At 52.1% G+C, this 115,343-nt stretch carries 101 protein-coding genes, 2 tRNA genes, 1 pseudogene and 1 other annotated feature (2 of these 105 cut by a window edge); of the genes and pseudogenes, 33 read left to right on the top strand and 71 right to left on the bottom strand.

Features of this window, described 5'->3' with window-relative positions:
* Window positions 1-1,681, top strand: partial view of an ATP-binding protein gene (locus MUG06_RS02760; protein WP_243077660.1) — the 3' portion only. The gene continues 917 nt to the left of window position 1, outside the view; only the last 1,681 of its 2,598 coding nucleotides appear in the window; its start codon lies off the left edge, out of view; it ends in the stop codon at window positions 1,679-1,681.
* On the opposite strand, the gene phnE (MUG06_RS02755) is transcribed toward MUG06_RS02760, so the two are convergent.
* From phnE (MUG06_RS02755) to phnF, 14 genes are all read right to left on the bottom strand, one after another.
* Window positions 1,635-2,519 carry a phosphonate ABC transporter, permease protein PhnE gene (phnE, locus tag MUG06_RS02755; protein ID WP_243077659.1) on the bottom strand — a complete coding sequence of 295 codons (885 nt, stop codon included), beginning with the start codon at window positions 2,517-2,519 and terminating at the stop codon, window positions 1,635-1,637. The two genes, MUG06_RS02760 and phnE (MUG06_RS02755), sit on opposite strands and share 47 nt — an antisense overlap.
* On the bottom strand, window positions 2,516-3,376 hold the full coding sequence (phnE, locus tag MUG06_RS02750) for a phosphonate ABC transporter, permease protein PhnE (RefSeq protein ID WP_243077658.1): 861 nt from the start codon (window positions 3,374-3,376) through the stop codon (window positions 2,516-2,518). Before phnE (MUG06_RS02750) ends, phnE (MUG06_RS02755) begins: the two co-directional genes overlap by 4 nt.
* A 577-nt stretch (window positions 3,377-3,953) precedes the next feature.
* Window positions 3,954-4,883: a phosphonate ABC transporter substrate-binding protein gene (gene phnD, locus MUG06_RS02745; protein WP_215846483.1), complete on the bottom strand. Its 930-nt coding sequence runs from the start codon at window positions 4,881-4,883 to the stop codon at window positions 3,954-3,956.
* Window positions 4,884-4,909: 26 nt separating this feature from the next.
* On the bottom strand, window positions 4,910-5,740 hold the full coding sequence (gene phnC / locus MUG06_RS02740; RefSeq protein ID WP_243077657.1) for a phosphonate ABC transporter ATP-binding protein: 831 nt from the start codon (window positions 5,738-5,740) through the stop codon (window positions 4,910-4,912).
* A gap of 80 nt (window positions 5,741-5,820) precedes the next feature.
* Window positions 5,821-6,591, bottom strand: a complete 771-nt coding sequence (gene phnP / locus MUG06_RS02735) for a phosphonate metabolism protein PhnP (protein ID WP_243077656.1) — start codon at window positions 6,589-6,591, stop codon at window positions 5,821-5,823.
* Window positions 6,588-7,139 (bottom strand): ribose 1,5-bisphosphokinase, encoded by a 552-nt coding sequence (gene phnN, locus MUG06_RS02730; protein ID WP_243077655.1) that lies wholly within the window; start codon window positions 7,137-7,139, stop codon window positions 6,588-6,590. Before phnN ends, phnP begins: the two co-directional genes overlap by 4 nt.
* Before the next feature lie 11 nt (window positions 7,140-7,150).
* Complete coding sequence (phnM, locus tag MUG06_RS02725) at window positions 7,151-8,287, bottom strand: alpha-D-ribose 1-methylphosphonate 5-triphosphate diphosphatase (RefSeq protein ID WP_243077654.1); 1,137 nt, start codon at window positions 8,285-8,287, stop codon at window positions 7,151-7,153.
* On the bottom strand, window positions 8,284-8,988 hold the full coding sequence (gene phnL / locus MUG06_RS02720; RefSeq protein WP_243077653.1) for a phosphonate C-P lyase system protein PhnL: 705 nt from the start codon (window positions 8,986-8,988) through the stop codon (window positions 8,284-8,286). The genes phnM and phnL overlap by 4 nt, the downstream gene beginning before the upstream one ends.
* Before the next feature lie 10 nt (window positions 8,989-8,998).
* Window positions 8,999-9,760, bottom strand: coding sequence for a phosphonate C-P lyase system protein PhnK (phnK, locus tag MUG06_RS02715; RefSeq protein WP_243077652.1), 762 nt, complete (start codon window positions 9,758-9,760; stop codon window positions 8,999-9,001).
* A complete protein-coding gene (locus MUG06_RS02710; protein WP_243077651.1) occupies window positions 9,750-10,598 on the bottom strand; it encodes an alpha-D-ribose 1-methylphosphonate 5-phosphate C-P-lyase PhnJ in 849 nt (282 codons plus the stop codon). The genes phnK and MUG06_RS02710 overlap by 11 nt, the downstream gene beginning before the upstream one ends.
* Window positions 10,591-11,667 carry a carbon-phosphorus lyase complex subunit PhnI gene (locus tag MUG06_RS02705; RefSeq protein ID WP_243077650.1) on the bottom strand — a complete coding sequence of 359 codons (1,077 nt, stop codon included), beginning with the start codon at window positions 11,665-11,667 and terminating at the stop codon, window positions 10,591-10,593. Before MUG06_RS02705 ends, MUG06_RS02710 begins: the two co-directional genes overlap by 8 nt.
* Complete coding sequence (gene phnH / locus MUG06_RS02700; RefSeq protein ID WP_243077649.1) at window positions 11,667-12,242, bottom strand: phosphonate C-P lyase system protein PhnH; 576 nt, start codon at window positions 12,240-12,242, stop codon at window positions 11,667-11,669. Before phnH ends, MUG06_RS02705 begins: the two co-directional genes overlap by 1 nt.
* The gene (gene phnG / locus MUG06_RS02695; RefSeq protein ID WP_243077648.1) at window positions 12,239-12,688 is read right to left on the bottom strand and encodes a phosphonate C-P lyase system protein PhnG; all 450 of its coding nucleotides are present in this window, start codon (window positions 12,686-12,688) and stop codon (window positions 12,239-12,241) included. The genes phnH and phnG overlap by 4 nt, the downstream gene beginning before the upstream one ends.
* Window positions 12,688-13,401 carry a phosphonate metabolism transcriptional regulator PhnF gene (phnF, locus tag MUG06_RS02690; RefSeq protein WP_243078484.1) on the bottom strand — a complete coding sequence of 238 codons (714 nt, stop codon included), beginning with the start codon at window positions 13,399-13,401 and terminating at the stop codon, window positions 12,688-12,690. Before phnF ends, phnG begins: the two co-directional genes overlap by 1 nt.
* A gap of 314 nt (window positions 13,402-13,715) precedes the next feature.
* Here phnF and MUG06_RS02685 point away from each other — a divergent pair, with 314 nt between their 5' ends.
* Entirely contained in the window at window positions 13,716-15,881 is a 2,166-nt protein-coding gene (locus MUG06_RS02685) for an EAL domain-containing protein (protein ID WP_243078483.1), read from the top strand.
* A gap of 353 nt (window positions 15,882-16,234) precedes the next feature.
* Here MUG06_RS02685 and MUG06_RS02680 read toward each other — a convergent pair whose 3' ends face one another.
* The 27 genes from MUG06_RS02680 to MUG06_RS02550 all read right to left on the bottom strand — a co-directional run bounded on the left by MUG06_RS02680 (window position 16,235) and on the right by MUG06_RS02550 (window position 52,722).
* Window positions 16,235-16,924, bottom strand: coding sequence for an isochorismatase family cysteine hydrolase (locus MUG06_RS02680; RefSeq protein ID WP_243077647.1), 690 nt, complete (start codon window positions 16,922-16,924; stop codon window positions 16,235-16,237).
* Entirely contained in the window at window positions 16,917-18,227 is a 1,311-nt protein-coding gene (locus MUG06_RS02675; RefSeq protein WP_243077646.1) for a cytosine permease, read from the bottom strand. The genes MUG06_RS02680 and MUG06_RS02675 overlap by 8 nt, the downstream gene beginning before the upstream one ends.
* Window positions 18,227-19,669, bottom strand: coding sequence for an amidase (locus MUG06_RS02670; protein WP_243077645.1), 1,443 nt, complete (start codon window positions 19,667-19,669; stop codon window positions 18,227-18,229). Before MUG06_RS02670 ends, MUG06_RS02675 begins: the two co-directional genes overlap by 1 nt.
* A 345-nt stretch (window positions 19,670-20,014) precedes the next feature.
* Window positions 20,015-20,857 (bottom strand): oxidoreductase, encoded by an 843-nt coding sequence (locus MUG06_RS02665; RefSeq protein ID WP_215846469.1) that lies wholly within the window; start codon window positions 20,855-20,857, stop codon window positions 20,015-20,017.
* Window positions 20,858-20,976: 119 nt separating this feature from the next.
* Window positions 20,977-22,758, bottom strand: a complete 1,782-nt coding sequence (locus MUG06_RS02660; protein WP_243077644.1) for a thiamine pyrophosphate-requiring protein — start codon at window positions 22,756-22,758, stop codon at window positions 20,977-20,979.
* 64 nt (window positions 22,759-22,822) lie between these two features.
* A complete protein-coding gene (locus tag MUG06_RS02655; RefSeq protein ID WP_243077643.1) occupies window positions 22,823-24,784 on the bottom strand; it encodes a hydantoinase B/oxoprolinase family protein in 1,962 nt (653 codons plus the stop codon).
* A gap of 1 nt (window position 24,785) precedes the next feature.
* Window positions 24,786-26,831 carry a hydantoinase/oxoprolinase family protein gene (locus MUG06_RS02650; RefSeq protein ID WP_215846465.1) on the bottom strand — a complete coding sequence of 682 codons (2,046 nt, stop codon included), beginning with the start codon at window positions 26,829-26,831 and terminating at the stop codon, window positions 24,786-24,788.
* A gap of 18 nt (window positions 26,832-26,849) precedes the next feature.
* Entirely contained in the window at window positions 26,850-27,308 is a 459-nt protein-coding gene (locus tag MUG06_RS02645) for a GNAT family N-acetyltransferase (RefSeq protein WP_215846463.1), read from the bottom strand.
* 203 nt (window positions 27,309-27,511) lie between these two features.
* Window positions 27,512-28,024 carry an Lrp/AsnC family transcriptional regulator gene (locus tag MUG06_RS02640; RefSeq protein WP_243077642.1) on the bottom strand — a complete coding sequence of 171 codons (513 nt, stop codon included), beginning with the start codon at window positions 28,022-28,024 and terminating at the stop codon, window positions 27,512-27,514.
* Window positions 28,025-28,163: 139 nt separating this feature from the next.
* The gene (gene gabT / locus MUG06_RS02635; protein ID WP_215846462.1) at window positions 28,164-29,477 is read right to left on the bottom strand and encodes a 4-aminobutyrate--2-oxoglutarate transaminase; all 1,314 of its coding nucleotides are present in this window, start codon (window positions 29,475-29,477) and stop codon (window positions 28,164-28,166) included.
* Window positions 29,478-29,590: 113 nt separating this feature from the next.
* The gene (locus MUG06_RS02630) at window positions 29,591-30,724 is read right to left on the bottom strand and encodes a M20 aminoacylase family protein (RefSeq protein WP_243078482.1); all 1,134 of its coding nucleotides are present in this window, start codon (window positions 30,722-30,724) and stop codon (window positions 29,591-29,593) included.
* Between the two features lie 19 nt (window positions 30,725-30,743).
* The gene (locus MUG06_RS02625) at window positions 30,744-31,670 is read right to left on the bottom strand and encodes a glyoxylate/hydroxypyruvate reductase A (RefSeq protein WP_243077641.1); all 927 of its coding nucleotides are present in this window, start codon (window positions 31,668-31,670) and stop codon (window positions 30,744-30,746) included.
* A complete protein-coding gene (locus MUG06_RS02620; RefSeq protein ID WP_243077640.1) occupies window positions 31,670-32,512 on the bottom strand; it encodes a GNAT family N-acetyltransferase in 843 nt (280 codons plus the stop codon). The genes MUG06_RS02625 and MUG06_RS02620 overlap by 1 nt, the downstream gene beginning before the upstream one ends.
* Before the next feature lie 10 nt (window positions 32,513-32,522).
* The gene (locus tag MUG06_RS02615) at window positions 32,523-33,854 is read right to left on the bottom strand and encodes an FAD-binding oxidoreductase (protein ID WP_243077639.1); all 1,332 of its coding nucleotides are present in this window, start codon (window positions 33,852-33,854) and stop codon (window positions 32,523-32,525) included.
* A gap of 256 nt (window positions 33,855-34,110) precedes the next feature.
* On the bottom strand, window positions 34,111-35,775 hold the full coding sequence (locus tag MUG06_RS02610; protein WP_215846456.1) for an ABC transporter ATP-binding protein: 1,665 nt from the start codon (window positions 35,773-35,775) through the stop codon (window positions 34,111-34,113).
* The gene (locus MUG06_RS02605) at window positions 35,772-36,623 is read right to left on the bottom strand and encodes an ABC transporter permease (protein WP_243077638.1); all 852 of its coding nucleotides are present in this window, start codon (window positions 36,621-36,623) and stop codon (window positions 35,772-35,774) included. The genes MUG06_RS02610 and MUG06_RS02605 overlap by 4 nt, the downstream gene beginning before the upstream one ends.
* Window positions 36,623-37,576 carry an ABC transporter permease gene (locus MUG06_RS02600; RefSeq protein ID WP_243077637.1) on the bottom strand — a complete coding sequence of 318 codons (954 nt, stop codon included), beginning with the start codon at window positions 37,574-37,576 and terminating at the stop codon, window positions 36,623-36,625. Before MUG06_RS02600 ends, MUG06_RS02605 begins: the two co-directional genes overlap by 1 nt.
* Window positions 37,577-37,610: 34 nt before the next feature.
* A complete protein-coding gene (locus MUG06_RS02595; protein ID WP_243077636.1) occupies window positions 37,611-39,215 on the bottom strand; it encodes an ABC transporter substrate-binding protein in 1,605 nt (534 codons plus the stop codon).
* Window positions 39,216-39,382: 167 nt separating this feature from the next.
* The gene (locus tag MUG06_RS02590; RefSeq protein ID WP_243077635.1) at window positions 39,383-40,660 is read right to left on the bottom strand and encodes an FAD-binding oxidoreductase; all 1,278 of its coding nucleotides are present in this window, start codon (window positions 40,658-40,660) and stop codon (window positions 39,383-39,385) included.
* 10 nt (window positions 40,661-40,670) lie between these two features.
* Window positions 40,671-41,339 (bottom strand): haloacid dehalogenase type II, encoded by a 669-nt coding sequence (locus MUG06_RS02585; RefSeq protein ID WP_243077634.1) that lies wholly within the window; start codon window positions 41,337-41,339, stop codon window positions 40,671-40,673.
* A 31-nt stretch (window positions 41,340-41,370) separates the two neighbouring features.
* Window positions 41,371-42,840: an aldehyde dehydrogenase family protein gene (locus MUG06_RS02580; RefSeq protein ID WP_243077633.1), complete on the bottom strand. Its 1,470-nt coding sequence runs from the start codon at window positions 42,838-42,840 to the stop codon at window positions 41,371-41,373.
* 942 nt (window positions 42,841-43,782) lie between these two features.
* Entirely contained in the window at window positions 43,783-45,240 is a 1,458-nt protein-coding gene (locus MUG06_RS02575) for an NAD-dependent succinate-semialdehyde dehydrogenase (RefSeq protein ID WP_243077632.1), read from the bottom strand.
* A 153-nt stretch (window positions 45,241-45,393) separates the two neighbouring features.
* Entirely contained in the window at window positions 45,394-46,353 is a 960-nt protein-coding gene (gene cbl, locus MUG06_RS02570) for an HTH-type transcriptional regulator Cbl (protein ID WP_243077631.1), read from the bottom strand.
* Window positions 46,354-47,374: 1,021 nt separating this feature from the next.
* Window positions 47,375-48,292: a nitrogen assimilation transcriptional regulator NAC gene (nac, locus tag MUG06_RS02565; protein ID WP_243078481.1), complete on the bottom strand. Its 918-nt coding sequence runs from the start codon at window positions 48,290-48,292 to the stop codon at window positions 47,375-47,377.
* Between the two features lie 940 nt (window positions 48,293-49,232).
* Window positions 49,233-50,258: an ABC transporter permease gene (locus tag MUG06_RS02560; RefSeq protein WP_243078480.1), complete on the bottom strand. Its 1,026-nt coding sequence runs from the start codon at window positions 50,256-50,258 to the stop codon at window positions 49,233-49,235.
* Window positions 50,259-50,281: 23 nt separating this feature from the next.
* Window positions 50,282-51,766, bottom strand: coding sequence for a sugar ABC transporter ATP-binding protein (locus MUG06_RS02555; protein ID WP_243077630.1), 1,485 nt, complete (start codon window positions 51,764-51,766; stop codon window positions 50,282-50,284).
* Between the two features lie 32 nt (window positions 51,767-51,798).
* Entirely contained in the window at window positions 51,799-52,722 is a 924-nt protein-coding gene (locus MUG06_RS02550) for a sugar ABC transporter substrate-binding protein (RefSeq protein ID WP_215846445.1), read from the bottom strand.
* 506 nt (window positions 52,723-53,228) lie between these two features.
* Between MUG06_RS02550 and MUG06_RS02545 the strand changes: the two genes are divergently transcribed.
* The 4 genes from MUG06_RS02545 to MUG06_RS02530 all read left to right on the top strand — a co-directional run bounded on the left by MUG06_RS02545 (window position 53,229) and on the right by MUG06_RS02530 (window position 56,440).
* Window positions 53,229-53,304: transfer RNA gene (locus MUG06_RS02545), tRNA-Asn, on the top strand.
* A 191-nt stretch (window positions 53,305-53,495) separates the two neighbouring features.
* Window positions 53,496-54,134: a TetR family transcriptional regulator gene (locus MUG06_RS02540; RefSeq protein WP_243077629.1), complete on the top strand. Its 639-nt coding sequence runs from the start codon at window positions 53,496-53,498 to the stop codon at window positions 54,132-54,134.
* 75 nt (window positions 54,135-54,209) lie between these two features.
* Window positions 54,210-55,592, top strand: a complete 1,383-nt coding sequence (locus MUG06_RS02535) for a D-arabinono-1,4-lactone oxidase (protein WP_243077628.1) — start codon at window positions 54,210-54,212, stop codon at window positions 55,590-55,592.
* Between the two features lie 17 nt (window positions 55,593-55,609).
* On the top strand, window positions 55,610-56,440 hold the full coding sequence (locus tag MUG06_RS02530) for a glycosyltransferase family 8 protein (RefSeq protein WP_215846441.1): 831 nt from the start codon (window positions 55,610-55,612) through the stop codon (window positions 56,438-56,440).
* Between the two features lie 53 nt (window positions 56,441-56,493).
* Here MUG06_RS02530 and MUG06_RS02525 read toward each other — a convergent pair whose 3' ends face one another.
* A complete protein-coding gene (locus MUG06_RS02525) occupies window positions 56,494-57,615 on the bottom strand; it encodes a Gfo/Idh/MocA family oxidoreductase (RefSeq protein WP_215846440.1) in 1,122 nt (373 codons plus the stop codon).
* Window positions 57,616-57,981: 366 nt separating this feature from the next.
* Between MUG06_RS02525 and MUG06_RS02520 the strand changes: the two genes are divergently transcribed.
* Window positions 57,982-58,057: transfer RNA gene (locus MUG06_RS02520), tRNA-Asn, on the top strand.
* Window positions 58,058-58,170: 113 nt separating this feature from the next.
* Here the strand turns inward: MUG06_RS02520 and MUG06_RS02515 are convergent.
* On the bottom strand, window positions 58,171-59,193 hold the full coding sequence (locus MUG06_RS02515; RefSeq protein ID WP_243077627.1) for an LLM class flavin-dependent oxidoreductase: 1,023 nt from the start codon (window positions 59,191-59,193) through the stop codon (window positions 58,171-58,173).
* Window positions 59,194-59,407: 214 nt separating this feature from the next.
* On the opposite strand from MUG06_RS02515, the gene MUG06_RS02510 reads away from it, so the two are divergent.
* Together MUG06_RS02510 and MUG06_RS02505 are read left to right on the top strand one after the other, a co-directional pair.
* On the top strand, window positions 59,408-60,376 hold the full coding sequence (locus MUG06_RS02510) for a fatty acid desaturase (protein ID WP_243077626.1): 969 nt from the start codon (window positions 59,408-59,410) through the stop codon (window positions 60,374-60,376).
* Window positions 60,369-61,148 (top strand): PhnD/SsuA/transferrin family substrate-binding protein, encoded by a 780-nt coding sequence (locus tag MUG06_RS02505; protein WP_243077625.1) that lies wholly within the window; start codon window positions 60,369-60,371, stop codon window positions 61,146-61,148. Before MUG06_RS02510 ends, MUG06_RS02505 begins: the two co-directional genes overlap by 8 nt.
* A 24-nt stretch (window positions 61,149-61,172) precedes the next feature.
* Here the strand turns inward: MUG06_RS02505 and fusA are convergent, their stop codons facing one another.
* Window positions 61,173-63,269, bottom strand: coding sequence for an elongation factor G (gene fusA, locus MUG06_RS02500; protein ID WP_243077624.1), 2,097 nt, complete (start codon window positions 63,267-63,269; stop codon window positions 61,173-61,175).
* Window positions 63,270-63,410: 141 nt separating this feature from the next.
* On the opposite strand from fusA, the gene MUG06_RS02495 reads away from it, so the two are divergent.
* Complete coding sequence (locus MUG06_RS02495; RefSeq protein ID WP_215846435.1) at window positions 63,411-63,716, top strand: helix-turn-helix domain-containing protein; 306 nt, start codon at window positions 63,411-63,413, stop codon at window positions 63,714-63,716.
* Window positions 63,717-63,784: 68 nt separating this feature from the next.
* Complete coding sequence (locus MUG06_RS02490; protein ID WP_243077623.1) at window positions 63,785-64,711, top strand: ketopantoate reductase family protein; 927 nt, start codon at window positions 63,785-63,787, stop codon at window positions 64,709-64,711.
* Between the two features lie 18 nt (window positions 64,712-64,729).
* Here MUG06_RS02490 and MUG06_RS02485 read toward each other — a convergent pair whose 3' ends face one another.
* Window positions 64,730-65,503 (bottom strand): YdcF family protein, encoded by a 774-nt coding sequence (locus MUG06_RS02485; RefSeq protein WP_243077622.1) that lies wholly within the window; start codon window positions 65,501-65,503, stop codon window positions 64,730-64,732.
* Between the two features lie 94 nt (window positions 65,504-65,597).
* Between MUG06_RS02485 and MUG06_RS02480 the strand changes: the two genes are divergently transcribed.
* On the top strand, window positions 65,598-66,665 hold the full coding sequence (locus MUG06_RS02480) for a LacI family DNA-binding transcriptional regulator (RefSeq protein WP_243077621.1): 1,068 nt from the start codon (window positions 65,598-65,600) through the stop codon (window positions 66,663-66,665).
* A gap of 54 nt (window positions 66,666-66,719) precedes the next feature.
* Here the strand turns inward: MUG06_RS02480 and tmaR are convergent, their stop codons facing one another.
* Together tmaR and MUG06_RS02470 are read right to left on the bottom strand one after the other, a co-directional pair.
* Window positions 66,720-67,040 (bottom strand): PTS system regulator TmaR, encoded by a 321-nt coding sequence (tmaR, locus tag MUG06_RS02475; RefSeq protein ID WP_215846430.1) that lies wholly within the window; start codon window positions 67,038-67,040, stop codon window positions 66,720-66,722.
* Between the two features lie 160 nt (window positions 67,041-67,200).
* On the bottom strand, window positions 67,201-68,259 hold the full coding sequence (locus MUG06_RS02470) for an FUSC family protein (protein WP_243077620.1): 1,059 nt from the start codon (window positions 68,257-68,259) through the stop codon (window positions 67,201-67,203).
* A gap of 208 nt (window positions 68,260-68,467) precedes the next feature.
* Here MUG06_RS02470 and MUG06_RS02465 point away from each other — a divergent pair, with 208 nt between their 5' ends.
* The 3 genes from MUG06_RS02465 to MUG06_RS02455 are packed head-to-tail and all read left to right on the top strand — an operon-like array spanning window position 68,468 to window position 72,192.
* The gene (locus MUG06_RS02465) at window positions 68,468-69,214 is read left to right on the top strand and encodes a gluconate 2-dehydrogenase subunit 3 family protein (protein WP_243077619.1); all 747 of its coding nucleotides are present in this window, start codon (window positions 68,468-68,470) and stop codon (window positions 69,212-69,214) included.
* Window positions 69,215-70,981: a GMC family oxidoreductase gene (locus MUG06_RS02460; protein ID WP_243078479.1), complete on the top strand. Its 1,767-nt coding sequence runs from the start codon at window positions 69,215-69,217 to the stop codon at window positions 70,979-70,981. It abuts the gene before it with no gap.
* Window positions 70,978-72,192, top strand: coding sequence for a cytochrome c (locus MUG06_RS02455; RefSeq protein ID WP_243077618.1), 1,215 nt, complete (start codon window positions 70,978-70,980; stop codon window positions 72,190-72,192). The genes MUG06_RS02460 and MUG06_RS02455 overlap by 4 nt, the downstream gene beginning before the upstream one ends.
* A 75-nt stretch (window positions 72,193-72,267) precedes the next feature.
* Here MUG06_RS02455 and MUG06_RS02450 read toward each other — a convergent pair whose 3' ends face one another.
* Window positions 72,268-72,729, bottom strand: coding sequence for a GyrI-like domain-containing protein (locus MUG06_RS02450; protein ID WP_243077617.1), 462 nt, complete (start codon window positions 72,727-72,729; stop codon window positions 72,268-72,270).
* Between the two features lie 85 nt (window positions 72,730-72,814).
* Window positions 72,815-73,978 (bottom strand): serine-type D-Ala-D-Ala carboxypeptidase DacD, encoded by a 1,164-nt coding sequence (dacD, locus tag MUG06_RS02445; RefSeq protein ID WP_215846425.1) that lies wholly within the window; start codon window positions 73,976-73,978, stop codon window positions 72,815-72,817.
* A gap of 200 nt (window positions 73,979-74,178) precedes the next feature.
* Between dacD and sbcB the strand changes: the two genes are divergently transcribed.
* Window positions 74,179-75,597 (top strand): exodeoxyribonuclease I, encoded by a 1,419-nt coding sequence (gene sbcB / locus MUG06_RS02440; RefSeq protein ID WP_243077616.1) that lies wholly within the window; start codon window positions 74,179-74,181, stop codon window positions 75,595-75,597.
* 114 nt (window positions 75,598-75,711) lie between these two features.
* Here the strand turns inward: sbcB and MUG06_RS02435 are convergent, their stop codons facing one another.
* The 5 genes from MUG06_RS02435 to ltnD form a co-directional block, all read right to left on the bottom strand.
* The gene (locus MUG06_RS02435) at window positions 75,712-77,070 is read right to left on the bottom strand and encodes a GntP family transporter (RefSeq protein ID WP_215846340.1); all 1,359 of its coding nucleotides are present in this window, start codon (window positions 77,068-77,070) and stop codon (window positions 75,712-75,714) included.
* A 128-nt stretch (window positions 77,071-77,198) separates the two neighbouring features.
* Complete coding sequence (locus tag MUG06_RS02430) at window positions 77,199-77,984, bottom strand: HPr family phosphocarrier protein (RefSeq protein ID WP_215846338.1); 786 nt, start codon at window positions 77,982-77,984, stop codon at window positions 77,199-77,201.
* A complete protein-coding gene (locus MUG06_RS02425; protein ID WP_243077615.1) occupies window positions 77,984-78,628 on the bottom strand; it encodes an aldolase in 645 nt (214 codons plus the stop codon). The genes MUG06_RS02430 and MUG06_RS02425 overlap by 1 nt, the downstream gene beginning before the upstream one ends.
* Window positions 78,621-79,886 (bottom strand): 3-oxo-tetronate kinase, encoded by a 1,266-nt coding sequence (otnK, locus tag MUG06_RS02420; protein WP_279233947.1) that lies wholly within the window; start codon window positions 79,884-79,886, stop codon window positions 78,621-78,623. The genes MUG06_RS02425 and otnK overlap by 8 nt, the downstream gene beginning before the upstream one ends.
* Complete coding sequence (gene ltnD, locus MUG06_RS02415) at window positions 79,886-80,791, bottom strand: L-threonate dehydrogenase (protein ID WP_215846335.1); 906 nt, start codon at window positions 80,789-80,791, stop codon at window positions 79,886-79,888. Before ltnD ends, otnK begins: the two co-directional genes overlap by 1 nt.
* Before the next feature lie 269 nt (window positions 80,792-81,060).
* Between ltnD and ygbI the strand changes: the two genes are divergently transcribed.
* Complete coding sequence (gene ygbI / locus MUG06_RS02410; protein ID WP_243077613.1) at window positions 81,061-81,822, top strand: DNA-binding transcriptional repressor YgbI; 762 nt, start codon at window positions 81,061-81,063, stop codon at window positions 81,820-81,822.
* A 264-nt stretch (window positions 81,823-82,086) separates the two neighbouring features.
* Here the strand turns inward: ygbI and MUG06_RS02405 are convergent, their stop codons facing one another.
* Both MUG06_RS02405 and MUG06_RS02400 read right to left on the bottom strand, forming a co-directional pair.
* The gene (locus MUG06_RS02405; RefSeq protein WP_215846332.1) at window positions 82,087-83,445 is read right to left on the bottom strand and encodes an APC family permease; all 1,359 of its coding nucleotides are present in this window, start codon (window positions 83,443-83,445) and stop codon (window positions 82,087-82,089) included.
* 378 nt (window positions 83,446-83,823) lie between these two features.
* Window positions 83,824-85,239 carry a glutamine synthetase family protein gene (locus MUG06_RS02400; RefSeq protein ID WP_252515248.1) on the bottom strand — a complete coding sequence of 472 codons (1,416 nt, stop codon included), beginning with the start codon at window positions 85,237-85,239 and terminating at the stop codon, window positions 83,824-83,826.
* Between the two features lie 203 nt (window positions 85,240-85,442).
* On the opposite strand from MUG06_RS02400, the gene puuD reads away from it, so the two are divergent.
* The 3 genes from puuD to MUG06_RS02385 are packed head-to-tail and all read left to right on the top strand — an operon-like array spanning window position 85,443 to window position 88,063.
* Window positions 85,443-86,204: a gamma-glutamyl-gamma-aminobutyrate hydrolase gene (puuD, locus tag MUG06_RS02395; RefSeq protein WP_243077612.1), complete on the top strand. Its 762-nt coding sequence runs from the start codon at window positions 85,443-85,445 to the stop codon at window positions 86,202-86,204.
* Entirely contained in the window at window positions 86,201-86,758 is a 558-nt protein-coding gene (gene puuR, locus MUG06_RS02390; protein WP_243077611.1) for an HTH-type transcriptional regulator PuuR, read from the top strand. The genes puuD and puuR overlap by 4 nt, the downstream gene beginning before the upstream one ends.
* Before the next feature lie 27 nt (window positions 86,759-86,785).
* A complete protein-coding gene (locus tag MUG06_RS02385; RefSeq protein WP_243077610.1) occupies window positions 86,786-88,063 on the top strand; it encodes an FAD-binding oxidoreductase in 1,278 nt (425 codons plus the stop codon).
* A gap of 163 nt (window positions 88,064-88,226) precedes the next feature.
* On the opposite strand, the gene MUG06_RS02380 is transcribed toward MUG06_RS02385, so the two are convergent.
* Window positions 88,227-89,054, bottom strand: a complete 828-nt coding sequence (locus tag MUG06_RS02380) for an SDR family oxidoreductase (RefSeq protein ID WP_243077609.1) — start codon at window positions 89,052-89,054, stop codon at window positions 88,227-88,229.
* 193 nt (window positions 89,055-89,247) lie between these two features.
* Between MUG06_RS02380 and hisL the strand changes: the two genes are divergently transcribed.
* From hisL to MUG06_RS02315, 13 genes are all read left to right on the top strand, one after another.
* On the top strand, window positions 89,248-89,295 hold the full coding sequence (hisL, locus tag MUG06_RS02375; RefSeq protein WP_100396937.1) for a his operon leader peptide: 48 nt from the start codon (window positions 89,248-89,250) through the stop codon (window positions 89,293-89,295).
* Window positions 89,271-89,391: a sequence feature (His leader region), on the top strand. (Overlaps the previous gene by 25 nt.)
* A gap of 49 nt (window positions 89,392-89,440) precedes the next feature.
* Window positions 89,441-90,340, top strand: a complete 900-nt coding sequence (gene hisG / locus MUG06_RS02370) for an ATP phosphoribosyltransferase (RefSeq protein WP_215846300.1) — start codon at window positions 89,441-89,443, stop codon at window positions 90,338-90,340.
* 3 nt (window positions 90,341-90,343) lie between these two features.
* Window positions 90,344-91,648 carry a histidinol dehydrogenase gene (gene hisD / locus MUG06_RS02365; protein WP_243077608.1) on the top strand — a complete coding sequence of 435 codons (1,305 nt, stop codon included), beginning with the start codon at window positions 90,344-90,346 and terminating at the stop codon, window positions 91,646-91,648.
* Window positions 91,645-92,721, top strand: coding sequence for a histidinol-phosphate transaminase (gene hisC / locus MUG06_RS02360; RefSeq protein WP_243077607.1), 1,077 nt, complete (start codon window positions 91,645-91,647; stop codon window positions 92,719-92,721). The genes hisD and hisC overlap by 4 nt, the downstream gene beginning before the upstream one ends.
* Window positions 92,718-93,785, top strand: coding sequence for a bifunctional histidinol-phosphatase/imidazoleglycerol-phosphate dehydratase HisB (gene hisB / locus MUG06_RS02355; RefSeq protein ID WP_215846295.1), 1,068 nt, complete (start codon window positions 92,718-92,720; stop codon window positions 93,783-93,785). Before hisC ends, hisB begins: the two co-directional genes overlap by 4 nt.
* Window positions 93,785-94,375 carry an imidazole glycerol phosphate synthase subunit HisH gene (gene hisH, locus MUG06_RS02350; RefSeq protein ID WP_215846293.1) on the top strand — a complete coding sequence of 197 codons (591 nt, stop codon included), beginning with the start codon at window positions 93,785-93,787 and terminating at the stop codon, window positions 94,373-94,375. Before hisB ends, hisH begins: the two co-directional genes overlap by 1 nt.
* Window positions 94,375-95,112 carry a 1-(5-phosphoribosyl)-5-[(5-phosphoribosylamino)methylideneamino]imidazole-4-carboxamide isomerase gene (hisA, locus tag MUG06_RS02345; RefSeq protein ID WP_243077606.1) on the top strand — a complete coding sequence of 246 codons (738 nt, stop codon included), beginning with the start codon at window positions 94,375-94,377 and terminating at the stop codon, window positions 95,110-95,112. The genes hisH and hisA overlap by 1 nt, the downstream gene beginning before the upstream one ends.
* The gene (hisF, locus tag MUG06_RS02340) at window positions 95,094-95,870 is read left to right on the top strand and encodes an imidazole glycerol phosphate synthase subunit HisF (protein ID WP_215846291.1); all 777 of its coding nucleotides are present in this window, start codon (window positions 95,094-95,096) and stop codon (window positions 95,868-95,870) included. Before hisA ends, hisF begins: the two co-directional genes overlap by 19 nt.
* Window positions 95,864-96,475 (top strand): bifunctional phosphoribosyl-AMP cyclohydrolase/phosphoribosyl-ATP diphosphatase HisIE, encoded by a 612-nt coding sequence (gene hisIE / locus MUG06_RS02335; RefSeq protein ID WP_243077605.1) that lies wholly within the window; start codon window positions 95,864-95,866, stop codon window positions 96,473-96,475. The genes hisF and hisIE overlap by 7 nt, the downstream gene beginning before the upstream one ends.
* A 366-nt stretch (window positions 96,476-96,841) precedes the next feature.
* Window positions 96,842-97,138, top strand: a complete 297-nt coding sequence (locus tag MUG06_RS02330) for a helix-turn-helix domain-containing protein (protein ID WP_243077604.1) — start codon at window positions 96,842-96,844, stop codon at window positions 97,136-97,138.
* Window positions 97,139-97,152: 14 nt separating this feature from the next.
* A complete protein-coding gene (locus MUG06_RS02325; protein WP_243077603.1) occupies window positions 97,153-97,629 on the top strand; it encodes a YbaK/prolyl-tRNA synthetase associated domain-containing protein in 477 nt (158 codons plus the stop codon).
* A 65-nt stretch (window positions 97,630-97,694) separates the two neighbouring features.
* Complete coding sequence (locus MUG06_RS02320) at window positions 97,695-98,492, top strand: ABC transporter substrate-binding protein (RefSeq protein ID WP_243077602.1); 798 nt, start codon at window positions 97,695-97,697, stop codon at window positions 98,490-98,492.
* Between the two features lie 110 nt (window positions 98,493-98,602).
* On the top strand, window positions 98,603-99,901 hold the full coding sequence (locus MUG06_RS02315; RefSeq protein ID WP_243077601.1) for a succinylglutamate desuccinylase/aspartoacylase family protein: 1,299 nt from the start codon (window positions 98,603-98,605) through the stop codon (window positions 99,899-99,901).
* A 31-nt stretch (window positions 99,902-99,932) separates the two neighbouring features.
* On the opposite strand, the pseudogene MUG06_RS02310 reads toward MUG06_RS02315, so the two are convergent.
* The 14 genes and pseudogenes from MUG06_RS02310 to MUG06_RS02245 all read right to left on the bottom strand — a co-directional run.
* Window positions 99,933-100,043: pseudogene (locus MUG06_RS02310) on the bottom strand (hypothetical protein); the annotation flags it as partial.
* A gap of 119 nt (window positions 100,044-100,162) precedes the next feature.
* Window positions 100,163-102,457: a hypothetical protein gene (locus tag MUG06_RS02305; RefSeq protein WP_243077600.1), complete on the bottom strand. Its 2,295-nt coding sequence runs from the start codon at window positions 102,455-102,457 to the stop codon at window positions 100,163-100,165.
* Window positions 102,454-103,344, bottom strand: a complete 891-nt coding sequence (locus tag MUG06_RS02300; RefSeq protein ID WP_243077599.1) for a hypothetical protein — start codon at window positions 103,342-103,344, stop codon at window positions 102,454-102,456. The genes MUG06_RS02305 and MUG06_RS02300 overlap by 4 nt, the downstream gene beginning before the upstream one ends.
* Before the next feature lie 103 nt (window positions 103,345-103,447).
* On the bottom strand, window positions 103,448-104,395 hold the full coding sequence (locus tag MUG06_RS02295) for a glycosyltransferase family 2 protein (RefSeq protein WP_243077598.1): 948 nt from the start codon (window positions 104,393-104,395) through the stop codon (window positions 103,448-103,450).
* A 108-nt stretch (window positions 104,396-104,503) separates the two neighbouring features.
* Complete coding sequence (gene gndA / locus MUG06_RS02290) at window positions 104,504-105,910, bottom strand: NADP-dependent phosphogluconate dehydrogenase (protein WP_243077597.1); 1,407 nt, start codon at window positions 105,908-105,910, stop codon at window positions 104,504-104,506.
* Between the two features lie 136 nt (window positions 105,911-106,046).
* The gene (locus MUG06_RS02285; protein WP_279233905.1) at window positions 106,047-107,159 is read right to left on the bottom strand and encodes a glycosyltransferase family 4 protein; all 1,113 of its coding nucleotides are present in this window, start codon (window positions 107,157-107,159) and stop codon (window positions 106,047-106,049) included.
* On the bottom strand, window positions 107,156-108,322 hold the full coding sequence (locus MUG06_RS02280) for a glycosyltransferase family 1 protein (RefSeq protein ID WP_243077596.1): 1,167 nt from the start codon (window positions 108,320-108,322) through the stop codon (window positions 107,156-107,158). Before MUG06_RS02280 ends, MUG06_RS02285 begins: the two co-directional genes overlap by 4 nt.
* Window positions 108,298-109,200 (bottom strand): NAD-dependent epimerase/dehydratase family protein, encoded by a 903-nt coding sequence (locus MUG06_RS02275; RefSeq protein ID WP_243077595.1) that lies wholly within the window; start codon window positions 109,198-109,200, stop codon window positions 108,298-108,300. Before MUG06_RS02275 ends, MUG06_RS02280 begins: the two co-directional genes overlap by 25 nt.
* 1 nt (window position 109,201) lies before the next feature.
* Window positions 109,202-110,242 carry a GDP-mannose 4,6-dehydratase gene (gene gmd / locus MUG06_RS02270; protein ID WP_243077594.1) on the bottom strand — a complete coding sequence of 347 codons (1,041 nt, stop codon included), beginning with the start codon at window positions 110,240-110,242 and terminating at the stop codon, window positions 109,202-109,204.
* A 47-nt stretch (window positions 110,243-110,289) separates the two neighbouring features.
* Entirely contained in the window at window positions 110,290-111,672 is a 1,383-nt protein-coding gene (locus MUG06_RS02265) for a glycosyltransferase family 1 protein (protein WP_243077593.1), read from the bottom strand.
* Window positions 111,673-112,890, bottom strand: a complete 1,218-nt coding sequence (locus MUG06_RS02260; RefSeq protein ID WP_243077592.1) for a hypothetical protein — start codon at window positions 112,888-112,890, stop codon at window positions 111,673-111,675.
* A gap of 3 nt (window positions 112,891-112,893) precedes the next feature.
* Entirely contained in the window at window positions 112,894-113,814 is a 921-nt protein-coding gene (locus MUG06_RS02255) for an FkbM family methyltransferase (RefSeq protein ID WP_243077591.1), read from the bottom strand.
* A complete protein-coding gene (locus MUG06_RS02250) occupies window positions 113,811-115,034 on the bottom strand; it encodes an ABC transporter ATP-binding protein (protein ID WP_243077590.1) in 1,224 nt (407 codons plus the stop codon). The genes MUG06_RS02255 and MUG06_RS02250 overlap by 4 nt, the downstream gene beginning before the upstream one ends.
* Window positions 115,034-115,343 carry the end of an ABC transporter permease gene (locus MUG06_RS02245; RefSeq protein ID WP_279233904.1) on the bottom strand. Its footprint extends 488 nt past the window's final position, so only the last 310 of its 798 coding nucleotides appear in the window; the start codon falls outside the window, past its right edge; its stop codon occupies window positions 115,034-115,036. Before MUG06_RS02245 ends, MUG06_RS02250 begins: the two co-directional genes overlap by 1 nt.

Genomic DNA, 115,343 nt, shown 5'->3' with positions numbered 1-115,343 from the left:
CTACGCCGGTTATTACATTTATCGCAATTTAGGTTCCAGCCTGACGGCGATTGCCGGGGCGATGACGCGATTAGCGCAAGGCGAACAGAATGTCAGCGTGCCCGGGCTGCAACGTCGCGATGAGCTGGGCGATTTGGCCCGCGCCTTTAACGTATTTGCGCGTAACACCGCGTCGCTGGCCCACACTTCACGCCTGTTAAAAGAGAAAAGTAATCAGCTTGAGTCGACCTTTTTGGCGATGCGCGATGGCTTTGCGCTGTTTGATAACAGTGGGCGATTAGTGGTGTGGAATGCGCAATACGCCGAGCTGTTGGGCATTGCGCCGCGTGATCTGCATCGCGGGCTGCATTACCAACTGCTGTTACAGCGGCTGGATATTCATCTGCACGGATTGGGTGAGCCGCAGGAGATCCGGCTGGCTGACGGCCGCACGCTGGAGTTGCGTTTCAGCCCGGTACCACGGCGCGGCATGGTGAATACGGTGCTGGAGCGCAGCGCGCGTAAAGCGTTGGAAGAAGCGCTGGTGCACAGTCAAAAAATGAAAGCGGTCGGTCAGCTGACCGGTGGCATTGCCCATGATTTTAATAATCTGCTGGCGGTGATCATCGGCAGCCTGGCGTTAACCCAAGGCCAACTGCCGCCGGGGCCCCTTGCCAGCCGCATTGATCGTGCACGTCAGGCCGCCGATCGGGCTGCGCTGCTGACCCAGCGCCTGTTGGCTTTTTCTCGCAAACAGGCGCTGCATCCCAATGCGGTGTCGGTGGTAACGCTGGTGGATAACCTGCAAGGCCTGTTGCAGCATTCGCTGTTGCCCGGACAACAGCTGGTGATTGATGCCCAGCGTCCTGGCTGGCCCGCGTGGATCGACGCCAGTCAGTTAGAGAATGCGTTGATGAATTTGGTGGTCAACGCGCGCGATGCTATGGCGCAGCAAAGCGGTGAGATTCGCCTGCGTATCTGGAATCAGCGGCGTCTGGAACAGGGTGAGAAGCGCGACAGGGTGACAATTGAGGTGATTGATCACGGCAGCGGTATGTCATCGGAGGTGCGCGAACAGGTGTTTGAGCCGTTCTTCACCACCAAAGCCACCGGCAGTGGCAGCGGATTGGGTTTGTCGATGGTGTACGGTTTTGTTCGTCAATCGGGCGGGCAAATTGAACTGGAAACTGCGCCGGGGCAAGGCACGACTGTTCGCCTGCTGTTGCCACGCGCACCTGAAACCGCCGCCACCGCCGCCGTTGTCGCGCCACCGCAACCCGACGCGGCGGGCGATCGGCTGGTGTTAGTCGTAGATGATGAACCGGCGGTGAGGCAAACCTTATGCGAACATCTGCATCAGCTGGGCTATTTGACGCTGGAGTGCGGCGATGGCGAAAGCGCGTTGAATCTGCTGCGCCAGACGCCGGATATCGATCTGCTGATCAGTGATTTGATGCTACCGGGTGAAATCAACGGGGCGGAGGTGATTCGCCAGGCGCAGCAGAACTGGCCGCAGTTGGCGACGCTGTTAATCAGCGGTCAGGATCTGCGCCACCAGCCCGTGACGCTACCGCTGTGCGAACGTTTGGCGAAACCCTGGCAGGAGGCGCAATTAGTGCAGGCGTTACAGCGCGCATGGCAGCGCAGCGAGCGGCTTAGTCGCGCGCAGCAGGCTGCCACAGCGGCACCGTTTTCCCAATGATGTAGCGTTTGCGCAGGCGGCTGGAGATCGCATCCATCACCATCACAATCACCACCAAAACCAGGGTAATAAACATCACTACGTCCCAATTCCACAAGCGCATGTTTTCAGCGTAAACCAGCCCCACGCCGCCCGCGCCAACAAAACCCAACACCGCCGCCGATCGGGTATTGGATTCTATCTGATAGAGGCTCAGCGCCAGGAAACTGGGAAAGGATTGGGTAAAGATGCCGAAGCGATGTTTTTGCAAACTGTTTGCGCCCAATGCGCCCAAGCCACGACTTGGCGAGCGCTCTACCGCTTCATGCCCTTCGGAGTAAAGTTTGCCGAGCAGCCCCACATCTTGCATCACAATCGCCAACACGCCCGCCAGCGGCCCCATGCCTACCGCTCGCACAAATATCAGCCCCCATATCGCCATATCTACGCCGCGCAGCAGGTCAAACATGCGACGAACCAGCAGCGCAATCGGCCAGCTGATGCGCGTGTGCATCACGTTGCGTGCCGCCAGAAACGACAGCGGCAAGGCGATGATCGAGGCGGTAATCGTGCCAGCAAACACAATCGCCAGCGTGATCCCTATCTGGGACAGATAATAACCAAACGGCCAGTTGGCGAAATCCTGCCAGACAAACATGCGCAAAAAATAGCGGCCTAACTGTTGAACGCCGTTTTCCAACCGGCTCCACTCAATGCCGAAGACAGAAAAAAAGAACAGGTAATAAAGCAGCACCGCGAGGGCAATCAGGCCAATGCGGCGCAGATAACGGTTTTGCAGGGCAAACAACGCGCTGTGTTGCTGCTTGAGTTTCGCGACATCGGGTGCAAGCGCAATCATGATTTACCCTCTACTACGCGGCGACGCAGGCGACCAGAAACGGTATCCAGCAGCGAAACCACGGCGATAATCAGCAGTAATGTGATGCTGACCTGATCGAAACGGTCAAGTTTGATATTGGTCATCAGCTCTTGTCCGATGCCGCCTGCGCCAACTAAACCGAGAATGGTTGAGGAGCGGAAGTTGACCTCTAAACGCATAAAGCTGTAGGAGAGGAATACCGGTTTAACCTGCGGCCAGAAGGCGAAGCGTATGCGTTGCAACTTGCTGGCACCACAGGCTGCGAGGCCGCGCACCGGTTTATCGGAAGCGGATTCTATCGCTTCGTAAAACAGCTTGGTCAGGCTGCCGATGGCGTGCAGCGCCAGCGCCATAAAGCCCGGAATAGCGCCGATGCCAAAGGCCATGACAAACATCACCGCCCACGCCAGTTCTGGCATGGTGCGCAAAAAGGCTACCCCAGAACGGATAGCAAACCGTACGCTTACGGGCATTTGCGTGTTGTCGGCGGCAAAAAAGGCCAGCACCGTGGCAACGCAGACGGCAATTATTGTGGAAGCCAGCGCCAGTTGCAGCGTTTCCCAAATCAGCGGCAGCTGGATATGCAGGCGATAACCCCAATACGCCAGCGAGCCTTCCGTTTTTCCATCGGCGAACAGCAGCGGCAGATGTAGCACCGGAACGATTTCGCGGATGTAATCAAAAAAGTTAGGCAGCGATTGCCAGACGTTAATCAGATTAAATTCCGCCACGTTGCCCGCAGCCAGATAGAGCGCCACCAGCAACAAAGACCAGAGCAGCGAGTCGCGTTTCTGTTGGCTGCGGATGCGTTGGTAATAACGTTCGAAGTCAGTCAAAAGCTTTTCTCGCATAAGTTGAAGTCTGTGCGCGCGGTCCCCCATAAGTGCGGGGTCGTTTGTCCCCCACCTCGGTCCTCCCCCATACATGGGGGAGGAAGATGCTGCTACATGCGAGTATTGAAGCTGCATGTGGCAGCGTCTCCTTCCTCCGCTTCGCGGGGGAAGGTCGGGATGGGGGACAGCGCGCAGATAACATCGTTTGTCCCCCACCTCGCTCCCTATAAGTGCGGGGTCGTTTGTCCCCCACCTCAGTCCTCCCCCATGCATGGGGGAGGAAGATGCTGCCACATGCGAGTATTGAAGCTACATGGGGCAGCGTCTCCTTCCTCCGCTTCGCGGGGGAAGGTCGGGATGGGGGACAGCGCGCAGATAACATCGTTTGTCCCCCACCTCGCTCCCTAAAAGTGCGGGGTCGTTTGTCCCCCACCTCAGTCCTCCCCCATGCATGGGGGAGGAAGATGCTGCCACATGCGAGTATTGAAGCTGCATGTGGCAGCGTCTCCTTCCCCCGCTTCGCGGGGGAAGGTCGGGATGGGGGACAGCGCGCACCGATTCAGCGCGCTAAGGCGCTAAATTACCCGCGGCTGCCCTTCATCAGGTCACGCTTCATATCAATCACATTCTGATAATCCGCTAGCGTTGCTTCACCAATATGCTGCTCTCCGCCCACCGCTTTCACGAAACAGGCGTGATCTTCTTTATCCAGCTTTTTGATCGCCGCCACTACTTTGGCTTTGAACTCTGCCGGCAGCTTATTGCTGACCAGCACCGGGCCGTTAGGAATCAGCGGCGACTGCCAGATAATGCGGATTTTGTTCATTAAATCGGGCTGATCCATACGCATCATTCGGGTAAAGGCACCCGAGGTATAACCGGTGCTGCGATCGCCCACCAGCGACGTCCAGGTCACTGCACCGGCAAACTGATCGTTTAACACGCCGAGAATGTCCTGCTCGTGGCCACCAGAAAAGGTGACGCTGGAGAAGAAATTGTTGTATTTGTCATCGACGCTGCCGCCAAACTCTTTCTTAAATGCCTGGTTCGGCATCAGGAAGCCCGACGTCGAATCGGGATCCGCCATCCCAAAAGCTTTGCCTTTCAAATCTTCCAACTTTTTGTACGGGCTGTCGGCTTTCACCACCACCACCGAGTGATAACCGCGGGACTGATCTTTGTCATCCACCACAATGCCCACGACATCTACCGCTTTTGGATCTTGCAGATAAACTGAGGCAAACGACGCGGGCGACATGCTCAGTACCATATCAATCTTGCCGCCCAGCAGCCCCTGAATCACGCCCGAATAGTCTGACGCGTTACGCATCTGCGTATCCACGTTCAGCTCTTTATCAAAAAAGCTTTTTACACACTGATTATCGCCAATCTGCTGGGTGGCGTTTTGACCGCCTAAAATGCCCAGATTCAGCTGTTTCGGTGCATCCGCTGCGTTAACGCCAAAGGTCATCAAAGCGCCAGTCACTAAAGCTAATGAAGTCAGTTTCATTCGAAGTTTTTCTCTTGCCGTGGAAGTTAGTGGAGCTGATTAATTTCATCACCGTACAGCTGGTGCAGCAGGCCGTCGGTGAGTTGGGAAGGATGTCCGTCGAACAGCACCACGCCGCGCTGAATGCCAATCACACGGGTGCAATAACTTTTCACCAGTTCGATGGAGTGCAGGTTGACCATCACGCTGATGCCCTGCTCGCTGACCTGACGCAACACATCCATGATGCGCTTGGTGTTTTTCGGATCCAGAGAAGCCACCGGCTCATCGGCCAGCAGGATTTTTGGGTTCTGCATCAACGCTCGACAAATCGCCACACGCTGCATCTGACCGCCCGACAAATTCTCGGCACGTTGCAGCGCCTGCGGCAGCATGTTCATCCACTGTAAAAGTTCGATGGCGTGTGCGCGGTCAGCGTCAGAAAAGACTTTAAAGAACGATTTCAGGGTGGCGGTCTGGCTCAGGCGGCCCAGCAGCACGTTGGTCAGCACGTCGAGACGTGGCACCAGACAGAAATCTTGAAAAATCATGCCGCATTCGCTGCGCCATTCGCGCATCTGGCGGCTGTTTAGCGTCACTACATCGCGATCGGCCTGGCCGTGGCGCAGGCTGACAATCGCGCCGTCAGTGGCCTCAATGGTGCCGTTCAACATGTGCAGCAGCGTCGATTTTCCTGCGCCTGAACGCCCCACCACGGCGACCAGTTCGCCCGCATGTAGATCGAAACTGACGTTATCCAGCACCCGGTTTTCACCGTAGGCTTTGCATAACCCCTGCACCGATAACACTTTTTGCCCGGTCTGGCTGGCCAGTGGCAGATCGTTGTCCACCACCGTTTTCAGAAGCGCCTGTGCCATGATCTTCTCCGTAATTGCGGTCTGTAAGGTCTGCGCTTATTAAGGCGATACGGGATGAATGCTGAATGACAGTTAAGTGATCAAACTGTGACAGGCTGATCGGCACCCAAACAGAGTGTCAAACCGTCGCGTGCCGGTTGAACATGTTCAGGTAACGAATGGTTGGCTAACCAGTTATCCATTTCATGACTGAGGTGCGTGAGCCATGCTTGACGTGGCTGAAGCTCATCAATAATCGCCAGCGCAAGTTGGACATCGTTGTGATTGCGCGCGTCACTGCGCGGCGGATCGTTGCAGTCCAGCACCAGCTGGTCCAGCGGTTGCCCAATGAGGTAATCACGCGTTTCCGGCGGCAGGCCGCAGGTATCGCACAGCCACGCCAGCCGCATGCCGTGCCAGTCAAACAGATAGCCGTGTGTGAGCCGTGAATGCTGCAACGGCAGTGGCGTGACGAATAGATTGCCAAACTGATGCGGCACGAACGGCGTAAGTGAGGGGCGGAAATCCAGCAGACCGGGGTGTTTAAACAGGTCATCGCTGCCCTTCTCATCGGGCGGGCCCCACACCGGAATCGGCGTGCCGACACCCCAGCGCAGCGCAAATAAACCCTGCACATGATCCATGTGATAGTGCGTCAGCAGAATGCGCGTCAGTTCTCCGGGCTGGAAACGTTCATGCAACAGCGGTAAACCGCCATCCAGCAAAATACGTTCGCTGCCCGCTTCAATCAGCGCACTGCAGGGTGCGCGTTTGCGTTTTTCATCGCGCCTGGCGCGGTGACAGGCCTGGCAGTCGCAGCCAAACAGCGGTGCGGCAGTCACACCGCCAGTGCCGAGAAAGGTCAGTTTCATCGGTATGCCTCGAGTAATTGACGCAGCTGCTGCACCGTCTGGCTCAGCGCGCCATCGTTATTGAGCAGTAAGCATCCATCCGGTTGCGGCTGTGTGGCGCGCTCCAGTCGCCGCACAATTTCCGCTTCACTCTCCCGGCCGCGCTGGCGTAAGCGTGCTGCCAGCACGGGCGGCGAGACTTCAAGACAGAGCGGCATCAGTTGTTCACCGTAACGTTGCATGACCTGCGCCAAATGCAGCCGCGAGCCGTTCACCAGCACGTTTTGACCGCGCGCCAGCCAAAGATCAATCTCGCTGCCGATGCCGTAATGAAAGCCATGCGCCTGCCAGCGAATCGCGAAAAAGCCCAGCGCGGCGCGGCGGGTAAACTCCTGTTCGGTGAGGGCAACGTGGTTTTCACCGCCAGCATCGGCGGCGCGAGTGATGTAGCGATGGGCAATCATCAACCCTGCTGGCGGCGCTTCTCGCAAAGCATTCAGCAGGCTATCCTTGCCCGATCCCGACGGCCCAATTAGCCAAATCAGCCTTGCCTTCTGCGGATATGACATTGGCGCGGCCATCAATAAACCTGCCGCCCTTTGGCCCAGACGTGGCGGATATGCGGATGACCATGTTCGGTGTGCGCCAGCACTAAATCGGCGCGGCGGCCTTCAGCAATCACGCCACGATCATCCAGTCCGATCGCCCGGGCGGGATTACACGTCACCAGCGCAATCGCCTGCGGCAAGTTCAGGCCATTGCGATCGTCAGCCGCCAGAAGAAACGCGGCGTCCAGCAGGCTGGCGGGATAGTAATCTGACGAGAGAATATCCAGCATACCCTGTGAAGCCAGCTCCCAGGCGGCGACGTTGCCGGAGTGCGAGCCGCCGCGCACAATGTTCGGCGCACCCATCAGCACCTGCATGCCGCGATGGCGTGAAGCGCGCGCCGCTTCCAGTTGAGTCGGAAATTCAGCGATGGCGCTGCCAACGGCAAACGACTCTTCAACATGCGCCACGGTGGCATCATCATGGCTGGCGAGCGTAATCTGTTGCTCACGGCACCGTGCAGCAATCGCCAGACGGTTGGACTGTGACCAGGCTTCCGCCAGCGTTAACTGCTCGCGCTCAAATTCATCCATCTGCTGATCGTTGAGATGATATTTCCCTTGGAAATATTGCCGATACTTTTCCAGCGAAACGTATTGCCGCTGGCCGGGCGAATGATCCATCAGCGATACCAGCGCCAGCTCCGGCGTGCTCATCAAGGCTTCAAACAGCGGCAGCGTGCTGGCATGCGGTAATTCACAGCGCAGATGCAGCAAGTGATCCGCACGATTCACCCCTTTACGGTTGCTGTCGCGGATGGCATCAATCATTTTGCTGAGATTATCCAGCCGATGGCCGCCATCACGGACGTCGCCGACGCCAATCGCGTCCAGCACGGTGGTGATGCCGCTGGCGATCATCAGCGCGTCGTGGCTGCTCATCGCGGAATGCGCTGGCCAGTCAACTTTGGGGCGCGGGGTAAAAAATTTATCGAGGTTGTCAGTATGCAGCTCAACTAAACCGGGCAGCAGAAACGCGCCTTCGCCATCCAGCGCGCCCGGCTGTTGGCTGCGGGTTTCGCTAAAGCTGGCGATAAAGCCATCACGCATCTCCAGCGATCCGGCGATCACCTCTTTTTCCAGTACCAGTTTGACGTTATTGATGATCATGCTTCCGCCCCCGAGCTAACCGGCTGCATAACGTGCAGGCGATCCGCCACCCGCTCGCGCACCGCCTGATCGTGAAAGATACCGACAATCGCCGCACCGCGTGTGCGTGCCTGTTCAATCAAACTCACCACCGCCGCGCTGTTGGCGCTGTCGAGTGACGCGGTGGGTTCATCCAGCAGCAGCACCGGATAATCAGCAATAAAGCCGCGGGCAATATTGACGCGCTGCTGTTCGCCGCCAGAAAAGGTTGACGGTGCCAGCGCCCATAGACGTTCTGGCACGTTGAGGCGCGTCAGCAGTTCTTTGGCGCGCTGCTCGCAAAAGGCGCGCTCAACGCCCCGTTCTAGCAGTGGCTGCATGACAATTTCCAGCGTTGGCACACGCGGGATCACCCGCAAAAACTGGCTTACCCAGCCGATCGTATCGCGGCGAATCGCAATAATCTGGCGCGCCGGGGCCTGCGCCATATCCATCCATTCGCCCCTGTGTTGCAGCCAGATATGACCGCTGTTGGCCTGATAATTGCCATATAGCGCGCGCAACAGCGTGGATTTTCCGCTGCCCGAATGGCCATGCAGCACCACGCATTCCCCCTGATTCACTTCAAGGCTGGCGTCCTGTAACACCGGCAGCGCCACGCTGTTTTGGTTATGCAGCACAAACGTTTTGCACAGCTGCTCGACGCGAAGTTGTGTGGTCATGTTCATCACCTTAATTAAGCACCGAGGAGACCAGCAGTTGGGTATAAGGATGATGTGGATCGTCCAACACCCGATCGGTCAAGCCGCTTTCTACCACCCGGCCTTGTTTCATCACCAGCAGGCGATGCGCCAGCAACCGCGCCACGCCGAGATCGTGGGTGACAATGATCACCGCCAGATTGAGTTCACGCACCAGCGTGCGCAGCATATCCAGCAAGCGCGCCTGCACCGACACATCCAGCCCACCGGTAGGCTCATCCATAAACACCAGTTTCGGCTGCGTCACCAGGTTGCGGGCAATCTGCAAACGCTGCTGCATACCGCCGGAGAAGGTAGTGGGTAAATCATCAATGCGGTTCGCTGCAATCTCGACTTCCTGCAACCAGTGGCTGGCTTCAGCGCGGATCTCACCATAATGACGATGCCCCACCGCCATTAATCGTTCACCGATATTGCCGCCTGCGGTGACTTGCGCACGTAACCCGTCCAGCGGATGCTGATGCACCACGCCCCATTCGGTACGCAGCAAGCGGCGGCGGTCGCTTTCGCTCATTTGATACAGGTCATGTTCACCGTATAAAATCGTGCCCTGCTGCGGCGTTAAGCGTGCTGATAGGCTGCGCAACAACGTGGTTTTGCCCGAACCCGATTCCCCGACAATGCCCAGCACTTCGCCGGGATAGAGATCAAAACTCACCGCTTCAAAACCTTTGCCCGGCGCGTAAAGGTGGGTGAGATTATTCACCGCAAGCAGCGGCTGTTCACTGTGCATGATGTTGTTCCTGCTGCTGATGGCAAAAATCGGTGTCCGAGCACACAAACATGCGTGTGCCCTGATCATCCATGACCACTTCATCAAGGTAGCTGTGACGCGAGCCGCACAGCGCGCAAGGCGCTTCCCACTGCTGCACGCTAAAGGGATGATCGTCAAAATCCAGGCTTTCTACTTTAGTGTAGGGCGGCAACGCATAGATGCGTTTTTCGCGTCCGGCACCAAACAGTTGCAGCGCGGGCATCATGTTCATTTTCGGGTTGTCGAATTTCGGAATGGGCGAAGGATCCATAACGTAGCGATTATTCACTTTCACCGGATAGGCATACGTGGTGGCGATATGGCCGTAACGCGCGATATCTTCATAGAGTTTCACCTGCATAATGCCGTACTCTTCCAAAGCGTGCAGGGTGCGGGTTTCAGTCTCACGCGGTTCGATAAAGCGCAGCGGCTCCGGGATCGGCACCTGAAAGATCAGGATCTGATCCTCCTCCAGCGGCGTTTCCGGGATGCGGTGGCGCGTCTGGATCAACGTTGCATCCACCGTGCGCTCTGTCACTGCCGCACCGCTGACGCGTTGGAAAAAGCGGCGTATCGACACCGCATTAGTGGTGTCATCTGCGCCTTGGTCAATCACCTTCAACACATCCTGATCGCCAATGATGCTGGCGGTGACCTGAATACCCCCCGTACCCCAGCCATAAGGCATTGGCATTTCACGTCCGGCAAACGGCACCTGATAACCGGGGATCGCCACCGCTTTTAGAATGGCGCGGCGAAGGGTGCGCTTGGTTTGCTCATCCAGATAGCCGTTGTTGTAGCCGCTTAACTCAGCCATGGTTACGCTCCTGATGATCCTGACGCAGCTGCTTCAACAGTTCCAGCTCCGCCTGGAAATCGACGTAGTGCGGCAGTTTTAAGTGGGAAACGAAGCCCGCCGCTTCAACGTTGTCGGCGTGCGACAGCACGAACTCTTCGTCTTGCGCCGGGCTGGTGATACGCTCGCCGTGTTCACGGGTTTGCAACGCGCGATCCACCAACGCCATCGCCATCGCTTTGCGTTCGGCGCGACCAAATACCAGACCGTACCCTCGGGTAAACTGCGGTGCCTGTTCGCCGTTATGGGTGAATCCGTTGACCATTTCGCATTCGGTCAACAGCAGTTCGCCGATCTCCAGCTCAAAACCGAGCTCTTCCGGGCAGATGCTGACGCTGAGATAGCCGGTGCGAATTTCTCCGGCGAAGGGATGGGTGCGGCCGTAACCGCGCTGCGTGGAGTAGCCCAACGCCAGCAGAAAACCTTCGTCACCGCGCACCAGTTGTTGCAAACGGGCGGCACGCGAAGCGGGAAAACCGATCGGCTCGCGAGTAATATCGGTAGGTTCGCTGCCATCATCCTTTTCACTGGCCGCTAACCCTTCTTCACTCATCATGCTGAACATGTGCGGACAACGCTGCGGCAGCGCCTGATCGTCTCGCGGTGCGGCGGGTGTTTCACCGTTTGCCAACAATGTGAAGTCGAGCAGTCGATGGCTGTAATCGTAGGTGGGGCCTAATACCTGGCCGCCTGGCAAATATTTGTAGACCGCCGAAATCCGCCGCTCGATACGCATTTGCCAGGTTGCCAGCGGCGTGCTTTCCGCCAGACGTGGCAAGGTGGTGCGATAAGCGCGCAGCAGGAAAATCGCCTCGACTAAGTCGCCGCTGGCTTGTTTGATCGCCAGCGCTGCCAGCTCAGGATCGTAAACACCGCCTTCGGTCATCACCCGATCCACCGCTAACCCCAACTGTTGGGCGACCTGATCACAGCCTAGCTCGGCGACATCTCGGCTACCGCGACGCAAAGCAGCCTGTAACTGATGGGCATTGGCAATCGCCTTTTCGCCCCCTTTCACCGCAACATACATCAGCAGACCTCCACGTCGGTAGAGCGCGGCAGCGCCATCATCGCTTCGCCACAGGTGAAGATCAGATCAACACCCTGTGGAAACGGATGCGGTCGGGTACGCAGATATTCCAACACGCTCTCCGGCAACTGTGGCGCAATGGCGCGTGTTTCACGCAGGCCCGGCCCCGACAAGCGCAGCGTCAGTCCGCCATTCAGTGAAGGCACTTCAATGATCAGCGTGGTGCTTTTCTCCGGCGACAGGTTATCGCCTGCTGCAAAATCAGCGGGATTGGGTTGCGAAGTGGCGTGGCTTAGGGCAAACGACGCACCACAGCTGTCGCTAATCGGCACGCCGGTATGAAAACGCAGGTTGCTGCGTAGCTGTTCATTATCCATTTTCGCATCGATCCACAGCGGACTTTCCTGATCCACCAATGTCAGTAACACCGCAGTGGCAGCGGGCGATAACGCACCCCAACCCTGTTGCAGCGGCAGCGACACCATCACGCCTGGCTCGCTCATCGCTTTGAGGATGCGGCGAAAGGCGCGCTGCGCATCAGCCACCGGATGGTTAAAACTTGCCAGTAAAGTCATTCATTATCTCCGCGTACCAGCGTAAAGAAGTCCACTTTGCTACTGGCTATTTCGCGTGCGCGCAGCTGTCGCTGCTCATCACGTAAGGCCGCCAGCGGCGTAATCACTTTTTCCTGTATCAGCGCGCGAAATTCCGGCTGCTGCATCAACGCATCGATCAGCGCGCAGCGCTCAGCCTGGGCTTTATCTCGTCCCAACAGATAGCTGTAACCCAAGGTGCCATCTTCCAACTGCACCACGGCGCGCGTGACGGTAGCATCGCCCATCACGAAGCGTTTGCCGCTGGCACCCATTCGCGCTTGCAGGCGCGTCAGGCCAATTTCTGCCGGACGGATCAGGGTAAAAGCAGGATGAAGATTGAGTGCCTGCCAGTGCGCCTTGAGGTTGGCTGCGCTGCTGTGTGCCAGCACCGAAAGCCAGTGCTGGCGGGCGGTTTGCTGTTCCATTAATGCTCCAGAGTGAGTTCAATCATGTCGCCGCGCGTTACGCTGACGGAGTATTCCGCCATGGCGCCGTCGGTGGTTTTATTCAGGGTGCGCACGCACAGCAGAGGCGACTGCAGTGCAATCTCCAGCTGTTTGCACTCTTTGGCCTGCGCGCGGCGGGTGCTGATTCGCGTCTGCGTGCGGACCAGATGTTTACCGGTGTGTTGAGAGAGATAATCGTGCAGCGATCCGCTGTTGAAACGTTGAAGTAGCGTCCACCAACTGAGATCGGGCAGGAAATGATTGATCACGCAGACCGGCACGCCATTAACCCGGCGCAGCGTCCGCAAATGGATGACGTTATCGCCTTCGGCAACAGCCAATGCGCTGGCGACCTCGTTGCTGGCGGGACGCAATACCGCTAACAGCCGCTCGCTGGTGGGATGGCTACCCTGCTCCAACAGGTTTTGACTGAAGCGCGCCTGGGCATGCAGCGGATAGTTATAGGGTCGCATTAGCACTAAAATGCCCACGCCGTGACGACGCTGCAGCAACCCTTTGTGCACGAGTTCATCCACCGCACGGCGCAGCGTATGGCGATTCACTGCGTAGTGATCGGCCAGTTGCTGCTCAGAAGGCAGATAATCACCACAGCGGTAACGTTGCTGCAGCGCCTGTTCCAGTTGGGCGGCAACAGCCTGATACACAGTGGTCGGATGTCTGGATAACTCCATCACGATCAAATCCTCACGCGTTAATGAGAAATAAAGGCAGCTGAAAAAGGTGCTGCGTGATGGCATTACCATGAAGTTTTTAGATGACAGAACGGTGACTGATGAATGACGCCACGATGAATTTGCTTTAAGACAGCATGATCACAGGTCAACGGCCCCGCTTCTGATAAAAATCACTTAACTGTTAAGTTTGCGAGGCATTACGCAAATTTCGGTGGCAATTCAACAACAAGCTGCTGAGTGCGTTAACGTGCAGGTTAGCGGGATTCTGCTAGCTTTTAACCTGAACCCTCTCTGTTATGCGAACTCTTAAAATGATTAACAGCATCAAACTTTCTGGTGATTTTCGCCGCACTTTCGTTCGACAGGTGTTACTGCCGCTGATTGCCATTCTGCTTCTCACCTTCATTGGCGCAGGCATGGCGCTGTTTCTTGGCACTTCCTTAACTAATAGTGAAGCGAAACAGCAGCAACAGCGCATGATAGAAGCCTCTTTTTCGCAGAGCCTGAATGAGCATTTGCGGCAGTTGCGCAGCCTGTCGCGCTGGTCGCCGTTTGAACAACACCTGGCGCAGGCGCAGACCGACCCGCGCTGGCTGGATGAAAACGTCGGCAGCTGGCTCTATGAAATGTTTGATCATCAGGTGGTGATGGTGCTGGATGCGCAAAACCGTGTTTCTCGCATCTGGCGTGACGGACAGGCAGTGACGACCGAGAGCGAAGATCGTTTAGTGCAAGATGTGTTGCAAAGCCCACTGATCCACAATTCTCAGCATCAGGATGGGGTTGATTATGCACAGATTGGCGGGCGGGCCGCCGCTTTAGCCGTCGGAGATATCAAGCGTGATAATCAGCCTGGCGCGAACTTTCGCCTGATCAGCCTGAAATTTTTAGATGATGGTTACCTGGCAGGACTGGCGGAACGTAATCAGTTAGCGGGCCTGCATTTCTCTGACGGTACGCCGAAACCCGGCACACTGGCGCGCTATTTGATCGTTTCACAAGCTGGTGAAGCGGTCGGTTATATCAATTGGATCCCTGCCCGTCCCGGCGCGCAAATGCTGCGGACGGTTGGCCCCACCACCGGCATTGCAGTGTTGGTTATTACCCTGCTCTGTATTTACATGGTGCGCAGATTGTGGACCTCATCGCTTAACCTGTCGCAGTCGATGCTGAAGTTGGGAGCCAGCGAGGCGCAGGCACAGCATTTGGCGTTTCATGACGTATTAACTGGCCTGCCGAATCGTGCACTGGTGGAAGACCGTCTGACCCAGGCGTTGGCGCTTGCAGCGCGGCAGGAGCAGCGCGTTGCGCTGCTGTTGATTGATCTTGATCGCTTTAAAACCATCAACGATACCCATGGTCATCACGCCGGAGATGAACTGATCATCGCGGTGGCGCATCGTCTGAATGCCTTAGTCCGCGCCAGCGATACCGTGGGGCGCATCGGCGGCGACGAGTTCATTGTGGTGATGCCGGATGTCGATAACATCGGGCAAGTTCAGGCGCTGGCGCAGCGCATCGTTGATGAATTAAGCCAACCGTTTACCCTGTTTGGCAGCGAAGTCTGGAGCGGTGCCAGTATTGGACTGACGCTGGCACCCAAAGATGGTTTAGATCGGCTAGAGCTCATGCGCAAAGCCGATATCGCGTTGTATGAAGCCAAAAGCAGCGGACGCGGCAAGTATCGTCAGTTTGAGCGTGCCATGGATGAGTCGGTGCAAACCCGGCAAACCATCGCGGCAGATTTACGTGCCGCCCTGCAAAGCTACCAAGGGCTGGAAGTATGGTATCAACCGCTAATGGACATTAGCGGTCAGCAGGTAGTGACCATCGAAGCATTACTTCGCTGGAAACATGCTGAACGGGGCGAGATCTCGCCCGGCGAATTTATTGCGATTGCTGAAGAGACGGGATTGATTATTCCGCTCGGCGAATGGGTATTACGCGAGGCGTGTAAAACCCAGCAGCAGTTTAACGGTTTAATTGTGGCGGTAAACGTGTCACCGGTTCAGTTCCGTACCACCGGTTTTGTGCAGCGGGTCATGGATGTTGTGCAGCAAGCGGGTGGCGATCCTCATTTTATTGAGCTGGAAATCACTGAGGGTGTGTTGATTGAGGATGAGCACGAGGCGCGGGCGATTATCGTGGCTTTGCGTGAAGCCGGTTTCCGTATTGCCCTGGACGATTTTGGCACCGGCTACTCCAGCCTGAATTACCTCAGCACGTTTCCGGTCGATAAAATCAAAATTGACCGCTCGTTTACGCAATCGCTGGGCGTGGCGGAGAATTCTGTGGCGATTATCGAGTCGGTGGTGAAACTGGGGCATGCCATGGGATTAACAGTGACGGCTGAAGGCGTTGAGACGCAGGGGCAAATGTCTGCACTGGCCGATGCCGGATGTAATCAACTTCAGGGCTACCTGTTCAGTAAGGCGGTGCCGGTAGAGGAAATTGTGAGCATGATACGTCCGGGTTGATGTTTATGCTTTTATTTCAGCGAGCTGATGGCTGGCTACGGTTGTCTGCGCTGCCTTTATCCTCTGCGCGCTGCCTTTATCCTCTGCGCGCTGTCTTTATCCTCTGCGCGCTGTCCCCCATCCCAACCTTCCCCCGCACGCGGAGGAAGGGGCAGGTAAGCAGACGCTGGTGAGATAGGAGCGCATTACGCTGAATGCAACTCATCCCAACCTTCCCCCGCACGCGGAGGAAGGGGCAGATAAGCAGACGCTGGTGGGATGGCAGCGCATTATGCGGAATGCAATCCATCCCAACCTTTCCCCGTATGCGGAGGAAGGGGCAGATAAGCAGACGCTGGTGGGATGGCAGCGCATTATGCGGAATGCAACCCATCCAGCAACGCGGCTGAACTGGCCACCGCACCAAAAATCCCGCCTTGCATATGAATCATGCTTAATGCCGCTTCGTGGTGCTTCACTTCAGTCGCTGCACAACAATCGGCTAACACCAGACACTCAAAACCGCGATCGTTGGCTTCACGCAGCGTGGTGTGGACGCAGACATCGGTTGTGATGCCAGTAAGAATCAAATTACGGATTCCACGACTGCGCAGCACCAGTTCCAGATCGGTGGCGTAAAACGATCCTTTGCCGGGCTTATCAATAATCACCTCGCCCGGTAGCGGCGCCAGTTCAGGAATGATCTCCCAACCCGGTTCACCGCGCGTTAATATCCGCCCGCACGGCCCTGTACCACCAATCTCGGCATTCATGCGCTTTGAACGCCAGTGCTTATTCGCTGGCAAATCGCTGAGATCGGGTCGATGCCCTTCTCGCGTATGAATGATAGGAAAGTTAAGCGCACGCATCCGCGCCAGCACCGCTTTAATCGGTTCGATTGGCGCGCGCGTTAACGCAATGTCATAACCCATGCTATCGACATAACCGCCTACTCCACAGAAATCGGTCTGCATATCAATAATCACCAGCGCGGTATTGGCTGGGCTAAAGCTGCCATCAAACGGCCAGGCGTAAGGCGTGGAATTAACACTGAACTCAGGCATTCTCTTTCTCCATCATCGGTTGCGGCGCTTTGCCCCGCAGCTTAATAATCAGGCTGTAACTCAGCGCGGCCGTTACAAGGCCAATCACCGCTTCGCCAAACTGAGGAAACTCAACGTGTGCAATCACCGCACACAAGCTGCCGATTGCCCAAGCGGCGAAGGCGCTTCCTCTGAAACGCTGCGCTTTACGCTGTTCGCTGAATTTGGCCATAAAAATCAAATCAACAATCATTACCGCACCAAACGGCGGCACCACAATGCCCAGCAAGCTCAGCCATTCAAGGAAGTAAGACCAGACACCCGCCAGCGCCAACATGCCGCCGATTGCGCCCAGAATCAGCGTCCATAAGCGCATTTTGCTGCTGAACAGATGGCTAAAACCCACCGCACCGTTATAAAGACAATGGGTGCAGACCGAACCAAGATTGATAAACACGAACAAGCAGGCGATGGTGGAAAGGATTGCGCTGTGGCCCATTAACATCGGCAGAAAGTTGCCACCGTTGTTCAGCGGATCGACCGCTGCGCCTACCGCGACAATCACCACGCCAAACAGGTAAGAGATGACATTTGCCACCGGAAACGCTGAAAATGCTGCAACTACCGCCGAGCGTCCATTTTTGGACCAGCGAGTAAAATCGGCGGTCATGGTGCCGGAATCAGCAAATCCCGCCACCACCATGGTGACTGCGGTGCCCATGCTCATTGCGCCCGCCACGCTGGCGCTGCCCTGAAAAGCGGTGATGGTGCTAAAGTCGTGATCTTCTCCAATAAAATAGAGCGCCACTACGCCTAGCACCACAAACAGCGGCGCGGCAATCATGCCTAATACCGAGAGCGCCCGCACACCAAGGAAGGTGACGCCGGTATAAAGCACCATTGCGAATGCCGTAACCGCCAGCGCGTTCCAGCCAAAGGTTTGATTAATTACCGTGCCAGTCAGGCCAGTCTGGAAGGCGTACCAGCCGATCACCACCGTGGAGAGAAAGCCAGATACCAAAATGTAGCCTTTGCTGCCAAAGGTGCGTTTAGCCTGCAACGCGAAGTTCATTCCGGTATTGCCCGCCAGCCAACTCAGCGCGCCGACATAGGCAAACAGCACCAAATTCCCCAGCAGAATGGCAATCAGCGCCGGCCAAAAACCGAGATGCCAGGTGATCATGCCACCAAACAATGCGTTGGTGAGGATCATCGGGAAGCCAAACCACACCGCAGAGACGGAACCCGTAGAATGACGGTGCGTCACGGGCACCGGCTCATGTTCAAATTCCTGCTCTAACGCAGGGGATGATTGATTTTTCATTAGGCGATTCCTGTGAAAGCGGGTTGATGATGATTCCACGGTTGGATACGTTCAAACGCGGCGCTGGCCGCCAGCACTAAGGCGTCATCAAGATGGCGTCCCACAATTTGCAGGCCGATCGGCAGGCCGCTGGCAGTCAATCCGGCGGGCACTGATGCAGCTGGCTGGCCGGTAAAATTGAACGGGAAGCAGAAAGACAACCAGTGATCGCTGCGCACCATGCGGCCATCAATGATTTCCGGGCCTTGCATGTTGAGCGGGAACGGTGGCGTGGCTAAGGTTGGGGTAATCAGCAGATCGTAGCGCTGCATAAAACGCCATAAGCTGTTGCTTACCGCTTTACGGGTAGCGATGGCATCGGTAAAGGTTTCAGCGCGCCATTCGCGTTGCAGCATCGCGACCAGATGCGGCGACATGTTTTCACCCTGTTCACTCATCATCTTGCGCATGCCGGTTAAGTCACTCTCCAGCGCCACCAGCGCCCCAAACGCGGCACCTGGATCGCTGAAGCCGGGATCGGCGAGTTCCAACTCACAGCCCAGCTCGCGGGCAAAGCGCTCTGCGGCGGCGCTGACGACTTTCCGCACCTCAGGATCGACCGCGACATAGCCAAAGTCAGCGCTAAAGGCGATACGCAATTTCCTCAGCGGCATTTCCGGTGCCGCTAACCAGTCAACATCGCTACAGGGAATGGAGTGGCGATCGCGCATGTCTGGCCCGGCCATTAGCGACATCATTAAAGCCGCATCGCGCACCGTGCGTGTCATCGGGCCAATATGCTCCAGCGACTCCCAACTAGAGACGCCGGGATAGCGTTCATCACGGCAGCCCGGCCACAGCGGGACGCGGCCCATTGAGGCTTTAAATCCATAGACACCACAATGCGCAGCAGGGATGCGTACCGAACCGCCGCCGTCGCTGCCCAATGCCAGCGGGCACAAGCGCGCAGCCAGTGCTGCACCGGAACCGGCGCTGGAACCGCCGGGCGTCATGTTGAGATCCCACGGATTACGCGGTGACGGAAACAGCGGATTATGACCCACCCCGCTGTAACCAAATTCAGGGGCTGTGGTTTTGCCCAGCATCACGGCATCGGCAGCCAGCAAACGCTCAACGGTAATGTCGTCATCTTCAGGAATAAAATCTTTATAAGCCACCGATCCTGACGTGGTTTTAACGCCTGCGGTGCAGATCAGATCTTTGACGGCAAAAGGCACGCCTGCCAAGGCGCCCAACGTGTCGCCACGGGCGCGTTTAGCATCCACAGATTTCGCCTGCGCCAGCGCAATATCGGGTGTCGGCGTGCAAAACGCGTGAATGTGCGGCTCACGCTGATCCATGCGTTCCAGCGTCGCCTGAGTGATTTCTCGTGCAGAGACTTCGCCATCGCGGATCAGCTTCGCCAGCGTGGTCGCATCTTCATCTAATAAAGGGTCGAACATGGTTCACCTCGCCAAAATGATTACGCAAGGTGAGTTGCATTAAGCGTGCCATAAAGCGAGCAGGGCTGGGTAGCACGCGTGGATCTCAGGCGGGATACGCTCTTGGATACAAGATCGAATTCTTATAATAACTTTCGGTTGCGCGATTCGAGGTTGGATTGACTGATGGGCACGCTAATGGCGCAGCGATGCGCTATTTGGGGGAGCGTTGATGGCAATAAAAAAACCCCGCTGAATTAGCGAGGTTTATTCACAGGTGCGCATTTTGATGAGCAGCCAGAGTCACATTCTGTTTAGCCAGGGATTTTAGCAAAGCGTCTGGATAGCCCTGTCATTCTTTGAAAACTACTCAGGAAAATCTGTCTCCACCGAAGTCTGTTTCCAGGCCTCGATCTGAGCCAGCCGCTCTTTCAGTTTTTCCGTTACCGCTTCATATCCCCACGCGCCCAATACCAAGTGGCGCGGCGGATTATCGTGTTCGGTAATTGCGATCATCGCTTTCGCCGCGCGGGCCGGGTCGCCTTTTTGGGTGCCGCTGTATTCTGACGTGGACTTCATGCGCGCCGCCGCCGTTTCAGCATAGTCGGGCAATTTACTCGGCGTTTGATGCAGCGAGCGTCCCGCCCAATCGGTACGGAATGGGCCAGGCTCAATGCAGGTGACGTTGATACCCAACGGGCCCGCTTCCTGAGCCAGTGAATCGGACCAGCCTTCCACCGCGTGTTTGCTGGCTGAGTAATAGCCTGAGCTGGCAAAACCGATGAATCCAGCCACCGAAGTGATGTTGATTACATGGCCGCTGCGCGCTTTACGCATAGCGGGTAATACCGCACGCGTCAGGGCAAACAGGCCAAACACGTTGGCATCGAACTGGTCGCGAATCGCTTGCTCTTCGCCCTCTTCAACCGAACTTTGATAACCATAACCGGCGTTGTTGACCAGCACATCTACGGTGCCAAATTTTTCCAGCGCCGCGCTGACGGCTTTGTCGATGCTGGCTTGTTGCGTGACGTCCAGCGCCAGCGCTAATGCATTGTCGTGCCCCTCGACCAGATCCGCAACTTTAGCGGGATCGCGAGCCGTCACCACCACGTTGAATCCACGCGCAATGGTTTGTTGTGCCAGCTCGCGACCAAAACCGGTCGAGCATCCTGAAATAAACCATACCGGGCTTTTGTTTGCAGCCATGATGGGAACTCCCCTGTTTTTTCTAACGATTTATTTTGAACCCGGATGCGGACGCATCCGGGGGAAGAGACAATTAAAAGTAGCGGCACGCTTTAGCGCCTATTTAACCTTCCATGCTGTTATGACTTTTTATGAAACAGTTGGCTGGCCGTATCGCTGATGATCTGTGCGGCACCGCGATCGCCCTTCGCCATTGACGCCATAAAGGCTTTGGCCTGTTTGAAGGTAATATGCGGCGGCAGCGGCGCGACTTCAGGGTCGGTTTTCACTTCTAAAACCACCGGACGATCTGAACTCAGCGCTTGCTGCCAGGCGCTGGCCAACGCATCGGGATTATCGACAAAGATCCCACGCAGGCCGAGTGTTTCCGCGAACTCAGCATATTTCACATCCGGTAACTGCTGCGTAGCGTCAAAGCGCGGATTGCCTTCCATCACGCGTTGCTCCCAAGTCACCTGATTCAGATCCTGGTTGTTGAATACGCAAACAATCAAACGGGGATCGGCCCATTGTTGCCAGTATTTCTGGATGGTGATCAGCTCAGCCATGTTGTTCATCTGCATGGCGCCATCACCCACCAGCGCCACCACCGGTTTTTCCGGGTGAGCAAACTTAGCGGCAATCGCATACGGCACCGCAGCACCCATGCAGGCGAGGCCACCCGACAAGCTGGCGCGCTGACCTTGTTTGACACGATAGTCACGAGCAAACCAGTTAGCGCAGGAACCGGAATCGGAGGTTACAATGGCATTTTCCGGCAGCTGCGGCGACATCTCCCATACCACGCGCTGCGGATTAACCGGATTCGCCGGGGCATGCGCTCGATCTTCCATCTGCTTCCACCAGGTTTGCACCTGCACCGCAATCTCTTCCTGCCAGCTGCGATCGTCTTTATGTTCCAGCAGCGGCAACAGCGCACGCAGCGTTTCGGCGGCATCACCGTGAAGGTTAACTTCATTCGGATAACGCAGACCTAACATAGCGGGATCGATATCGATTTGTACCGAACGCGCCTGGCCCTCTTTGGGCAAAAATTCCGTCCACGGGAAGCCGCTGCCTATCATCAGCAGCGTGTCGCAATCCTGCATTAGCTTCCATGAAGGCTCCGTTCCCAACAGGCCAATCGAGCCGGTGACAAACGGCGCGTCATCCGGCAGCACATCTTTGCCGAGCAGCGCCTTCGCAACACCTGCACCCAGCACATTCGCCGCCTGCACCACTTCCACCGCCGCGTTTCTTGCACCCGCGCCGATTAAAATCGCCACTTTTTTTCCCGCGTTTAATACCTCAGCGGCGCGCTGTAAATCGGCTTCATAAGGCACGACTTTAGGCCGCTGATAACCGGGCCCGGAATGGGTGAAGCCGTGCAGATGCTGCGGTGCTTGCCACTCTTCATCCTGAATATCTTTGGGAATGATCAGCACCGCAACGCCGTTTTGCGCAATAGCGATGCGCACGCCGCGATCAATCAAATGGCGCACCTGTGCGGGCGACGCCGCTTCTTGCACGAAATTAGCGACGTCAGAGAAAACGCGATCGAGGTTCATTTCTTGCTGATAACTGGCCCCACGAGCAGTCACTTCCGCTTGCCCGGCAATGGCTAACACCGGCGCGTGGTCCATTTTGGCATCGTACAGGCCGGTGAGAAGATGGGTTGCGCCTGGGCCACCAGTGGACAAACAGACGCCCAATTCTCCGGTAAATTTCGCGTGTCCGGCGGCCATAAATGCGGCCATCTCCTCATGACGCACCTGAATAAATTCGATGCCATCGCCGTTTTTATTGGCACGTTGGATCGCGCCCAGTACACCATTAATGCCGTCGCCCGGATAACCGTAAATACGCGTCACGCCCCACTCTTTCAGGCGCTTGACAAAAAAATCACTGGTTTTGCTGCTCATCGTCGCGTTCTCCCTTTAGTGTCTGTTGCAGACTTAAAGCGTAGACGACAATGCGCAGCCTCAGTTATTTACTCGACATGGCCGGATAGCGTTGGCGTAACGCGCTGAATATTTGCGTCATATCCGCCGTTTCGCCTACTTCCTCCACCGCCTGGAATACCTGCGTTTTCAGGAAGTGACGCCAGCTGATGGGCGCATCCGCCAAAAAAGCGGTCAGCAATTGATAACGCGCAGGCGTCCAGAGCGTTTCAAAGGCGCTGCGGGCCGCACCGTGATCGAAATGCTGCGTAACGCTTTGCGGCAGGTTCGCCCGTAAATCTGCCGTCGCGGCCACATCGATTTCATCATTCCTTATCACCACACCATATTGGCTGCGTGCCGCGTCCAGGCTGAGAAACCCGCAGCGTACATCCGTTAACACCGCCTGCGGATCGCGCTGTGCAGCCAAGCCGTAACCGCCCGCGCCGGGACCACGCACCTCAACCACATCGCCTGGCTGGCATTTGATCACATCGGTGTTGCCATGCTCAATCACCTTGCCGTCACGCAGCGTGCGAAAATGGGATAGTGCACCCGCCTGGCCGCCCACCGCACCTGCTGACGCAAATACTGAGCGATTGCGATTACGGGCGGTGATGGTTGTGTCTGGCGAGAAGAGTTCAAACGCCATTTCGGTTGCCAGCCCGCCACGGTATTTTCCCGCGCCCGCGCTGTTCTGCGCCAATCCATAACGGATAAAACGGATGGGTACTTCGGCTTCGTTGATTTCGATCGGCGTATTTTTCAGGAAGGCGGATAAGCCGCCGGAACCTTCTGGACCATCGTGGCGCGGCGTGCCGCCAGCACCGCCGCCAACGGGTCCCAACGAGGCCACCACGCTGCGGTTTTGCGCATCACTGGTGCGAATGTTCATAATAGAGTTACCGCCGGGCGAATTGGCGGGTAAGCGATCCGGCATTGCCAGAGAAAATACGCCGACAGTGGCGATTTGCGAGAGCGCACAGGTTAGTGAGCGCATACCAACTGCCGCTGGCGCTTCGCAATTCATTATCGTGCCAGGCGGTAAAATTGCGCGTGTTGGACGCAGCGTTCCGGCGTTCAATAGCAGGTTGCGATCCAGCGTTGAAAGCACATACGTCACGCCGACCAGCGCCAGCGGATGACGCTCGCGCCCGCCGGTGGGCATATTCAGCGACGAAGTGAGTTGCGGATCGCTGCCGGTGTAATCCAGCTCCAGCGTCTCGCCGTGCACGCGCAAGGTGATCGCCACGCGACAAGGATAACCGCCCTCGCCATCTTCATCGGCGTAATCAGCATAGAAATATTCACCATCCGGGATGGTGGCGATAACGCTTCGCGCCTGGCGTTCGGCGTAATCGAGAATGCCTTCAATGCCCTGTAAAAAATCATCGATACCAAAACGGGCAATAATGTCGTGGATTTTGCGCTCGCCGACGTTCACCGAGGCGAGTTGCGCTTTAAAATCACCCCAGTTTTGATCGGGTACCCGCACGTTAAGGCGCATGATGCGCGCCACGTCTTCGTTTAAAACGCCGTTGCGCATGATTTTCAGCGGCGGAATACGAATGCCTTCCTGCACGATGTCGGTCAACGAGCGCGACAGTGAAGCAGGCACCGCACCGCCCACGTCGGTGTTATGAATGTGACCGACCACAAAGCAGACGATTTCACCGTGGTGAAACACTGGCTTCCAGATGTGTATATCGGGCGAATGCGTCGCCACATTGCCTGCGTAGGAATCATTGGTGATGCAGATGTCCCCTTCGGCATAATCGTCAATCAGCGCCAGTACCGGCGCGTAATCAATACCGCTGTACCAGGGCGCGCCAAAGCTGCGCGGTGAAGCGAAAGCTAATCCCTCGCGGCTAACAATTTGGCAGGAGAAATCTTCGGTCTCTTTCACGAAGGTGGAGTGCGCGGTGCGCATCAGAGTAAATGCCATCGCATCGGCGGCGGCAGCGCAGTAGTTCGCGAGAATCTGTAAGTTACGTCCATCAATAGCCATGTTATGCCTCCAGCGCCGTGATCAGCAGGTTGCCAAATTCATCCACCTTCACCGTCATCCCCGGCGGCACGCAGGTGGTGCAATCATCCTGAGCGACAATCACCGGGCCGTTAAATTGATGACCCGCGAGCAGCGTATTGCGTAACACCACATCAACCTGATGAAACGCACCATCAATCCACGCCTGAACCTGCTTCACCGCGTTGACCGGTTCACTGGCGAGAGGTAAACGATTTAACGCCGGTTTAGGCGTTGGCGAGCTGATCACCAAACGCAGGTTGATCAGTTGAACCGGCGCATCGGCATCACAATGACCAAACATCTGCTGATGCTGCCGATCAAAAGCCGCATGAAGCGCGTTGACGTCTGCCTGTGCCAGCCATGCCTGCTCAAGCGGCACGTCGATTTCAAACGACTGACCGCGATAACGCATGTCGGCGCTGAACTGCAGGCTATAAGGCATTTCAGCGCCGTGCTCCTGCGTTAGCCAATGGCGTGCACGTTGGCTGAGCGTCTCCGCTTCGGTCGCCAGTTTGTCGGCCAGTTGACGATTGAGATCGCTGTAGAGCGTGCGAATAAAATCGTTGCGAATATCCGCCACTAAACCGCCGAGCGCGGAAAGCACGCCAGGCGTCGGCGGCACGATCACCCCTTTCATGTTGAGTTCTCGCGCCAGGAAACAGCCCATCATTGGGCCTGCACCACCGAACGCCAGGAACCAGAACTCACGCGGATCGAGGCCAAAGCGCGACAGCAAGCCGCTGGTGTCGCTGTACATGCTGGAAACGGCAAGCTGAATGCCCGTTTCGGCGGTCTCTTCAATGGAGATATTCAGCGCTTCGGCCAGCGGTTGCCACGCGGTGCGAGCCGCAGCAATATCGACTTTTACTGCGTTATAGCCAAGATCGCCATGGCCGATCATGCCGCAGGCGGCAAAGGCATCGGTGGCGGTGGGCTGTGTGCCGCCGCGCTGAAAACAGACCGGTCCCGGCAGCGAACCGGCGCTGTCCGGTCCCATTTGCAGCACGCCTTGCCCGTCAATCCACGCCAGCGAGCCGCCGCCTTGCCCTACCGAGGTTACTGCTACAGAAGGAATGTAGATCGGGAAATCACCAATGATTTCGCCGTTGCCCTGCGCGACTTCACCCTTAATGATCACCGCCACATCTGCGCTGGTGCCCCCGATATCCAGGCTGAGAATATTATCGAACCCGCAGGCGCTGGCGAGATAGCTGGCCCCAATCACGCCCGACGCGGTGCCAGATAACACCATTTGCACGCATTCACGTTTCGCCTGCTCCACACCCATGACGCCACCGTTAGATTTGGTGATGCGCGGCGGTGGCGTCACGCCCATGGTGCGCAACGCGTTTTCAAACGATTCGAGATAATTGATCACCATCGGCTGTACGTAGGCGTTGATGGTTGCAGTAATAGTGCGTTCGTACTCGCGAATAATCGGCCAGATATCAGCGGAACAGGACGTGAGTAACTCGGGTGCGACCTCAGTAATGATCGCCTTTACCGCAGCTTCATTATGGCGATTGCGGTAGCTGTGAAGCAGCGAGACCACAATGCCCTGACAACTTGCGGCGCGCGCTTCTTCAATCGCGTCGAGCACGCTTTGACGATCAACCTGCTGAAGCACATTGCCGTCACGATCGGTGCGTTCGCGGATGGCGAAAACCCGATCGCGGGAAATCAGCGGCGCCGGACGGCGTGAAAACAGATCGTGAATATGGGGGATTTTCAGGCGCGCCAGCTCCAGCACATCGCAAAATCCATCAGTAGCGAACAGCGCAAGCCGCACACCTTTACGCTGAATAACAGCGTTAATGCCGACGGTGGTGCCATGGGTAAAGTAGCTGATTTCGCTGGGTTGAATGTTGTCGCGCTGCTGAAACTGCGCCAGACCGGTGAGAATTTCACTGCCCGGCTGATCCGGGCGCGACAGCACTTTCAGGGTATGAATCTGGTTAGTGTGCTGATCCAACACGGCAAAATCGGTAAACGATCCGCCAATATCCACGCCAACGCGGTAACGCATGTTGAGTTAACTCCAGAGTCAGGAGAGAGGAAATTCCATTAGCTTGTGTGGCTCTTGCACCACTCGCCAACCGAGTCGCTGATAAACCTGATGGGCATCGTTGGTTGAAAGCATCCAGCGATGCACCGTTTGCAATTCTTTGTGCTCACGCACGCAGGTCGCGAGCCAGCTTCCCAGCCCGTGTCCGCGCCAGTTCTCATCAATCATCACATCGCACAGCCAGCCGAAACGGGTGTAATCGGTGATTAACCGACCAAAGCCGATTTGCGTAGTCTGGTGTGAAGCGTGGTGATAAAGGCCAAACGGCAGCGAGCCCGCAATGGCCCGCATGGTTTTCTCGCGCGGCTGACCTTTCGCCCAGTACGAGCGTTCGGATAACTGCATGTGAATCCAGTCGAGATCGAGCCGCTGCCGTTCGGTAGAAAGGGTGAAGTCATCGCGCTGCCACTGTTGATCAGCAATGTGTAAGAGGGTCATGACAACTCCTTGTATCGGTTGGGATCAGTTTAAAAGTGTTGGTCTGCACAGCCAGGCTGAAGCGGCCGCGTTAACCATTAAGATAAAGGGAATTTTGGGCAGGAAAGAAATTTTATGCTGCGTGAAGTTTTATCGGGAAACGGTGCAATTTTCTCCTTACCCAGCCTTTCGCTCAGAGGGAAAGGGCTGGGCAAGAGAAAAGCTTATGCACCAAACTCTATTGGATTGTGTTTGGCGATCAGCGACCGCAACGGCACGCTGCTTTTCATGATCGGAGATTTAATCACGATATAGCTGAAGTACTTATCGATGCCGATTTGCGCATCCAGCATCTTTTCAATCACTTCCTGGTAATGTTCAATGCTGCGGGTAATAAAGCGCAGCAAATAGTCGTAGCCGCCGGTAATTAAATGGCACTCCATCAGCTCATCCACATCACGCATCGCGCTTTCAAATTTCATGAAATCTTCGCGGCGATGGCCCGACAGCGTAACTTCGGTAAAAACCGTCACGGAATCGGTGATTTTGGTCAGATTGATGTGGGCTTCGTAGCCCGTGATGAATCCCGCCTGTTCCAGCCGTTTAACCCGTTGCAGGCAAGGGCTGGGCGAGAGGCCTACGGCATCGGCGAGATTAACATTGCTGATACGGCCATCTTTTTGCAGTTGCACCAGGATGTTGATGTCGATGCGGTCTAATTTCATTAAGCCGTTCATAGCACCTCATTGTTAACCATTTAGGTTTAACCTCCCGAAGATATACCACGCTTTAAGGTCAATGCGCCAGCCTCACGCAGTGGTCTTACCATCGGGAAGTTTTCAAATTATTTCAATAATATCAATGAGGAAGCAAATGTTAGCCCAAGCGTCCAGTCGCACGTGCCAAGGCGATATCGAAAATATGTAACGCCTCTTCCAACTGTGAATCAGTTGTGACCAGCGGAGCAAGGAAACGCACCACGTTGCGATGCAGGCCGCATTTAATCAGCAGCAATCCTTCCTGGCAGGCGCAATCCAGAATCTTCTGCGTCAATGCCGCGTCAGGACGACCGGTTTCATAATCCAGAATTTCCACCGCCTGCATAAAGCCAACCCCACGCGCATCCGCGATACAGGCATACTTCTCTGCCAGCTGGCGCAGGCGCGCATTCAGCTGTACGCCAAGCTGATTTGAACGCTCAAGCAGGTTGTCATTTTCCAGCAGATCCAGCACCGCCAGCGCCGCTGCACAAGCGAGCGCGTTACCGCCGTAAGTACCGCCTAAACCACCCGGCGTTGGTGCATCCATGATCGCTGCTTTACCCACGACGCCAGAGATGGGTAAGCCGCCGCCGAGGCTTTTTGCCACGGTGACCAGATCCGGTTTGATACCCAAATGCTCGAAGGCAAACATCTTGCCGGTACGACCAAAGCCGGTTTGCACTTCATCGCAAATCAACAGAATGCCGTGTTGCTCAGTAATACGACGCAGTGCCTGCATGAAAGCGGGGCCGGCTGGCAGGAAACCGCCGTCGCCCTGCACCGGCTCAATGATGATCGCCGCTACGCGTTCGGGCAGAATCTGCGCCGCAAACAGCTGATCCAGCGCTTTCAGGCAATCGACTTCCGACACGCCATGCAGCGGGTTTGGGAAGGGTAAGCGATAGATTTCGCCAGGGAATGGGCCGAAATTTTGTTTATAGGGCGCGCTCATGCCGGTGAGTGTGACACCGAGCAGCGTACGACCGTGAAACGCGCCGTCAAAGGCGATAATGCCTGGACGTTGGGTGTGAGCGCGGGCAATTTTTACCGCATTTTCTACCGCTTCTGCGCCGCTGGTGAAGAACACGCTTTTATAGGCTTCATCGCCGCCTACCAGTTTATTCAGGCGCTGCGCCAGTTCGATGTAACCCGGATACGCTACCACCTGAAAACAGGCGTGCGACACCAAACCAAGCTGACGCGTCACCGCATTCACTACCGCCGGATGATTATGACCGACGTTAAGCACACCAATGCCACCGACGAAATCCAGATAGCGATTGCCTTCAACGTCCCAGACTTCACTGCCTTTGGCGCGTTCAATGACCAGCGGATGCGCGGTGACGACGCCACGCGGCACATTCTGCTCACGCGCATCCAGTAACACAGCGTTATCCGAATATGTTTGCTGTTCCATAACATTCTGCATTTTCAACCCCTATCCACGTAACGTTCGATTGGCTCAAGTATCGCAAGCGGTTGGATTCGCACGCTGCTGTAATAACCTGAGCAGCGGCATTTCCTGTCAAAATCCTGCGTCAATCAGCAGGGAAATTTCTCACTCAGCGCCTGACGAACCAGCGCGACAAACGCATTGATGCCGTAAGGGATCAATGCGTCATTAAAGTCGTAAGCAGAATGGTGCAGCGGCTTGCTCGGCGCGCTGCCCAGCCAGAGATAAGCGCCGGGTTTGGCCTGCAACATAAACGCGAAATCTTCTGAGGTCAGCGCGGGTTGTCGAGCGGTTTCGGCAGTAAATCCCGCCTGTTTAACCGCGTTCAAGGCAAAATTCGCTTCAGTTTCGCTGTTGACCGTGGCCGGGTAATAACGCAGATAGTTGACCTCGACATTGAGCCCATGCGCTGCCGTGACGTGTTCTGCCATCTGGCGCAGCCGCGTTTCGATAACATCCTGCGCCGCCGGGCTAAAGGTGCGAACGGTGCCCGTGATGCTGGCTTCCGCCGGGATCATGTTGTGTGAGAATCCGCCCTGCATCCGCGTCACCGTCAACAGTGCCGGTTCGCAAGGATCCAGCGCACGCGCCACCAGGGTATTCAATTGCACCACCAGTTCGCTGGTCGCCAGCAAGGTGTCGCGGGTGAGATGCGGCTGCGCAGCATGACCGCCGCCCCCTTTTACCGTGATGTCGAAACGATCTGCCGCCGCCATGATGGCGCCGGGCCGGGTGTGGATTTCACCCAGCGGCAGTTCCGGCCAGTTGTGAATCGCATACACCGCTTCGCACGGAAAGCGCGTGAACAGGCCATCGTCAATCATCGCTTTGGCTCCCGCCTGCCCTTCTTCGGCAGGCTGGAAGATAAAGCAGACGCTGCCGTCAAAATCAGTGTGCCGCGCCAGCTGCTCGGCGGCCCCTAATAACATCACCGTATGACCATCGTGACCGCAGGCGTGACAAACACCAGCATGGGTGCTTTTCCACGGCGCATCGCCGTTGTCCTGCATCGGCAAAGCGTCCATGTCGGCGCGCAGGCCAATCATGCGGCTGCTTTGCCCTTTTCTCAGCACGCCTACCACGCCGGTTTTGCCGAGTCCGCGATAGACCTCAATGCCCAATGCCTGAAGGAAGTTCGCCACGATATCGCTGGTGCGTTGCTCCTGATAGCCCAGCTCAGGATGCGCGTGCAGATCGCGGCGCAGCGCAACTAAGGGTTCAATAGCGATCTCAAGATTCATTTCAGTAGCCTCGCGAGCGATCAATTAAACCGATCATCGGTTCACCACGCTGATAACGGCGCAAATTTTGCAACAGTGCCGCAATGGCGCTGTCGGTTTGCGTTTGGCTGGCGATATGTGGCGTTAACCAAATCGCAGGATGTGACCAGAAAGGATGCTCCGTAGGCAGCGGCTCGGGATCGGTAACGTCTATCACTGCGGCGCGCAGCTGACCGCTTGCCAGCGCCGCCAGCAGATCGTTTTCATTAAGCTGGGGCCCGCGTCCGGCCTGCACCAATCCCGCGCCGTAAGGTAACTGGCGGAACAGCTCAGCATTGAGCAAGCCTCGGGTGGTGGAGGTCAGCGGCAACAGGCAAACCAGAATGTCGCTCTGGGCAAGGAAATCCGCCAGCTGATCGTCGCCATGCCAGCAGCGCACCCCCTCGATTTCGCGTGCTGTGCGGCTCCAGCCGGCACAATCAAATCCCATGGAAACCAGCTGTTTCAAGGCAGCCTGGCCGAGTTCGCCTAATCCCATGATGCCAACTCGGCGTTGTGACGCAGGAATGGCGTTATGCGCCCGCCATTGCTGATTGCGCTGCTGCTGGAAATAGCGCGGCATGTCGCGATGCAGGCCAATCACCGAAAAGGTGATGTATTCAACCATGCCTTGCGTCAGGCCCGGCTCAATCATCCGCACAACCGGAAGATCGGGCGGCAGTGCAGAGAGATCAAACTGATCCGCGCCCGCCCCCACCGAAAACAGCACTTTCAGGTTGGGAAAGGTGGCAAGAATATTAGCCGGCGGCTGCCACGCCACCAGGATTTCAACCTGATCCGCCTCGCCGATGTCGGGCCACAGATGCAGCTGAATATCTGGCGCGTGCTGCGCTAGCCAGGCCTGCCAAAGCAGACCGCGTTCAGGTTCCGATTTATAAACGATATGCATCAGGCCATCGCCTGGGTCATTAACCCAAACGCCTGCATGCCTAGTGGCGTCCAGGGCGTTCCCCGCACCATGATGGTGGGCGCATCCACCTGTTCCAGTCCGAGCGTAGTCAGCCACTCCGCCAGCGGCAGCGCGCCATCGGTATCAATGCGAATGAATTCACCGCCCAGGCCCTGCATCAGCGCAGTAATTAACGCCTGAGCAACCGGTAATTCTTTCGCGATCACTGGGCCAATCGCCCAGCCATGACCGAAACGGCGCAGGCTGGCGAAGCCCTGAATCTGCTGTTGGGCATTTTCCAGCACGATGGTCTGATTATCAGCAATCAGGTGCTGGTATAACGCAGGGCGCAGCATGCCGTGCGCCTGCTGATCTAACGCTACCAGCGTGGCATGATCGGCTTCGACCGCGCTGCGCAGCTGCAATCCGGTAGGAATGACAACGTTTGGTACCGCAGCCAGCGCCCGCGTTTGATGCTGACGGATGCTGCCGCAGGTGACAAACCCGAGCTTCTCATACAGCCCTTTACCCATTTCGGTGGCGTGCAGCCTGACGTTATAGCCCGGCACTTTTTCCAGCAGCGCCAGCATCAGCTGCTTGCCTAAACCGCGTCCTTGCTGCTGGTTATCTACAATCACTAATCCGATGGTGGCGGCTTTGTCGCCCCAGCGCCAGAGAATCGCGCTGCCGATCAGTTTGCCGTGTTCTTCAATCACCACGCCTTCACCCAACTGCTGCGCCAGCTGCCAGTCTTCGCGGCGATGCGGCCATTTCAACGCTTGCGTCAGGGTAAAACAGGTGTCGACATCGCCCGCTGTCATATTGCGTACGGTCATATTCATTGCTGTCTCCTTACATCATGCCCGGGGTTTCTAAGCCGCTGCCATCAACCAGACGGCTGTAACGATAGGGTGTGGGATCAACAATCGGCGTGGACTCGGTGGCAAGATCGGCGGCAAGACGACCCGCGCCCGGCCCAATGCCAAATCCGTGGGCGCTGTAGCCTGCCGATAACACCAGTCCCGGCAGTTTTGCCACGGTTGAAATCACCGGAATCGCGTCTGGCGTGCTGTCGATCATGCCGCCCCACGACTGCGCCAGCTTGAGGTTGGCCAGCGCCGGATACTCTTTGCGCATTGCGTCCAACCCTTCCTGCACAATGTTCGCGTCGGCGGCAGGATCAAGAATGCGCATCCGCTCAAACGGTGATTGCGCATCAAATTCCCAGCGGCCCATCGCTTCCGGGCCGTCAAAGAACGGCTTAAAGCCGAGGTTAAGTTTGAGATTCTTGCGGCGACTTTTGAAGGTGGGATAGAACTGACGCGCATAGCGCAGCCCTTGTGCACCCGGCTCTAAACGCCCGCGTCCCGATACCGAAACCGTGTAGCTGCCATCCAGCTGTGGACGACAGGCGAAACCTGGCGTGTAAAGCGGCATGCCGATGGCTTGCTCAATCGGTTGGGTGCGGAACGCGGTGCCGATCACATTGCCCAGCGGCAGGTCGATGCCGTGACGACGGCAGAACATGGAAGTCCAGGCACCCGCTGCGCAGATGACCCGATTGGTTTTGATCAAGCCGCGTTCGGTCCAGACGCCGCTGACACGCCCGGCGGAGATGTCCAGCCCGCGCACCGCGCATTGCTGAAACACCATTGCGCCGAGACGCTGCGCACCGATGACCAATCCCGGCGCGGCCAGCCGCGGTTCGGCGTGTCCGTCGGTGGGTGACGAAACGCCGCCAAGCCAGGCAGTGGTGCTGCCGGGCGTCATCGCTTTGGCCTGTTCAGCGCTGAGCATGTCACTGCGCACGCCGTAGTTTTTGGCCATCTGGCCCCACTTTTCCCATGCGGCGATGTCTGTTTCGATGCGCGTGGCGTAAACCAGCCCGCTGCGGCGGAAACCCAGCTCTTCACCCGTTTCCTGGTTAAGCTCGCCCCAGCGCTGGAGCGAATGGATGATCAGCGGTAATTCGCGTTCGTCGCGGTTTTGTTGGCGACACCAGCCCCAGTTACGGCTGGATTGCTCCGCCCCAACCAAACCTTTTTCGATTAACACCACTTTTAAACCCTGTTTCGCCAGTTCCCACGTGGCAGCTGAACCGGCAATACCGGCGCCGATGACGACCACATCTGCGGCGTCTGGGAAATTTGCACTGTCCTGTACATATCGAATCGGTGCAGGCATAGCGTTGCTACCTCTTTTTTGCTTATTGGATGGGTGTAGTCACCCTGAATAAATTGTGCTGGCTGCTTTAGTTTGTGCTGGCTGTCCCCCATCCCGGCCTTCCCCCGCCTGCGGGGGGAGGAGACGCTGCCGCGTGCGGGTGTTAAGCTGGCATAAAGCAGCGTCTTCCTCCCCCATTAATGGGGGAGGACCGAGGTGGGGGAAAGCCAGCACCCTCTAAAGGCAGCGCGCACCCGCCAGTGAAAGCACCCTTCCGTTATTCCGCCTTCAAAATCTCTTCGTGCTCATCCAACCAACCTTGCCTTAACTCCGGCACGGCGCGTTTCAGGCGCTCGAAATAGAGCTCGCTGGTTGGCTTGTCATAATCATTACGCGACAGCTGCGTCACGATGCGGCCACTTTTCATCACCACAATCTCATCACACACCGCGCGTACTGCGTGCATATCGTGGCTGATAAACAGTACCGACAAGCCCAGCTCACGGCGCAGCTCGCTGATCAAATCCAGCACGGCGGCAGCGACCACGGTATCCAGCGCTGAGGTCACTTCATCACACAGAATCAAATCGGGTTCTGCAGCCAGCGCACGCGCCAGGTTAACGCGTTGCTTTTGACCGCCCGACAGCGCCCAAGGGCGACGCCACAACACACTACGTGGCAGCTTCACCAGATCCAGCAGCTGATATAAACGCTGTTGGCGCGCCGCACCGCTCAAGCCATGAAACAGCGTCAGCGGGCGCGAAAGAATACGTTCAACACTGTGCGACGGGTTCAACGCGGTATCCGCCATCTGGAACACATACTGAATGCGGCGCAGCTCGTTATCGGGACGCTTATGCATATCGCCCGAAATATAGTGCCCGTTAAACAGAATGTGGCCGTGACTCGGCGCGTTTAGCCCGGCAATCGCGTGGGCCAGCGTAGTTTTCCCGGAGCCCGATTCGCCGATGATGCCAATCGCCTGGCCTTTCCATAGCTTGAGATTGATCTCTTCAAGAATGCGGGTTTTCGGATAACCATCGCTACCCCGCGGGCCGTAACCCGCCGACAGATCGCGCACTTCCATCAGTGGCTGGATATCGGCTTCTACCGGACACCAGTTGCTTGGGCGCTCTTTCTGCTGAGCAGCATCCATCAACAGGCGGGTGTATTCCGCCTGCGGTGCGCCAATCAGCTGTGCGGTGCTGCCATATTCGGCAATTTGTCCACGCAGCAGCACCAGAATGCGATCCGCCATTTGCGCGACCACCGCCAAATCGTGGCTGACATAAATTGCCGTCACGCCACGCTGTGCTACTACGCGGCGAAACGCTTTCAGAACTTCAACCTGGGTAGTGACGTCTAATGCGGTGGTGGGTTCATCAAGGATCACCACGTCAGGATCGCCAATCAGCGCCATTGCCGTCATTAAACGTTGCAGCTGTCCGCCAGAAACCTGATGCGGAAAACGGTCGCCGATAGTTTCAGGGTTCGGCAACGCCAGCTCGCGAAACAGCCCAATCGCTTTGGCTTTCGCGTCTTTGCGCGTCATGGTGCCGTGAATCACCACGGGCTCAATCACCTGATCAAGAATCTTCATGCCGGGATTGAACGAGGCCGCCGCACTTTGCGCAATGTAAGAGACTTTGTTGCCGCGAAACGCACGCAGCTGCGCGGGCGTCAGGCTGTTCACATCGGTCCCGGCCACGTGAATGTTGCCCTCGGCGATACGGCAACCGCTGCGAGCGTAGCCCATTAACGCCATTGCGATGGTGGTTTTACCCGAGCCAGACTCGCCAATCAGCGCCAGCACTTCGCCCTTTTGCACCGTGAAGCGAATATCTGAAACCAGATCGATCTCTTCACCCCTGTCGGTCTGCGCCGTCACGCGCAGTTTATCGACTGAAATCACCGGCATTGCCGTATGTGGCATCACGTTCATGCTCCCTCCTTCGCTAATGTCATGGGACGCATCGCTTGTAAGCTGTCGATGAACAGATTGGCACCAATGGTCAGGCTGGCAATCGCTAACGCAGGCATTAACACCGCAGGAGAACCATCAAACAGGCCCTGAATATTTTCGCGTACCAGGGTGCCCCAGTCGGCGTACGGTGGTTGCACACCAAGGCCGAGGAAGCTCAAACCACTCAGCAGCAATACGATGTAGACAAAGCGCAAACCAAAGTCGGTCAACATCGGATGCAGCATATTGGGCAGGATGTCGTGGATCGCGACATACCAGCGGCTTTCGCCACGCAGCCGTGAAGCACGTACGTAATCCATGCTGCGCAAGCTGCTGGCCATGGCAAACGCGATGCGGAATGCGCCCGGCCAGTACGTGAATACCGCTGTAAGGATCAGCATCGGCAGCGAGGAACCAAACACAGCGACGATCATCAGCGACAGTACTTTGCCCGGCAGCACCAGCAGTGCATCGTTGACGCGACCCAGTACCTCTTCCAGCCAGCGTCCCGCCATCGCGGCCAGCAGCGCCAGCAACGTGCCGATCACGCTCGCCAGCAATGCGGCGCTCAGCGCCAGGCCGATGGAGAATTTTGCGCCATACAAAATGCGGCTCAACATGTCACGGCCCAAATAATCGGTGCCCAACACGTTATCAGCGGTTACGCCGCCCATTAACGGGCCGCCACCGATATCATCAATGTTGTGCGGTGCCAGTTGATTACCGAATACCGCCATCAGCAACCAAAACAGGGACATCAACAAACCCAGTCGGCCTGAAATCGACAACGACTGAAAGAAACGCCAGGGAAGCAGCAGCGTATTCATTAGCTTCTCCATTTCGGATTAAAGGCGATGGTGAGAATGTCTGCCGCCAGCAGCAGCACCAGATACGAGGCGGCGAACAACATCACGCAGAGTTGCACCACCGGCAGATCGCGGTTGCTGACCGCATCCACCAGTTGGCTGGCGAGACCGGGATAGCTAAAAATGGTCTCGATGATAATGACGCCACCAAACAGGTAGGAGAGACTCAGCGATATGGCGTTGGCAATTGGGCCAACTGCATTGGGCAGCGCATGACGCAGCACTGCACGCAGCGGCGAGACGCCTTTCAACAGCGCCATTTCCAGATAGGGGCTGTCGAGCTGGTTGATAATGGCGGCTCGCGTCATGCGGGCCATCTGCGCCACCAGCACGCAGCACAGCGTGAGCACCGGCAGCGCGTAGGATTTCAGATAACTGATTAAATCCATATCCGGGCTGCCAAACGACATCGCAGAGACCCAATGCAGTTTCACCGCAAAGATCAGCACCGCCACGGTCGCGACTAAAAACTCGGGCACCGCAACCGTTGCCATGGTGCCAATCACCAGAGCACGGTCCAGCCTTGAACCCCGATTCATTGCCGCCACAATGCCGATAATCAACGCCAGCGGCACGCAGATCAGCGTGGTGATCCCCGCCAGTTCAAAGGTGGCGGGAATGCGCTGCGCCACTAATTGTGAAACCGGCAGATGGCTGGCAAATGAGGTGCCAAAATCGCCCTGCATCATGCCACCCAGCCAACTGAAATAACGCATCAGCAGCGGCTGATCCAAGCCCAACTGCTGACGCAACGCCGCTACCGTTTCCGAGGTAGCGTTTTGCCCAAGGATCATCTGCGCCGCATCACCCGGCAGCATACTGGTGATAAAAAACACCACCGCCGAGACGATCAGTAAGGTCAGGATGCCCGCGCCAACACGCCGGGCAATCAGGAACATCATGTATCGGTTCATCGGCGTACTCCTTTTCACGGTAGCGGTTAACAGGTTAAGCGGAGAGCCAGGCGAATTCGTGGAAGCGATAGCCCATCATCATGCCCGACGGCCAGGCTTCTACACCCTTCACTTTCTTGCTGTAACCATCAGTGGAGCTGATAAACGTTGGGATGATGGTGCCGCAGTGGTCATAAATCAGTTTCTGCATATCGCCATACATCTGTTTGCGTTTGGCCTGATCGCGCTCGCCGCGTGCAGTCACCACCAGCTGATCGAACTGATCATTCTTCCAGCCCGATTCATTGTTGGGCGCACTCGACATGTAGAACTGCGAAAACAGCATATCCAGCGTGGGCCGTGGGTTGATGGAGCCGTAGCCCACCGGATCTTTGGTCCAATGGGTTGACCAGTAACCGTCGTAAGGCACGCGGCGCACTTTGAAATTGATGCCGGTGTTACGCGATACCTGCTGAATCAGCTGACCGCCTTCGTTCGAGCCTTCGATATTTGGCGTGGTGATAATCTCAACCGTCGCGCCGGTCATGCCCGCTTTCTGGATATGGAATTTGGCTTTTTCTGGGTCAAGTGGACGCGGTTTGAGATCGGCGTTGTAGAGCGGATGCCAAGGCGGAACCGGCGTATCGTTACTGACATCGCCATAACCTTGCAGCACGGTTTTGACCAGCATTTCGCGGGGTTGCAGATACTTCATCGCCAACACGAAATCTTCGTTGCTGCCTGGCTTCACATCCGTGCGCACAATCAGGTTGGTGTACATGCCAGATTTACTCTCCAGCACGCCAAAATCGCTGGTGGCTTTGATGCGTTTACAATCGGCGGCACTTAACGTTGAAACGATGTGCAAATCGCCCGACATCATGCCGTTGACGCGTGCGGCCTGATCGGTCACGCCCAGCAGTTCAACTTCATCCAGATGCGGCAAGCCGGGTTTGAAATAATTGGGGTTGCGCGTTCCCACCGAACGGGTGCCCGGCGAGAACTCTTTACAGACATACGGGCCAGTACCGATGCCTTTGGTAAAATCTTTGGTGCCATCCTGAACGATCAGGAACGGCGGCGTAGCCAGCATGTAGGGCACGTCGAAGTTGGCGCTGCTTAACACCAGTTGCACTTCATTATCATTGACTGCCGTGAAGGTTTTGAACTGATCGGCCAGCTTAAAAGCATTTGATGCGACGGCGGGATCTTTGTGGCGGCTCAACGAATAAATAACATCTTTGGCGGTGAGCGGCTTGCCGTCGTGGAAGGTGACGCCTTTGCGCAGTTTGATCTGCCAGGTAATGCCATCCGTTGATTCAATCGATTCTGCCAGCGCCGGTTTGGCGGCAAGGTTTTTATCCAGCTCAGTCAGGCCGTTATAGAACATATATTGACGCGTGTAGTCGCCGCTGTTGTTGCTTTTTGCTGGGTCCAGCGTGTCGGTGGCGGAGGCGTTTGACATCGCCGCGCGCAACTTGCCGCCCTTCACAGGGTTCTCAGCAGCAAAGCCCACTTGTGGAAAACCCATCAGACCACTGCTCATTGCGGCGCCTGCCGACAACAACTTCATTAAACTGCGGCGGGACAGTGATCCTTCCGTGATCATCCGCGTCAGTGCCGGATTTACTGCGCCAGAATCTTTATCAAATTTACCCATCTGTAGACCCTCAATAAGCATTCAATAAGCGTTCAATAATCGATTCCCTCACGGTTCCTGGTTACAGGAAGGCGACAATCAGGCATATCCCAATACGCTTACTGAAGTAAGTGATTCGGATGAGCACATGCAGCCAACGCCCCTGCAGCCTGAAACAGGACGGGAAATCAGGAGAGCCGGTCCTTGGCCTTGTAATACAGCCCGGCGAGCGGCAAAAACCATGGCTTGCCGTGATAACCAGGCAAGGCAGGCCACGTCTCGCGTTGCCAGGGATTCTGATTGGTTTTTTCAGCCAGCAAGTCGGCCATTACGCGCCCCATCCACACTGACATCTGCGTGCCGTGACCGCTGTAACCGAGTGAATAAAACAGGCCATCCTGTTCACCGGCGCGTGGCAGGCGATCGGCGGTCATGTCCACCATGCCACCCCAGCAATACGCCACGCGCGCCTTGCTCAACGGCGGAAACAGCGTGGTGAACGCATCACGCAGGATCTCACCACTGCGTGAATCGGAGGTAGGGTTACTGACAGCAAAGCGTGCCCGGCCACCAAACACCAAGCGACGGTCGGCGGTGGTGCGGAAATAGTTACCGAGGTTCATTGAGGTGACATACGTGCGATCCTGCGGCAAGACCTGACGCAGCAGTTCGTCGCCTAACACTTCCGTTACCACGATGAAACTGCCCACCGGCACGATGCGGCGCTGGAACCAGGGAAATGGCCCTTCCGTTGAGCAGCCGGTTGCCATCAACACTTTGTCGGCAACGATTTCACCCTGAGCGGTTTGCACGCGATGGCGATAGCCGTCGAGACGCTCCAGCCCGGTCACTGCATGATGCGGATAAATTTTTGCGCCGTGGCGTGCAGCCGCATTCGCCAACCCCACACCAAACTTGCCCATGTGCATCTGTCCGCCGCGCTTTTGCAACAAGCCGCCGTGGAAATCGTTGCTGCCCACTTCGCGATGAATTTCCTCTTTGCCGAGCAGTTCAATCTCTGGATCAACGGTGCGGCGCATCAATTCCCAGGCTTCGCGTAGACCGGCGAAATGGGACGCTTTACTCGCCAGTTTGATTTTGCCGCACAAGCGAAAATCGCAATCGATCTGTTCTTCATGCGTGAGCTGCTCGACATAGCTCACCGCTTCGTCGTAAGCACGATAGAAGCGGCTGGCCTGTTCTACGCCCTGGCTCGCCACCAGCGAAGCGAAATTCTGCGCTACGCCCGTGTTACAGTGCCCACCGTTACGCCCCGAGGCTTGGCTCATTACCTCGCCGCTTTCCAGCACCACCACGCTGACGCCGCTGCGTGCCAGATTGAGCGCCGCCGAGATGCCGGTAAACCCGCCGCCGATTACCACGACATCAGCCTGTGAAGGCAGTGATTCTTTGGCCGCGCCGGTAAAAGCGGGGGCGGTGGCTTGCCAGAACGATTCGAGTTTCATTACGTGGTCCTTAAAGTCCGACGACGCCAGGCAGGCCGCCAATATCTTTGATTTCGGTGTAGCCGTAAGCCGGATTGGCGGGCTCATGCCCACGATCCACCCAGACTTTGTTGGTAATGCCGAGATCGTGCGCGGTCATCAGGTCATATCGCAGGCTGGAAGAGACGTGCAAAATTTCGTCTGGTCGGCAATCGAGCTTCTCCAGCATGTATTCGAAGCCTTTCATCTGCGGCTTGTAAGCGCCCACTTCTTCTGCGGTGATGGTCATGTGAATCGGTGCACCGAGACGCGGAATATGATGCGGGATCAGGTCATTCATGGAGTTGGTCAGCAGCACCAGCGGGAACTCTTTTGCCACTTTAGCCAGCCCGGCGGGCACGTCTGGATGCGGGCCCCAGGTGGCGCAATCGGTATAGATGAAGTCGCTGTCAGCTTTATCCCAGCGCACGCCCCATTTTTTGCAGGTGCGCTGCAGAGCGTTGCTCACTACGTCGTAATATGGCTTCCACGCGCCTAACACTTCATCCATGCGATAGCGGGCGAAATCGGTGGTAAATGCGCTCATCGCTTCTGGCGCTACGCGCTCAGAGAAACAGCGTTCTGCGGCACCGGCCATATCAAAGAAGATCAGCGTGCCGTAACAGTCAAAAGTGATGTATTTAGGTTTAAACAGTGCCATGAAACAACCTCGTCATTGTCAGATGTTTAGTTTAAAAATCGATGAGTACGCTTTTCTGGCGTTGGCAGGCCTGAAACGCCTGACGGCCTAAATCTTTGCCGATGCCTGAACCGATAAACCCGCCGGTTGGAATAATGAAGTCGCCGGAGCGGCCGTAGCGATTGATCCACACGGTGCCCGCTTCAATGGCGCGCATGGCACGCAGGGCGCGCGGTAAACTCATGGTGTGAACCCCGGCGCACAGACCATAAATCTCATGCGCCGCCAGTGCTAAACCTTGCTCTTCGTCGTCAAAGGTTTGCACCGTCAACACCGGGCCAAAAATTTCCTGCTGCACGGCGGGATTATCCTGCGCCACGCCGCTAAGCAAGGTGGGCTGCCAAAACCAGCCGCCGTCGGTGTTAGCAAAACGTTCACCGCCCACCAACACTTCTGCGCCCTGCGCTTTTGCTGCCTCGATAACCGAACAGACTTTGTTGCCCTGGCGTTCGTCGATCAGTGGCGCATAGCGGCTTTGATCGTTCCAGGTTACGCCAGGCTGAACTTCGCGGCACAGCGCGGCTAAACGTTCAACCAGCGGATCGGCAATGCCTCGCTGTACAATCAAGCGGGTGCCCGCGACGCAGGCTTGTCCGCCGTTGGCGGTGAAGCCCCGAAGAATACGTTGCGCCAGCTGATCAATATCGCCCGCATCATCAAACACCAGCTGCGGGCTTTTACCGCCCAATTCCAGCGTGACCGGCTTCATGCCAAACTGCGCGGCATCACTCATGATGCGGGCGCCGGTTAACGTTGAACCGGTGAACGAAACTTTGCGCACCAGCGGATGTTTTACCAAGGCACTGCCAGTCACCGCGCCGCTGCCCTGCACAATGTTCAGCACGCCAGCGGGTAATCCTGCTTGCACTGCCAGCTCAGCCATGCGCACAGTTGAAAACGGCGTCAGTTCTGAAGGCTTCAGCACCACAGCATTTCCTGCTGCCAGCGCCGGGCCGCATTTCCATGACGCCATCGACAATGGGAAATTCCATGGCGTAATAGCACCAATCACGCCATAAGGTTCAGGGATCAGCATCCCGAGGCTGCTTTCACGGGTAGGAAACAGGTCACCGCTGTATTTGTCTGCACATTCGGCGTAGAAACGAATGGCTTCTGCGGTGAACGGAATTTCGTGCTGCACCACATCGCTGATTGGACGGGTTGAACCCAGCGATTCAAGTTGCGCTAATAAGCTGTCTTGCTCGATGAGATCGGCCCAGCTACGTAATACGCGACCACGTTCACGCGGTGAGCAGCTCGACCAGCCGCTGGTTTTCAGTGCCTGGTGCGCACTATTCACTGCGCGATCAACATCATCCGGCTGGGCTTCATTGATCGTGGCAAAGACTTTGCCATCGGAAGGCCGCTTGACCGCAAACGGCGCGCCTTGTGTCTGAGTATGTTGGCCATCAATATAATGACCAACAGGAAGAGAGACTTTTTCAGGGTCGAAACTTAACATGGAAGAATCCTTATTTGTTACACCCATCACTCGCTGATTAATTAGCTTTTCATCGCGACTTATATTCAGTGTTAATAAGCTAATGCAGAAAGTATGCCAGCCACGAAAAAAATAAAAATGCGTTTAAAACAGCGCAAAAAAATTTTCTGCCGTATTACAGCAGCAAAATTTGCGGAATTGCCGAACATTTAAACAGATGATTTACTTCACAAAATATTTGCATCGCTTTGGTGCGCCATGCACGAAACTTGCACTAAAAGGGAGAGGACGCGTAAAACTGGATGGAACGCACAACATAAAAACGCCCATATTATTAATTGCAGGCGCTTTTTAATTAGTTACTTGCTAATACTAATTTTTAAATTATGTGAATGCCTTCACGTATTCCCTAAATAGTTCGGGTCGAAGAAAGGTTTGCAACCAACGCACCGGCAGTTTTAATTGGGAAATTACCGCTGTGTATCCCCTAAATAATTCAGTTCGAAGACAGGCATGCAACCCATGCACCGGCAGTTTTAAGTATAAGAATAACGCTACATACTCTACATAACTGAGGTCGAAGATAGGCATGCAGCCAACGCACCGGCAGTTTTAATTAGGAAATTACCGCTGTGTAACCCCTAAATAATTCAGTTCGAAGACAGGCAGGCAACCATTGCACCGGCAGCTTTAAGTATAAGAATAACGCTACATACTCTACATAACTGAGGTCGAAGATAGGCATGCAAACAACGCACCGGCAGTTTTAATTAGAAAATTAACGCTGTGTATCCCCTAAATAATTCAGGTTGCAGGAAGGCGGCAAGCGCGTAAGTCCCCGGGAGCATACATAAGTATGTGACCGGGGCGAACGCGTGCAGCCAACACACCTGCAGCCTGAAGTATGACGGGGGGCGAACGCGTGCAGCCAACGCACCTGCAGACGGGGATAGGACGGGGATATCAGAGGCTACCGATATGGAAGGTCTTCTGTTCTAGATACTCATCTATTCCGTAGCGTGAACCTTCGCGGCCTATTCCTGATAATTTCACCCCACCAAAGGGCGCAACCTCTAATGAAATAGCACCGGTATTGAATCCGACCATACCAAATTCCAGTGACTCGGCGACACGCCAGGCGCGACGAATATTTTCCGTGAAGAAATAGGCGCCAAGGCCATATGGCGTATCGTTCGCCATTGCGATCGCCTGTTCTTCGTCATCAAAAATAAACAGCGGTGCCACTGGGCCGAAGGTTTCTTCATGAGCTATACGCATTTTGTTCGTGACGTCACCTAACACCGTCGGCTGAACATAGGTTCCGTTGCCCTGGCTGATTCCGCCTGTGAGCAACGTCGCGCCCTGACTGAGGGCATCATCGATATGGCTGTTAACTTTTTCTACCGCACGCTCATTGATCAGCGGCCCGATGGTGCTGCCTGGCGTGAAACCGTCGCCCACTTTTAAGGTTGCTACCGCTTCCAACAGACGCGCTGAGAAACGTTCATAGATGCCGCGTTGCACCAGGATGCGGTTAGCACAGACGCAGGTTTGCCCCGCATTGCGGAATTTACTCACCATGACGCCGGCTACGGCGATGTCGATATCGGCGTCATCAAACACAATCAATGGCGCATTACCGCCTAATTCCAGGCTAAGGCGTTTGATGCTGTCGGCGCTTTGCTGCATCAATAACTGACCAACGCGGGTGGAACCGGTGAAGGAGATTTTGCGTACAGTGCGACTTTCCGTTAACGCCGCACCAATCTCGGTGGGCAAACCGGTGACAACTTGCAACACGCCGGAGGGAAAGCCTGCGCGCTCTGCCAGAACCGCCAAGGCCAGCGCAGAAAGCGGTGTCAGCTCTGAAGGTTTCACAATAATTGGGCAGCCCGCCGCCAGAGCCGGAGCGACTTTGCGAGTGATCATGGCGATAGGGAAATTCCACGGCGTGATGGCGGCTGCCACCCCAACCGGCTGTTTCAATACCAGAATGCGGCGATCGTCGCTGGGAGAAGGAATCGTATCGCCATAAATGCGGCGCGCCTCTTCGGCAAACCATTTCACGAAGCTGGCACCATACAGTACTTCGCCTTTGGCTTCCGCCAGCGGTTTGCCCTGCTCAGCGGTCATGATGATTGCCAGGTCATCCGCGTTATCAATAATCAGCTGATGCCATTTTTCCAGCAGCGCTGCGCGAGCAGCATTGGGCGTTTTTCCCCAGCTGATGCGTACTGCATCGGCATGGGCAATAGCTTGTTCGGTTTCTTCCCGGCCTAACGCCGGTATGGTGGCAATGGTTTCACCGGTGGCTGGATCAATGACCGGCAGCGTTTCGCCCTGATGTGCGTCTTGCCAGCGTCCGCCAAACAGCGCCTGCTGGCGCAGCAGATCGCCATCTTTAAGTTGTATCCGCGACATAACATCCCCTCGTGATGGTTTTATTTCACTTTATCGCGTCGCGTCAGCGCAGGATGTTTTTCTACGGGATGAGAAAGGAAGTTCAGGGAGTTTTCACTGCGGAAAAAAAATTTTATGCCGTGGAACGCGCCCAGCCTTGCCGGGCGCTTTTGCTTAAATTTGGAAATCGAGTACCGGTTCTTCATCGCTGGTGTAAGAGAGCGCTTGACGCTTGATCTCTTCCAGCGACAGATTGGCATTACACAACTCCAGGAACTGCCAAACGTAATTGCGCTGGAGCTGGCCGCGCTTCAGACCGAGCCACACGGTGCTGGCTTCAAACAGATGTGTTGCATCCAGACGTACCAGATCTTCACCCTCATCCAGCTCACAGGCTTGATCAGCGAGAATACCGACGCCAAGACCGAGTTTTACATAGGTTTTTACTACGTCGGAGTCCTGCGCACTCAGCACGATATCAGGCCGTAAGCCCGCGCCCTGGAATGCGCGGTCAACCCGCGAACGGCCTGTTATGCCCTGACGATAGGTGATCAGTGGATACTGGCTGAGTTTACTGAGTGAAACCGGCTGCTGCTGCACCAGTTCGTGATCTTTCGGCACCAACAAGGCATGATGCCAGCTGAACCATGGAAAGGCGGCCAGGCTAGAATTATTCACCAGCTGTTCACTGGCGATACCGATATCCGCTTCGCCTGCCAACAACATGGTGACGATCTCCTGCGGCGAACCTTGGTTTAACTCCAGGCGCACGTTGGGATAGAGCTGACGGAACGCCTTGATCACACGCGGCAGGCTGTAACGCGCCTGAGTATGGGTAGTGGCGATGGTGAGAATACCGCTGGTTTCGTTGGTAAAGACATCGGCGAGACGCCGCACTTTGCCCGCCTCATCAAGAATGCGTTCGGCAATGGTGAGCAGCGCTTTGCCCGGCTCAGTCATCCCCAACAGACGCTTACCGCGACGGATGAAAATCTCTACACCGAGCTCATCTTCCAGATCGCGTATATGGCGACTCACTCCCGACTGGGAAGTAAACAGCGTATTCGCAACTTCCGTTAAGTTAAACTCACAGCGGGCCGCTTCACGAATGATTTTAAGTTGCTGGAAATTCACGATATTTACCTCCCTTTACGAAACCTGTTCTTCAGATGGTAAGAACTATTATTGATAACAACAAATAATAAAAAAGATTCTTATATGACTTTAGGGAATAAGTGGAGGGGTTCGGGGTGCGAACCGGTGCCTGGGTTCGGGGCGCGAACCGGCGCTTGAGTCCGGCACGCCGAAACGGGCGCGGTGGCTTTTTCGTTCGCCCGCCAACCGGGCAGTTTCATTTCCTCCCTGCGGGCGACCGACAAGGGTTGCTGAGTGGCAACCCTTGACCCGCGCTTCCGGCCAGCCCCCTCGCCGCTTCGCGGTTCCCTCGTTTTTTCACGATTTCTGACGGACCGGACGGATTCGCCATCCCTGGCTCACCCCGTCCTCATCGCGGCATCCCTGCCGCTCGTCCTGAAATCCCTCATTCTCTCGGCGAGTGAAATGGCCTCTGGCAAACCCCGCGGCAACAGCGGCACCGTTTCTTTTATGTTTAGCACTGCTGTGAATCTCACAAACCCATTCCGCCTTCTCGCGTCTTCGGTTACTGAATTTCTACAGCCCTGTCTGTGGGCTTTAGTTTTATGAACTGAGTCTTGGAGCATCGGAGTTTCAGACGAGGATGTATGTCAGAAAGAAAAGAAAGTGGCAGGCGGTGGGGTGCCGGAGGCATACGGTGCGCTGAGGAAAGAGCGGAGGCCAGGGCGAGCGGCAGGGATGCCGCGAAGAGGCTGGGTCGAGCCAGGACGGCGAGTCCAGCCGGTCCGTCAGGCCGGGTGAGTGACGAGGGAACCGCGCGAAGCGTGGCGCGGAGTCTGCCGGACGCCGGGATTGTTAAGGGGCTGGCGTAAGCCCCTTAACACGTCCGCCTGCCCGGAGCAGATGAAACTCCCCAGCGCCTGGCGGGCGTAATCTTCTCAGTGCAAATCCGCTGCAAGCAAAATCCGCACTCCGTGCACTGACCTTAGCCCGCTGCAAGCGTGACATACCCACACTGGGCATTCCCCACCAGCGGCTGGTCGGTCCGCAAACCGACAAATCAGCTCACTAGCATCAGCTCGCGCTCTTCTGTCAGTGGCTTATTCAATAACGACAATAGAATATTTTTTACTGCTTGCGCCGAAGGTGACAGCGGCAAACGTGCGGAGACGTTTAGCGACAGCGGCAGATTCAGCGATGGGCTGTTGATGCGCGCCATCCAGGCATTGGTTGAACCCACTAGCGAACGCGCGGCGGATTCGGGCAACACGGAAACGCCCATGCCGCTGGCCACGGCGGCAGTCAGTGTGGAAATAGATTCAATCTCACCGATAATGCGCGCGCTCAGACGACGCAGTGAGAACGCTTCGTCAACGCGTTTGCGCACTGCACTGTAATCACGTGGCAAAAACAGGCTCATCTGCGCGACATCCGCCAGATCCACGGTGCTGCCAGGACAATCAGTCGCACCCACCAGATAAAGCTCTTCTTTCATTAATGGGATGCTGTTAATACCGGCCGTCGGCGCGCGATCGTACAACACTGCCATATCGAGCTGACCGTTCATCACTTTTTCATTGAGTGAACTGCCGCTGTTTTCGTGCAGATACACCAGCACATCTGGAAATTGTTCGCGAACCGTTTGCAGCAATGGCATGGTCAGCGTAGAGGCCGCTGTGCCGGGTGCAAGGCCAATCGAGACCTGGCCATTCAACGCTTGTCCGGCGTTGATCACGGCTGTTTGTGCCTGCTCACACTGACGCAGAATAGTGCGTGCGTGAGCATAGAGAATTTTACCGGCTTCGGTTGGCGTTACGCCGCGCTTAGTACGGATCAGCAATTGTTGATCCAGTTCATTCTCCAGCGTAGCGACCTGCTGGCTGAGCGCAGGCTGTGCAATATGCAGCACTTCTGCTGCCTGAGTCAGACTGCCGATATCGACGATTTTAACAAAGTACTTCAGTCGTCTTAAATTCATCATGCCTCCGTCACCTTCCCCGAATAGTTAGCTGGTCGAGCCAGCCACTTTGTAGTGAAGGAAATTGCAATATGCAGGCCAGGTTGCAACATAAGGTGCCTTAGAAAAGCCAGAGTTATCCTAACGGCCCGGAAAATAAGCGTTTCTAATTACCTCTTACGGGTTAATAAGCACAAAGCATGAGTGATAGCATCAAATAACTTAGGGGTGCGCACTGATATGGTGCAGAAGTTGCGAGTCAGATGTGCAAAAAAGTGATGGCTGGTCGTACACTTTTAGTGCAGTTCGATCCAGGAGGGCGCATCAAAGACGCCTAGAGACTGCCTTAACAGATATCCAGAAGTTAATATGATGTAAACGTTATCAGTGGTTAATCTTATGATCATGAGGTTAGGCGTCGTTTGTCCCCCTCCTCAATCCTCTGAAGTGCGAGGTCGTTTGTCCCCCTCCTCAATCCTCCCCCATACATGGGGGAGGAAGATGCTGCAATATGCCCGCTTTGTACCTGCATGTGGCAGCGTCTCCTTCCCCCGCGTCGCGGGGGAAGGCCGGGATGGGGGACAGCGCGCAGAGGAAGTCGTTTGTCCCCCACCTCAGTCCTCTGAAGTGCGAGGTCGTTTGTCCCCCACCTCGGTCCTCTGAAGTGCGAGGTCGTTTGTCCCCCACCTCGGTCCTCCCCCATAAATGGGGGAGGAAGACGCTGCAATATGCCCGCTCTGTACCCACATGTGGCAGCGTCTCCTTCCCCCGCGTCGCGGGGGAAGGCCGGGATGGGGGACAGCGCGCAGAGGAAGTCGTTTGTCCCCCGCCTCAATCCTATGAAGTGCGAGGTCGTTTGTCCCCCACCTCGGTCCTCCCCCATAAATGGGGGAGGAAGATGCTGCGATATGCCCGCTCTGTAACTGCATGTGGCAGCTATTTACCCGCATGCGGCAGCGTATCAGCGTTTTTTACGGTTACGATGCATATCTATGGAGACAGCCGCGACGATGATGATGCCTTTGATGATGTCCTGAATATAAGCATCCACGCCAATGAAGGTGAATCCGCTTTTTATCAACCCGAGGATCACCGCGCCAATCAGCGTACCGGTAATGCGGCCGACGCCGCCCATTAAGCTGCTGCCACCGATGACCGCTGCCGCAATCGCATCCAGTTCGTAGGCCATGCCCATGCTTGACTGTCCGCTGCTGACGCGAGCCGCCAGCACCACGCCTGCCAGGCCAGAAAGTGCGCCCGCGATGGTATAAACGATGATCAAATATTTGTTCACGTTAATACCGGAGACTTTCGCCGAGGTCATGTTACCGCCGATGGCATAAACATATTTTCCGTAGCGCGTATGCTTAAGTGCGATATGGAACAGGAAAGCCACCACCAAAAAGATAATCACCGGCATTGCGCCCTGACCGATTGAAGTAAAGCTGTCGGAGAGGAAACTGATCGGATTACCCTGCGTGTAATACTGCGCCAGGCCGCGCGCGGAAACCATCATGCCCAGCGTGGCAATGAACGGTGGAATGCCGGTGCGGGTAATCAATACGCCGTTGACCAGGCCGCACAGTAATCCGACCCCAATCCCGGCACCAATCGGTATTGCCGCAGGCATATTCACCAGCGACGGGAACATCGGTGAAAGACTATCAGACGTTTGCGCAAGACTCGCTGCCACCACGGCTGTCAGGGCAATGACCGAGCCGGAGGACAAGTCGATGCCGGTGGTAATAATGACTTGTGTCACGCCAACCGCGATAATGCCGATGATCGCAACCTGCAGCAGAATCAAAATCAAACGGTTAGTGTTCATCAGGAACGATTGGTCGCGTACGTACCAACCGGCCATTTCAAAAATTAATGCAATACCGACCATGACAATAAAGATGCCGGTATCTCTGGGCAGCTTGTGCCGCAGATTGGTGAAAAAAGAGGGTTGCTGCTGGGATGCCGGATTGGCAGTCACTTTCATATTGCTCATAGTTTTCTCACGCCTCACTCAGATGCCAACGACAGAATGGTTTCCTGGTCGGCGTCTTCTTTATCGAGGATGCCGGTTATACGTCCGCCGTGCATAACCATCACGCGGTCGCTCATGCCGAGGATTTCCGGCAGTTCAGACGACACCATGATGATTGCCACGCCACGATTCGCCAGTTCACTGATCAAGCGATAGATTTCAGCTTTCGCCCCGACGTCAATACCGCGCGTCGGTTCGTCCAGAATCAAAATCTTGGGTTGAGCCAGCAGCCAGCGCGCAATCAACACTTTCTGCTGATTACCGCCGCTGAGGTTATTGATGATCTGATCCATGGTTGGCGTTTTGATGTTAAGACGACGAATCTGCTCCATGCAGTCCTGCGCCATCTTCACGTGACTGACAAAGCCGCTTTTGCCGCTGTATTCCGGCATGTTGACGATGCTCATGTTCTCCATCACCGACAACACCAGAAACAGCCCGGACTTTTTACGATCCTCTGTCAGAAACGCCATGCCTTTCTCAATCGCTGTAGAGGGTGAATCGATATTCACCGGCACGCCATCAATCAGCACTTCGCCGCTGTCAAAACTCTCCATACCAAACAGACTTTCCATCACCTCGCTGCGCCCTGCGCCAACCAGTCCCGCAACACCGAGGATTTCCCCTTTACGCAGCGTAAAATTGATGTCGGTGAAGCGATCTTTGCAGGTGAGATTACGCACCGTCAGCACATCTTCGCCGATGGCATTGTTGAATTTCGGGAAGAGCTGGGTCAGTTCACGCCCTACCATTTGGGTGATCAGCGACTGACGTGTAAACGCCGAGGTGTGGTTGCTGCCAATCCAGCTGCCATCACGGAAAATACTGACTTCGTCAGTAATCGCGAAAATCTCATCCATCTTATGGCTGATATAGATGATGGCTTTGCCCTGCTCACGCAGGTCGCGAATAATGGTAAACAGATGGGCAACTTCGGTTTCCGTCAGCGCGGAAGTGGGTTCGTCCATGATCACGACGTCTGAATTCCATGACACCGCTTTGGCAATTTCGACCATTTGCTGCGACGCAATACTGAGATCGCCCACCATCCGATCGGCTTTCAACCGAATATTCAGTCTGTTTAACAGCTCTTGAGTTATCTGGTTAAGCTTGCCGTGATCGACGAAGCCAAGCCTCATCGGCTCACGTCCCAGCCAGATGTTCTCAGCGACTGTCATGTACGGCACCAGATTCAACTCTTGGTGAATCATCGAAATGCCGGAACGCAACGCGTCCATCGTGTCCTGAAACTGCACCGGCTCCCCTTTAATGCGGATGGTGCCCATATCGGGACGGTACATCCCGATAAGGCACTTCATTAAAGTGGATTTGCCCGCGCCATTTTCGCCCATCAAGGCATGCACCGTTCCCGAACGCACGCGCAGCGAGACGTTGTCGAGTGCTTTGACTCCCGGGAAAAATTTGCTGATACCTTCGGCTTCAAGCGCAAAAGCGGTCATACATCACCTCCGTACGGCTAAGTCGGGAACGACTATTTCTGGTTCATGCTGGTGTATTTGGTGTAGTTCTCTTTGGTGATCAGCTGGAACGGGATATCGACCACTTTCTGCACTTTCTCGCCATTAACCAGTTTTATCGCCGTTTGCACCGCGCCTTCACCCTGACCTTTGGCATCCTGGAATACGCTGGCGACCATTTTGCCGTTCTTGATCATCTGCAACGCATCTGGCGTACCATCTACGCCCGCCACCAAAATGTGATTGTCGTTTTTGCCCAGCGCCTGTAGCGCACCGATCGCCATTTCATCGTTATTGGCGGCGATGGCCTGAATGTCATCACCTGCTGTCATCCAGTTGCTGACAACGTCAACCGCATCATTGCGGGTAAACTTCGCCGTCTGTTTTTGGATGATTTTGATGCCGGGATATTTCGCCACTACCGCTTCAACCCCTTTGGTACGTTCACGGGTTGACTCATTGGCTAAATCGCCCAATAAAATGGCAATATTGCCTTTCCCGTTCATGGATTTAGCCAATGCTTCCATCTGCAAACGCCCGGCCAGCTCAGAATCGGAACCAACATAGGCCATCTTGTCTGTGAGATCAGCCTGAGGACGACGGTTAACAAACACCAGCGCCACGCCTGCTTTTTTGGCCTGATCCAGAATCGGTTTTACCGCATTGGTATCCACCGGGTTCACGATGATGGCGTCGACGCCTTGACCGATAAAGTTCTGCACCTGCTGGAGTTGCTGCGCCACATCGCCTTTGGCATCTTCGATCTGACCTTTTACGCCATCTTTCTGCATCTCTTTCTGAATCGAGGTGCGCACAATGGTCAGAAAGTTGTCATCGAACAGCGCCATAGAGACGCCAACTTGAATATCTTTTGCCATTGCGGCGGCGGGCAACATGCAGGCTAACAGTGAAGCAACGATCGTTTTTTTAATGTTCATAGGAACCCTTCTTTATTGTTAACTTGCTCAGTGAGTTGACACCGCGAATGAAAAATATCTTTTACATTCATTCAACACTGCTGGCGTTTTTTATCAGTTTGATGAGGTAAGACTTTCGGTTTAACGCATTTTTGTGACCGACAACTCCTTTTCACAATCACTTGATCTAAAACCATTTAATTTCAAAATCGCGTTTCACTTTTTTCACTTAATTTCCTCCGTGACCGTAAGCAGTTCGTTTGTTCCATATATTGGCGTTTTGAAATTTTTATCATAAAAGCACTGAAATGATTGTTTTAACATCGTCAAATAACAAAACTTTGACACGCCTCTAACATCTACAGAGAAATGCGCTTAAAGTGAGATCTCGTTGGCAGATTGAAAAGCAGGCGAATGCCATAAAAATGCGGCAATCCGCTGCTTTTACGAGCACTTGAACGCAATAAGACAAAGAGGGCTTTGACAACCCGCAGCAGCGTCGTTAATATTCGCCCCGTTCAAACGATTCCTCTGTAGTTCAGTCGGTAGAACGGCGGACTGTTAATCCGTATGTCACTGGTTCGAGTCCAGTCAGAGGAGCCAAATTTGAAAAGCCCGCTCAGGGAAACCTGAGCGGGCTTTTTGCTTTCCATCGCACGGTGTTTTCGCGGTTTCGACGCGAGCAAACGGGCATCGGGTTCCCGGCAGAATTACCGCAGTCGCCTCTGCTGCCAAAAGCATCAAGCCGCGGCTGTGTTAAAGTATCCCTTTCATTACTCCTGTTACTGAGCCCCATGTCGGATATTACAAAACGAAAAAATGACCCGGAAGGGCTAAAAAAACGCATTGTCGCAGGTGCATTAAAAACCTTTGCTGAGTTCGGTATGCAGGGTGCGCGCATGGAGCAGATCGCTGAGAACGCGCAAACCACCAAACGCATGGTGGTGTATCACTTTGGCACTAAAGAGCAGCTTTATATTGAGGTGCTTGAGCAGGTTTATCAGGCGATTCGCCAGCATGAAACGGGCCTGAATTTGGCCGTCATGTCACCCGAAATCGCGATGACTAAACTGGTCGAAGCCAGCTTTGATTACCATGTTTCGCACCCCGATTTTATGCGTTTAGTCTGTACCGAAAACCTGCTGCGTGGCCGCTACATCAGCCAATCCGCACGCATTAAAGAACTTAATCGCAGTGCGCTGGATCTACTGGATGACATCCTGACGCGCGGTCAGCAGCAAGGCCTGTTCATTAAAGAGGTGCAAACCATCGATGTGCATCGCCTGATCAGCAGTATTTGCGTCCACCACGTATCAAATCGCTATACCTTTAATGCGTTGTTCAGCCCGGACAACAACGAAGAGGAGAGCATCCAACGAAATCGTCACCTCGCAGTGACCGCAACGTTGCGATACATCCGCAAGCACGATTAGCAAAGCCAGCCCGCGTGGGTAATGGTCTACGCTTGATAGACGAACCCGCAAATACCTTAAAACAGGAATGCAGTTGTGAGCAGAGACGCCCGCCTTTATCCGCTTCGCCAAACTCATGTTGAACCACAAGATGACGCACTGTGGAACTGGGCACAAAACGCTCAGGTTGGCAGCCGTCAGCAGGTAAAACGTCCGGCAAACGAAGCGGAACTTCAGCAATTACTTCGCCAGTCACAATGCCAGGTACGCGTGGTTGGCAGCAAACTTTCGCCTGGCCGAATGCTACATGTGGGCGAGAACGATTTACTGCTGGATCTCAGTGCCCTTTCCGGCCTGATCGCCAGCGATGAAAACAGTGTTACTTTTGGCGCGGCTACGCCGCTGCAACAGGTTTATCGCACACTGACGGAAATGGATCGGATGCTGGGATCGTCACCCGGCGTCATTGCAGTGCAGACGCTGGCGGGTGCGATGGCTACCGGCACGCACGGCCAGGGATTACAGCAAAGTTCATTGGCGGATGAAGCGCTGCGCATTCGCATGGTGCTCGCCGATGGCTCGCTGCGTGAATTTGACCGTGGCGATGATGATTTTGCCGCCGCACAGGTCACGCTGGGCGCACTGGGCATTATCACCGCCGTGACGTTGCGCACTGAGCCGTTCCGCATTTTTACCTGCCATAAATTTGCCGTTAGCGCCGATAACCTTGAACAAGATTTACCGCGTTGGAACGACGAATATCCGCTGAGCAAAGCCTGGTGGTTTGTCGATGACAACTTGATGCATGTCTGGAATGCTCACGAAGCCAGTGACGCTGAACGTCAGCGCTATGAGCAGAACCATCGTCAGGTTGTGGAGCACGCGAATACCGGTGACGACAGCCTGAATGACACCATCGACCAAACCCTGGCACACATGCATCGCGATACGCAGATTCACGGTAAAGGCGGTAAGCAGTTCCGCACCGTGACCCGTTTCCGTGACTTTACCGATGTGACGGGCGACATCTATCAGTTATTTTGCCGTGGCATTGCGGTGCCGCAAATCAATGTGGAAATTGGCGTCCCGCTGGAAAACACGCCCGCGATCATCAGCAAGATCAAAAGCTGGTATGCAGAAAATCGTCCGCACATGCATTATCCCATTATTTTGCGCTGTACCGGCGCGTCATCCGCCTGGCTAAGCCCTTCTTACCAGCGCCCTACCTGCTATTTTGGCTTTGTGGTTTATTACGCCGATGATGGTTCACTTTCGCAGGATGGGCTGCATTTTTTGACAGAAATAGAAAAACTGCTGGTCGAAGAAGGCGGCCGTCCGCATTGGGGTAAATACTACGATGACCAGCGCTACACGTGGCGAGGAATCTATCCTAAATGGGATGAGTTCCGTGCCTTGCGCCGTCAGCTCGATCCACAGCTTCGCTTCAGTAACGACTACATCAATACACTTTTTGATTGAATTAAACGGGGAAAATCATGTTTGCTTGGGTAACGTTGTTGACTCAACCCGATTATTTAGTCGGCGTGAAAGCGCTGCACCGCTCGCTGAAACAGAGCGAAACACGCTGGCCGCTGGTGGTGATGACCACCGATGCGATCCCCTTAGCCGATCGCGAAGATTTGCAGGCCCAAGGCTGCGTTATTCACCATGTTGACCCGCTCTATCCGCGTGATGACCTGGATCAGCACTACGCATCCGCCCAGTTTGGTGAAGTCTGGACCAAACTGCGTGCCTGGCAGCTCACCGAGTGTGAGCGCGTGGTGTTTTTAGACGCCGACATGCTGGTACTGCAAAACATGGATGAGCTGTTTACGCTGGATCTCGGTGATAATCAGCTGGCGGCGTGTCACGCTTGCCGCTGTAATCCCAATAAAATTGCCTCTTACCCCGCCAGCTGGCAGCCGGAAGCGTGCCATTATACCTGGCAGGATCGCGGTGAGCCGGCACCCGCCGAGCTCGACAACTATCTCAACGGCGGTTTTCTGGTACTTAAGCCTGATAACGCGGTGTTTGAAGCGCTGGAGCAGCGCATCGCCGCTATCGATGATTTGAGTGCTTACGCCTTCTCTGAGCAAGATTTGTTGAATGAAGTGTTTGAAGGACGTTGGCTGGTGCTGCCTTACATTTACAACGCACTGAAAACACTGCCGTTTCAGCACAGCCAAATGTGGCAAGGTGATGAAGTGAAGAATCTGCACTACATTCTGGCTAAGCCGTGGAACCGCGATTTGGATCAGCCGGAAATCGAGCGTGACCGGTATTACGCGCTGGATAAACTCTGGTGGGAAAAAAGCGCAGAACGTTAATGTGCAGCCTGCCTTCCCTTGTGGAGGCAGGCTATTTACTCTCTACCTAAACCTCACACCGGCATCCATTTACGTTCCATAGCAGAGACCGCAATCGCTTCCAATACTTTCTGCACCTGTAAGCCTTCAGCGAAATCAGGCCACATTTTGTCGCCCGCCGCGATGCCGTTGATTAAGTCGCGGATCTCTACTGTCTTCTGATCGTTAAAACCGATGCCGTGGCCCGCCGAAATACAAAAATTGGCATAATCGGGATGCGCCGGGCCGGTTAAAATCGTCTTAAATCCCTGACGTCCAGCGGGATCATCGTGAAGATAAAGCTCAATTTCGGCCATGCGTTCTTGGGTATAACGCAGCGTTCCCTTGGTACCGGTGACCACATAAGTCAGCCCCATTTTGCTGCCGCAGGCGATGCGTGAGGTTTCAATTACGCCGTGCGCACCATTGTTAAATCGCAGCAGTGCACTGGCCTGATCTTCATTTTCAACCGCCACGTGCTGGCTGAGATCTTTAGGATTAGGGCGCGATTTAATCACCGTCATCATATCGCCGCTCACTTCAGCAATATCGCCCACCAAATAGTGCGCCATGTTGACGATGTGCGCCGCCAGATCGCCCAGCGCGCCTAATCCTGCCAGCGCTTTTTGGCAATGCCAGTCGAGTGGGGTTTCTGGTTTAGCCAGATAATCTTCGTTGTGCGTACCGTAAAAATGCACCACTTCACCGATTTCGCCGCGCGCAATAATCTCTTTCGCCAGCTGGCTGGTGGGGTTTTTCATGTAGTTGAAGCCCACCAGCGTTTTCACGCCCGCCGCGTTGGCCGCCGCCACCATCTCTTCAGCATCCGCAACCGTCAGGGAGAGCGGCTTTTCTGAGTAAACATGTTTGCCGTGACGAATCGCTTCCAGCGCCATCTCTTTATGCAGGAAGTTTGGTGCGCAGATATCGACAACATCAATGTTGGGATCGCGTACCAGCTCGCGCCAGTCGCCAGTGGAGCGGCTAAAGCCAAAGGTGGCAGCCTGTTTTGCGGCTAAATCTGCGTTCACCTCTGCCAGCATTTCACGCACAATTTCGCCTTTAAGGGCAAAAACCGTGGGTGCTTGCGCGTAGGCAATAGCGTGACAACGTCCAATATAGCCACTGCCAATCATGCCGATTCTGACTTTATTCATTTTTTACTCCGCCGGTTCAATATGAGATTAAAGCGGAATGTAAATTTCATTTAGACGCTTTTCAAAGCAGAAATGAAATAAATGTGATGATGATAAAAAACTATCGGTGAGAACCACTTAAACTGCATGCTGACAAGTATTAAGTCTCTTCTTAACACCTCACAATCACCTCATAAAATGCGGCTAAAATGGAAGCGTTCCAGAAATTTCATTTCACAGGCAGGCATTTTTTAGACGATGCAGAGCAGGCCGATTTTTACTGGCAAAAGGCGTGATTGGCGTATATTTCAGCAGTCAGACAATTTTGTGAAAAAGAGCTTTGACAAGAACATGGGGTGCCGTTAACATGCGCCCCGTTCAAGCGATTCCTCTGTAGTTCAGTCGGTAGAACGGCGGACTGTTAATCCGTATGTCACTGGTTCGAGTCCAGTCAGAGGAGCCAAATTCGAAAAGCCCGGTCTTTGCAAAAAGACCGGGCTTTTTATTGCCTGTTTTTCATGACGCACTTTTGATTGACGGTGCGTCAGCCGCGGCCAGAGGCCGCGGCAACAGGTGTTAACGCCAGCCGAGTTCCGGCGCAACGTATTTCAAAATAGCTTCAATCACGTGTGCGTTATACGCCACGCCAAGCTGGTTCGGCACGGTAAGCAGCAGCGTATCGGCTTCGGCAATCGCTTCATCTTGTGCCAGCTGCTTGATCAGCGCTTCCGGCTCTGCCGCGTAGCTGCGACCAAAGATGGCGCGCGTTTTCTCGTCAAGGAAACCCACGGAATCCTGTTCCTGTCCGCTGCGACCAAAATAGGCGCGGTCCATGTCATTCACCAAAGCAAAAATGCTGCGGCTAACGGAAACACGTGGCTCGTGCTGATGCCCTGCAGCTTTCCAGGCTGCACGATAGGCGCGAATCTGTTTTGCCTGCTGAATATGGAACGGTTCACCGGTTTCATCATCTTTCAGCGTCGAGCTTTGCAGGTTCATGCCCATTTTCGCCGCCCATTCTGCGGTGGCGTTGGAGCCTGAACCCCACCAGATACGATCGCGCAATCCTTCCGACAGCGGTTCAAGACGCAGCAAGCCCGGCGGATTCGCAAACATCGGTTGTGGGTTCGGTTTAGCGAACCCTTCGCCACGCAGTACTTCCAAAAACTCTTCGGTGTGACGACGTCCCATATCGGCATCCGTTTCGCCCGCTTTCGGTTCGAAACCAAAGTAGCGCCAGCCATCAATCACCTGCTCTGGCGAACCACGACTCAGGCCCAGTTGCAGGCGGCCGTTGGAAATCAGGTCAGCGGCACTGGCGTCCTCCACCATATAGAGTGGATTTTCATAGCGCATATCAATGACGCCAGTTCCGATTTCAATTTTGCTGGTGCGTGCACCGACAGCCGCTAACAGCGGGAAAGGCGAGCTGAGCTGGCGAGCAAAATGGTGCACACGGAAATAAGCGCCATCAGCACCCAATTCTTCTGCCGCTACGGCTAAATCGATCGATTGTAGCAACACGTCTTGCGCTGAGCGCGTCGCCGACTGTGAAGACGGCGTCCAGTGACCAAAGGATAAAAAACCAATTTTTTTCATGTGTGACTTCTCCAGGTGGGCCATTTTCGCCCTCGCGTCATAAGACAATTCTTGATGCAGAAAGGTTACGCCAGCCGGGCCGCCACTGATAGTCAATTTCTTTCAACCCCACATTCGAGAAATTCGACATAGCTAAGAAAATTAAGGTCTTTGTCTTTCTCCCGCCTTTCTTACATCGTCTGTGAATCATGCAACGTTTCTCAGGCAGAACAGGTTGAAAACATCTCCCGGCTACATCAATGCTCAGCAGCGCCAGCTGCTTCACCAACTCGCCCGCAGCTGGCTATGGCGCAGTGAACTGCCAACCTGGCTGCTGATTATCACCGTGTATGGCGGCTGGTTCGCCACGCTGATCCACTGGCAAACGCTGGGTTTACTGCCTGCAACCTTGCTGCTGATCTGGTTCACCGCTTGGTATATGTCGCTACAGCATGAGTTGATTCATGGCCATCCGACTCGCTGGCCACGCGTTAATCAGCTGTTTGGCATGCTGCCGCTGGCGGTCTGGTATCCGTTTGGTTTGTACCGCGATTCGCATCTGGCGCATCACCGTAACCACACGTTGACCGAGCCGGATGACGATCCTGAAACCTATTACTTTTCGCCGACGCGCTGGGCACAACTGCCGCGCTGGCAGCAACAGGTTATTCATCTGCGCAATACCTTTTTTGGTCGCCTGCTCATCGCCCCGCTGTTGGATGTGCTCGGCACGTTTAAGGCGGTGTGGCTGGCGCTATACACTTTCAACCTGCCCGCGCTAGTGATGTGGATGCTGCATTGGGCGATGCTGGTAACGCTGTTTAGCTGGATGGCGCAACAAGGATTTTCGCCGCTGTGGTTCATGGCGGCGGTGAGTTATCCGGCGCTGGCACTGACCAAAGTGCGATCTTTTCTTGAGCATCAAGCGGCGGAAGAACCGCTGGCGCGCTCGGTGAACAACGAAGCGGCGCTGGTCTGGCGAATTCTGTTTCTCAATCTGAACTATCATTCAGTGCATCACGATCTGCCAGGCGTGCCCTGGTATGGCCTGCGCCACCTGTATCTGCTTTACCGTGAAAGCTATCACCAGCGCAATCACGGTTTTCGCGTGGGCGGATACGCAGTGTGGTTGCGCCAGTTTTGGGCGAAACCGGTGGCTATGAATGCTCATCCAGGACGACGTAGCGAGAAAAAGCATGACTGAACAGCTTTCATTGCCGATGTACGACATTGACCACGCCGCAACCCGGCAGTTGACGCAGGCGATTGCCGATTTGCTGGCACAGCGCGGCCTTGAAACGCAGATTATCTGGCCGGACAATCTGCTGGCACATTGGCAAGATGCGCGGTTGTTATTGAGCCAAACCTGTGGTTATCCGCTGGTCAGCAGCCTGCCTGACGTCAAGTTAGTGGGCGTATTCCACTCTACGGCAGCGGGGTGTGAAGGCGCATGCTATCGCAGCTTTTTAGTGGCGCGTGCTCAAGACAAAACCAAAACGCTGGCAGATTTTCACGGACGCCGCGCAGTCTGTAACAGCGCAGATTCTCACTCAGGCTATAACGCATTGCGCTATGTCGTGGCGCAGCAATCTGTCGCCTTTAAGCAGGTTATTTTCAGCGGCGGTCATCGCCTGTCGCTGGCGGCGCTGCGTAAGGGAGCAGCCGATCTTGCTGCCATCGATTGCGTAACCTGGGCTTTGCTGCAACGTTATGCACCGGAAGAGCAGCAAGGGTTGGCGATTATCGGTGAAACGCCCTTGTCGCCCGCGCTGCCGTTGATCACCTCGGCTGCCACCTCAGACGCCACGCTGGCAGAGTTGCGCAGTGCGTTGGCAGCGTTAGTCAAAGATGAGAAGTATCGGGCGGTGTGTGCGGCTAATTTGATAAGTCACTTCAGTGAGGTCGATCGGCATTTTTATCACCCCGTGCAGGAATGGGAACAGGCCGCCGTCAGGCTTGGCGTTGTACAGCTATAACGCGGCTTCCCTGCCGCATTATGCTTATTTACGTGAGGCGATGATCGCGTCGGCAACCTGCCGTGGTGCCTGCGCGTAGTGATGGAATTCCATGCTGTAAGTTGCCCGGCCTTGCGTCAGCGAACGCACATTGGTCGAGTAGCCAAACATCTCAGACAGCGGCACTTCAGCGCGAATAATGCGCCCGCCAAAATGCTCATCCATGCCCTGTACTGCCCCACGACGAGAGGAGAGATCGCCCATAATGCCGCCCGCGTACTCTTCCGGTGTTTCCACCTCAACCTTCATGATCGGTTCAAGGATCACCGGATCGGCCAATTTTGCCCCGGCGCGGAAGCCCAAAATCGCGGCCATGCGGAACGCCATCTCAGACGAATCGACATCGTGGTAAGAACCAAACGTTAATGTCGCTTTGATATCCACAATCGGATAACCCGCCAGCACACCGCTGTTCAGCGCTTCGCGAATCCCCTTCTCAACGGAAGGAATGTATTCACGTGGCACCACACCGCCTTTGGTGGCATCGACAAAAGCAAAGCCGTTGCCCGCTGGTTGTGGTTCCAGGCTCAGCACCACGTGTCCATATTGCCCTTTACCGCCAGACTGACGCACAAATTTGCCTTCAATGTCGTGTACCGCTTTGCGCAAGGTTTCACGGTAAGTGACCTGCGGACGGCCAATATTGGCTTCAACACCAAATTCGCGTTTCAGACGGTCAACAATGATTTCCAGATGCAGTTCGCCCATGCCAGAGATAATCGCCTGGCCCGACTCTTCATCAGTATGCAGGTGGAACGAAGGATCTTCTGCCGCCAGACGTTGCAGCGCGAGGCCCATTTTCTCCTGATCGACCTTGGTTTTTGGCTCGATCGACAGCGAAATCACCGGTTCCGGGAATTCCATCTGCTCAAGCGTAATAATCGCGTTGGGATCGCACAGCGTTTCGCCCGTGGTCGCCTCTTTCAATCCCACACACGCCGCAATGTCACCGGCACGAATCTCATCGATTTCGTGTCGGGCATTCGCATGCATCTGGACAATGCGACCGATGCGCTCCTTCTTGCCTTTTACCGCGTTATACACGCTGTCGCCTTTGCGCAGCACGCCTGAATAGACGCGCACAAAAGTCAGCTGCCCCACAAAAGGATCGCTCATTAATTTAAACGCCAGCGCTGAGAACGGTTCGTCATCGTCAGTGTGACGCTCAACGATCTTGCCATGTTCATCCACGCCTTGTACCGACGGAATATCGGCGGGCGACGGCATTAGCTCAATTACCGCATCCAGCATGCGCTGAACACCTTTGTTTTTGAACGCGCTGCCGCACAGCATCGGCTGAATCTCGCCAAGCAACGTGCGCTGACGAAGCCCTTCAATGACCTCCGTTTCACTGAGATCGCCCTTTTCCAGCCAGATTTCGGTCAGCGTTTCGTTGGCTTCCGCCGCAGCCGAGACCATTTTTTCGCGCCAGACTTGCGCCTGTTCGCGCAACGATTCCGGGACGCCACCGTAGCTAAACGTCATGCCTTGCGTGGCATCATCCCAGTAAATCGCCTGCATTTTATTCAGGTCAACCACGCCGACAAAATGCTCTTCGCTGCCAATCGGAATCACAATCGGCACTGGATGCGCCTTAAGGCGATCCTGCATCATCTGCACAACGCGGAAAAAGTCTGCGCCTTGGCGATCCATTTTGTTAACGAAGGCCAAACGCGGTACGCGGTATTTATTGGCCTGCCGCCAAACGGTTTCTGATTGCGGCTGTACGCCGCCTACCGCGTCGTAAACCATTACCGCGCCATCCAAAACGCGCATCGACCGTTCTACTTCGATGGTGAAATCAACGTGTCCGGGCGTGTCGATAATGTTGATGCGGTGCGGCTCAAAGCTGCCGTTCATGCCAGGCCAGAAGCAACTCACCGCGGCGGATGTTATGGTGATGCCGCGCTCTTGCTCCTGCGCCATCCAGTCGGTTGTTGCAGCGCCATCGTGCACTTCCCCCAGCTTATGGCTCATTCCGGTATAAAACAAAATGCGCTCGGTGGTGGTGGTTTTACCGGCATCGATGTGCGCGGAGATGCCGATGTTGCGGTAACGTGCGAGTGGAAGGGGTCGGGGCATGATGCGTCCTTAGTCATTTTGACCATTAATGCGATGAGCACCATTTGCTCACCTGCGTCAGCAAGCTTAGACCAATGGTACGTATATATACGAACAGTTTGAGCTATAATTCATCAAATTTAGATCACTACACAGGAATTTATGATTGCGAATCACCCGGAAGCGGAGCAAATCCGCCTCGAGAATGTTTTGTTTGCATTAGGAAATCCGCTGCGACTGGAGATTGTGCAGACGCTGGCACGACAAGGTGAACAGCCTTGTGGCGCGTTGCGCGGCGAGGTAGCAAAATCGACCATGACGCATCATTGGCGCGTGCTGCGCGACAGCGGCGTGATCTGGCAACGACCGATGGGCCGGGAAAATCTGATTTCGTTACGACAGGACGATCTTGACCAGCGCTTTCCCGGCTTGCTCCAAACCTTGTTGACTGCCATCGCACATAATTAAGCATTTGATGGCTGGCAACCCTACGCGTCAGGTTTTAAGGTAAAGGTTTTCAGGCAAGGGAAAATAGCATGCGCATTCTGATTGTTGGGGCCGGCGCAACCGGCGGGTATTTTGGCGCACGTCTGGCGCAAGCGGGACAAGACGTGACGTTTCTGGTGCGTGAGCGCCGCTTGACTCAGCTGCGGGAGACCGGGCTGATTTTACAGACGCCGCAAGGCACTGAAACACTGCAACCGCAACTGGTGCAGGCCAGCTCTCTGGACGGATATTACGATCTAATCGTGATCACGGTGAAGAGTTTTGCTCTTGAGCAGGCGTTGGAGGATATCGCGCCAGCCGTTGGGCCTGACACGTTGATCATGCCGATTCTCAACGGAATGCGCCACATTGATACGCTGTGCGAGCACTTTGGCACAGACAAGGTGATTGGCGGTTTGTGCAAAATCAACGCGACGCTAGGCAAAAATGGCGAAGTGGTACAGATGACTCCGCTTCACCAAATTTACTACGGCGCACTGGATGGCAACAATGATGCGCGGTTGCAGCGAATTGATGACGCCCTGCGAGAGAGCGTGGTGGAGACCTTTTTCACCGACAATATCATCAGCGAGCTGTGGGAAAAATGGCTGCTGTTGAGTACGCTTGGTGCGGTGTGCGCGCTGGCACGCGGCAACACGCAACAGGTTTTGCAATCTCAGGGCGGCGAAGCGCTGCTGCAGAGCATTTTTAGTGAGATTCTTGCGGTGATCAGCGCGGAAGGTTATCAACCGCGTCCAGCTATCACAGCGAAGATTTTTGAAGTATTGAGTAATCCTGCCACGCCAATGACCTCTTCAATGTACCGCGATTTGACGCAAGGTTTTGACATCGAAGCGGATCAAATCATTGGCGACCTGCTGTTACGCGCCAAACGCAACGGCATTAATGCGCCGTTGCTGAATGCGGTAAACGTCAATTTGCAGGTCTATTTACAGACTAAGCATCACGCAAATTAACCGGTAAATTGTTAGCCTTTAACGGCTGATGCGTCCCTGAATATTAGGCAGATGCATCAGCCGTTGCCACGCGGCATCCACCTCATCTGGCATTTCAACCTCGCCGAAAAAGCCTTTGCCTCGCGGCCCATAACCTTGTTCGTCATTGCGTAAACGCTGCACTTCGCCCATCAGCAGCGAAAGAAAACGCTCCAGCGACCACAATCCCTGCGGTGGTGCGCCAATAATGCGCGCCATGCCCGCGTCAAGAATCAGCTGTGGCGTAAATACCGGCCAGTTAATGAACTGCGGCGCATCTGCACGATCGCGCCATTGCCAGCGGAATGTCGCATCCGTACGACGCTGCAACAGCGGATCCTGAATCAACACCACATGCTGCGGCTGAATATTTTTTTCATCCAGCAAACGCTGGCTGAATGCCGCGTTCTCGCCGCAGTTGCGCGAGGCACCTTCTAACAGCAACTGTTGATCCGTTAGTGCCGCGAAGGTGCGGGCAATGGCTGCCAGCATCTGCGCTTCGCCCATGTCCTGGGTATCAATTTGACGGTAAAACGGATGCGTTGCCATCGCTTCGGCTAATACCGGCGTGGCATGCCCTTTTCCTCCGCTGATCAAGAGAGGCAGATCAAATTTTTTCGCCAGCGCCACCGCACCTTCGATATTGGGTAACACCGAATGGCCGGCAAGAATAGCCAGATCAGCGCTGATTTCACCCTGATGCGGCATGTCATCAAGCGCCAGCCAGGCGGCAATCACGTTGATATCCTGAATTTCGTTGTCGCTGAGTTGCATATTTTTTCTCCTGTGCAGCGCGCAGTGTACCGCTCTCCCGGCATGCTGGCTGGAAAATTTGCTACACTCGCCGCTCTATCTTCAGGAGAGTTCAATGACTTCCCGCTCCGTGACCCTTGATGACGTGGCCCAACTGGCTGGCGTCTCCTATCAAACCGTTTCTCGCGTGCTTAATCGCTCTGAACAAGTTTCACCGCGCACGCGTGAAAAAGTCGAAGCGGCGATGCAGCAGCTTAATTATGTGCCGAACCGCGTGGCGCAACAGCTGGCGGGAAAAGCCACCCGCACGCTGGGGCTTGCCACCAGCGACTTAGCGTTAATGGCACCGGCACAGATTGCGTCTGCGATCCAGCAGCGTGCCGCAGCCGCCGGGTATCATTTGGTGATTGCCATGGACAGCGGCAATCAGGCGGAAGCCACGATAAATGAACTGCTGGCGCAGCGCGTTGATGGCTTGCTGATCAACCTGCCGCTTAGCGCGCCACAGGCAGAGCAGATTCAAACGTTGTGCGGCGCAAAGCCGACGCTGTTTTTAGATGTTGAGCCGCAGGCGGCAGTGGCACAGTGTCAGTATCCCAATGCTGCAGGTGCGCAAGCGGCAGTTGAATATTTAGTATCACTGGGACACCAGAAAATAGGTTTGCTGAACGGGCCGGAACAGTCGGTGTCGGCACGCCAGCGTGAAGCAGCGTGGATCGCCTCGCTGGCGACGCATCAGCTAACGCCACACTACATACTGCGCGGTGACTGGAGCGCGCAATCGGGTTATCGGGCGTTGCTGGCTCAACTTCCCCACGATTTACCGCAAGCCTTGCTGGTGGCAAACGATCAAATGGCGCTGGGTGCGATGCGCGCGCTGCATCAGCATGGCGTCGCTGTGCCTGGTGAAATATCCGTCATGGGCTACGACGATACAGTGGAAAGCGCGTGGTATCAGCCACCGCTGAGCACGGTACGTCAGGATTTACAGCGGCTGGGTGAAGTCAGCGTGGATCGATTGTTAGCGCAGTTGCGCGGAGAAGCACTGCCGATGGCAGAACTGAAAACCGCGTTGGTATTGCGGGAATCCACGGCTGCGCCAGGTAACGGCAAGCAGGATTTACCGGAAATGGCGCAGCAGTTGCAGCAGATTGCGCGACGTCTGGCTGAGCACAAGGCATAAAAAAAGTGCCCGCTTGGGCACTTTTCAAGTCTGTAGGTGTTACATCGGCTAAATTTACTGCGCTTTCGGTTCGCCCATGCTTTTAATCTTTTTCGACAAATCACGACGTTCTTTCGACAGATCGGCGTTTTTAATGATGTATTCGTCAACGCGATCTTCATAGTCAACGCGCATGCTGGCGATGATTTCCTGAATCGCCTCAATGCTCATGCCGGGTTTAATGTATTCACTCAGGTTGTCCAACAGCAGCACACGCTTCTGGTTGTCACGAATTTTCTTTTCGTTGTCGTGAATTTCACGCTGCAGTTTGTTCTTGCGGCGGAACATACGTACGAACTCCAGTACGTCCTGAAATGATTGCTTGGCATTTTCCATGATGGCACCTTTCTTTGAGCCTGCTGTCGCAGGGAGAGAGTCAAAACGATCAGCTTAGCGGCTAGCCAGCCTTGTAAGCAATTTTCACAGCTAAATTCAGACTGGCTCTTATCTTAGCGCAAAGAAAGCGGGTTTCACATTAAGTCATTGTCTGAGGTGATTATTTGCGCAGCGCCAAACGCAGTAAATCATTCATCCTTTCCAGCTGTTTCGCCAGCTCCAGACTGATCCAGACGTAGCCGTAAATTGGCGTCTCCTCAATTCTTTCACTGCCTGCATCGGCAATTAACTGCTTCAATTCACGCGTAATCTCTGCCAGCTCATGACTGGTGGCGATCACCTCTTCGGTTTCACCGCATACCGCCAGGCGCGACAGCGCGCGCAGCGCGTTTTCCGTCATCTGCTGGGTGCGGCGTAACGTCGGTGCGTTCAGTAAGATCAGATGGCTTTCACGCGATGCCCACCACGCGTTGATCTGCATTTCAACGGTGTACACCATATTACGGTTGATGGTTTGAATCGCTTCAAACACCGATTTGGGTATCCGCGTCTCTTTACTGGAAGGCTCCAGCAAGGCACGCATCTTGATAATAGTGGTGAGTAATTTTCCAAGCGGCTTATTCAGACGTGGTTTCTCAACCAGATTAGGCGAGAAACCGGCGTGATAAATAGTGGCGATCTTCTCCAGCGAATCTGACAGCTGAATGCGCCAGTGCATGTAGGCGCGCTGTGCCCAGATAGCGCTGAACAGCAGCGCCAGCAGCGACCCGAGAATCACATCGCCCCCGCGCCACAGCGCCACAGTGAAGTCACCCGCTGGAGCCCCCACCACTACGCTAAGCGTAATACCAATTAGCAACGCCATGTAAGGATGTTTACCCAGCGTGAGATAGCCGCAGACAAACATCACAACGCCGCACCAGACCAGCATCACCGGCAGTGAAACCAGCTCCAGCTTTAGCGCAATCAAACCCGATATTGACCCGGCAAAGGTGCCGCAGATGCGTTGTATGGCGCGCGGAAAAACGTTGCCCCACGTCGAGATAGGTCCCATCACCACCACTAAAGTGATCAGCGGCCAGGTTCCTTCAGGAATACCGGTCATGCGCACAAACAGAAAGGTCAGTAAAAAAGCGATAGCGATGCGCACGCCATGCACGCTGCGGTAATGGCGGTAGAACCAAAATTCGAGTTTCGATATGGGCTTATCAGGGCGCAAAACGGCTTTCCAGCTGTTGGATCATTTCGTGCCTTATTCTAACCCTTAGATTTGCTAAGGCTTAGTGACACTTCTACATTTCAAAACAGTTTTGACGTTTACTTACAATAATCAACAAACAGATTACAAACACAAACCAACCATAAAACAAACGAGTAACTGTTTATTTGAGTTTCATTTTTTATTTAACATTGATTAAGGAAGCATCATGAAAAAAAGAGCCAAAACCCTGCCGGGAGTCACGCGACGGCAAGTGTTGACGTGGTCTGCGCTAGGCGTTGCCGCCAGCGTGAGCCAGGCCGCCGATGCCGTGTCGTTGAAAGGATCGCCCGGCTGGACGCCGTTTAGTGACAACCCGCCCGAAACCTTTGATCAACAAGGATGGCTGTTTTTTACCGATGAAGAAGCCCGCACGGTAGAAGCGCTGGTAGACCGCTTGATCCCCAACGATGAACTGAGCATTGGCGGTAAAGAAGCAGGTTGTGCCGTGTTTATTGATCGCCAGCTCAAGGGGTCTTACGGCACGTTCGAGCGCCTCTACATGGAAGGCCCTTTCCAGAAAGGCACCAGCGAACAGGGCGACCAATCCGCTTTGGTGCCGCAGCAGCGTTATCGTCAGGGTTTAGCCGCACTCAATCGCTATGTGCAAACCACCTCGCAGAAAAACTTCGTTGACTTAACGCCAGAACAGCAAGACGCGCTGCTGCACGATATGGAAGCAGGTAAAGTGCATTTTGATGGGTTCGATGCCCAATCGCTGTTCCTGGAAGTGTTGAATAACACCATGGAAGGCTTTTTTGCCGACCCGATTTATGGCGGCAACAAAGAGATGGTGTCGTGGAAAATGCTGGGATTCCCAGGCGCGCGTTATGACTATCGCGACTATATCGAGCGACATAACGAAGACTTGCACCTTGAACCGATCAGCATTGCGCAATGGAAAGCGAAAGGATAAATCATGAAAAAATTGCCTAAAACAGACGTCGTAGTGATTGGACTCGGCTGGGCGGGTTCGATCATTGCCAATGAACTGGCGGATGAAGGACTGGACGTGATCGGTATTGAACGCGGGCCGTGGCGCGATACCGCACGCGATTTTAACATCGGCACCGTTACGGATGAGTTGCGCTATGTGATGCGCGAAGAGTTAATGCTGCGCACCAAACAAAATACCTGCACCATGCGCAATAATCCGTCACAAACGGCGTTACCGATGCGCACCTGGGGATCGTTTCACCCCGGCAACGGCACGGGCGGCGCGGGTAACCACTGGGCTGGGATTACCTTCCGCTTTCAGCCCCACGAGTTCCATCTTAAATCCTACCTGACCGATCGTTACGGCGCTGCCGCGATGCCTGATGAGCTGGTGCTGCAAGACTGGGGGACAACCTGGGAAGAGATGGAGCCGCATTATATGCAGTTCGAGCGTGTGGCGGGCACCTCAGGACGCGCAGGCAATATCAATGGCGACGTGCGCGAAGGCGGGAATCCGTTTGAAGGGCCGAGGTCGGGTGAATACCCTACGCCTCCGCTGCGCCAGCCTTATGGCCCAACGCTGTTTGCAGACGCCGCCAAAAATCTTGGCTATAAGCCTTTTCCGGTGCCCTCTTCGCTGGTTTCCGAAGCTTATACCAATCCCTATGGCGTCACGATGGGCCCGTGCACCTTCTGCGGCTTTTGTACCAACTACGGCTGCGCTAACTATTCAAAAGCCAGCGCCATTACCACGATATTGCCAGCGCTGATGCGTAAACCGAATTTCACCGCCTACACCAGCTGCGAAGTGTTGGAAGTGCTGACCGATTCCAGCGGTAAAAAAGCCACCGGCGTGACCTATATCGACTCTTCTGGCGATAAATGGGAGCAGCCTGCCGACATTGTCATTGTCGCGGCCTTTACCTTTGAAAATGTGCGACTGATGCTGCTTTCTGGCATTGGCGAAGCCTACGATCCGGTCACTAATAAAGGCACTACCGGGCGCAACTACGCTTACCAAACTGCCAATGGCGTAACGCTGTTTTTTGATAATAAGAACTTCAACCCCTTTATCGGTGCGGGTGCGGTTGGCATGGGCATCGACGAGTTCAATAACGATAACTTCGATCACAGCGGGCTTGGCTTCTTTGGCGGCGGCAGTATTCGCGTCACGCCGATTGGTGCCGCGCCGATTGGTAATCGGCCTTTACCGCCCAATACGCCGAAGTGGGGATCGAAGTGGAAGCAGACGCTGAAAGATAACTACCTCAGCACCATGTCGATTGGCTGTGAAGCCAGCAGCTACACCACGCGCACCAACTATTTGTCGCTGGATCCCAACTACAAAGATCCGCATGGTCGCCCGCTGCTGCGCATCACCTTCGACTTTGCGCAAAACGACCTGAAGATGGCGCAGTACTGCACCAACAAGGTAGCGGAGATTGCTAAGTCGATGAACCCGCGTGAAATGATCGTCAAGCCGATGACCGGACACTGGAGCAGCGTGCCGTATCAATCTTCCCATGTGGTCGGTGGATTCATCATGGGTGCCGATCCGCGCACCAGCTCGGTGAACAAACATCTGCAAGTGTGGGATGTCCCGAATCTGTTTGTGGTGGGCGCCTCGGCTTTTCCGCAGAACCCCGGTTACAACCCCACTGGCACCGTCGGTGCGCTGGCTTTCAAAGCGGCCCACGATATTCGTCAGCACTATTTAAAACGTCCGGGGGAGATGATCAGCGCATGAAAACATCACCGCTTCTCTCCGCCGCTGCCTTGCTGATGGCGCTGAGCTTTAATACCCAGGCGCAGCCGGAGTATGATCAAATCGCCCGTGGCAATTACATCGCCACGTTAGGCGATTGTACGGCGTGCCACACCAGCAATGAACAACAGCCTTTTGCCGGTGGCGTAAAGTTACAAACGCCGTTTGGTGTACTGGTGGGCGCTAACATCACACCAGACCGCGAAACCGGCATTGGTAACTGGAGCTACGATGATTTTCGTCGCGCCATGAATGAAGGTGTAGGTCACAACGGTAAACGCTTGTATGGCGCAATGCCGTTTACTGCCTACACCAAAATGTCGGAAAAGGATTTGCAAGATTTGTGGGCATGGATGCAAACGCTGCAACCGATCGATCATTCGGTTGAAACCAATCAATTGCCCTTTCCGTTCAACATCCGCACCAGTTTGCTGTTCTGGAACTGGATCAACTTTACCCAAGGTGAGTTCAAGCCCGATCCGAACAAGTCAGCGGAATGGAATCGCGGCGCGTATCTGGTGGAAGGGCTGGGCCATTGCGGCACCTGTCATACGTCGAAAAATCTGTTAGGCGGAGACAAAAGTGATCTGCTCGGCGGCGAAGTGGTTGAAGGATGGTATGCGCCCAATCTTACCGCTAGCGATCATCGCGGTTTAGGTAAGTGGACACAGCAGGATATTGTCAGTTATTTGCGTACCGGCGTGAATCGTTATGATATTGCTTCCGGGCCGATGGCCGATGCGGTGCGCCACTCCACGCAACACTGGCATGAAGACGATCTCAATGCGGTTGCGGTTTACCTGAAAGAAGGTGAGAAAAGCGATGAGGAGAAACCTGAGCCGCTGGCGGCAAGTGATGCACGCATGAAAATGGGTGCCACTATTTACGAAGCCAAATGTTCAGCCTGTCACAGCCCTGGCGGGCGTGGTGAGAAAAATATCTTCCCGCAACTGGCAGATAATCCACTGCTTAATCAAGTGGATGCTACCTCACTGATGCGCGTGGTGCTCGCAGGAAGCCGTGGCGTAGAGACCGATGTCCGTCCAACTGCACCTGCAATGCCCGCGTTTGCCGGAACCTTAAGCGATGAGAATATCGCAGCGGTGCTGACTTACATTCGCAACAGCTGGGGTAATGCTGCGTCGCCGGTCGAGGCCGGAGACGTTAAAAAGATGAAGGAGAGCTTGCAATAACCGCAAGTAATAACCTGAAAGCGCAATATAAGAAGGGCAGCCGTTGGGCTGCCCTTTTACATTATCTTCACTAAATTATTTTTTAACCGGAATGTAAAGATCAACGTCCCAGACGCCGCTTTGCGAACCATCGTTAAGATAGTGATCAAAACAAGGACGATCATCTACCTGCCAGCCGCTGGTCGGCAACCATTGCTCAAACAGTGTCAGCCAGTGTTTAGCAAAGTCGCCGTCTTCCACAATCACGCGCGCCACCGCATATTTTCCCCCCGCCAGCACGCCTTTGTGCGGTCCATTTTCAGCGGCTGGCAAATCGAAATCAGCCTCTACACCAATCACGGTATCGATTTCCAACTGCGATGCCGCAACTTTATTTGGATTACCGTGGTAAATCCCCATCCATTCGCCGCTGATCCCTTGCTGCCCGGCCCATGCCGTTAAGCGTGTAAATCCTTCTGGCGCGGTCTCTTCAAAAGGCCCAACCAGGTGAAAACCGACCCAAGGCGTTGCGGTACGTTCTACAATTTTAACGTCCATCTCCTCTCCTCTGTTTGTGGCTTTAGATGCGCCCACTCTGCCACAGCAGCCTGCGGCGCACCTTGCGTTATGCCACAAACGCGGTTCAGAGCTTCTGTTTCAGATAATCTTTGATGCGCGTAATGATGCCAGCTTCATCAACTGCTTTTAGCGTAACCAGCGGATAACTCGCCAGTTGTTTATCTTTATCCATCACCTGAATCTCGCCGACCACTTCATTGGCTTTGAGCGGCGCATCGAGCTCATTGCGATTGAGAACGTATTTTGCTTTCACATTCTTAATTTCGCTGCGCGGTAATGAGAGGTAAACGTCATTCGCAGTGCCGACATCAACCTGATGCGGATTGCCATACCAGACGTTTTCACTGCCAATTTTCTTACCCGCATGGAACAGTTGTACGGTATCAAACGTATTTTGGCCCCAAACCAGCAGTTTACGCGCCTGCTCTTCGCGCCCTTTTGGGCTTTTGCCGCCCATGACGACCGCGATCAACCGATGTTTTCCCACCACGTTGGAAGCGATAATATTAAAACCCGCCGTTTCAGTGTGACCGGTTTTCAGACCATCAACATGCAGGTTGTTATCCCACAACAGGCCGTTACGATTATTTTGCGTAATGCCGTTAAAGGAGAGCGTTTTCTCGCTGTACATGGCATAAAAATCGGGTTCACCATCGATAATGGCCCGTGAAAGCTTTGCCATATCCAGCGCGCTAGAGAACTGACCTGGCGCATCCAAACCGTGCACCGTTTCAAAATGGGTATTCTGTAATCCGAGCTTGTCGACATAGTGATTCATCATCTTGACGAAGCTCTCTTCGCTGCCCGCCACGTAATCGGCCAGCGCCACGCAGGCGTCGTTCCCGGAATCGATGATGACGCCGCGACTTAAATCCCGCACGCTTACCTTGTCGCCAGGCTTAAGGAACATCAGTGATGAACCTTTGAAGACCGGATTGCCCGCCGCCCATGCGTCTTTACCGACGGTTACGATGTCATCACGCGTAATTTTCTTTTGATCGATAGCGCGATCGACGACGTAACCGGTCATGAGTTTGGTCAGGCTGGCAGGATTGCGGCGCTCGTCAGGATTTCCGGCGGTCAATACCTGTCCCGTGGTGGCATCCATTAAGACCCATGAAGCCGCATCAACGGCAGGCGGCGTCAGAGGAAACGGCATGTCGTCGGCGTGTGCCAGCGATGCCCAAAAAACAGTAGCAGTTACAGTGATCAACAGACGCCTTTTCAACACTTCATCCTTAATTGCATAAATGGGTTACGAAACAGAACAGCCGCACGTTTTACGGCAAAAGCATTGAGAAGGTTTAATTAAATTGAAAAAAAGTATGATCGCAGCGACTTGCCTCGCATCGCACAGCGACGCAGTTGTGCTGACGGACGCAGGAGACTATCCTGAGCACTGGTTTTTCCTCTATACAGGACAACGATGTGCCCTCGGATTTAACTTTTCTGTTTCACGATTATGAGACCTTTGGCACCAGTCCTTCGCTGGATCGCCCGGCCCAGTTCGCTGGCTTGCGCACCGACAATGAATTCAACCCGATTGGCGAACCGCAGGTATTCTATTGCCGCCCGCCGGATGATTATCTGCCTCAGCCGGAAGCGGTCATGATCACCGGTATCACACCGCAAATCGCCATGGCGCGCGGTGTAAGCGAAGTTGAGTTTGCCGAACGTATTCATACGCTGTTTACCGAGCCGCAAACCTGTGTGGTGGGCTATAACAACGTGCGCTTTGACGACGAAGTGACGCGCAATATTTTTTACCGCAATTTCTTTGATCCCTACGGCTGGAGTTGGCAAAACGGCAATTCGCGCTGGGATCTGCTTGATGTCATGCGCGCCTGCTATGCGCTGCGCCCTGACGGCATCAACTGGCCAGAAAATGAAGATGGCTTTCCCAGTTTCCGCCTGGAACACCTGACGAAGGCCAACGACGTCGCGCATGAAAATGCCCACGATGCGATGTCTGACGTCTACGCCACGCTGGCGATGGCGAAGCTGGTAAAAGAAAAGCAGCCCAAACTGTTTGAATTTTTGTTTACGCATCGCAACAAAAACAAACTCATGACATTAATTGACATCCCGCAAATGAAACCACTGGTGCACGTTTCCGGCATGTTCGGGGCTGCACGCGGCAATACCAGCTGGATTGTGCCGCTCGCCTGGCATCCCGATAATCGTAATGCCCTGATCGTGGTTGATCTGGCGGGTGACATGACGCCGCTGCTGGAGTTGGATGCCGACACGCTACGCGAGCGTTTGTATATGCGTAAAAGCGACTTGGGTGAATTAGCCTCGGTGCCCATCAAGCTGGTGCATATTAATAAATGCCCGGTGCTGGCCCCGGCGAATACCTTGCGTCCTGAAGATGCAGACCGTTTGGGGATTGATCGCGATCGCTGTCTGGCTAACCTTGCGCTGCTGCGCCAGCAACCTGATGTGCGAGAGAAAGCAGTCACTTTGTTTGCCGAAGCGGAGCCGTTTACGCCCTCAGAGGATGTCGACGCACAGCTCTATGACGGTTTCTTTAGCGACGCGGATCGAGCGGGTATGAATATTATTCGCCAGACTACACCGCAGAACTTGCCGGCAATGGATCTGACCTTTGAAAGCGCGCGCGTATTGAAATTACTGTTCCGCTATCGTGCCCGCAACTTTCCCGGCACGCTGGATGATGCCGAGCAACAGCGCTGGTTACAGCATCGTCGTGAAGTGTTGAATCCTGAGAAAGTGCAGGCGTTTTTACTGGAGCTGGAGTCGCTGGCGAGTTTGCATGAGGCGGATCAGGAAAAAATGGGGCAACTGAAAGCGCTCTATTTATATGCGCAAGAACTGGTTTCTTAAAGTCCGTGCGACTGATGTTGAGTTGAGTCTGATTGAGTGCGAGGCGCGCTGTCCCCTTCCCAACCTTCCCCCGCAAAGCGGGGGAAGGAGACGCTTCGATATACAGCGACAAATCTAGATAAATGCCCACACTAACCAGGTCAGGGCAAAACCACATAATCCCATCAACGTGGTTAGCACTGTCCAGGTCCTCAAACCGTCCGCTACCGACAAACCTAAATAACGCGTTACCACCCAGAATCCAGAGTCGTTGACGTGAGATAAACCTAATGCGCCGAAGCAGGCTGACAGCGCCACCAGCACCAGCTGCATATCGCCTAACCCCGTCACGGCGGTGCTTAATAATCCACACGTGGTTACGATTGCTACTGTGGCTGATCCCTGTGAAGCACGCAGTGCCAACGACAAAATAAAGGCAGCAGGGATCAAGGGAAGATGAATGGTTTGCAGTGAACCGGCCAGCGCTTTACCTACCCCAGATTCCACCAGCACTTTACCAAACGCACCCCCCGCGCCTGACACCAAAATGACCCCTGCTGCAGTTGAAATCGCCTTATTCGACAGTGTTTCTAGCTTTTCTGTGGTCCAGCCACGACGCAAGCCGAGCAGCCAGGATGCCAGCAACAACGTAATCAGCAACGCTATACCTGGCGACCCTATTAGGGTCAGGACTTTTAACGGCAAACTGCCTGGTGTCAGGTGTGGAGGCAGTAATGTTCCCAACATGATCAACAAAATCGGCAGAACAATTAAACTGGCGATCAACATGGCGCCCGGCACGTTTTTATCACGTGTCGATGAAGCGTGATCGGCCGATTCCGTCAGTTGCAGCTGTTCAAGGACCTGTACTGAAAGATGATATTTTTTGCGGTTTAACGCTTTTGCCGCGAAATAACCGACGACGCCCACTGGCACTGAAATCGCGATACCCAACATCATCAACCAGCCCAAATCAGCATTCAGTAATCCCGCCGCCGCCGCCGGGCCTGGATGTGTTGGCACCGTAACGTGAACCATCAACATCATTCCCGCCATCGGTAAACCAAACTTCAGCGGTGAAACGCGCATCACTTTGGTAAAACCATAAATCAGTGGCACGACAATGATAAAACCGACATCGAAAAATACTGGTAAGCCCAGAATGAAGGCGACAATGGTTAATGCTGCCACCATACGTTGCGGCCCACATAGCCTGGCGAAACGGTTTGCCAGCGCATCAGCGCCGCCTGAAGCTTCGATAATCGCCCCCAGAATCGCCCCTAAAACGATGATTACCGCAATGCTTCCCAGCAAACTCCCCATGCCGCCGAGTATCACTTTCATGATGTTTTCAGCAGGGATGCCCGTGGTGATCGCCACAAATAAGCTTGCGATCAATAAAGCAATAAAAGGGTGAACTTTGGCTTTAATCACCAGAAGTAACAGCAATATCACGCTGACTAGCGCGATGGATAACAAGAAGGTAGTGGACATCGGCAGACCTCTAATTATTTATATTTTTCAGCAAGTTAAATATTTTGCAGATTTCTAACTGGTGGATTTTAGGTACAAAGCGACGCACATCGATTGCAAATTAACCGATGTGGTCTTTTTAAAAGGATTTAGCGGCGGGTACGCCAGTCTTTAAACCAACCCAAGCCTTCTTGCGTATTGCCGCGCGGAATATATTCGCAGCCGATCCAGCCGTCGTAACCGACCTCATCCAGCAATGCATACAGATAGGGATAATTGATTTCACCTTCATCCGGTTCGTGACGATCGGGCGCCGAGGCGATCTGCACGTGGCGATAACGGCCTGCGTGGTGGCGAATTAAGTGGCTGAGATTGCCGTCCACCAGCTGAGCATGGAACAGGTCGAGCTGGGTGAAGACATTAGGCCGATCAATCAACTTAACCATTTCCAGCGTTTGATACTGGCTGGAATAGAGATAATTCGGTTTGGTTTTCGGGTTCAGCGCTTCAATCAGCAAGGTGATGTTGTGCGGTGCAAACTGTTCGGAGGCGTAACGCATATTGCTGATAAAGGTATCAACATATGCCTGACGATCTGCGCCTTCTGGCACGGTCGCAGACATGATGTGCACCTGTGGGCACGCCAGCGCCAGCGCGTATTCCAGCGCACGGTCGATGTCCGCCTTGGCCTCAACTTCGCGGCCAGGAATGCCAGAAACACCCCATTCACTCGCCGCTACGTTACCGGCAGCGGTGTTAAACAGTACCAGTTTGAGCTGGTTCTCATCCAACAGCTGTTTCAACTGCGCAGCGGGATAATCGTAGGGAAACAGAAATTCCACCGCCTCAAATCCGGCTTCGGCGGCAGCAGCAAAGCGCGCTAAAAACGGGACTTCGTTAAATTGAGTAGATAAATTAGCAGCAAACTTTGGCATTATCGGCTCCTTAATTCCGCCACTTCGCTATCTGTCAGATAACGTATGGCACGGTCACCCAGCGTGAACATCAGCCGTGCGGTCTCTTCCAGTTCTTCGGTGTTGTCTGCTGCTTCACGCAGCGATTTACCGACCACCACCGGCCCGTGATTTGCCAGCAGGAAGGCGCGATATTTTCCCGCCAGTTGCGCCAAATCGTCCGCCAGACGCTGATCGCCCGGCTTGTAATAGGGCACTACCGGCACATCGCCAACCCGCATCACCACATAAGGCGTGAACGGTCGAATACAGTTTTCGCTATCCAATCCTTGCAGACAGGAGAGCGCCGTCAGGTAATGGCTGTGCAGATGCACCACCGCTTTGCAGTCGGGATTATTCAGATAGAGCGCGCGGTGAAACGCGATCTCTTTTGAAGGCTTGTCGCCCGAAATCCATTCGCCTTCCAGCGTCACTTTTGATAAGCGATCACCATCCAGTTCACCTAAGCAAGAACCGGTCGGTGTAGCGAGCAGATTGCCATCCTCCAGCAACAGCGACAGATTACCGGCAGATCCTGTCGCGTAACCGCGCTGAAAAAAGGATGCACCCAACTTCACCATCTCAAGACGGGCTTGCTGTTCGCTCGAAGAAAATTGCTCAGACATGGGAAAACTCCGTTTGTGCGCGGCGGAAGAACTGCTCATCACCAAAATTACCGGACTTCAGCGCCAGTGAAAGCGGCTGCTGGATGTCGCGTACCCATGGCACGCCAGGCGAAATAGTTGGGCCGATGTGAAAAGCGGTCACGCCCAGGCTTTGCGCTACCACGCCAGATGTTTCACCACCCGCAACAATAAAACGCTGCCAGCCACGTGCTTTTAATTCTCGCGTTACCGCGGCAAACAGTGATTCCACCGCTTCACTGCTGCGTTGCGCACCGTATTGCTGCTGAATAGCTTGCAGCTGTTGCGCATCTGCGGTGGCGAATAACAGCGGCGCTAACGGCTGATGGCTGTTTGCTTCAACCCAGTCACACAGCTGTTGCGCGTAGCTTTCTGCATCGTCAAGACAGCGTTCAACTAACACTTCCTGGGCTGGCGCTTGTTGGCGATAAGTCGCGACCTGCCAGTTGGTCATCTGCGAACAGGAACCGGAAATCACCACGGCACGGCTGCCTTGCGGACGCCCTGCCTCTTCCGCCTCACGGCGATCGCTGCCTGCTTGCGCCCATTGACGCGCCAGGCCGATCGCTAAACCTGAACCACCGGTAACCAAACGCATATCGCGCAGCGCTTCACCTTGGGTGAGCAGATGCTGCTCATTTAAGGTATCGATCACCACATAGTTAATGCCTTGCTGACGCAGTTCATCAAGCTTGCTTCGCACCGCCGCTGCGCCTTGGTCGAGGATGGGTGCGGCAATCAGCCCTGCTTTGCCTTTTGCCTGACGCTCCATTAATCGCAACAAATTGCTGTCGGTCATCGGTGTGACCGGGTGGTGACGCATACCCGATTCGGACAACAGCTGCTCACCCACGAACAGATGCCCTTGATAAACCGTGCGGCCATTAATCGGCAGCGCCGGGCAGATCACCGTTTGCGTTTCATCCAACGCTGCCAACAGTGCATCGGTCACCGGGCCGATATTGCCCTGTGCTGTGCTGTCGAACGTGGAGCAATATTTAAAGTAGAAACGTTCGCAGCCTTGCTGTTGCAGCCATTTCAAAGCAGCCAGCGACTGATCAATGGCTTGCTCAACCGGGCAAGAACGTGACTTCAGGCTAATCACAATTGCCTGCGCGTCCAGCACATCACTGTTATCCGGCACGCCGTTAAACTGAATAGTAGGAAGACCGTTTTGCACCAGAAAGCTGGCGATATCGGTCGCACCGGTGAAGTCGTCAGCTATCACACCCAAACGCATCATGCTTTCTCCTGCGCCTGTGGCAGCGTAATGCCGCTGAAAATCTTGATTACCGCGCTGTCATCTTCACGGCCATAGCCTGCGTTGCTGGCTTCGGTAAACATATTCAGTGCGGTTGAGGCTAAAGGCAGCGGAAAATGCAATGATTTGGCGGTATCAGCGACCAGGTTGAGATCTTTTACAAAGATATCGACAGCCGATTTGGGGCTGTAATCGCCATCCACGACGTGACGCATACGGTTCTCAAACATCCAGGAGTTTCCGGCAGCGTTGGTTACCACGTCATACATGGTATCGAGTGGAATGCCTGCGCGCGCTGCCAGCGCCATCGCTTCCGCGCCCACCGCAATGTGCACGCCAGCCAGCAGCTGGTGAATAATTTTAACGGTAGAGCCAAGGCCGATTTCATTGCCCACGCGATAGACTTTCGCCGCGACTGCATCCAGCACGGGCTGCAGTTGTGCAAACACCGCTTCGCTGCCTGATGCCATTACCGTCATGTCGCCGGTGGCAGCTTTGGCTGCGCCACCGGATACCGGCGCGTCCAGCATCAGTAACTGGTGTTCCGCCAGTTTTTGCTCAAACTGCTGCGCGTCTTGTGCCGAGATAGTAGAAGAGATCATTACCAGCGTGCCGGGCTTCAGCTTTGCTGCCAGACCGTTCTCACCAAACAGAATAGCGTTGACTTGTTTGGCATTGACCACCAGCAGCAACACCGCGTCGAGCTGATCAACAAAGCTGTCAGCGGAGGTTTGTGCGTCACGTGCGCCAGCCTGACGCAGTGTTTCCAGTGCAGCGGGATTGAGATCCACGCCCCATGTGTTTAAACCTGCACGGATACACGATTGCGCTGCACCCATTCCCATTGAACCTAAACCGATAACACAGATATTTGAGACTGGCACCGTAGGCCTCCGCTGTTAAATTAAGTGATTATTTGTTTGTTGATGTTAATCCTGACAGGTTGTCGGGCGAAAAAATGCGCGCCAACTCACAAAAAATAACTTCATACCGCGAAAACAACAAATATTCACAAAGCAGAACATTCTCGCTCAAGCCTTGCTGTAAGCGGATATGTAGCCATTATCGTCCCTTTCAGGCTAAGAAATTTCTGTTCGCGTTAAAGAGTAAAACCCTTACAATGTGAAAAAATGATAACTTTCAAGGAGCCGATGTGATTCCCGTCGAACGACATCAACAAATTTTGGCGCTGGTTGGCGAGCGTGGCGTAGTGAGTATTGCCGAACTGACCGATCGACTCGGTGTTTCACATATGACAATTCGTCGTGATGTGCAAAAGTTGGAAGAGCAAGGTGCAGTGCTGTCGGTGTCGGGCGGCGTACGTTCAGCCGATCGGCTGGCGGCGGAACCTTCGCATCTAACGAAAACGGCCCTGTTTAACGATGAAAAAAATGCGATTGGTCGATTAGCCGCGCAACATATTCCGCGTAACAGCTGTATCTATCTGGATGCTGGCACCACCACGTTGGCGCTGGCACGTGAGGTGGTGGAGCGTGATGACTTGCTGGTGGTAACCAATGATTTCATGGTGGCGAATTTGTTGATGGAGGCCAGTAGCTGTCGAGTAATTCACACAGGCGGCACAGTTTGCCGGGAAAATCGTTCCTGCGTGGGGGAAGCGGCCGCGCGCAGTTTGCGTCATCTGGCGATCGATATCGCGTTTATTTCCTCGTCATCCTGGGGACCGCGCGGGTTGTTCACGCCAGATGAAGACAAAGTGACGGTGAAGCAGACGGTCAGTGAAGTGAGCAGCAAGCGCGTGTTACTGAGCGACAGCTCGAAGTACAACAAAATCGCAACGTTTTTAGCTCTGCCGCTGGCGCAGTTCGACACCATTATTACGGATAAACAGCTAAGTGGTGCGGCGCGGGAATCGCTAAATAAAGGAGAATGGGAACTGGTGATTGCGGGGTAAGGAGACGCTGCCACATGCGGGTACAGAGCCGGCATAGGGCAGCGTCTTCCTCCCCCATGTATGGGGGAGGACCGAGGTGGGGGACAAACGACGTCATCTGCCCGCTGTCCCCCATCCCAGCCTTCCCCCGCGAAGCGGGGGAAGGAGACGCTGCAACATGCAGGTACAGAGTGGGCATTTTGCAGCATCTTCCTCCCCCATGTATGGGGGAGGACCGAGGTGGGGGACAAACGACCTCGCACTTAAAAGAATAGAGCGGTTTACTTAAATCTCTTCGCTGAACTGCGGCACCGGATTACGGAAGCTGCGAGTCACAAACGCCAGATACAGAATACCGATAGTCGCCCAAATCAGGCCCAGAACCATCGAACTCTCTTCCAGGTTGATCCACAGTGCACCGACTGTCATTGCACCGAGCAGCGGCAGTACCAGGAACTGGAAGTGATCTTTCAGCGTGCGGTTACGCTTCTCACGGATCCAGAACTGCGCAATCACCGACAGGTTCACAAAGGTAAACGCCACTAATGCGCCGAAGTTAATCAGCGCTGTTGCCGTGACCAAGTCGAAATTAATCGCCATCAAGGCAACCGCACCCACCAGCAGCACGTTCAGAGACGGCGTACGCCACTTCGGATGGATGTAACCAAAGAAGCGCTCTGGGAACACACCATCACGACCCATGACATACATCAGACGTGAAACGCCTGCATGTGCCGCCATACCTGAAGCCAGCACCGTGACCACCGAGAAGATCAGGATACCGACCTGCAACGCTTTACCGGCAACGAACAGCATAATTTCTGGCTGTGACGAATCCGGGTCCTGGAAGCGGGTAATGTCCGGGAAGTAAAGCTGCAAAAAGTACGAGGCAATGATAAAGATTACACCACCAATCAACGCTGTCAGGAAGATCGCGCGTGGAATGGTGCGTTCTGCATCTTTGGTCTCTTCCGACAGGGAACTGATTCCATCAAAGCCAAGGAAGGAGAAGCAGAGTATCGTCGCGCCGGTAATCATGGGCACGACATGGGCATTTTCTGACCAGAAAGGTTTGCTGCTGGTCAATGTGCCCGCGCCTTCGCCGTTCGCTACGCCGTAAATCACCATCACAGTGATACCGACCATAACCACAACCTGCAGCACCACAATAATGCTGTTGAAGTTGGCAACGGTTTTGATGCCTTTGAGATTCGAGAGCGTCATGAAGCCCACCAGCATCACGACAAAAATCCACGAAGGAATGCCGGGCACCAGTGTTTCAAAATAGTTTTTTGCCAGCAGGATGTTGATCATCGGCATGAACAAATAGTCCAGCAAAGATGACCAGCCCACCATAAACCCGACGTGCGGACTGATAGCCTTTTGAGCGTAAGTATAAGCGGAGCCCGCAGAGGGGAAGCGGCGTACCAGCTTACCGTAGCTCACGGCGGTAAACAGAATCGCAATCAGTGCAAACGCATAAGCGGTGGCAACGTGACCATCGGTCAACCCAGAGACGATACCAAACGTATCAAAAAGGGTCATAGGCTGCATGTAGGCTAAGCCCATCATGACGACCGGAAGTAAGGTCAGCGATTTTTTCAGATGCGCACGCTGAGGTGCTGCAGAGGTATTAAGCGACATGCTTCATTGCCTCCTGTGCGACAACCTGGCCAGGTTGAGTCACGGGGCAACTGCGCAAGATGCGACAGGGAGTAAGGTGTGTAGAACGCGTGGCGCCGTAGTCATCACGAAAACGCGTACCAGCATAGGCTGGCAGTGTGGAAAACATCCCCATCTTTGAATCCTCAATCTCACGCTTAAGCGTGTTTTCAGTGTTTATCTATCCGGGTGCGTGCCCGGCCTCGGTTAAGTCAGCGAAAACCTGTCAGTAAAAACAATGTGCAAAAAAAATAACCGGCGCGGTAAGCGTCGGTTATATGTCATTTTTGCAGCGCGCATATTCTGCCTCAAACAATTGGCTCAGCACAAGATATTGCGGCACCAAATGCAAAATATTACTCAGGCATTTTTAAGCATCCAGTCAATTTCGGTGGCAGTGATCAACCGCTCGAACTGCATCAGCTCATAATTCTTGCAGCTGTACCATACTTTGGCAAAGCGCTCGCCTAATAATTTTTGCAGCGGATAGCTCTGCTCGAACTCATATAAAGCATCGCTTTGACGTATAGGAATCGCCAAACCTTCTGCTTCATGACCGTTGCCAGTCACCGGATGCGGTAGCGGCAGTTGCGTATCCAATCCATGCAGCATGCCGGCTAAAATCGCCGAAACCACTAAATAGGGATTGGCATCCGCGCCAGCAACCCGGTATTCGATGCGATGATTCTCGACATCGCCACAGGGAATGCGCAGCGCCACGGTACGATTGTTATGGCCCCACGATGCCTGCAACGGCACATAGGCTTCCGGTACAAACCGCCGAAAAGCGTTAACGTTAGGTGCCAGGAGCGCCATTGATGCGGGCATGAGATCAATCATTCCCGCCAGCGCGCGTTTGAGCAGCGGCGAATCGCTGCCGTCATCACAGGCAAAAGCGTTGTGATTGGCGGCGTCCAGCATGCTGATATGTACGTGCATACCGCTGCCCGCATACTCTTCATAAGGTTTAGCCATAAAGGTTGCGGTCATACCGTGGTTTTCGGCCACCTGACGTATCAGGCGTTTTAGCTGTATAGCGTGATCGCAGGCTTGCAGCACATCGCGAGTGTGATGAAGGTTGATTTCGAACTGGCCTGGTGACGCTTCTGCCAGCGCGCCATCGGCAGGAATGCCCTGCAGTTTGGCTATCTCATCAATGTCACGCAGGACATCGGCAAAGTGGTCGAGATTATCCACTGAGTAAACCTGGCTCTGCATGTTGCGTTCATCGCTGCCTGGCGAACAAGGCGGCTGAATAAAGCCTTCCGCATCACGCTTTTTGTCCACCAGATAGAACTCCAACTCTACCGCTACCACCGGAAACAAGCCTCGATTGCGTAGCTGCTGCCACAGTTGATTGAGGACATTTCGGGGTTCAACGTCAAAGGGAGTGCCATCTTGGTTGCGCATGGTTAACAGCAGTTGCGCAATGTGTTCAGGATCGGAAGCGGAAGGAACTAACGTATTGAGAACAGGAAGGCACAGATTATCAGGTTCACCGAGGGATTGTCCGAGACCGGCCTCTTCTACTGTGTTGCCGAGAATATCCATGGCAAACACCGATGCCGGAAAGTAACAGCCTTTTTCAAGTTTAAGCAGCGCGGAAACCGGAATGCGTTTACCGCGAAAGACTCCATTTAAATCGTTTAATAAGATGTCGACATACTGCGTTTCAGGATGGCGCTCCAGCCAGGCTTTCACCTCAAGCTGGAACGCGCTGGTTCGTCTCTCTTCGCTATGACGCGTAAAGTCTTCTACTTCTACCAGGTTTGTCATGATCTCACCCGCCCCGTAAATGGTTTGCGCAATGCTCAAAATAACAGCCACCCTTCTAACATAGCGCCAACACAAAAAGTGTGCAAATGTAACAAATCTGTTTGAAGAACCCGCAACAGATTGCTAGATTGACAAAATATTGCACACTTAAGCACCAATCGTGCTTTTTCGGTTGATATTTCGAACAGCAAGTGAGGGGAAAAATGGGCATTATTTTTGACAAACCCTTGATTGGCGTAACGATGTGCCAGATCGATAAAGGCGGTCATCCCACGCAAACGGTGCATAACAAATATCTTGATGCCGTGTTGGTCTCGGGCGGTGTCCCGCTTGCCCTGCCCCATCATTTAATGCACGCCCCTCATCTATTAGAAAACGCTATGACGATTTTGGATGGCGTATTGCTCACCGGTAGCCCCAGCAATATCGAACCCTGGCAATATGGTGAAGAAGGCAAAGAGTTGCATAGCGATCCTGGACGCGATCGGCTGGCTTTTAGTTTGATTACGCATGCCATGGGTAAAAAGATGCCGCTGTTCGGCATTTGTCGCGGTATGCAAGAACTAGTGGTTGCCAATGGTGGCGCGCTGTATCGCCAGATCAGCCAGCATCGCCAGTTTCAGCGTCATCATGAAGATGATTCTCAGCCGCTTGATCAGCAATATGCGTCAGCGCATGCCGTCACGGTTGAGCCAGATGGCTTGCTCAGCAACCTGCTCGACAGCACCACGCTGACAGTAAACTCACTGCATCAACAAGGGATCCGCGAGCTGGGTCCACAATTACGCATCGAAGCGCGCGCGCCCGACGGGCTGATTGAAGCGGTCAGCCTGCAGCATCATCCCTTTGCCCTGGCGGTGCAGTGGCACCCTGAATGGCAAGCGGAAAGCTCGGCAACGTCACGTCAGTTGTTCGATGGATTTATTCAGGCCGCAATCCGTTACCACAAGGAAAAGAGAACATGAATGATGCCACTCTGGCCCCCGGAAGGCGTTTATCGCAAATCCGGCAAGAGTTGGGATTGTCTCAGCGCCGCGTCGCTGAACTTGCAGGTTTAACACACAGCGCAATTAGCACCATAGAGCAGGATAAAGTCAGCCCGGCGGTAAGCACCTTACAGAAATTATTAAAAGTATATGGCTTATCGCTGTCGGAGTTCTTCTCTGAAGCCAAAGCGGATTTAACGCCAAAAATCATCGTTCGCCCGGACGATTTACTGGAGATAGGTAGCCAGGGCGTGTCGCTCAAGCTCATTCATAACGGGCAGAGCCGCCGCACACTGGGCATGCTGCTGGAAACCTATCAGCCCGGTGCCAGCACGGGTGAGAAATTGCGGCATCCCGGCGAAGAGACCGGCACGCTGCTGGAAGGTGAAATCACCTTAGTGGTGAACGGGCAAAGTTTTCATTTATATGCGGGTGAAAGTTACGTTATCGACACCGGTTTGCCGCACAGCTTTACCAATACCACCGATCACATATGTCGCATTATCAGTGCCCATACGCCCGCCAATTTTTAATAAAAATTGCGTTTTGAGGAGGTTGTGATGAATTACGTGGAGAGTTATTACGCTGCAACAGCCAATCCTCATGAACCGTGGCCGTTATTGCAAGAGAGTATTCAGTGTGACGTTTGCATTATCGGCGGCGGTTTTACCGGTTTATCCGCTGCCCTCTACCTGACCGAAGCGGGTTATGACGTGGTAGTGCTGGAGGCGGCCCGCGTCGGATATGGCGCCAGCGGTCGCAACGGCGGCCAGGTGGTGAACTCTTACAGCCGTGACGTCGATGTGATTGAACAGCGTTACGGGAAAGAGAGCGCGCGCATGCTCGGCAGCATGATGTTTGAAGGTGCCGAGATCATCCGTGATCGCATTGATCGTTATGCGATCGCCTGTGATTATCGCCCCGGCGGCATTTTTGCGGCATTAAATGCGCGTCAAATGGGCCACCTGCGCAATCAGAAAAAGTTGTGGGCGCAATATGGTAATCACGATCTTGAACTTTTAGATGAACGCGGCATTCGCCGGGAAGTCGCGACCGAGCGCTATATTGGTGGCCTGCTGGATAAGCGTGGCGGGCATTTACATCCGCTCAATTTGGCGCTGGGCGAAGCAGAAGCCATTCGCCGCCACGGCGGCCGCATCTATGAGCAATCTGCCGCGGTGAACGTGGTTTATGGCTCGCCGAATCGAGTGAAAACAGCGCAGGGAGAAGTCACAGCAAAATTTGTGATTTTTGCCGGTAACGCTTACCTGCCGACCAAAGTCGAACCACGCCTTAGCAGCAAAAGCATGCCGTGCGGCTCACAAATTGTCGCAACCGAGCCGTTGAGTCGCGATCAGGCGCTGTCGCTGCTGCCCAACAATTACTGCGTGGAAGATTGTAACTACCTGCTGGATTACTTCCGCCTTACCGCCGATAACCGCCTGTTATACGGCGGCGGCGTGGTTTACGGTGCGCGCGATCCACGAGATATTGAAGCACTTATTCGCCCAAAACTTCTTCGTACCTTTCCTCAGTTGCAGAATGTGAAACTGGCGTTTGGCTGGAGCGGGAATTTCCTGTTGACCTTATCGCGCATGCCGCAGTTTGGCCGCCTGGAGAATAACGTCTATTTTATGCAGGGCGACAGTGGACACGGCGTCACCTGCACGCATCTCTCTGGCAAGTTAATCAGTGAAGTCCTGCGCGGCGATGCAGAGCGCTTTGATGCCTTTGCCAATTTACCTCACCTACCCTTCCCCGGCGGACGACGATTCAAAGTACCGTTAACCGCGATGGGCGCGGTGTGGTATGCGATACGGGATCGATTAGGGGTGTAAGGGTTTATATTGCAGAATTGTACTCGCTTTCTTCCATCCAACCTTCCCCTACAAGGGGGAAGGTTCCTCGGGCTCATCTACCCGTTATGTTCTCCTGTCCGTTATAAATAAGACGCTATTAAGAACTTTTGTGTTTATGAGGCGAAGCAGCATGAAACGTCTTTTACTCCAAAGGCATTTTAACCGGATCATCATAAATATATTCAAAACCCAGCTCGCTACAGATGCGCGTGCCATCGATGAGTTTGCCGCTGTCTTGGACTTCAGTCGGCAAGAACTGGGGCGGCTCAAGTCCTAGCTGCTTTGAAACGCTGGGGTAAAATTCTTCGCGGGTAGGATGTTTTGGCGCGGAAAGGTTAAACACTCGGCCACCTTTTGGGGTTTGCAACAGCAGCATAATGGCCTCTACTACATCGTCCAGATGGACCAAATTCACGCCTTGTGAACCATTTGGGACATCTTTTTTACCGGCCAGGAAGCGGCCAGGATGGCGTTTAGGTCCAACTAGTCCTGACAACCGTAAGATATCTACGCTGGTGCCCGGCAAGTTATGCAGCCAGTTTTCCAATTCCACCAGCGTTTTTCCTGCCACCGTTTCTGGCTGAAGTGGGCTGTTTTCGCGCATCACGCCGGAAGCATTGCCATAAACTGATGTAGAGCTGGTGAAGACAATGCGTGGGACGTTATACACCAGCGCGCTGTCCACCACGTTTTGTACCGCCTGCAGATATTTCTCGCCACCTTCGGCAGTTCGACTGGCGGGCAAAGTCACCACCAGCGCATCCACATTTAACAGCGGCTCAAGATCTTCAGCCTCACAGATCATTTCTGGCGTGAGCTCAAGTTGAAAAGCTTCAATGCCGCAGCGCCGTGCCGCGTCGATGCCATCCGGTGTGGTTTTGCTGCCAGTCACTTGCCAGCCGCGTGCCGTTAACGCCATCGCCAACGGCATGCCTAGCCATCCCAAACCTATTATTGCGACCTTCTTCATATTTGACTCCTGGCTTTGCGCATCAAGATGTTATTCATACTAGTGCTGAGGCGCATTGCAAACCAGCTCAAAAGAGTTTCGGTGCTTTCTGAAATGAATCTGTAGGTAACGTTAAAAAAGGGTTGCCAATCGAGTTCATCCTGGTTAGGTTAATTAGCACATAAATGAATACTCATTCATCAACGGAATTTATATGACACGCGTTCAGTTTAATCACCATCATCACCATCATCCTGACTAGTCTTTCAGGCGATGTGTGCTGGGAGACTGTTAAGATCTTCCAGTGGTGTGAACGCAAGAGAACCCCCGGAAGATCGTCTTCCGGGGGTTTTTTTATGGGCTGACGCAACCGAAACATTCAGGACAGGATTAAGAGGACAGGAACCATGTTAGATAACACCCGTTTACGCATAGCTATGCAGAAATCTGGCCGTTTGAGTGATGATTCACGCGAACTGCTGGCGCGCTGTGGCATTAAAATCAACCTTCAGCAGCAGCGCCTGATTGCGTTTGCGGAGAACATGCCTATCGACATTCTGCGCGTGCGCGATGACGATATTCCTGGCCTGGTGATGGATGGCGTGGTCGACCTCGGTATTATTGGCGAAAACGTGCTGGAAGAAGAACTGCTGACCCGCCGCGCACAAGGCGAAGATCCACGCTACTTTACACTGCGTCGCCTGGATTTTGGCGGTTGTCGCCTGTCACTGGCGATGTCGGTAGATGATGAATATACCGGCCCGCAATGCTTGCACAACTCGCGTATCGCCACCTCTTATCCTCACCTGCTAAAAAAATACCTCGATCAAAAAAATGTGAGTTTTAAGACCTGCATGCTGAATGGTTCCGTTGAAGTTGCGCCTCGCGCTGGCCTGGCGGACGCCATTTGTGATTTGGTTTCAACCGGTGCCACGTTAGAAGCCAACGGCCTGCGTGAAGTCGAAGTGATCTATCGTTCGAAAGCCGTCCTGATTCAGCGTGACGGCGAGATGCCAGGTGCGAAACAGGAACTGATCGACAAGCTGATGACGCGTATTCAGGGCGTCATTAAAGCGCGTGAGTCGAAATACATCATGATGCACGCACCCAGCGATCGTCTGGAAGAAGTGATCAAGCTGCTGCCTGGCGCCGAGCGTCCTACCGTTCTGCCCTTAGCCGGCGATCAATCTCGCGTGGCGATGCACATGGTCAGCAGCGAAACCCTGTTCTGGGAAACCATGGAAAAATTGAAGGCGTTGGGTGCCAGCTCAATTTTAGTGCTGCCGATTGAGAAGATGATGGAGTAAGCCATGGCCTTTGCAACCCCAATCAACTGGCAGCAATGTAGCGCGGAGCAGCAGCAGGCGCTGCTGATGCGTCCGGCAATCGCCGCCTCAGAAAGCATCACTCAAACCGTTCGCGACGTGCTTGATCAGGTTAAAACCAACGGTGATGAAGCGTTGCGCACTTTTAGCGCGCGCTTCGATAAGGCGCAGGTTGAAAACTTGCGCGTCACGCCGCAGCAAATTGAAGAGGCCAGCGCCAGATTAAGCGACACGCTGAAACAGGCGATGGCTGTTGCGGTGAACAATATTGAAACCTTTCACAATGCGCAGATCCTCGCGCCAGTCGATATTGAAACGCAGCCCGGCGTGCGCTGCCAGCAAATTACGCGTCCGGTAAAATCGGTTGGTTTGTATATTCCCGGTGGTTCCGCGCCGTTGTTCTCCACCGTGCTGATGTTAGCAACGCCAGCGCGTATTGCGGGTTGTGGCCGTGTGGTGCTTTGCTCTCCACCGCCAATTGCTGATGAGATCCTCTATGCTGCGAAGCTGTGTGGCGTAGAAGAAGTGTTCCAGGTTGGCGGTTCACAAGCCATTGCTGCCCTCGCCTTTGGCACTGAAACCGTGCCGCGCGTCGACAAAATTTTTGGGCCCGGCAACGCTTACGTTACCGAAGCCAAACGTCAAGTGAGCCAGCGTTTAGATGGCGCGGCAATTGATATGCCTGCCGGCCCATCGGAAGTGCTGGTGATTGCTGATGAAGGCGCAACGCCAGCGTTTGTCGCCTCTGATCTGTTGTCACAAGCGGAACACGGACCCGATTCACAGGTCATCTTGTTGACGCCTTCTTTAGCCCTGGCTGAAGGTGTCGCCAAGGCAGTAGAACAACAACTGGCGCAACTGCCGCGTGCGGCGACTGCTCGCCAGGCATTGGAAAGCAGCCGTTTGATTGTGGCGCGTGATATCTCGCAATGTGTAGAAATCTCCAATGCCTATGGCCCTGAGCATTTGATCATTCAAACGCGCCAGCCGCGTGAACTTGTGGATTCCATTACCAGTGCAGGTTCGGTTTTCCTCGGTGACTGGTCGCCAGAATCTGCAGGTGATTACGCTTCAGGCACCAATCACGTTTTGCCAACCTATGGTTATACCGCAACCTGTTCCAGCCTGGGACTGGCGGATTTTCAGAAACGTATGACGGTACAAGAGCTGACGCCACAAGGTTTCATGAACCTTGCCGCTACCATCGAAACCCTGGCCGCTGCTGAACAGTTAGATGCCCATAAAAATGCCGTTACCCTGCGCGTTGCCGCACTGAAGGAGCAAGCATGAGCCTGAATATTGAAGATTTGGCGCGCGAAAACGTGCGTACTTTGACGCCCTATCAGTCGGCGCGTCGCTTGGGTGGTCAGGGCGATGTGTGGCTCAACGCCAACGAGTTTCCGCTGCCGGTGCCGTTTGAGCTTTCGCAGCAGACGCTGAATCGTTATCCAGAATGCCAGCCAAAATTAGTGATTGAACGCTACGCAGCCTATGCCGGATTGCAGCCTGAAAACGTGTTGGCAAGCCGTGGTGCAGATGAAGGCATTGAACTGCTGATGCGCGCCTTTTGCGAACCCGGCAAAGACGCAATTCTGTTTTGTCCCCCCACCTATGGCATGTACAGCGTCAGCGCCGAAACCATCGGTATTGAGTACCGCACCGTTCCGGCGCTGGATAACTGGCAACTGAATTTACCCGCGATTGCCGACAAGCTGGAAGGCGTGAAGGTTGTCTATCTTTGTAGTCCGAACAATCCTACCGGCAACCTGATCAACCCGGATGATATTCGCCAGCTGCTGGATATGACCGCCGGTAAAGCGCTATTGGTAGCAGATGAAGCCTATATTGAGTTCTGCCCGGAAGCGACGCTGACCGGTTGGCTGAAAGATTATCCACATTTAGTTGTGCTGCGCACTCTGTCGAAAGCCTTTGCGCTAGCGGGTTTACGCTGCGGCTTTACGCTGGCAAACAAGCCGGTTATCGATCTGCTGTTGAAAGTGATTGCGCCCTATCCGCTGGCCACGCCGGTGGCAGATGTAGCGGCTCAGGCATTGAGCGAGCAAGGCATTACATTGATGCGCGAACACGTTGCCCAGTTAAACGACAACCGCAGCTGGTTGCTAACGCAGCTCGCTCAGTGCGCCTGCGTCGAGCAAACTTTTGCCAGTGACACCAACTACGTGCTGGCGCGCTTCACTGATTCGCCAACGGTATTCAAAACGCTGTGGGATCAGGGCATTATCTTGCGTGACCAAAACAAAAATCCGGGCCTGTCGGGATGCCTGCGCATTTCCATCGGCACGCGTGAAGAGTGCGAGCGAGTGATCGCCGCGCTGCAAGCTTTATCTGTGGAGCAAGCATGAGCCAGAAGACCCTTTTTATTGACCGCGACGGCACCATTATTTCTGAACCGCCTGCCGATTTTCAGGTGGATCGCATGGACAAGTTGGCATTTGAACCCAACGTGATCCCTACTTTGCTGGCGCTGCAAACCGCCGGTTATCGTCTGGTGATGATCACCAATCAGGATGGTTTAGGCACGTCGAGTTTCCCGCAGGCGGATTTCGATGGCCCTCACAACCTGATGATGCAAATCCTGACATCGCAAGGCATTCAATTTGATGATGTGCTGATCTGTCCGCACATGCCGGATGACAACTGCGATTGCCGCAAGCCAAAAACCAAAATGGTTGATGCGTGGCTGGCTGAAGGCGCCATTGATGTAGCCAACAGCTATGTGATTGGCGATCGCCTGACTGATGTTCAGCTCGCGGAGAACATGGGTATTGAGGCAATCCGCTATGGCGCCGAAGGTGAAGACTGGCGCGCCATTGAGCAGCGTTTGACTAAGCGTGACCGCTACGCGTTGGTGAACCGCAACACCAAAGAAACCCAAGTCAAAGTAGAAGTCTGGTTAGACCGCGAAGGCAGCAGCAAGATCAACACTGGCGTCGGTTTTTTCGACCATATGTTGGATCAGATTGCGGTGCATGGTGGCTTCCGCATGAATATCGAAGTCAAAGGCGACCTCTACATTGATGATCACCACACTGTTGAAGATACCGGCCTGGCGCTGGGCGAAGCGCTGTTAAAAGCGTTGGGCGACAAGCGTGGCATTGGCCGTTTCGGCTTTGTTTTGCCGATGGATGAATGCCTGGCGCGCTGTGCATTAGACATCTCTGGCCGCCCACACATTGAGTTCAAAGCTGAATTCAATTATCAACGCGTTGGCGACCTCAGCACCGAAATGGTTGAGCACTTCTTCAGCTCGCTTTCTTACAGCATGATGAGCACGCTGCACCTGAAAACCAAAGGTAAAAACGATCATCATCGCGTTGAAAGTCTGTTTAAAGCCTTTGGCCGCACGCTGCGCCAGGCGATTCGCGTGGATGGCAACACCCTTCCGAGTTCCAAAGGAGTGCTGTGATGAATGTGGTGATCCTTGATACCGGCTGCGCCAACCTTTCTTCGGTGAAATGGGCGGTTGAACGCCTGGGTTATACGCCGATTGTTAGCCGCGATTCTGACGTCGTACTGCGTGCCGACAAGCTGTTTTTACCGGGCGTTGGCACCGCCAAAGCGGCAATGGGTCAGCTTGAAGAGCGTGACCTTATCGAGCTAATCAAAGCCTGTACTCAACCGGTGCTGGGCATTTGTCTCGGCATGCAGTTGCTGGGGCGCGGCAGTGATGAGAACGGCGGTGTTCCAACGCTGGGCATTGTTGACGAACCGGTTTCGCTGATGGATACGCAAGGTTTGCCGCTGCCGCACATGGGCTGGAACCAGATCACCGCGCAAGCGGGTAATCATCTGTTCCGTGGCATTGACGAAGGCAGCTACTTCTACTTTGTCCATAGCTATGCCATGCCGGTTAACGCCAGCACCATCGCGCAATGCCATTACGGTTTACCGTTCACGGCGGCGCTGCAAAAAGATAACTTCTTCGGCGTGCAGTTCCACCCAGAACGCTCTGGCAAAGCGGGCGCACAGTTGCTGAAAAACTTCCTGGAGATGTGATGATTATCCCCGCGTTAGATTTAATTGACGGCAAAGTGGTTCGCCTGCATCAGGGTGATTATGGTCAGCAGCGTGATTACGGCAGCGATCCGCTCCCGCGTTTGCAGGAATACGCTAGCCAAGGCGCAGCGGTGCTGCATTTAGTGGATTTAACCGGTGCAAAAGATCCAGCAAAACGCCAGATTCCCCTGCTGAAAACTTTGCTGAATGGCGTTGATGCCATCGTGCAGGTCGGTGGTGGTATTCGCACCCGCGAAGATGTCAAAGCCCTGCTGGATACGGGTGCAAGCCGTGTGGTAGTGGGTTCCACAGCGGTGAAAGAGCCAGCAGAAGTGAAGCAGTGGTTTAAAGAGTTTGGCGCTGAGGCCATTGTGTTGGCATTAGACGTGCGCATTGACGCGAATAATCGCAAAGAAGTGGCGATCAGCGGATGGCAAGAAGCCGCCGGCGTGACGCTGGAAGACGTCATTGAACAATTCCAGCCCGTTGGCCTGAAGCATGTATTGTGTACCGATATTTCGCGTGACGGCACGCTAACTGGCTCCAACGTGGCGCTTTATCAGGAAGTGACTGCGCGCTATCCAGAGATTGCATTTCAATCATCTGGCGGCATCGGCGAACTGAGCGACATCGCCGCGCTCCGCAGCAGCGGTGTGCAGGGCGTGATCGTTGGACGCGCATTGTTGGAAGGCAAATTCACAGTTTCGGAGGCAATCTCATGCTGGCAAAACGGATAATTCCTTGTCTCGATGTACGTGACGGTCAGGTCGTCAAAGGCGTTCAGTTCCGTAATCACGAAATCATTGGTGATATCGTGCCGCTGGCGCAGCGTTACGCTGAAGAAGGCGCAGACGAACTGGTGTTTTACGATATTACAGCTTCATCCGATGGCCGTGTGGTGGATAAAAGCTGGGTATCACGCGTTGCTGAAGTGATCGATATTCCGTTCTGCGTGGCGGGCGGTATCAAATCTGCCGAAGATGCGGCGCGCATTCTGGAATTCGGCGCTGACAAGATTTCCATTAACTCGCCCGCGCTGGCCGATCCTTCCTTAATCACCCGCCTTGCTGACCGCTTTGGTGTGCAGTGTATTGTGGTGGGCATTGATACCTGGTTTGATGAAAGCACCGGTAAATATCACGTCAATCAATATACCGGCGACGAATCCCGCACCCGTGTTACCACATGGGAAACGCTGGATTGGGTGCAGGAAGTGCAGAAACTCGGCGCGGGCGAAATCGTGTTAAACATGATGAACCAGGATGGCGTGCGTAACGGCTATGATCTGGTGCAGCTGAAAAAAGTGCGTGAAGTTTGTAAAGTACCAATGATCGCTTCTGGCGGCGCGGGCACTATGCAGCATTTCCTTGAGGCCTTTGAACAGGCCAACGTCGATGGCGCACTGGCCGCGTCGGTGTTTCACAAACAGATTATCAATATTGGTGAGCTGAAAAGCTTTCTGATCGACAACGGTGTGGAGATTCGCGCGTGTTAACTGTTCAACAACTGGCCCAACTTGATTGGGACAAAACGCAAGGCATGATGCCGGTAATCGTACAGCACAGCGTATCAGGCGAAGTGCTGATGCACGGTTATATGAATAAAGAAGCGCTGGCAAAAACGCTGCAAGAAGGCAACGTCACCTTTTTTTCGCGCACCAAAAATCGCTTGTGGACCAAAGGCGAAACCTCAGGCAACTTCCTGAAAACCGTGAGTATCACACCTGACTGCGATAACGATACGCTGCTGATATTGGCGAATCCTATTGGCCCAACCTGCCATCTCGGCACGTCAAGCTGCTTTTCACCCGCTGCGCCAGACTGGACTTTCTTGTATCAGCTGGAGCAGCTGCTGGCTTCACGTAAAAATGGTGATCCAGAAAGCTCCTACACCGCAAAACTCTACGCCAGCGGCACCAAACGCATCGCGCAAAAAGTGGGTGAAGAAGGCGTTGAAACCGCGCTGGCGGCCACCGTCAACGATCGCCATGAGCTGACCAACGAAGCGTCGGATTTGATCTATCACCTGCTGGTGTTATTGCAGGATCAGGATCTGGACTTCAGCACCATCATCGCGAACCTGCGATCTCGTCATAAGTAAATTGTGCAATATGCTGCTCAAAATTGTGGTTGTATGATAATTTTGAGCAGTATACTTCTCAAAAAAAACCTAAAAACACTCATATTGAGCAATATACTGCTCAACAGAAGCGCGGCATGTTAACCCTGCAATTGTTTGTCGGTAATCAATTGCACGATATTGCGTTTCTGGACGTCAAAGAGCCACGCAAAGGCCGTGAAAGCGCCGCCGCCCTCGCCTTCTAATTCAACTATGTCATTGACCCTATAGATCGTAACAATTATGCAAGCTGCAGCCTGAAATATGCGCAGCAAATGGGTGCTCAATTTTGAATTTGCCGGCTATTGGTTTTGATTATTTAGACCAACGCATCGAAGGATGGCGACTATGAAGATAACGATATCGCCTTTTCAGCGTGAAGCCATGTTGCTTGAACTGCTTCAGCAGCTTATTGAGGATAAGCTGCCGCAAGGCGAGTTATTAATGCAACTACGTAAAAAGGTGTTGGGATTCTCGCAAGAGCGCTATGCCGCACTGGTGGGCATCAACCGTCGAACGTTATCTGATATTGAGCAGGATAAAGAGAACACCACGCTAAGCACCTTAAATCGAGCATTTAAAACTTTAGGGCTTAAGTTAGGCGTATTACCTCGCCAACCGCACATTATTAATCCAGCTTGCTGATCATGGAGAGTCCAATGACCACACATGAAAAACTGATCGCCCTGCTTAATCAGCATCAAGCGCGTTATCGGCTGATGAACCATGAAGCCACCGGCAAATGCGAAGCGGTGGCTGCTGTTCGCGGTACTGAAGTGGGACAAGGCGCCAAAGCGCTGGTGTGTCATGTGAAAGGCAACGGCGTTAAACAGCATGTGCTGGCGGTGTTACCCGCCGATCAACAAGCGGATTTAGCAAAAGTGGCGGATGCTGTTGGCGGACGCCGTGCATCGCTGGCCAGCCCAGCCGAAGTGGATTTGCTGACGGGCTGCGTGTTTGGCGCGATTCCGCCGTTTAGTTTTCATCCGGCATTAAAACTGGTTGATGATCCGTTGCTGTTTGAACGTTATAGCGAGATTGCCTTCAACGCCGGTTTGCTGGACTACTCGGTAATAATGAATACAGAGGATTACCGCACATTCAGTAATGCTAACGTAGTGAAAATAATCCAGTAATTGCCATCACCAGAGGTGAAAGGTAATCTTCATTGTTCAACATCACGAATAAAGAAGACCTTATAATGGCAAATTTTTTCACTAAAACACGTCTGCGTCAGACGCTGGTTATGGCGATGATGGCAGGCTGTGCATTCGGCGCGCAGGCAAAAATTGAACAGGTACGCTTCGCTGTCGATCCCACCTATCCTCCTTTTGAATCAAAAACGCCACAGGGCAAACTGGTTGGTTTTGATATCGACTTGGGTAATGCTTTGTGTGAGCAAATGCAGGCTAAATGCGTCTGGGTAGAAAGCCAGTTCGACGGCATGATCCCTGCGCTTAAAGCGCGTAAATTTGATGCCATCCTTTCAGACATGGGCATCACCGAAGAACGAATGAAGCAAATTGACTTTACCGTGCCGCTGTATGACACCCACACCCAGCTGATTGCCCGCAAAGGCTCGGGTATTTTGCCCACGGCTGAAGCGCTGAAAGGCAAAACGGTTGGCGTTGAGCAAGGTACCGTGCAGGAGCGCTATGCGCTGGCAAAATGGCAGCCGCACGGCGTGACCGTAGTTCCGTATGGCGATCAGGCGCAGGTGGAAAGCGATTTGATTTCAGGTCGATTAGATGCGGTCTTCACCGATGCCGCTCAGGCCGCTATTGGCTTTCTGAAGCATCCACAAGGTAAAGATTTCGAGCTGGCTGGCCCAATTGTGCAAGATCCGATTATTGGTCCCGGTACAGCAATCGGCTTACGTAAAGGCGATGCCGAGCTGAAAACCGCGCTTGATAACGCCTTCGCGGAAATCAAGAAAAACGGCACCTTCGATAAGATTCAGAAATCCTATTTCGCGACTGATATCTCAATTCAGCAGTGATATCACAGGCGGCATTTGTGCCGCCTGTTGTTATTCAGCACTATACTTTTCTTTTTATGCTCATTTATAGGGCGTTACATTTCTCGCCCGCAGCCGATTACAGGACCGATATGCATCAACAACATCATCCTCTGCTAAGCGCATCGTTAGGCACTCAACGCGAAATTATTAGTTTCCACTTCGGCGAAGACAATAAACGACAGGTCTATATTCAGGCGGCTTTACACGGCGATGAACTGCCCGGCATGGCGGTTGCGTGGTTTTTAAAGAAGCGTTTACAAGCTCTGGAATGTGCTGGCCAGTTAAAAGCAGCCTTTACGCTGGTACCCGTCGCGAACCCTTTGGCGTTAAGCCAGCATTGGCATGGCACACATTTGGGCCGATTCCATACACTTTCTGGTCAGGACTTTAATCGCAAGTTTCCGTCTTTAGGTGAGGCGCTAGCGGAGAAGCTTTCAGGTTCGTTTACGCAAAGTGAGTATGATAATAAACGACTGATTCGTAACGCCATCGACCTTCACTACCGCGACACCATTCCTAAAACCGAACTGGATGCGCAGCGCTTTACCTTGATGCGTATGGCAAGCCAGGCCGATTTAATGATTGATCTGCATTGTGACTGGGAAGCCGTGCCGCATTTATACACCACGCCACATGCCTGGCCAGATATTGAGCCGCTGGCGCGTTGGCTGGGCAGCGAAGTCCAGTTGCTGGCACAGATTTCGGGTGGTGAACCCTTTGATGAAGCTTGTTGCGAGCCTTGGTTAACACTGGCAGACATTTTCGGCAAAGAATACCCGATGCCGCGTGGCTTGTTACCGGTGACGCTGGAGTTGCGTGGTGTGCGTGATGTCTGTCCGGAGCAGGCTGAGAAAGATGCGGATGCGATTATTTCTGCTTTGCAAGAAGGTGGCTATATTGGCGGTAGCGAACCTACGGTTTCCGTTGAAGTCGCCGCGCCTGTCATTGGTGGCGACGAATTAGTGTCGGTGAGCTCTGGCGGCGAAGATGTGAGTGTTAACGCTGAAAATGGTGTTGGTTTAAGCGCACCGAACGTGATTGAAGCGACCGATGAGTCGAGCGTGATCAAAGAGCGCTATAGCGAAGGTACTGCTACCGCTTCCCCTGCCCTGAAAAATCCGCCTACGCCGTTGTCGGGTTGCGAGTATATCCATTCACCCGTATCGGGATTAATCCTGCATCGTAAACCATTAGGCGCGCATATCCGATCGGGCGAAGTCGTCGCGGAGATTATCGATCCGGTGACTGATCAAGTAACGCCGCTTGTGGCTGAGTTTGGCGGAATTTTGTATGCACGACATTGGGTACGCTTTGCTACGGCGGGGATGCTGGTAGTGAGGTTGGCGGGCGAGAATGAGGTTAGAAGTGGTGAGTTGTTGGTGGGGTGAAAAAAGGCTTCCCGAAGGAAGCCTTTTTAAATTAATCAAGCCATTCCGTATGGAATACACCTTCTTTATCCGTACGCTTATAAGTATGCGCACCGAAATAATCACGCTGGGCCTGAATCAGGTTAGCGGGCAGAACTGCTGACAATAGCTGCCATAGTCATTTAATCATAAAAGATCAGCCATTTAATCGTGCGAAATTTACATAATCTAATATATAAAAATGGCAGGCTGTAAATTATAGCAGCATCTAGGCCTTATATTTTATTGCCCGATAGAAATATTTTGAAGCGAGATGCCTAAAATACGCGAGTCAGAACCTATACCCAACTCAGCGGGAGACTTCGCATTTTTAACCTCTATAATAATATTTTGTTTCAAATTACCATGATCGATAGGGATAGGGGTAATTACGCTATTATTGTCATCAATAACTTTCTTGACCGTAACAGGCTGTCCTTTAATATAAGTTTTAAAATATACAACCACAGGAGAATCCTTATCATTTAAAAGCACATTATATTTGAAATAATAATAATTTACCGAAGACGAAGGGACGTTTAATTGAAGCTCAGCATTTTTATGTGACCAAGCATGGTGTTCCTCCAAGTAATACCAACCTTCCTTGAAAATTTCAGTAAGTTCATAATTATTTTGGTCAACGATTAAGGGGTAATCATATGAGGCTGAATTAATAAATTTTTTGAATTTTTTTTCATCTATACCAATTAGGGCATAAAGGTCATTATCCATTACAGTTATAAAAGGTGTCATTTTTAATTGCTGTAAGATATTTGTATATTCGCTTTTTATTTTATCTGGGCAAAGGAAATGCAAATCATTAACCAAACTTGTACGCATAGCAGTTTTCAGAGGCAATAATGTCTCATGGGGACACTTCCAATAATGAGCTGACCACAGCATGTTTACATAGGGAATAACTATATAATCAACATTTTTATCAAGCAGCAATTGGATAACATAAGGCGTTTGTTCCACAGTTAATGCACCTTGTAAACTTCCCATAATCATGGGCCAGTGTTCTTTAGCCTCACTGAGATTTTTATCACCGCCAATATTGAAAGTTTTAAATCCTGAAAAAGGAGCCAAGTAATTGGCAAAAAAATCATTATTCCAAGGAATAAATGCTACTTTTGACTGAGGGGGAACATCATGTCTCAGCTTTTCAACCAAGGTATCATTGATATTTCCAACAGAGAAAAAATAAGCCCTTCCATAATTCCAACTATTTTGAAGATGCGGCAAATATAAAGCAATCAAAAATAATGCAGCCAAATACTGTAGAAATTTATTTTTTCCAGAAATGTACTTTGCAGTTAATAACCAAAACATAAACAGACCAAGCGCAACCCAGCGATATGAAGCTCTCATAACGTTAAAGCCGGGTAAATTCTCAGAAATTAGTGCATTACCTGTTGGCATTACAGCATAATTTGACGGCATTAACATTGTATTGGCAAGCGTATTAATTTGAGAATAATTATCTGGCTTGAGCGAATTTATTTTTAAAGATGGTCCTAAAGCCATATAAAATGAAAACAATCCAATTAAAATGAAACAGTTTAACCAAGAAATTTCTTTGCGGTACTTAAACCAGCCCAAAATTCCCAAAACGATAAATGGTAATGAGTAACTTGTTTCCCATACAGATGCATCTCCAAAATATTCATTCGACAAACGATGAGATGACAAATGCAAACTATCTGCCAGCCAAAATATCCCTTCAGTTGGTATTGCTAAAAAAATAACATCAAGCCCCCAGCCTCGAAAAAATTCAATAGGCTCAGCCTGATAAGCAGTTTTCCCAATAAAAAGAGAATAAAGTTCATAGGAAATGGCAAAGGCCAGTAAATGAACTGGCAATTTGTATATTATATATTTGTATTTATTATCAGAACGGATGCAGCCGAATAATATTATAGACGTGCCAGCCACAGCGAACATCATGAATGTATACCCATCCATAAAGATTGAAATCATCGCTGTAAAGACGTATAGCACAGCACAACTAACAAAAGAAAATTGAAGTCTTTCGTTTGCCAGACTGAAAGCAAGTGCACGCCAGCAATAAAAAGGCAATAACGCAACACCTAAAGAAAGCATTGAATATCCAGAATGCTTTGTTATTACCGGTGTTATTAACCACAATACTGAAAACAAACAGGAAATATAATAATTAATACCGAAATGTCTTGTTAGCCTATATGCACCATAAAAAGCGCAAAATAACCAAACTGAAAAAACTAAGCTGTAAGCAGCTTCAGGTAATACGCCTAATTTTATAAAATAACTTATAGGTAAAACTGCGGATAATCCAAAGGCAATCGCAGCTGGCTCTGGTATGCCAATATCACTGGCATAAACATTGAAAATTCCTCCGTTAGCTAAAGACTTAGCATACCCCATTGCCCATAATGCTTGCCCCATTGTAGGCAAAGTGAAATAAGGTATAGTATTATTAATAAATACTACAAACCCCAAACATAATAACAGAAAAAAAATTCTTAAAAAAAACATACGCCGTGGAAATTCACTCATTTAAATTCACTTTTTTTCATCGCGCACGCGATCCCATAAAAAATAAAATCGCCAACTACTGTTACAATCCTTGAAATAACAACAGAGATCAGCAAATCATTTTCATTAAAAAAACCACCCAGAAGGTAAATCAGAACAACCTCTCTAACTCCTACACCTGCTGGTGCACCCGGTGTTATTAAACCTATAAGCCACGCACAAACATAAGCTGCTGGTATTATTATCACCAACCAACTAGTGTCAATATTATTTACGAGAACATTCCCTTGAGTAATCATAAATAATACAGCAGAAAAAGTTGCCCCCGAAATAATAAGGAAAAATATTTGCAACCGGAATGCCTTTGCGAAATTACACCCTAAAAATATTTGAAAAAAATAATTAACCAAAAATAAAACAGCAATAAAAAAAAACAAAAACAAAAGTATATATGAAGAGTTGATTTTAATTAACAAAGGAATAATTAGAATGCTAAAAAGAGCTCCCGAAAAAACAAGCAATACTAATTCCCAGAAAGTGGATTTAGCCAGTTTTTTAGCAGATGCGGAATCTGCCATTCCTAAAGCTTGTCGGCCTGCATAATGGAATATATTACCTGGTATATATTTAGCAATTTGTGAGGTACCGTAAACCTTGATTGCCCACAGATAACTTCTCTTTTCCCCACATTTCTCCAATATGTTTTTCCATACACAACCAAGTATTATACTCGAACCTCCATAAGCTAATGAAATGATCAAGAGCAAAACGATAACCAAAGGATTAAAATAACCATAAACTTCAGGAGTTAAATAATTTTTTAAGCGAAAAAAAACAAAGAATAAACTAAAAACCGCTAAGAAACTGCCTACAATATTCATTGTTTTTTTCAGGTTAGCGCTATTCATTTAATAAACCTAACTCTTAAAATTAATTTTTTAAAATCTATCATATTAGCGTGGAATCATTAAACAAAATGACTCCGCACTTTTATTTAAAACAAAAAAAGCGTTAATCTTCACGTTTATGAATAATTTGATTAATTTTCACCCTGACATCTTCAAGTAACTTACGGTTTGCCGACAATAGATCGGCGAGGAATGATACCAAGATTGTTTGAAATCCCATCATAATTAAGATTGCTGAGAGGATTAATGACTGAACATGACCATTACCCGATTCAAAGAGATAGAAATACATATATCTAACGCTTATTAGAAAACCGACTAACATAAGTGAAGAGCCGATCGTAAGAAAAAATCTGAAAGGTCTATAAATCACAAAAATACGAATAATAGTAAATATGCTGCGCTGGATATAGGACGGGATACTTTTTACTAACCTTGATGGTCTAAGGTCATCATTAACATTAACAGGAACAGAACAAATTGAAATGTCTTTTTGACCAGCTTGAATAATTGTTTCCAAGGTATATGTATATTCACTAAATACCATAAGTTTCTGTGCAGCACTTTTACTGATTGCGCGAAAGCCACTCGGCGCATCAGGTATGTTTGTTTTACTTGCACCTCTCACAACCCAGCTACCTAATTTTTGCAAGAATTTTTTAGCCGGAGAAAAATGTTCAATAGTTGAAATTGGTCGTGCACCAATAACCATCTCCGATTTTTTCTTTAAGATGGGTTTTACCAGATCTGGAATATTTGATGCGTCATACTGATTATCTGCATCAGTATTTATAATCACATCTGCCCCTTGCTTCAAACAATTTTCAATACCTGTCATGAAGGCAACAGCGAGACCTTTATTGCCCATGTGTTGAACAACATGATCAACACCGCATCTTTTTGCCACTTCAATGGTAGCATCAGTACTACCATCATCGATAATTAACCACTCAACGCTATCAAAACCCTCAACTTCACGAGGTAAAGCAGTTAAGGCTATTTCCAAAGTTTCAGCTTCATTAAAGCAAGGCATTTGAATTATTAATTTCACACTAGTTCCTAAATCATAAAAAATACATATAAACAAAATTTGTGTTGTTTATAAAGCATTAGACAAAAAAAACCCAGCTTAGCTGGGTTTTTCTATTACTTTAAGGGATCATTCCAACCATTCCGTGTGGAATACACCTTCTTTATCCGTACGCTTATAAGTATGCGCACCGAAATAATCACGTTGGGCCTGAATCAGGTTAGCCGGCAGAACTGCTGAGCGATAGCTGTCGTAGTATGCAATCGCAGCTGAGAAGGTCGGCGTTGGAATACCATTTTGAACGGCATAAGCAACCACATCACGCAGCGCCTGCTGGTATTCATCAGCGATGTTCTTGAAGTAAGGTGCTAACAGCAGATTTGCAATGCTCGCGTCGTCTGCATAGGCATCGGTGATCTTCTGCAGGAACTGGGCGCGAATGATACAACCCGCGCGGAAGATCTTAGCAATGTCACCGTAATGCAGATCCCAGCTATATTGATCTGACGCTGCTTTCAGCTGTGAGAAGCCTTGAGCGTAAGAAACGATTTTACCCAAATACAGAGCACGACGCACTTTCTCGGTGAATTCAGCTTTGTCACCGGTGAAGGCTTTTGCTTCTGGGCCGCTTAAAACTTTAGACGCTGCAACGCGCTGAGTTTTCAGTGAAGACAAGTAACGTGCGAACACCGATTCAGTGATCAGCGACAGTGGCTCGCCAAGATCCAGTGAGCTTTGGCTAGTCCATTTACCAGTGCCTTTGTTCGCGGCTTCATCCAGAATTACATCAACCAGATATTTTCCGTCTTCATCTTTCTTAGTGAAGATATCTTTGGTGATGTCGATCAGGTAGCTGCTTAGCTCGCCGTCGTTCCACTCACTAAAGGTTTTAGCCAGTTCTTCGTTGCTAAGATTCAGTGCGCCTTTCAGCAGTGAATAAGCTTCAGCAATCAGCTGCATGTCGCCATATTCAATACCGTTGTGCACCATCTTCACATAGTGACCAGCGCCATCTGGACCGATATAGGTTACGCAGGCTTCGCCTTCAGCACGGGCAGCAATCTTCTCGAGGATCGGTGCAACCAGTTCATAAGCTTCTTTCTGACCGCCAGGCATGATGGATGGACCTTTCAGGGCACCTTCTTCACCACCGGAAACGCCGGTTCCAATGAAGTTGAAGCCTTGCTCAGAAAGCTCTTTATTACGACGGATAGTGTCTTTATAGAAGGTGTTACCGCCATCGATAAGGATGTCGCCTTTATCCAAATGCGGAGTCAGTGAAGCGATAGTTTTGTCAGTAGCTTCTCCCGCCTGCACCATCAGCAAGATACGGCGTGGTTTTTCTAATGAGTCAACGAACTCCTCAATGGAGTAGTAAGGTGAGAGTTTTTTGCCTTCATTCTCAGCGATGACTTCATCAGTCTTTTCGCGTGAGCGGTTGAAGATAGAAACAGTGTAACCGCGGCTCTCAATGTTAAGAGCCAAGTTGCGGCCCATTACTGCCATACCTACAACGCCGATCTGTTGCTTGGACATCATATACTCCTGTCTGAGGGACACTCCACAAACGCCAAGGTTTGTGAACAAAACTGGCAAACATGTTAACTCAGGTTAACGAGAATGCGGTAGACATTGGTGCGATAGCTAAAAGGAAAATATCTGTAAATAAGCCCTATTTAATCAGGGAATTATAAAGATCGGTATAGCTTTTAACCATTTTCTCAGCAGTAAAAAGTTGCTCAAAACGTGCTTTTGCGCCCTTACCCAGCTTCGTTGCATAAACCTTATCATTCCAGATTATATCCATAGCGTTACGTAATGCAGCCGCATCGCCTGGCGGGACAACTAAACCCGTTTCGCCATCAATATTTATATAGGTCGTACCTGTACCAATTTCGCTTGAAATTAAAGGCTTAGAATAAAGAGCTCCTTCAAGCAATGAAATACCAAATGCTTCTGAACGTAAATGCGATGGGAAAACAATACAGGTAGAAAGAGCGAGAAGCGCTGCTTTATCATCGTTACCTAATGCGCCCAAAAAATGTATGTTATTTACGTTTAATTCTTTAGCCTGTTTTTTTAATTCTTGTTCTATAGGGCCAGCGCCAACAACAACAATGGGATAAGAACTATTTTTTGCAGCGTCTATAAGTATATGTAAACCCTTATAGTATCGAAAGGTGCCGATAAAAAGAAAGAAACCATCAGGAAAATTAGCGCCCCACTTATTTATACACTCTTTGGCAGGGTTCAAATAAAATTCTTCATCTAATCCATACGGAATGACAGAAACTTTATCTAAATAATTCGATAATACAGGACTCGTTTTAACGTAGTTTGGCGAGGCGGCAACAATTGCATCAACACTGCTGAGAAATTTATTCATCAAAGGAGAGTAAATTTTAGCCAACGTTTTTTGTTTTACAATGTCTGAATGATAACTTACTACGCAAGGTTTATTAATGCGAGCTGCAAAATGCATTAAATCCATAAAAGGATAAGGGTAATGATAATGAATTACGTCAGCATTCATCGCCAACTTTTTAAATTCACTAATTGCCGAGAATGAAAAAGGCGTAGAGGCTAATTCACATACTGTTTTTACACGATGAATTGTATGGTGATCAAAAATCGATTCTTTTTCTGTAAAGTTTGGGCTATGAGTAAATACTGTCGATTTAATACCTTCTTTGATTCCGCCTTCAGCAAGTTGATAGATTACTTGCTCAATTCCTCCAAAGGTATCTGGATAATACGTTTTATAACAATGTAGAACCTTTATCATATAAATCTAGCAACCTGCTCATAAGCTTCAATTGTTTTATCCGTGCAATGTGACCACGAAAAATTCCGTGATTGTGCTAATCCAGCCTTAATCATCTCACTTTTAATTTCTGAATCATCAATCATTTTTTTTATATAATTAGTTAAGGTTTCAATATCTTCAGGGTCATGCATTAATGCAGCATTGCCAACTACCTCTGGTAAAGAGGTCGCATTCGAGCAAATCACTGGCGTCCCCGAAGCCATGGCTTCGAGCACGGGTAGGCCAAACCCTTCATAAATAGAGGGAAAAACAAAAGCAGTTGCTGAGCTAAAAAGAACAGGAAGATCTTTTCCCGGCACGAATCCTAAATACTTAAGCCAGCCTTCAGATTCACCTTTGTTAAACAGCTTGAACAGTGCTTCATTTTCCCAACCTTTATAACCGCTAATTACGAGCGGATAAGCTCTTTTTTCTTGGAGAGATAACCTGTCATAAGCACGAAGTAAAGTAAGGATGTTTTTACGTGGCTCAATGGTGCCAGTATATAAAAAAAACTGACGCCATTTTATCTGGTAATCAGCCAATACTGATTCAACATCGACTTTCAGACGCGGATGAAAATTAGCATTACAGGCTAAAGGGGCTACAGTAATATTTTTTGATTCAACCCCAAAAAATTCCATTAATTCGTTTTTGGTAAAATCAGAGTCGGTGATCAACATGCTTGCACGTTTAATCGTGTTCCTAAGTTCTTTCTGCATCAAATGCACGCGTCCTGCTGGATGGAATTGCGGCCAATGAAATACTGAAAGGTCATGAAACGTCGCCACAGCATGATTAACTCTAGGTGGAAGATAATAATTCGGGCTATGAAATATGTGGTCTTTATATTTTTTTAAAGCAATCGATTTTGCTACTGGGAATGTGAGGCGATATAGTTCGCTTACTATTTTGCTTTTTTGTAATTTTCGTTTAAGCGATTGAACAGATTGCGCAGATTCGCTTGCAACTGCAAGAGAATCACGAATCCGAGTACCGTGTATGAAAGTTAAATCAACTTTTTCTGTTCGGCGTTGCAATTCATTAGCAAGCTCAAACGCGTAGCGCCCAATACCCGTTAAAGGATATTTAATACAGTCTGTTGAGAAGACAACACTTAACTTTTGGCTTCTAACATCCATTTTAATGTTTCTCTTAGAGGAATTTTAGATAGCTTACTATTTGTTAACTCCATCAAAAGGCTAACATCACCACATAACTCTTTTATTTCATTGGCTCGAACGAATTGCGGATTAACTTTGATTTGAATAGTTCTTCCGGTTAATTCCTCACAAAGAGTAATAACCTCACGTAATGAGAATATTTCGCCAGATGCTACATTAACGATATGCCCTGCTGCTTTTGAAGACAGAAGAGCCATATAACAACGTGCAAGGTATCTTACATCAGAAAAATCACGCCAAACATCAATATTACCTAATTCAATAACGTCTTTTTCTTCTCTAAAATGTTTTACTATTTTTGGAATCAAAAAATTATCAGCTTGACCTACACCTGTATAATTGAATGGTCTTGTAATGATAATGGGAAGCTTGTTATTAAATAAGTTTGCCATGTGTTCCATAGCAACTTTACTTACTGCATAATCATTAGCCGGATTAACATTACTTTCTTCACTGAGTTTTCCTGGCGTAGTATTGCCATAAACATTCGCGCTACTTGCTAATAAGACGGCTTCTGGCAGCTTTTCAAGCTCAGACAAAACTTGTAAGAGATTACGTGTCCCACAAATATTGACGTTATAAAATGCATTTACGTCATCATGGCCGACAAAAGCGATAGCTGCCAAATGGATCACTACGTCCGGTGAGATCAGATCAATAGCTGCCTTTACTTCAGATATTTTAGTCAGGTCTGCTACGTAATAATTTTTGAGGTCATTTGCGGGAGTAGAACCAAGGCCATACACTTCATATCCGGCAGCGGATAACTCCGCTGCCATATAACGGCCAGTAAAGCCCTTGATCCCGGTGATCAATGCTTTTTTGCCATTATTCATATTAAAACGAGAATCCTTGTTTGTTACGGCGAAGATCTTCTTCAACCATCATTGCACACAGTTCTTCCAAAGTCGTTTTTGGTTCCCAGCCTAAAATGTCTTTAGCTCTCTGAGGATCACCGATCAGCAATTCTACTTCTGCAGGACGATAGAATTTAGGGTTAACCTTAACGACCACTTTGTTAGATGCAACGTCAATCGCAACTTCTTGATCATCTTTGCCTTCAAAGCGCAATTCGATGCCAACCGCTTTGAATGCCATTGAAACAAAATCACGTACAGTTTCAGTACGATTAGTTGCAAGTACGAAGGTATCGGGTTCTTCTGCCTGCAGCATCAACCACATCCCTTCTACATATTCTTTAGCAAAGCCCCAGTCACGCTTAGCGTCCATGTTACCCAGCTCAAGTACATCTAACTTGCCGAGTTTTATCTTAGCAACGGAATCAGTAATTTTACGCGTAACGAATTCCTGCCCACGCAAAGGAGATTCGTGGTTAAACAGGATGCCGCTTGAAGCGAAAATGTTATAGCTTTCGCGATAATTGATGGTCATCCAATGTGCATACAGCTTAGCAACGCCGTATGGGCTACGTGGGTAGAATGGCGTGTCTTCTTTTTGTGGAATCGCCTGAACTTTACCAAACATCTCTGAGGTTGATGCCTGATAAAAGCGAATTTTTGGATTTACAATGCGAATAGCTTCTAACAGATTAACAGGACCAATACCGGTAATTTCGGCAGTTGTCAGGGGCTGATCGAATGAAACGCCAACGAAGCTTTGCGCTGCAAGGTTATAAACTTCTGTTGCTTGGCTTTCTTGTAACAGGCGAATACTGGATGACAAATCAGTAAGATCATATTCAACTAAATGAAGATTAGGATTTGATTTAATTCCCAACTCTTCTATACGCCAAAAATTTACTGAACTCGTACGACGATAAGTTCCAAAAACCTTATAACCTTTATCGAGTAATAATTCGGCTAAATATGCACCATCTTGACCTGTAATGCCTGTTAAAACTGCAATTTTGTTAGTCATACTAAATTCCAAATATAATTTTCAGATTAAAGATAAAGTTTATAATATCACGAATTTAAAATTGAAGCTGCGGTCTCAGACCATTTGGTGGGTGCGAATTCATTTTGAATTCTTAATTCACGTCGTTTTATTTCATCAGGATGTTCAATAAAATGTTTGATTTTTTCTGCCCACTCGGGGACATCCCACGGATCTATATAGTCTAAAAGTTCTCCTGCAACTTCAGGCACAGATGCTGCTGATGAAGCTAGGCAATATTTCCCGAAAGCTAAGCTTTCCGCTACCGGTAGTCCCCAGCCTTCATAAAGAGATGGATATACAGTAAACAAAGCATTTTTATAAAGCTGGCTTAATTCAGGATCAGTAATGTTATTTAGCTGTATAATCTTCCCTTTCACTCTAGGGTCCAAATTCAAATCCGTGATAAAATCATTCATTCCCCAACCTTGCATGCCAACAAAAATGAGCAATGGAAGATTAGGAACCTTTTGATCAATTAGCCGAGTGTAAGCTTTATAAAGCACCTCATGGTTCTTGCGTCTTTCGATGGTTGAAACAAAAAGTAAGTAAGGTTTACTCATTAAATTTCTTAGTTCTAGAGAAACATCATCTTCATTTTTGTTTACCGGCAACTCACAACCTAGCTTAACAATAGTTAATTTGGGTATAGGTGTACCCAATTCCTTTAAAAGTTCAGCCAAATCATTTCTAGAGCACTTCGATATGCAGAAAATTTCGTCGGCGCACCATGCCACGTTTGAAAAATAATGTGCAAATTTTCCTGCTACATCACCTACACATAAATGGGGCAATTTTACAGGGATCACATCATAGCAAAATAATTTCACAATGAGGTTTGCTTCTTTTTTAATTTTGTATAAATAACCAAAATCTTTTTGATCCCAATCCAGCCCTAATGAAATATACGTATCCCCTTCATGGAAAGGGTATTTTAATCCGATTGCAGTCTCACCTTCAGTGAATTGTATTTGAGGCATTAACCTAACAGGTTTAAACCATTGCGTTAAAGCCAATTTTGCATATCTCAATGAAGTAATACAACTTACAACGGCAGGCTTACGTGGCAACAGATAGCTAAAAACTTTACGCTGATATCGATGAGGAATCTTACCTATGAATTTTAGGATATGTTTTTTTAAGCGAGTCTCAAATCTTTCACTAAGTTGTGTATCAACTTTTTTTTCAGCAGGCGTCTTTATGCTTCCGTTAATTCGGGCTATTGTTTCCTCCACCTGGGATCGTGAAACTTCGTAGTAACCACTTTGTACACTATATCCGCAGAATTTTACTTGCTGTCCGGTAATTTGATGTAAAGCATAATGTGCACATTCAACTTCAGTCCTTACTATACCTACAGCAGCTCTATGCCACCCAAGTATTGTTGTTACGTCTACCCAAACATTATGCATTTACTGTTGCTCCATGAATTTTTCAACGTCAGAGAACAGACCTTCCAGAGTCCTATCCCAAGTTAATTTTTGCATTATCTCCTTTTCTTCGTCGTTTAATACCGGAGTTGGTGAAGAAAGAATATTTCTAGAAGATATATGAAAATCTTGTGGGGAATTAACGATTTTTACTCTTGTTGAATTAATATAATCTTCAAATCCCCGAAATGCAGAGGCTGTACCTATGACGTATTTGCCTGAATATAATGCTTCAGCAGTTTTAAGATTTGAACCACCGCCATGCTCAATAGGTAAAAAGTAAGCATGCGCGAGATTTTTAACAATTCCTAAGTCATTATCATCCAAAACATATAATAATTCTAACCGACTCATATTAATACTTGTCCATTTAGAATCAGAAACCTCTCTGTATATATGTTCACAAACGCTCCCAGCAATTACTAACTTACTATCCGGAGGAATGCAGGCCAAGCTTTCACCAATAATTTTTATAAAACTAGTAAAGTTTGGCGGATGAGCACTCGCGATGTACAGCATCCAAGGCGACTTAGGTAGTTTCTCAATCCATTTATTTTTATTTGTATTATTGTAACTAAGATCCCACGGTTTAATTCCATTAGCAGCTAATATTACCTTACCCCCTCCCCAACTAGCCATTATTTTGGCATCATTTTCTGTTACAGCAGCGATAATATCTGCTTCGACTGTTGCCTTTATCTCTAGACTCTGTATTTTATCAATCACTTCATGATGATCAGGGATATTATATTGCTCTAAAATGTCTTTCTTAAGTAAATATTCGATATTTTGCGAACCGAAGATTAATATTGCTTTTTTGAATTTATCTAAAGCCTTTATTTTTTTTGCTAAATCCCAAAGCCAACATTGCTCCACATGGATCACATCAATATGATCAGGCAAATGCGAAACTACTTTGCTGAAAGTATCTCTGTCAGAAACCGCAAATTCAGCGGTAAGCAAATCATTTATTAATGGGATATTACGGCCTTCGAATTTCCTAAATTCTGAATCTATTGGAAAAGGAATATCATACGGTCCTAAATCATCTCCAATGAAACTTTCTTGCTCATATATAGCAATTGATCGCGCAGTCCATCCATTATTGCTAAACTTATTAACGAGTTGAGAAAGCCTTATTTGGCCACCATGGCGAGGCTTAGCAAAAGGATAAGTGCTTAGAAAAACTATACTTTTCATATTTCAATCTCGTTTAAAAAAACTAGCAAATCTTCTAAATGGCGCCATTAGCTTCCATGACCGGCTTTCATATACTGAGCATAATTCTTTGTTTAAAGAAATAAGATTATTTTTTAACTCATCATTATCTTTCGTTAACTCTGAAATCATTTTTTCATTATCAAAAATTTCACTCTCTAAATTTTCATTTTTTACTTTGAGCGCGCTAATTTCTTTACGATTAATTTCATCTTGATATTTAATGAAGTCGTCAAAAATATTAGGCGGCAATGAAAAAGCATGAGCCAATTCATCATAATGCTCTTCACTAAGATAAAATCGATTCAACCCATCAAAATAAATAAATTTATATTGATTAGAAAAAAGAATTTGTTCCCATGAAGAAAAACTTTCTAATTGAGAGTTAGGAATTGTAGATTCGATGATTACAATCCAAGGCCTAAATTTTTCCCAATTATTACTTTTTATCACATTCTCTTCAAACCCCTCAACATCCACTTTTAAGAAATGAATATCTTTTTGAAGTTCGGGGAGATGTTCTAATAACAGGGAATCAAGTCTCTTTACTGGTGTTTTGGTCCACTTTCCTTGAAAACCATTATTTTCATGAATCTCTGCTACCTTTTTATCTAAAGTAGCCCAACCTCTAACATCACATTCCCATATTTCTAAATCTGCGTTGATATCTGAAACAGCGCAATGAAGGTTAATATCTCTCTGTCGTTCATTAGTTAAAGCAAAAATGTGTTTTTTTAATGGCTCAACGTTGATCCCTGTCCAACCTTGTAAATAAAATAGATTTGTTACAGAGTCTAATACCGGATCATTAGCCCCGACATCAACATAGAATCCATTTTTAATATTTTTAAGCGCTCGCCAAAGTATAATATCTTCGAAGTTTTGCGCATAGCTTATTTTTGTCATACCGATTTAATCTCAATTTCAGGATCTATCCAGGCACAGCCTGCAAAATGTTCTTTATTTATATTTATAATATTAAAGACTAACGCCAGATCTCGCCATTCGTAATTATTAACCAAATGCGTATCCGTACTAACAAGCGCGGTTTGTATAGAATAACTACCAGGCCCTAAATTAGCGTTAAACTTTATTTCAAATATATGCTCTGTTCCTTTTTTAACTTCATAAATTGGAAGTTTTTTTAAATCAGTATTCGTACCAAAAACTACCTGCCCAAGCCGATCTTTAATCCCATAGCCAAGTACTAATCTTGGAATATCTTCATTAACTTTAACTACTATTTTAAGAGTAACGAGCTCGCCAACATCGACAAACTCGATAGTTTCGCCTTTTTTATTTAGAATACGGATGTCTTTTACTGAAGCTTCTCCGCTACCAGATATCGTTTGAATGCTGCCGTCACTTAACTCTACTTGCTCTATTTTTTGATTCTGTTTGTCTGCAAGTAAGGCATTATAGTAATCCATTACCGCTTCAGGCTCGCCCTCCATTTCAACTTTACCTTGGTTCAGCAAGATTGCTTTATTACAAACACTTTGAATTGACTGCTTGTCATGAGACACAATAAGAAGTGTGGTACCTTCACGATTGAATTCTCTTATACGATTGAAGCTTTTATGCTGGAAATAGGCATCTCCAACTGACAAGGCTTCATCAACAATCAAAATATCTGGCCTTACAGCGGTTGCCACAGAAAAAGCTAAGCGCATTTGCATTCCACTTGAATAAACGCGTACTGGCTCATCAATGTAACTACCAATTTCAGCAAAAGCTTCGATTGAAGGCATTAAATTATAAATTTCATCGATACCATAGCCTAGTAATTGGCCTGACATAATAACATTCTGTCTTCCAGTAAAGTCTGGATGAAAACCCATTCCTAGCTCAAGCATCGCTGCTACTCGGCCTTCTAGCAAGATAGTTCCTTCCGTTGGCTGGGTAGTACCAGTTATCATTTTCAGTAGTGTACTTTTACCGGCACCATTAATCCCAATGATACCTAAAGCCTGTCCCGGACTAACTTCAAACGAAACATTTTCTAGAACCCACTTTAATTTATGCCGTTCCTTTTTACCTGGAAGGAACCATTCAGCTAATCGACTCCACCTACTTGGGTATTGTTTGTAAGCTTTCCCAACGCCACTAACGGAAATTTTACCCATTATAATTCATCCACCATTTCACCAGAGTGATTACGGAAAAGTTTAAGTCCGATAATGCAGAGCACCAAACCTATTAATAATGCAGGCAGTAAACTTTCATAGTTTGGCCACTGCCCTTTAACTAAAATATCTTGGCTTGATGATATAACACCATACATAGGATTTAATTTAAGATATTCATGTATTCGGGCTGGTAATATTTCAGCGGGATAAATAATAGGTGTAAGCCAAAACCAAAACTGTAAAGCTATACCAAAGAACTGTCCAACATCTCTAAAAAAAACATTCAAAACACCGAGGGTTATACCT

This window comes from Pantoea sp. MQR6 (assembly GCF_022761075.1).
Classification (GTDB): Bacteria; Pseudomonadota; Gammaproteobacteria; order Enterobacterales; family Enterobacteriaceae; genus Pantoea; species Pantoea phytostimulans.
The sequence above is the reverse complement of the archived record's forward strand: the minus strand, read 5'-3'. Positions and strand labels throughout refer to the sequence as shown.

Excerpts from the sequence above, each read along its gene's own strand:
- phnE (WP_243077659.1), bottom strand. The coding sequence starts at position 2,519 with ATGATTGCGCTTGCACCCGATGTCGCGAAACTCAAGCAGCAACACAGC.
- phnD (WP_215846483.1), bottom strand. The coding sequence starts at position 4,883 with ATGAAACTGACTTCATTAGCTTTAGTGACTGGCGCTTTGATGACCTTT.
- phnC (WP_243077657.1), bottom strand. The coding sequence starts at position 5,740 with ATGGCACAGGCGCTTCTGAAAACGGTGGTGGACAACGATCTGCCACTG.
- phnP (WP_243077656.1), bottom strand. The coding sequence starts at position 6,591 with ATGAAACTGACCTTTCTCGGCACTGGCGGTGTGACTGCCGCACCGCTG.
- phnN (WP_243077655.1), bottom strand. The coding sequence starts at position 7,139 with ATGTCATATCCGCAGAAGGCAAGGCTGATTTGGCTAATTGGGCCGTCG.
- phnM (WP_243077654.1), bottom strand. The coding sequence starts at position 8,287 with ATGATCATCAATAACGTCAAACTGGTACTGGAAAAAGAGGTGATCGCC.
- phnL (WP_243077653.1), bottom strand. The coding sequence starts at position 8,988 with ATGACCACACAACTTCGCGTCGAGCAGCTGTGCAAAACGTTTGTGCTG.
- phnK (WP_243077652.1), bottom strand. The coding sequence starts at position 9,760 with ATGCACAGTGAACAGCCGCTGCTTGCGGTGAATAATCTCACCCACCTT.
- MUG06_RS02710 (WP_243077651.1), bottom strand. The coding sequence starts at position 10,598 with ATGGCTGAGTTAAGCGGCTACAACAACGGCTATCTGGATGAGCAAACC.
- MUG06_RS02705 (WP_243077650.1), bottom strand. The coding sequence starts at position 11,667 with ATGTATGTTGCGGTGAAAGGGGGCGAAAAGGCGATTGCCAATGCCCAT.
- phnH (WP_243077649.1), bottom strand. The coding sequence starts at position 12,242 with ATGACTTTACTGGCAAGTTTTAACCATCCGGTGGCTGATGCGCAGCGC.
- phnG (WP_243077648.1), bottom strand. The coding sequence starts at position 12,688 with ATGGAACAGCAAACCGCCCGCCAGCACTGGCTTTCGGTGCTGGCACAC.
- phnF (WP_243078484.1), bottom strand. The coding sequence starts at position 13,401 with ATGGAGTTATCCAGACATCCGACCACTGTGTATCAGGCTGTTGCCGCC.
- MUG06_RS02685 (WP_243078483.1), top strand. The coding sequence starts at position 13,716 with ATGATTAACAGCATCAAACTTTCTGGTGATTTTCGCCGCACTTTCGTT.
- MUG06_RS02680 (WP_243077647.1), bottom strand. The coding sequence starts at position 16,924 with ATGCCTGAGTTCAGTGTTAATTCCACGCCTTACGCCTGGCCGTTTGAT.
- MUG06_RS02675 (WP_243077646.1), bottom strand. The coding sequence starts at position 18,227 with ATGAAAAATCAATCATCCCCTGCGTTAGAGCAGGAATTTGAACATGAG.
- MUG06_RS02670 (WP_243077645.1), bottom strand. The coding sequence starts at position 19,669 with ATGTTCGACCCTTTATTAGATGAAGATGCGACCACGCTGGCGAAGCTG.
- MUG06_RS02665 (WP_215846469.1), bottom strand. The coding sequence starts at position 20,857 with ATGGCTGCAAACAAAAGCCCGGTATGGTTTATTTCAGGATGCTCGACC.
- MUG06_RS02660 (WP_243077644.1), bottom strand. The coding sequence starts at position 22,758 with ATGAGCAGCAAAACCAGTGATTTTTTTGTCAAGCGCCTGAAAGAGTGG.
- MUG06_RS02655 (WP_243077643.1), bottom strand. The coding sequence starts at position 24,784 with ATGGCTATTGATGGACGTAACTTACAGATTCTCGCGAACTACTGCGCT.
- MUG06_RS02650 (WP_215846465.1), bottom strand. The coding sequence starts at position 26,831 with ATGCGTTACCGCGTTGGCGTGGATATTGGCGGATCGTTTACCGATTTT.
- MUG06_RS02645 (WP_215846463.1), bottom strand. The coding sequence starts at position 27,308 with ATGACCCTCTTACACATTGCTGATCAACAGTGGCAGCGCGATGACTTC.
- MUG06_RS02640 (WP_243077642.1), bottom strand. The coding sequence starts at position 28,024 with ATGAACGGCTTAATGAAATTAGACCGCATCGACATCAACATCCTGGTG.
- gabT (WP_215846462.1), bottom strand. The coding sequence starts at position 29,477 with ATGCAGAATGTTATGGAACAGCAAACATATTCGGATAACGCTGTGTTA.
- MUG06_RS02625 (WP_243077641.1), bottom strand. The coding sequence starts at position 31,670 with ATGCATATCGTTTATAAATCGGAACCTGAACGCGGTCTGCTTTGGCAG.
- MUG06_RS02620 (WP_243077640.1), bottom strand. The coding sequence starts at position 32,512 with ATGAATATGACCGTACGCAATATGACAGCGGGCGATGTCGACACCTGT.
- MUG06_RS02615 (WP_243077639.1), bottom strand. The coding sequence starts at position 33,854 with ATGCCTGCACCGATTCGATATGTACAGGACAGTGCAAATTTCCCAGAC.
- MUG06_RS02610 (WP_215846456.1), bottom strand. The coding sequence starts at position 35,775 with ATGAACGTGATGCCACATACGGCAATGCCGGTGATTTCAGTCGATAAA.
- MUG06_RS02605 (WP_243077638.1), bottom strand. The coding sequence starts at position 36,623 with ATGAATACGCTGCTGCTTCCCTGGCGTTTCTTTCAGTCGTTGTCGATT.
- MUG06_RS02600 (WP_243077637.1), bottom strand. The coding sequence starts at position 37,576 with ATGAACCGATACATGATGTTCCTGATTGCCCGGCGTGTTGGCGCGGGC.
- MUG06_RS02595 (WP_243077636.1), bottom strand. The coding sequence starts at position 39,215 with ATGGGTAAATTTGATAAAGATTCTGGCGCAGTAAATCCGGCACTGACG.
- MUG06_RS02590 (WP_243077635.1), bottom strand. The coding sequence starts at position 40,660 with ATGAAACTCGAATCGTTCTGGCAAGCCACCGCCCCCGCTTTTACCGGC.
- MUG06_RS02585 (WP_243077634.1), bottom strand. The coding sequence starts at position 41,339 with ATGGCACTGTTTAAACCTAAATACATCACTTTTGACTGTTACGGCACG.
- MUG06_RS02580 (WP_243077633.1), bottom strand. The coding sequence starts at position 42,840 with ATGTTAAGTTTCGACCCTGAAAAAGTCTCTCTTCCTGTTGGTCATTAT.
- MUG06_RS02575 (WP_243077632.1), bottom strand. The coding sequence starts at position 45,240 with ATGTCGCGGATACAACTTAAAGATGGCGATCTGCTGCGCCAGCAGGCG.
- nac (WP_243078481.1), bottom strand. The coding sequence starts at position 48,292 with ATGAATTTAAGACGACTGAAGTACTTTGTTAAAATCGTCGATATCGGC.
- MUG06_RS02560 (WP_243078480.1), bottom strand. The coding sequence starts at position 50,258 with ATGAAAGTGACTGCCAATCCGGCATCCCAGCAGCAACCCTCTTTTTTC.
- MUG06_RS02555 (WP_243077630.1), bottom strand. The coding sequence starts at position 51,766 with ATGACCGCTTTTGCGCTTGAAGCCGAAGGTATCAGCAAATTTTTCCCG.
- MUG06_RS02550 (WP_215846445.1), bottom strand. The coding sequence starts at position 52,722 with ATGAACATTAAAAAAACGATCGTTGCTTCACTGTTAGCCTGCATGTTG.
- MUG06_RS02540 (WP_243077629.1), top strand. The coding sequence starts at position 53,496 with ATGTCGGATATTACAAAACGAAAAAATGACCCGGAAGGGCTAAAAAAA.
- MUG06_RS02530 (WP_215846441.1), top strand. The coding sequence starts at position 55,610 with ATGTTTGCTTGGGTAACGTTGTTGACTCAACCCGATTATTTAGTCGGC.
- MUG06_RS02525 (WP_215846440.1), bottom strand. The coding sequence starts at position 57,615 with ATGAATAAAGTCAGAATCGGCATGATTGGCAGTGGCTATATTGGACGT.
- MUG06_RS02515 (WP_243077627.1), bottom strand. The coding sequence starts at position 59,193 with ATGAAAAAAATTGGTTTTTTATCCTTTGGTCACTGGACGCCGTCTTCA.
- MUG06_RS02505 (WP_243077625.1), top strand. The coding sequence starts at position 60,369 with ATGACTGAACAGCTTTCATTGCCGATGTACGACATTGACCACGCCGCA.
- fusA (WP_243077624.1), bottom strand. The coding sequence starts at position 63,269 with ATGCCCCGACCCCTTCCACTCGCACGTTACCGCAACATCGGCATCTCC.
- MUG06_RS02495 (WP_215846435.1), top strand. The coding sequence starts at position 63,411 with ATGATTGCGAATCACCCGGAAGCGGAGCAAATCCGCCTCGAGAATGTT.
- MUG06_RS02490 (WP_243077623.1), top strand. The coding sequence starts at position 63,785 with ATGCGCATTCTGATTGTTGGGGCCGGCGCAACCGGCGGGTATTTTGGC.
- MUG06_RS02485 (WP_243077622.1), bottom strand. The coding sequence starts at position 65,503 with ATGCAACTCAGCGACAACGAAATTCAGGATATCAACGTGATTGCCGCC.
- MUG06_RS02480 (WP_243077621.1), top strand. The coding sequence starts at position 65,598 with ATGACTTCCCGCTCCGTGACCCTTGATGACGTGGCCCAACTGGCTGGC.
- tmaR (WP_215846430.1), bottom strand. The coding sequence starts at position 67,040 with ATGGAAAATGCCAAGCAATCATTTCAGGACGTACTGGAGTTCGTACGT.
- MUG06_RS02465 (WP_243077619.1), top strand. The coding sequence starts at position 68,468 with ATGAAAAAAAGAGCCAAAACCCTGCCGGGAGTCACGCGACGGCAAGTG.
- MUG06_RS02455 (WP_243077618.1), top strand. The coding sequence starts at position 70,978 with ATGAAAACATCACCGCTTCTCTCCGCCGCTGCCTTGCTGATGGCGCTG.
- MUG06_RS02450 (WP_243077617.1), bottom strand. The coding sequence starts at position 72,729 with ATGGACGTTAAAATTGTAGAACGTACCGCAACGCCTTGGGTCGGTTTT.
- MUG06_RS02435 (WP_215846340.1), bottom strand. The coding sequence starts at position 77,070 with ATGTCCACTACCTTCTTGTTATCCATCGCGCTAGTCAGCGTGATATTG.
- MUG06_RS02430 (WP_215846338.1), bottom strand. The coding sequence starts at position 77,984 with ATGCCAAAGTTTGCTGCTAATTTATCTACTCAATTTAACGAAGTCCCG.
- MUG06_RS02425 (WP_243077615.1), bottom strand. The coding sequence starts at position 78,628 with ATGTCTGAGCAATTTTCTTCGAGCGAACAGCAAGCCCGTCTTGAGATG.
- otnK (WP_279233947.1), bottom strand. The coding sequence starts at position 79,886 with ATGCGTTTGGGTGTGATAGCTGACGACTTCACCGGTGCGACCGATATC.
- MUG06_RS02405 (WP_215846332.1), bottom strand. The coding sequence starts at position 83,445 with ATGTCGCTTAATACCTCTGCAGCACCTCAGCGTGCGCATCTGAAAAAA.
- MUG06_RS02400 (WP_252515248.1), bottom strand. The coding sequence starts at position 85,239 with ATGACAAACCTGGTAGAAGTAGAAGACTTTACGCGTCATAGCGAAGAG.
- puuD (WP_243077612.1), top strand. The coding sequence starts at position 85,443 with ATGGGCATTATTTTTGACAAACCCTTGATTGGCGTAACGATGTGCCAG.
- puuR (WP_243077611.1), top strand. The coding sequence starts at position 86,201 with ATGAATGATGCCACTCTGGCCCCCGGAAGGCGTTTATCGCAAATCCGG.
- MUG06_RS02385 (WP_243077610.1), top strand. The coding sequence starts at position 86,786 with ATGAATTACGTGGAGAGTTATTACGCTGCAACAGCCAATCCTCATGAA.
- MUG06_RS02380 (WP_243077609.1), bottom strand. The coding sequence starts at position 89,054 with ATGAAGAAGGTCGCAATAATAGGTTTGGGATGGCTAGGCATGCCGTTG.
- hisG (WP_215846300.1), top strand. The coding sequence starts at position 89,441 with ATGTTAGATAACACCCGTTTACGCATAGCTATGCAGAAATCTGGCCGT.
- hisD (WP_243077608.1), top strand. The coding sequence starts at position 90,344 with ATGGCCTTTGCAACCCCAATCAACTGGCAGCAATGTAGCGCGGAGCAG.
- hisC (WP_243077607.1), top strand. The coding sequence starts at position 91,645 with ATGAGCCTGAATATTGAAGATTTGGCGCGCGAAAACGTGCGTACTTTG.
- hisB (WP_215846295.1), top strand. The coding sequence starts at position 92,718 with ATGAGCCAGAAGACCCTTTTTATTGACCGCGACGGCACCATTATTTCT.
- hisH (WP_215846293.1), top strand. The coding sequence starts at position 93,785 with ATGAATGTGGTGATCCTTGATACCGGCTGCGCCAACCTTTCTTCGGTG.
- hisA (WP_243077606.1), top strand. The coding sequence starts at position 94,375 with ATGATTATCCCCGCGTTAGATTTAATTGACGGCAAAGTGGTTCGCCTG.
- hisF (WP_215846291.1), top strand. The coding sequence starts at position 95,094 with ATGCTGGCAAAACGGATAATTCCTTGTCTCGATGTACGTGACGGTCAG.
- MUG06_RS02330 (WP_243077604.1), top strand. The coding sequence starts at position 96,842 with ATGAAGATAACGATATCGCCTTTTCAGCGTGAAGCCATGTTGCTTGAA.
- MUG06_RS02325 (WP_243077603.1), top strand. The coding sequence starts at position 97,153 with ATGACCACACATGAAAAACTGATCGCCCTGCTTAATCAGCATCAAGCG.
- MUG06_RS02320 (WP_243077602.1), top strand. The coding sequence starts at position 97,695 with ATGGCAAATTTTTTCACTAAAACACGTCTGCGTCAGACGCTGGTTATG.
- MUG06_RS02315 (WP_243077601.1), top strand. The coding sequence starts at position 98,603 with ATGCATCAACAACATCATCCTCTGCTAAGCGCATCGTTAGGCACTCAA.
- MUG06_RS02305 (WP_243077600.1), bottom strand. The coding sequence starts at position 102,457 with ATGAGTGAATTTCCACGGCGTATGTTTTTTTTAAGAATTTTTTTTCTG.
- MUG06_RS02300 (WP_243077599.1), bottom strand. The coding sequence starts at position 103,344 with ATGAATAGCGCTAACCTGAAAAAAACAATGAATATTGTAGGCAGTTTC.
- gndA (WP_243077597.1), bottom strand. The coding sequence starts at position 105,910 with ATGTCCAAGCAACAGATCGGCGTTGTAGGTATGGCAGTAATGGGCCGC.
- MUG06_RS02285 (WP_279233905.1), bottom strand. The coding sequence starts at position 107,159 with ATGATAAAGGTTCTACATTGTTATAAAACGTATTATCCAGATACCTTT.
- MUG06_RS02280 (WP_243077596.1), bottom strand. The coding sequence starts at position 108,322 with ATGGATGTTAGAAGCCAAAAGTTAAGTGTTGTCTTCTCAACAGACTGT.
- MUG06_RS02275 (WP_243077595.1), bottom strand. The coding sequence starts at position 109,200 with ATGAATAATGGCAAAAAAGCATTGATCACCGGGATCAAGGGCTTTACT.
- gmd (WP_243077594.1), bottom strand. The coding sequence starts at position 110,242 with ATGACTAACAAAATTGCAGTTTTAACAGGCATTACAGGTCAAGATGGT.
- MUG06_RS02265 (WP_243077593.1), bottom strand. The coding sequence starts at position 111,672 with ATGCATAATGTTTGGGTAGACGTAACAACAATACTTGGGTGGCATAGA.
- MUG06_RS02260 (WP_243077592.1), bottom strand. The coding sequence starts at position 112,890 with ATGAAAAGTATAGTTTTTCTAAGCACTTATCCTTTTGCTAAGCCTCGC.
- MUG06_RS02255 (WP_243077591.1), bottom strand. The coding sequence starts at position 113,814 with ATGACAAAAATAAGCTATGCGCAAAACTTCGAAGATATTATACTTTGG.
- MUG06_RS02250 (WP_243077590.1), bottom strand. The coding sequence starts at position 115,034 with ATGGGTAAAATTTCCGTTAGTGGCGTTGGGAAAGCTTACAAACAATAC.